General features: G+C 41.3%; 94 protein-coding genes and 5 riboswitches (2 of these 99 cut by a window edge). Of the genes, 72 read left to right on the forward strand and 22 right to left on the reverse strand.

The window, feature by feature from the left end; translation table 11 throughout:
* A protein-coding gene (locus CR194_RS15280; RefSeq protein ID WP_110610607.1) for a hypothetical protein crosses the window boundary here: on the forward strand, positions 1 to 626 show its 3' portion. Its footprint begins 88 nt before the window's first position; 626 of the gene's 714 nt are visible here — the last part of the coding sequence; its start codon lies beyond the left edge, outside the window; it ends in the stop codon at positions 624 to 626.
* A 235-nt stretch (positions 627 to 861) separates the two neighbouring features.
* On the forward strand, positions 862 to 2,256 hold the full coding sequence (nhaC, locus tag CR194_RS15285; protein ID WP_110610609.1) for a Na+/H+ antiporter NhaC: 1,395 nt from the start codon (positions 862 to 864) through the stop codon (positions 2,254 to 2,256).
* A 51-nt stretch (positions 2,257 to 2,307) separates the two neighbouring features.
* On the opposite strand, the gene CR194_RS15290 is transcribed toward nhaC, so the two are convergent.
* A complete protein-coding gene (locus CR194_RS15290; protein WP_233254388.1) occupies positions 2,308 to 3,123 on the reverse strand; it encodes an SDR family oxidoreductase in 816 nt (271 codons plus the stop codon).
* A 198-nt stretch (positions 3,124 to 3,321) separates the two neighbouring features.
* Between CR194_RS15290 and CR194_RS15295 the strand changes: the two genes are divergently transcribed.
* The 6 genes from CR194_RS15295 (at position 3,322) to cydC (ending at position 12,996) form a co-directional block, all read left to right on the forward strand.
* Positions 3,322 to 3,939, forward strand: a complete 618-nt coding sequence (locus CR194_RS15295) for a YpjP family protein (RefSeq protein WP_110610613.1) — start codon at positions 3,322 to 3,324, stop codon at positions 3,937 to 3,939.
* A 331-nt stretch (positions 3,940 to 4,270) separates the two neighbouring features.
* Complete coding sequence (locus tag CR194_RS15300) at positions 4,271 to 7,600, forward strand: ATP-binding protein (protein WP_158282290.1); 3,330 nt, start codon at positions 4,271 to 4,273, stop codon at positions 7,598 to 7,600.
* A gap of 31 nt (positions 7,601 to 7,631) precedes the next feature.
* Positions 7,632 to 8,333: a response regulator transcription factor gene (locus CR194_RS15305; protein ID WP_110610617.1), complete on the forward strand. Its 702-nt coding sequence runs from the start codon at positions 7,632 to 7,634 to the stop codon at positions 8,331 to 8,333.
* Positions 8,334 to 8,546: 213 nt separating this feature from the next.
* A riboswitch (cyclic di-GMP riboswitch) is annotated at positions 8,547 to 8,637 on the forward strand.
* 30 nt (positions 8,638 to 8,667) lie between these two features.
* Positions 8,668 to 8,832: an anti-repressor SinI family protein gene (locus CR194_RS15310; protein WP_110610619.1), complete on the forward strand. Its 165-nt coding sequence runs from the start codon at positions 8,668 to 8,670 to the stop codon at positions 8,830 to 8,832.
* 709 nt (positions 8,833 to 9,541) lie between these two features.
* On the forward strand, positions 9,542 to 11,275 hold the full coding sequence (cydD, locus tag CR194_RS15315; protein WP_110610621.1) for a thiol reductant ABC exporter subunit CydD: 1,734 nt from the start codon (positions 9,542 to 9,544) through the stop codon (positions 11,273 to 11,275).
* Entirely contained in the window at positions 11,272 to 12,996 is a 1,725-nt protein-coding gene (gene cydC / locus CR194_RS15320; protein ID WP_110610623.1) for a thiol reductant ABC exporter subunit CydC, read from the forward strand. The genes cydD and cydC overlap by 4 nt, the downstream gene beginning before the upstream one ends.
* A gap of 267 nt (positions 12,997 to 13,263) precedes the next feature.
* Here cydC and CR194_RS15325 read toward each other — a convergent pair whose 3' ends face one another.
* The 4 genes from CR194_RS15325 to CR194_RS15340 form a co-directional block, all read right to left on the reverse strand.
* On the reverse strand, positions 13,264 to 14,181 hold the full coding sequence (locus CR194_RS15325) for a cation diffusion facilitator family transporter (protein ID WP_110610625.1): 918 nt from the start codon (positions 14,179 to 14,181) through the stop codon (positions 13,264 to 13,266).
* 13 nt (positions 14,182 to 14,194) lie between these two features.
* Positions 14,195 to 14,776 carry a TetR family transcriptional regulator gene (locus tag CR194_RS15330; RefSeq protein WP_158282291.1) on the reverse strand — a complete coding sequence of 194 codons (582 nt, stop codon included), beginning with the start codon at positions 14,774 to 14,776 and terminating at the stop codon, positions 14,195 to 14,197.
* A 358-nt stretch (positions 14,777 to 15,134) separates the two neighbouring features.
* Complete coding sequence (locus tag CR194_RS15335; RefSeq protein WP_110610629.1) at positions 15,135 to 17,087, reverse strand: CoA-disulfide reductase; 1,953 nt, start codon at positions 17,085 to 17,087, stop codon at positions 15,135 to 15,137.
* Positions 17,088 to 17,242: 155 nt separating this feature from the next.
* The gene (locus CR194_RS15340; protein ID WP_110610631.1) at positions 17,243 to 17,551 is read right to left on the reverse strand and encodes a hypothetical protein; all 309 of its coding nucleotides are present in this window, start codon (positions 17,549 to 17,551) and stop codon (positions 17,243 to 17,245) included.
* Positions 17,552 to 17,735: 184 nt separating this feature from the next.
* Here CR194_RS15340 and CR194_RS15345 point away from each other — a divergent pair, with 184 nt between their 5' ends.
* The gene (locus CR194_RS15345; protein WP_110610633.1) at positions 17,736 to 18,416 is read left to right on the forward strand and encodes a hypothetical protein; all 681 of its coding nucleotides are present in this window, start codon (positions 17,736 to 17,738) and stop codon (positions 18,414 to 18,416) included.
* Between the two features lie 45 nt (positions 18,417 to 18,461).
* Here the strand turns inward: CR194_RS15345 and CR194_RS15350 are convergent, their stop codons facing one another.
* Positions 18,462 to 18,653, reverse strand: coding sequence for a CsbD family protein (locus CR194_RS15350; protein WP_110610635.1), 192 nt, complete (start codon positions 18,651 to 18,653; stop codon positions 18,462 to 18,464).
* A gap of 133 nt (positions 18,654 to 18,786) precedes the next feature.
* On the opposite strand from CR194_RS15350, the gene CR194_RS15355 reads away from it, so the two are divergent.
* From CR194_RS15355 to CR194_RS15390, 8 genes are all read left to right on the forward strand, one after another.
* Positions 18,787 to 20,277 (forward strand): amidase, encoded by a 1,491-nt coding sequence (locus CR194_RS15355; protein WP_110610637.1) that lies wholly within the window; start codon positions 18,787 to 18,789, stop codon positions 20,275 to 20,277.
* A 471-nt stretch (positions 20,278 to 20,748) separates the two neighbouring features.
* Positions 20,749 to 21,309, forward strand: coding sequence for an RNA polymerase sigma factor (locus tag CR194_RS15360; protein ID WP_110610639.1), 561 nt, complete (start codon positions 20,749 to 20,751; stop codon positions 21,307 to 21,309).
* A complete protein-coding gene (locus CR194_RS15365; RefSeq protein ID WP_110611104.1) occupies positions 21,306 to 22,157 on the forward strand; it encodes an anti-sigma factor in 852 nt (283 codons plus the stop codon). Before CR194_RS15360 ends, CR194_RS15365 begins: the two co-directional genes overlap by 4 nt.
* A gap of 366 nt (positions 22,158 to 22,523) precedes the next feature.
* On the forward strand, positions 22,524 to 23,900 hold the full coding sequence (locus tag CR194_RS15370; RefSeq protein WP_110610641.1) for a copper amine oxidase: 1,377 nt from the start codon (positions 22,524 to 22,526) through the stop codon (positions 23,898 to 23,900).
* Positions 23,901 to 23,968: 68 nt separating this feature from the next.
* Positions 23,969 to 24,652 (forward strand): class F sortase, encoded by a 684-nt coding sequence (locus CR194_RS15375; protein ID WP_233254389.1) that lies wholly within the window; start codon positions 23,969 to 23,971, stop codon positions 24,650 to 24,652.
* A gap of 146 nt (positions 24,653 to 24,798) precedes the next feature.
* Positions 24,799 to 25,584 carry an ABC transporter ATP-binding protein gene (locus CR194_RS15380; protein WP_110610645.1) on the forward strand — a complete coding sequence of 262 codons (786 nt, stop codon included), beginning with the start codon at positions 24,799 to 24,801 and terminating at the stop codon, positions 25,582 to 25,584.
* A 2-nt stretch (positions 25,585 to 25,586) separates the two neighbouring features.
* Positions 25,587 to 27,197, forward strand: a complete 1,611-nt coding sequence (locus CR194_RS15385) for a hypothetical protein (protein ID WP_110610648.1) — start codon at positions 25,587 to 25,589, stop codon at positions 27,195 to 27,197.
* 194 nt (positions 27,198 to 27,391) lie between these two features.
* The gene (locus CR194_RS15390) at positions 27,392 to 27,631 is read left to right on the forward strand and encodes a hypothetical protein (protein WP_110610650.1); all 240 of its coding nucleotides are present in this window, start codon (positions 27,392 to 27,394) and stop codon (positions 27,629 to 27,631) included.
* Between the two features lie 74 nt (positions 27,632 to 27,705).
* Here the strand turns inward: CR194_RS15390 and CR194_RS15395 are convergent, their stop codons facing one another.
* Together CR194_RS15395 and CR194_RS15400 are read right to left on the reverse strand one after the other, a co-directional pair.
* Positions 27,706 to 28,887 carry a PstS family phosphate ABC transporter substrate-binding protein gene (locus tag CR194_RS15395; protein ID WP_332888677.1) on the reverse strand — a complete coding sequence of 394 codons (1,182 nt, stop codon included), beginning with the start codon at positions 28,885 to 28,887 and terminating at the stop codon, positions 27,706 to 27,708.
* Positions 28,888 to 28,915: 28 nt separating this feature from the next.
* The gene (locus CR194_RS15400; RefSeq protein WP_158282293.1) at positions 28,916 to 29,911 is read right to left on the reverse strand and encodes a DUF4003 family protein; all 996 of its coding nucleotides are present in this window, start codon (positions 29,909 to 29,911) and stop codon (positions 28,916 to 28,918) included.
* Between the two features lie 594 nt (positions 29,912 to 30,505).
* Here CR194_RS15400 and CR194_RS15405 point away from each other — a divergent pair.
* From CR194_RS15405 to purD, 24 genes are all read left to right on the forward strand, one after another.
* Positions 30,506 to 31,147 (forward strand): nitroreductase family protein, encoded by a 642-nt coding sequence (locus tag CR194_RS15405; protein WP_110610654.1) that lies wholly within the window; start codon positions 30,506 to 30,508, stop codon positions 31,145 to 31,147.
* 260 nt (positions 31,148 to 31,407) lie between these two features.
* Positions 31,408 to 31,698, forward strand: a complete 291-nt coding sequence (locus CR194_RS15410; protein WP_110610656.1) for a hypothetical protein — start codon at positions 31,408 to 31,410, stop codon at positions 31,696 to 31,698.
* Between the two features lie 228 nt (positions 31,699 to 31,926).
* Positions 31,927 to 32,901, forward strand: coding sequence for an AAA family ATPase (locus tag CR194_RS15415; protein WP_110610658.1), 975 nt, complete (start codon positions 31,927 to 31,929; stop codon positions 32,899 to 32,901).
* Positions 32,898 to 34,160, forward strand: a complete 1,263-nt coding sequence (locus CR194_RS15420) for a DUF58 domain-containing protein (protein WP_110610660.1) — start codon at positions 32,898 to 32,900, stop codon at positions 34,158 to 34,160. The genes CR194_RS15415 and CR194_RS15420 overlap by 4 nt, the downstream gene beginning before the upstream one ends.
* The gene (locus CR194_RS15425) at positions 34,161 to 36,437 is read left to right on the forward strand and encodes a DUF4129 domain-containing transglutaminase family protein (protein WP_110610662.1); all 2,277 of its coding nucleotides are present in this window, start codon (positions 34,161 to 34,163) and stop codon (positions 36,435 to 36,437) included. It abuts the gene before it with no gap.
* A gap of 138 nt (positions 36,438 to 36,575) precedes the next feature.
* Positions 36,576 to 36,677: riboswitch (purine riboswitch) on the forward strand.
* Positions 36,678 to 36,880: 203 nt separating this feature from the next.
* Positions 36,881 to 38,419, forward strand: coding sequence for a glutamine-hydrolyzing GMP synthase (gene guaA, locus CR194_RS15430; RefSeq protein WP_110610664.1), 1,539 nt, complete (start codon positions 36,881 to 36,883; stop codon positions 38,417 to 38,419).
* Between the two features lie 106 nt (positions 38,420 to 38,525).
* Positions 38,526 to 38,627, forward strand: a riboswitch (purine riboswitch).
* Between the two features lie 175 nt (positions 38,628 to 38,802).
* A complete protein-coding gene (locus CR194_RS15435) occupies positions 38,803 to 40,119 on the forward strand; it encodes an NCS2 family permease (protein ID WP_110611108.1) in 1,317 nt (438 codons plus the stop codon).
* Between the two features lie 221 nt (positions 40,120 to 40,340).
* Positions 40,341 to 41,420: a type III polyketide synthase gene (locus CR194_RS15440; protein ID WP_110610666.1), complete on the forward strand. Its 1,080-nt coding sequence runs from the start codon at positions 40,341 to 40,343 to the stop codon at positions 41,418 to 41,420.
* A 2-nt stretch (positions 41,421 to 41,422) separates the two neighbouring features.
* On the forward strand, positions 41,423 to 41,953 hold the full coding sequence (locus tag CR194_RS15445) for an isoprenylcysteine carboxyl methyltransferase family protein (protein WP_110610668.1): 531 nt from the start codon (positions 41,423 to 41,425) through the stop codon (positions 41,951 to 41,953).
* Positions 41,954 to 42,103: 150 nt separating this feature from the next.
* Positions 42,104 to 44,140: an ATP-dependent Clp protease ATP-binding subunit gene (locus CR194_RS15450; RefSeq protein ID WP_110610670.1), complete on the forward strand. Its 2,037-nt coding sequence runs from the start codon at positions 42,104 to 42,106 to the stop codon at positions 44,138 to 44,140.
* 356 nt (positions 44,141 to 44,496) lie between these two features.
* Positions 44,497 to 45,039 carry a DUF2179 domain-containing protein gene (locus CR194_RS15455; RefSeq protein WP_233254390.1) on the forward strand — a complete coding sequence of 181 codons (543 nt, stop codon included), beginning with the start codon at positions 44,497 to 44,499 and terminating at the stop codon, positions 45,037 to 45,039.
* Between the two features lie 4 nt (positions 45,040 to 45,043).
* Entirely contained in the window at positions 45,044 to 45,250 is a 207-nt protein-coding gene (locus tag CR194_RS15460) for an NETI motif-containing protein (RefSeq protein WP_110610672.1), read from the forward strand.
* Between the two features lie 337 nt (positions 45,251 to 45,587).
* Positions 45,588 to 45,689, forward strand: a riboswitch (purine riboswitch).
* 211 nt (positions 45,690 to 45,900) lie between these two features.
* Positions 45,901 to 46,386, forward strand: coding sequence for a 5-(carboxyamino)imidazole ribonucleotide mutase (gene purE / locus CR194_RS15465; protein ID WP_110610674.1), 486 nt, complete (start codon positions 45,901 to 45,903; stop codon positions 46,384 to 46,386).
* Positions 46,383 to 47,519 (forward strand): 5-(carboxyamino)imidazole ribonucleotide synthase, encoded by a 1,137-nt coding sequence (gene purK / locus CR194_RS15470; protein WP_110610676.1) that lies wholly within the window; start codon positions 46,383 to 46,385, stop codon positions 47,517 to 47,519. The genes purE and purK overlap by 4 nt, the downstream gene beginning before the upstream one ends.
* Before the next feature lie 14 nt (positions 47,520 to 47,533).
* Complete coding sequence (gene purB, locus CR194_RS15475; protein WP_110610678.1) at positions 47,534 to 48,832, forward strand: adenylosuccinate lyase; 1,299 nt, start codon at positions 47,534 to 47,536, stop codon at positions 48,830 to 48,832.
* Between the two features lie 81 nt (positions 48,833 to 48,913).
* A complete protein-coding gene (gene purC / locus CR194_RS15480; RefSeq protein ID WP_110610680.1) occupies positions 48,914 to 49,627 on the forward strand; it encodes a phosphoribosylaminoimidazolesuccinocarboxamide synthase in 714 nt (237 codons plus the stop codon).
* Complete coding sequence (gene purS / locus CR194_RS15485) at positions 49,627 to 49,884, forward strand: phosphoribosylformylglycinamidine synthase subunit PurS (RefSeq protein ID WP_110610682.1); 258 nt, start codon at positions 49,627 to 49,629, stop codon at positions 49,882 to 49,884. Before purC ends, purS begins: the two co-directional genes overlap by 1 nt.
* Complete coding sequence (purQ, locus tag CR194_RS15490) at positions 49,881 to 50,564, forward strand: phosphoribosylformylglycinamidine synthase subunit PurQ (protein WP_110610684.1); 684 nt, start codon at positions 49,881 to 49,883, stop codon at positions 50,562 to 50,564. Before purS ends, purQ begins: the two co-directional genes overlap by 4 nt.
* A complete protein-coding gene (gene purL / locus CR194_RS15495; protein WP_110610686.1) occupies positions 50,548 to 52,779 on the forward strand; it encodes a phosphoribosylformylglycinamidine synthase subunit PurL in 2,232 nt (743 codons plus the stop codon). The genes purQ and purL overlap by 17 nt, the downstream gene beginning before the upstream one ends.
* The gene (purF, locus tag CR194_RS15500; protein ID WP_110610688.1) at positions 52,755 to 54,179 is read left to right on the forward strand and encodes an amidophosphoribosyltransferase; all 1,425 of its coding nucleotides are present in this window, start codon (positions 52,755 to 52,757) and stop codon (positions 54,177 to 54,179) included. The genes purL and purF overlap by 25 nt, the downstream gene beginning before the upstream one ends.
* Position 54,180: 1 nt before the next feature.
* On the forward strand, positions 54,181 to 55,224 hold the full coding sequence (gene purM, locus CR194_RS15505; RefSeq protein ID WP_110610690.1) for a phosphoribosylformylglycinamidine cyclo-ligase: 1,044 nt from the start codon (positions 54,181 to 54,183) through the stop codon (positions 55,222 to 55,224).
* On the forward strand, positions 55,218 to 55,802 hold the full coding sequence (gene purN, locus CR194_RS15510) for a phosphoribosylglycinamide formyltransferase (RefSeq protein WP_110610692.1): 585 nt from the start codon (positions 55,218 to 55,220) through the stop codon (positions 55,800 to 55,802). The genes purM and purN overlap by 7 nt, the downstream gene beginning before the upstream one ends.
* The gene (purH, locus tag CR194_RS15515) at positions 55,803 to 57,341 is read left to right on the forward strand and encodes a bifunctional phosphoribosylaminoimidazolecarboxamide formyltransferase/IMP cyclohydrolase (RefSeq protein WP_110610694.1); all 1,539 of its coding nucleotides are present in this window, start codon (positions 55,803 to 55,805) and stop codon (positions 57,339 to 57,341) included. It begins immediately after the preceding gene.
* A gap of 22 nt (positions 57,342 to 57,363) precedes the next feature.
* Positions 57,364 to 58,638 (forward strand): phosphoribosylamine--glycine ligase, encoded by a 1,275-nt coding sequence (gene purD, locus CR194_RS15520; RefSeq protein ID WP_110610696.1) that lies wholly within the window; start codon positions 57,364 to 57,366, stop codon positions 58,636 to 58,638.
* A 232-nt stretch (positions 58,639 to 58,870) separates the two neighbouring features.
* Here purD and CR194_RS15525 read toward each other — a convergent pair whose 3' ends face one another.
* Positions 58,871 to 59,911, reverse strand: coding sequence for a glycerophosphodiester phosphodiesterase family protein (locus tag CR194_RS15525; protein ID WP_110610698.1), 1,041 nt, complete (start codon positions 59,909 to 59,911; stop codon positions 58,871 to 58,873).
* A 550-nt stretch (positions 59,912 to 60,461) separates the two neighbouring features.
* On the opposite strand from CR194_RS15525, the gene CR194_RS15530 reads away from it, so the two are divergent.
* Genes CR194_RS15530 through CR194_RS15540 form a run of 3 tightly spaced genes read left to right on the forward strand, consistent with a single transcriptional unit; the run spans position 60,462 to position 65,136 of the window.
* Positions 60,462 to 62,075 carry a gamma-glutamyltransferase family protein gene (locus CR194_RS15530; RefSeq protein WP_110610700.1) on the forward strand — a complete coding sequence of 538 codons (1,614 nt, stop codon included), beginning with the start codon at positions 60,462 to 60,464 and terminating at the stop codon, positions 62,073 to 62,075.
* A 53-nt stretch (positions 62,076 to 62,128) separates the two neighbouring features.
* Positions 62,129 to 64,273, forward strand: coding sequence for a M20/M25/M40 family metallo-hydrolase (locus CR194_RS15535; RefSeq protein ID WP_110610702.1), 2,145 nt, complete (start codon positions 62,129 to 62,131; stop codon positions 64,271 to 64,273).
* Positions 64,274 to 64,284: 11 nt separating this feature from the next.
* Entirely contained in the window at positions 64,285 to 65,136 is an 852-nt protein-coding gene (locus CR194_RS15540; protein ID WP_233254391.1) for an N-formylglutamate amidohydrolase, read from the forward strand.
* Positions 65,137 to 65,343: 207 nt separating this feature from the next.
* Here the strand turns inward: CR194_RS15540 and CR194_RS15545 are convergent, their stop codons facing one another.
* Complete coding sequence (locus CR194_RS15545) at positions 65,344 to 65,601, reverse strand: CGCGG family putative rSAM-modified RiPP protein (protein WP_110610706.1); 258 nt, start codon at positions 65,599 to 65,601, stop codon at positions 65,344 to 65,346.
* 158 nt (positions 65,602 to 65,759) lie between these two features.
* Positions 65,760 to 65,864, forward strand: a riboswitch (TPP riboswitch).
* A 175-nt stretch (positions 65,865 to 66,039) separates the two neighbouring features.
* Between CR194_RS15545 and CR194_RS15550 the strand changes: the two genes are divergently transcribed.
* Genes CR194_RS15550 through CR194_RS15565 form a run of 4 tightly spaced genes read left to right on the forward strand, consistent with a single transcriptional unit; the run spans position 66,040 to position 69,626 of the window.
* Positions 66,040 to 66,642, forward strand: coding sequence for a YkoF family thiamine/hydroxymethylpyrimidine-binding protein (locus CR194_RS15550; protein WP_110610708.1), 603 nt, complete (start codon positions 66,040 to 66,042; stop codon positions 66,640 to 66,642).
* A 15-nt stretch (positions 66,643 to 66,657) separates the two neighbouring features.
* The gene (locus CR194_RS15555; RefSeq protein WP_110610710.1) at positions 66,658 to 67,263 is read left to right on the forward strand and encodes an ECF transporter S component; all 606 of its coding nucleotides are present in this window, start codon (positions 66,658 to 66,660) and stop codon (positions 67,261 to 67,263) included.
* Positions 67,244 to 68,863: an ABC transporter ATP-binding protein gene (locus CR194_RS15560; protein WP_233254392.1), complete on the forward strand. Its 1,620-nt coding sequence runs from the start codon at positions 67,244 to 67,246 to the stop codon at positions 68,861 to 68,863. Before CR194_RS15555 ends, CR194_RS15560 begins: the two co-directional genes overlap by 20 nt.
* Entirely contained in the window at positions 68,847 to 69,626 is a 780-nt protein-coding gene (locus CR194_RS15565) for an energy-coupling factor transporter transmembrane component T family protein (RefSeq protein ID WP_110610712.1), read from the forward strand. The genes CR194_RS15560 and CR194_RS15565 overlap by 17 nt, the downstream gene beginning before the upstream one ends.
* Positions 69,627 to 70,003: 377 nt before the next feature.
* On the opposite strand, the gene CR194_RS15570 is transcribed toward CR194_RS15565, so the two are convergent.
* Positions 70,004 to 71,524, reverse strand: coding sequence for an AbgT family transporter (locus tag CR194_RS15570; RefSeq protein WP_110610714.1), 1,521 nt, complete (start codon positions 71,522 to 71,524; stop codon positions 70,004 to 70,006).
* Between the two features lie 475 nt (positions 71,525 to 71,999).
* A complete protein-coding gene (locus CR194_RS15575; protein ID WP_110610716.1) occupies positions 72,000 to 72,251 on the reverse strand; it encodes a YgaP family membrane protein in 252 nt (83 codons plus the stop codon).
* 194 nt (positions 72,252 to 72,445) lie between these two features.
* Here CR194_RS15575 and CR194_RS15580 point away from each other — a divergent pair, with 194 nt between their 5' ends.
* From CR194_RS15580 to CR194_RS15635, 12 genes are all read left to right on the forward strand, one after another.
* Positions 72,446 to 74,194: an adenine deaminase C-terminal domain-containing protein gene (locus CR194_RS15580; protein WP_110610718.1), complete on the forward strand. Its 1,749-nt coding sequence runs from the start codon at positions 72,446 to 72,448 to the stop codon at positions 74,192 to 74,194.
* 39 nt (positions 74,195 to 74,233) lie between these two features.
* Positions 74,234 to 75,298: a DUF3048 domain-containing protein gene (locus CR194_RS15585; protein ID WP_110610720.1), complete on the forward strand. Its 1,065-nt coding sequence runs from the start codon at positions 74,234 to 74,236 to the stop codon at positions 75,296 to 75,298.
* A gap of 18 nt (positions 75,299 to 75,316) precedes the next feature.
* On the forward strand, positions 75,317 to 75,610 hold the full coding sequence (locus tag CR194_RS15590; protein ID WP_110610722.1) for a YerC/YecD family TrpR-related protein: 294 nt from the start codon (positions 75,317 to 75,319) through the stop codon (positions 75,608 to 75,610).
* Positions 75,611 to 75,946: 336 nt separating this feature from the next.
* Positions 75,947 to 76,633, forward strand: coding sequence for a heptaprenylglyceryl phosphate synthase (pcrB, locus tag CR194_RS15595; RefSeq protein ID WP_233254393.1), 687 nt, complete (start codon positions 75,947 to 75,949; stop codon positions 76,631 to 76,633).
* Positions 76,634 to 76,699: 66 nt separating this feature from the next.
* Positions 76,700 to 78,946 carry a DNA helicase PcrA gene (gene pcrA / locus CR194_RS15600; RefSeq protein ID WP_110610726.1) on the forward strand — a complete coding sequence of 749 codons (2,247 nt, stop codon included), beginning with the start codon at positions 76,700 to 76,702 and terminating at the stop codon, positions 78,944 to 78,946.
* 12 nt (positions 78,947 to 78,958) lie between these two features.
* Entirely contained in the window at positions 78,959 to 80,962 is a 2,004-nt protein-coding gene (gene ligA, locus CR194_RS15605) for an NAD-dependent DNA ligase LigA (protein ID WP_110610728.1), read from the forward strand.
* 146 nt (positions 80,963 to 81,108) lie between these two features.
* The gene (locus CR194_RS15610) at positions 81,109 to 82,287 is read left to right on the forward strand and encodes a CamS family sex pheromone protein (protein ID WP_110610730.1); all 1,179 of its coding nucleotides are present in this window, start codon (positions 81,109 to 81,111) and stop codon (positions 82,285 to 82,287) included.
* Between the two features lie 632 nt (positions 82,288 to 82,919).
* The gene (gene putP, locus CR194_RS15615) at positions 82,920 to 84,371 is read left to right on the forward strand and encodes a sodium/proline symporter PutP (protein ID WP_110610732.1); all 1,452 of its coding nucleotides are present in this window, start codon (positions 82,920 to 82,922) and stop codon (positions 84,369 to 84,371) included.
* Positions 84,372 to 84,583: 212 nt separating this feature from the next.
* Entirely contained in the window at positions 84,584 to 84,874 is a 291-nt protein-coding gene (gene gatC / locus CR194_RS15620) for an Asp-tRNA(Asn)/Glu-tRNA(Gln) amidotransferase subunit GatC (protein ID WP_110610735.1), read from the forward strand.
* A 12-nt stretch (positions 84,875 to 84,886) separates the two neighbouring features.
* Positions 84,887 to 86,347 carry an Asp-tRNA(Asn)/Glu-tRNA(Gln) amidotransferase subunit GatA gene (gatA, locus tag CR194_RS15625; RefSeq protein WP_110610737.1) on the forward strand — a complete coding sequence of 487 codons (1,461 nt, stop codon included), beginning with the start codon at positions 84,887 to 84,889 and terminating at the stop codon, positions 86,345 to 86,347.
* 15 nt (positions 86,348 to 86,362) lie between these two features.
* Positions 86,363 to 87,796, forward strand: a complete 1,434-nt coding sequence (gene gatB / locus CR194_RS15630) for an Asp-tRNA(Asn)/Glu-tRNA(Gln) amidotransferase subunit GatB (RefSeq protein ID WP_110610739.1) — start codon at positions 86,363 to 86,365, stop codon at positions 87,794 to 87,796.
* A 303-nt stretch (positions 87,797 to 88,099) separates the two neighbouring features.
* Positions 88,100 to 88,540: a hypothetical protein gene (locus CR194_RS15635; protein WP_146035966.1), complete on the forward strand. Its 441-nt coding sequence runs from the start codon at positions 88,100 to 88,102 to the stop codon at positions 88,538 to 88,540.
* 111 nt (positions 88,541 to 88,651) lie between these two features.
* On the opposite strand, the gene CR194_RS15640 is transcribed toward CR194_RS15635, so the two are convergent.
* The 3 genes from CR194_RS15640 to CR194_RS15650 form a co-directional block, all read right to left on the reverse strand.
* Positions 88,652 to 89,140: a GNAT family N-acetyltransferase gene (locus CR194_RS15640; protein ID WP_158282294.1), complete on the reverse strand. Its 489-nt coding sequence runs from the start codon at positions 89,138 to 89,140 to the stop codon at positions 88,652 to 88,654.
* Positions 89,141 to 89,175: 35 nt separating this feature from the next.
* Complete coding sequence (locus tag CR194_RS15645; protein WP_110610745.1) at positions 89,176 to 89,385, reverse strand: hypothetical protein; 210 nt, start codon at positions 89,383 to 89,385, stop codon at positions 89,176 to 89,178.
* Positions 89,386 to 89,919: 534 nt separating this feature from the next.
* Positions 89,920 to 90,390, reverse strand: a complete 471-nt coding sequence (locus CR194_RS15650) for a hypothetical protein (protein ID WP_110610747.1) — start codon at positions 90,388 to 90,390, stop codon at positions 89,920 to 89,922.
* A gap of 213 nt (positions 90,391 to 90,603) precedes the next feature.
* Here CR194_RS15650 and CR194_RS15655 point away from each other — a divergent pair, with 213 nt between their 5' ends.
* Positions 90,604 to 91,518: a diacylglycerol kinase gene (locus tag CR194_RS15655; protein ID WP_110610748.1), complete on the forward strand. Its 915-nt coding sequence runs from the start codon at positions 90,604 to 90,606 to the stop codon at positions 91,516 to 91,518.
* A 124-nt stretch (positions 91,519 to 91,642) separates the two neighbouring features.
* Here CR194_RS15655 and CR194_RS15660 read toward each other — a convergent pair whose 3' ends face one another.
* Complete coding sequence (locus tag CR194_RS15660; RefSeq protein WP_110610750.1) at positions 91,643 to 92,575, reverse strand: hypothetical protein; 933 nt, start codon at positions 92,573 to 92,575, stop codon at positions 91,643 to 91,645.
* A gap of 175 nt (positions 92,576 to 92,750) precedes the next feature.
* On the opposite strand from CR194_RS15660, the gene CR194_RS15665 reads away from it, so the two are divergent.
* Together CR194_RS15665 and CR194_RS15670 are read left to right on the forward strand one after the other, a co-directional pair.
* Positions 92,751 to 93,707 (forward strand): ABC transporter ATP-binding protein, encoded by a 957-nt coding sequence (locus tag CR194_RS15665; protein WP_110610752.1) that lies wholly within the window; start codon positions 92,751 to 92,753, stop codon positions 93,705 to 93,707.
* 3 nt (positions 93,708 to 93,710) lie between these two features.
* On the forward strand, positions 93,711 to 94,670 hold the full coding sequence (locus CR194_RS15670; RefSeq protein WP_110610754.1) for an ABC transporter permease: 960 nt from the start codon (positions 93,711 to 93,713) through the stop codon (positions 94,668 to 94,670).
* 49 nt (positions 94,671 to 94,719) lie between these two features.
* On the opposite strand, the gene CR194_RS15675 is transcribed toward CR194_RS15670, so the two are convergent.
* Both CR194_RS15675 and CR194_RS15680 read right to left on the reverse strand, forming a co-directional pair.
* Positions 94,720 to 95,160, reverse strand: coding sequence for a DUF948 domain-containing protein (locus CR194_RS15675; RefSeq protein WP_110610756.1), 441 nt, complete (start codon positions 95,158 to 95,160; stop codon positions 94,720 to 94,722).
* A 36-nt stretch (positions 95,161 to 95,196) separates the two neighbouring features.
* Complete coding sequence (locus tag CR194_RS15680) at positions 95,197 to 95,610, reverse strand: DUF5665 domain-containing protein (RefSeq protein ID WP_233254394.1); 414 nt, start codon at positions 95,608 to 95,610, stop codon at positions 95,197 to 95,199.
* A 118-nt stretch (positions 95,611 to 95,728) separates the two neighbouring features.
* Between CR194_RS15680 and CR194_RS15685 the strand changes: the two genes are divergently transcribed.
* The 3 genes from CR194_RS15685 to deoC all read left to right on the forward strand — a co-directional run bounded on the left by CR194_RS15685 (position 95,729) and on the right by deoC (position 98,961).
* Positions 95,729 to 96,691 (forward strand): sugar-binding transcriptional regulator, encoded by a 963-nt coding sequence (locus tag CR194_RS15685; protein WP_408640765.1) that lies wholly within the window; start codon positions 95,729 to 95,731, stop codon positions 96,689 to 96,691.
* A gap of 188 nt (positions 96,692 to 96,879) precedes the next feature.
* Complete coding sequence (locus tag CR194_RS15690) at positions 96,880 to 98,151, forward strand: NupC/NupG family nucleoside CNT transporter (protein ID WP_110610760.1); 1,272 nt, start codon at positions 96,880 to 96,882, stop codon at positions 98,149 to 98,151.
* Positions 98,152 to 98,289: 138 nt separating this feature from the next.
* Positions 98,290 to 98,961 carry a deoxyribose-phosphate aldolase gene (gene deoC / locus CR194_RS15695; protein ID WP_110610762.1) on the forward strand — a complete coding sequence of 224 codons (672 nt, stop codon included), beginning with the start codon at positions 98,290 to 98,292 and terminating at the stop codon, positions 98,959 to 98,961.
* 58 nt (positions 98,962 to 99,019) lie between these two features.
* Here deoC and CR194_RS15700 read toward each other — a convergent pair whose 3' ends face one another.
* Both CR194_RS15700 and CR194_RS15705 read right to left on the reverse strand, forming a co-directional pair.
* The gene (locus CR194_RS15700; RefSeq protein WP_110610764.1) at positions 99,020 to 99,760 is read right to left on the reverse strand and encodes a class I SAM-dependent methyltransferase; all 741 of its coding nucleotides are present in this window, start codon (positions 99,758 to 99,760) and stop codon (positions 99,020 to 99,022) included.
* Positions 99,761 to 99,879: 119 nt separating this feature from the next.
* Positions 99,880 to 100,893: an SEC-C metal-binding domain-containing protein gene (locus tag CR194_RS15705; RefSeq protein ID WP_110610767.1), complete on the reverse strand. Its 1,014-nt coding sequence runs from the start codon at positions 100,891 to 100,893 to the stop codon at positions 99,880 to 99,882.
* Positions 100,894 to 101,017: 124 nt separating this feature from the next.
* On the opposite strand from CR194_RS15705, the gene rlmD reads away from it, so the two are divergent.
* Positions 101,018 to 102,391, forward strand: coding sequence for a 23S rRNA (uracil(1939)-C(5))-methyltransferase RlmD (gene rlmD, locus CR194_RS15710; protein ID WP_110610769.1), 1,374 nt, complete (start codon positions 101,018 to 101,020; stop codon positions 102,389 to 102,391).
* 208 nt (positions 102,392 to 102,599) lie between these two features.
* On the opposite strand, the gene CR194_RS15715 is transcribed toward rlmD, so the two are convergent.
* Positions 102,600 to 102,989 (reverse strand): DUF948 domain-containing protein, encoded by a 390-nt coding sequence (locus tag CR194_RS15715; protein ID WP_110610770.1) that lies wholly within the window; start codon positions 102,987 to 102,989, stop codon positions 102,600 to 102,602.
* A 429-nt stretch (positions 102,990 to 103,418) separates the two neighbouring features.
* Between CR194_RS15715 and CR194_RS15720 the strand changes: the two genes are divergently transcribed.
* The 5 genes from CR194_RS15720 to CR194_RS15740 all read left to right on the forward strand — a co-directional run bounded on the left by CR194_RS15720 (position 103,419) and on the right by CR194_RS15740 (position 115,008).
* Entirely contained in the window at positions 103,419 to 110,339 is a 6,921-nt protein-coding gene (locus tag CR194_RS15720) for a pullulanase (RefSeq protein WP_233254395.1), read from the forward strand.
* A gap of 263 nt (positions 110,340 to 110,602) precedes the next feature.
* The gene (locus CR194_RS15725) at positions 110,603 to 111,904 is read left to right on the forward strand and encodes an MFS transporter (protein WP_110610774.1); all 1,302 of its coding nucleotides are present in this window, start codon (positions 110,603 to 110,605) and stop codon (positions 111,902 to 111,904) included.
* A 213-nt stretch (positions 111,905 to 112,117) separates the two neighbouring features.
* Positions 112,118 to 113,053 carry an aldo/keto reductase gene (locus tag CR194_RS15730; protein ID WP_110610776.1) on the forward strand — a complete coding sequence of 312 codons (936 nt, stop codon included), beginning with the start codon at positions 112,118 to 112,120 and terminating at the stop codon, positions 113,051 to 113,053.
* A gap of 69 nt (positions 113,054 to 113,122) precedes the next feature.
* Positions 113,123 to 114,340 (forward strand): MFS transporter, encoded by a 1,218-nt coding sequence (locus CR194_RS15735; RefSeq protein WP_110610778.1) that lies wholly within the window; start codon positions 113,123 to 113,125, stop codon positions 114,338 to 114,340.
* A gap of 47 nt (positions 114,341 to 114,387) precedes the next feature.
* On the forward strand, positions 114,388 to 115,008 hold the full coding sequence (locus CR194_RS15740) for a hypothetical protein (protein ID WP_110610779.1): 621 nt from the start codon (positions 114,388 to 114,390) through the stop codon (positions 115,006 to 115,008).
* A 130-nt stretch (positions 115,009 to 115,138) separates the two neighbouring features.
* Here CR194_RS15740 and CR194_RS15745 read toward each other — a convergent pair whose 3' ends face one another.
* A protein-coding gene (locus CR194_RS15745; protein ID WP_110610781.1) for an iron-containing alcohol dehydrogenase crosses the window boundary here: on the reverse strand, positions 115,139 to 115,343 show its 3' portion. The gene runs 968 nt beyond the window's last position; only the last 205 of its 1,173 coding nucleotides appear in the window; its start codon lies beyond the right edge, outside the window; its stop codon occupies positions 115,139 to 115,141.

A 115,343-nucleotide genomic window follows, 5' to 3' on the forward strand; every position in this document is an offset into this window, starting at 1 on the left:
CTGCTCAAGATCATTCTTATCAGACGTTAGTAAACCTTTTAGATGAAGCATCTTCTTCAAATTATGAGGTAGAAGCAGAATATCAGTTTAATAATGAGATAGCTCTTACTGGAAAAGGCTATTGGTCTGAGGAGCTTACAAAATATAGTATTTCTAGTCCAGTATCTGATGACACCAGTTTTATCTTTGATATTTATTTAGAAGGTGAGAACTTTTATGTAGAGAGTGACGGTAATTGGAGTCAGGCTACCCAACCTCATTCAGTCATAGAGCAGATGAAGCCTTTAGACGACCCATTTAGTTGGGCAAAGGAAATATTAATTGAAGCAGACCAGATCACTCGTAATAAAGGTGAAGAAGTATATACTGTTTATTTTGAATTTCTTAATGATGTTGACTTCATGGGATACAGGCTTCAAGAACAAGAAAGTACCGAGCTCTCTATATCCTTTTCAGATGATAAAATAAAGGAAATGTACTTCAAGGTTGTGCCAGTTAGACCGGATGATATCGGTATTTTTGAACGGTACCCTGAGTTGATGACATATGATCTTCGTTTTTCTTTAGTAGAATCGGCTCCTCCTGAAATTCCTCCAGAAGCACGTGAGGCAGCTCCTTTAGATTAAGGCTCATTCGTTATTGATGATAGGACGAAATTCTATAAAAAAAACAGGCGTCATACTCAAACAAATGTTGAGTGTGTCGCCTGTTTTCGTTTAAATAAAAGAATTGACTTCTCAATTATAAGAGTCTAAAATAGCACCGTTGCACTTTAACGCTTAAAAGTAGTTAAGTGAAAGTTTTGACTATTTAGTGTGTGGTTTAAATTGTAGAAGTTTTTATTGGAAAGAAGGGTTGAATATGAACAGTAAGTCTAATGAACATATACAGTCAGGAGCGAAACGCTTAGGCGGATGGGAAGCTCTGTTAGTTATAGCATCAATCGTCTCAATCATTGGCTTTTCACTCATTGCATTGGAGGCGGAACCCCATGTCCCATTATTTCTTTCAATCGTTTTTCTTGTTTTATATAATTCGATTAAAAGGCAATCATGGATCGTTTTGGAAAAGGGTCTTGTTAAAGGTGTGCAATCTGGCATTGTCCCATTAATCATTTTCTTATTAATTGGTGTGTTGATTGCGGTTTGGATGAAATCAGGAACGATTCCAACGCTTATAAGCTATAGCTTTCATTTAGTTTCTGTGGACTATTTCTTGCCGAGTGTATTTATTGTCACAGCAATCATAGGAATCTCAATTGGCAGTTCCTTCACAACGGCTTCGACGATCGGGATTGCGTTTATGAGTTTAGGAAGCGCCTTAGGATTTGATTTGGCAATGGTTGCGGGAGCGGTAGTATCCGGTGCTTTGTTAGGAGATAAAATGAGCCCGTTATCAGATACAACCAATTTGGCCTCTTCGGTTTGTAAGGTCGATCTATTTGAACACATTCGGTTCATGATGTGGACAGCAGTACCAGCTTTTGTTATTAGTTTGATTTTGTTTTTTCTCATTGGACACAATCATGCGGAAGTTACTTCTAGTGAACTCAATGCATGGATGAACACACTGCAAGAAACAGCGAATGTTCATTTCCTGGCAATGATTCCAGCTATCATTATGGTCATTTTAGCTATGAGAAAAGTTCCTGCCATTCCGACGATGTTAACAGGAATAGGTGTTGGTTTTGTCGTGGCGATCTTGTTGGAAGGGCAGCTTATTCCTCAAGAGTGGATGGTACTTATACAACATGGATTCGAGATTGAAACAGGCAATGAGAATGTAGACAGTCTGTTAAATCGAGGCGGAATACAAAGTATGATGTGGGCTGTGTCACTGTTATTACTAGCTTTGAGTATGGGTGGGATGTTATCACAATTAGGTATCATCCATGCTTTGATTTCATCAATTCAGAGTTTTGTATCTACTAGAGGAAGATCTGTGTTAACAGCAGTTTTAACAGCCATGGGGTTAAATGTGAGTTTAGGAGAACAGTATATGTCTGTTGTACTCACTGGTGAAGCATATATTGATCGGTTTAAAGAAATAGGCTTAGAAGGGAAACATTTATCCCGTGCTCTTGAGTCCGGAGGTACGGTTGTGAATGCGTTAATTCCATATGGGGTAAGTGGTGTATTTATGGCAAGTGTCCTGGAAGTATCGGTGTTATCTTATTGGCCGTTTGCGTTCTTCTGTCTATTATGCCCGGTCATTACTGTGTTCTACGGATTTACTGGAATAAGCATGAAAAAATAGCATGGGGCTGATGGCACTGACGAATCTATGATTCATCAGTGCCATGCCTATTTAAAGTAAAGACTCAGCTCCATCAATGAATAATTCAGTACCGGTTATATGACTTGAAGCATCAGAGGCGAGGAAAGAAACGAGATCAGCTACTTGTTCAGGGGTTCCTGGTTGATGTTCTAAAGGTTGATTTCCTTCCGGGTACTTCACAGGAATCTCTATTTTTTGTAATTGCTCTTTTTTGGGGTGGGTGTTCTCCCCGATATTGGTTTCGATGGCACCTGGACAAATAACGTTCACTCGAATGCGATAATTAGCCAACTCTAAGGCAGCCATTTTACTAAATGCGACTTGCGCGGCTTTGGAACTGCTGTATGCGGACATCCCAAAGTTCGAGAAAACTCGACTACCATTAATGGAGCTTGTTAATACAATACTGCCTCCGTCGTGTTTTAAATGAGGTATGGCGTATTTTACTGTAAGAAAAGTGCTCTTTAAATTTGTCGAGAGGGTTTCATCCCACTCCTCAGGCTTTAGATCTTCAATTGGGGCCATGGTTCCGTTGATGCCTGCATTTGCAAAAACGATATCTAACTTGCTGAAACGCTCGATCACTTTCTCAAATGCATGCTCTAATTCTTGTGGATTAGATACATCAGCTTCGATAATGATCGCTTCTCCACCATTGGATTCAATTTCTTCTTTCGTTTCTTTTCCATGATCTTTTTTTAAATCAACGAGACAGACTTTTACGCCTTGTTTTGCTAGTTGGATAGCCGAAGCTTTTCCCATACCTGACCCGGCTCCAGTCACAAGGGCGACTTTATCTTTTAGTGAAGAGTAATGATCCATGATCCATTCCTCATTTCGTTTCATTTTACTCTTTTCATCAAATTGGTTGAAGAGTGTACTCTATTTATTTCCTACTTTGGATATGGTTGAAACATAGAGTTCAGGAATGAAGATTTAAGTCTCATATTAGAAAACTCTGAACAGAAACGATAGACTCATAGACTTTTTCCTGGGTCGTGGTAAAATAAAGTAAATAGGTCGTATAGGTGAAGGGGAATTCAGATGAAACTTTGGTTTAAGAAGATTTCGGTTGCTTTAATCACGTTGATGACATTGGGAATGTATATTCCACCTACATATTTGGATGCTGATGCAAAAGAAGGTAATAAGGATATTTTTTCATCAAATGAAGATGTGCAAGATAAAGATTTTGTTTTTTCTGATATCGGTGAGGACAACCTCTCTGATGACGAAGACTTTTCCAGTCTGGATTCCAGTGAAGACTACATCCAATTGTTTACCGATCAAGCAAGAGAGCAAACATTTACTAAATTAGGCCCCCGTATTGCAGATAAAGTAGAAGATGATTTCATGATGGAGGTCTTTCCTGGAATGGAAGAGGTTATCTCCAGTATTTTAGAAGATATAGATGAAGAAGAATTCCCATTTATAGAAATAAACGAACAAAAATCCTCTGTGAACGGCGAGAAAATTTTCAATATTTATGATAAGCAATCGAAAGAAGATGTGGCGAGGTTCCACGTTCGACGAGATTTGCGACCTAAAGAGGGATACTGGTTTAATTTCCATTATCATCTCCGAGACGATAATTACGAAGAACACCACGACCTTGGCGAGATTTATTGGGATAAAAACACACCACCGAAGTGGATGTCATAACAACAACCAAGAGTGCACATTGGTGCATTCTTTTTTTGTTGTGGGAGGAGGAGTTGCGTCGTATAGAATTAAAGCTACATCGTATAGGCTGGAAATTCGTTCGTATAGAATCTAAGTTCCTTCGTATAAACTTGAAGTTACACTGTATAGCCTGAGTGTTCGTTCGTATAACAATATCCGACAAATTTAGCGTCCACTCTTCAAGCCCTCCGAAATACTATATGAAAGTATCATTGCTAGAACAATCATTTATTATAGTGAAAAAGATTTGAAAAAAAGACTGAAAATTAGCATAATATAGAAAAAGAGAATGATAGGGGAGGGCGGGGCTGTGTTCTTAAGTAAAATGTTTTACAGTTTTGTATTCATTTCCTTTGTCCTTATTGCATCAGGAACAGGAACCATGGTTATCAACGCTTCGCCCGCTGAATTGGTTGATTCTCTTGAATCGATAGAATTAAATAACTATATAGAAATTCTCGAAGATCCGAACAAGGAGTGGGATATTCATGAGGTGACAACGGGAGAGGCCGCAACTCAATTTGAAAAAAATGACGGCGGCGTACCTAGTTATGGATATACCGACGCTGCATATTGGGTTCGGTTTCAAGTTATGAACAGCTCTGACAGGGTTGATTGGTTTTTGGAGCTAGAAAATCCTACGATGGATGTTGTAACCCTTTATGAGTTGTCCTCGAATGAAGAGGTTGTAGCCATTCGAGAAACCGGAGATCATTTTCCTTTTGCTGAACGGGAAGTGGATCATCGATATTTTATTTTCAGCTTAGAAAATAATCTTGATGAAGTGCAAACCTATTATCTTCGTTTTGAAACAGAAGGAGCTATGCAGCTTCCGCTGACTCTAAGAACTCAGGAATCGTTGATGATGACCACGCAAATCGATTATGGCATCTTGGGTTTATTGTGTGGATTAGCTTTAGTCATGGCTATTTATAATTTATTCGTATACCTTTCTCTGCGTCATCGAAGTTATTTATATTATGTAGGCTTTATATTTGTGAACTTATTGACCTATCTCTCTTTCACAGGTTTGGCTTATCAATTTTTCTGGCCTGAAGCGGTTTGGTGGAATAATCGTTCCATTGTGTTTTTCATGGGAGTATCAAACATCTTGGCACTCCTCTTTACAAGCAGCTTTTTAGGAATAAAACAACAGTTTCCCCGCGTGGCCAAATGGTTATTTTCACTTATAGGAATCAATATATTTGTTATTATTTTGTTGTTTTTCTCATATTCGGCTGCGCTAGATTTTATAGTGGTCGCTACAGGAGTTTCTGTACTATTTATTATTTCTACCGCTTTTATAAGCTTACGAAGGGGGTTTCGACCAGCACGTTTTTTCTTTCTGGCATGGCATATTTTTATCGTCGGAGTGTTGGTATCTATATTAACGGACATGGGGATGATCCCTCTTACTTTTGGTACGAAATATGCTTGGCAAATTACGACATCGATTGAATTAATTCTTCTGTCGTTTGCTTTAGCAGATAAAATCAATACGATGCGTCAAGAAAAAGAGAAAGCGGAACGTGACGCGATAGAGAGTCAGCAAGAGATGTTAGAAAGCTTGAAAAGAACCGATCAATTAAAAGATGAATTCCTCGCCATGACTTCTCATGAATTACGAACGCCATTAAATGGCATGATTGGGATTGCTGAATCCCTTCACGATGGGGCAGCGGGGACATTGAATCATTCAATGAAAACCAATTTATTCATGATTATTACGAGTGGAAGAAGACTGAACCATTTAATTAATGATATTCTCGATTTCTCGAAATTAAAAAATAATGATATGAATCTAAATCTGAAAAAAGTTCATTTAAAAGAAGTGGTCGATGTGGTGGCAACCATTTGCCAGACCTTCTTGAAAGACAAGCCAATACAACTCATCCATCACATAGATGATCGTCTTCCTCCTGTTCTAGCAGATGAAAACAGACTACAGCAAATCCTCTACAATTTAATTGGCAACGGGATTAAGTATACCAATGAAGGAAAGGTGGAGATCCAGGCTATACAGCGAAATGATCATATTAAAGTCACCGTTCAAGACACTGGGATAGGTATTCCTACGGAAAATATCGAATCAATTTTTTTGCCATTTCAGCGGGGAACGAACTCAGATCCTCAACAAGAGCAGGGGTTAGGGATTGGTTTGAATGTGACAAAGCGTCTCGTAGAACTTCAAAGGGGGCGCCTCACTGTAACATCCGAAGAAAAAAAGGGATCAACATTTACGTTCACCATCCCTACTTTTGATGAAAGTTTAACGATAGATGAGGAAATAGCAGCATCCTCCTCCGTAAAGCCAATGATAACAGATTTGCCAGACACAATGCGATTTAACGAACAATCAAACCGATCGCGCGATGAGAATGCTAAAACCATATTGGTAGTAGATGATGATCCAGTCAATCGACAAGTGCTGATAAACTATTTGTCCTTGGAAGGATATCAAGTAGAAACGGCTAATGATGGACATGGTGCACTGGAAATGATCGAGACTGATCAGAGGATTAATCTAGTGATGCTGGACATTATGATGCCAAGACTTTCAGGCTATCAAGTGTGTCAAACGATTCGAAAGAAACACTCGTTAACCGAATTACCAGTACTCATGTTAACAGCTAAAAATCAAATAGAAGATCGAATTACAGCTTTTGAGGTAGGGGCGAATGATTATTTAACTAAACCTACAGATAAACGAGAACTCCTTTCCAGAACGAAGACATTGCTTCAGTTAAATCAATTAGGTAGTGAAATAAAAAGCGTGAATGAAAAGCTTGCCTTGATGAATGAGCAGCTTGAGAAAAAAGTTGAAACCCGTACGAAAGAATTAGATGAAAAAAATAAAAAGTTAGTATTGAATAATGAAGAGTTAATGAGGTTAGAGAAGGAAAGAGTCCATCTTTTATCGAATATTTCACATGAGTTAGGTACACCGATTACATTTTTGCAAGGGTATGTCCAGACCGTAAAGGAAGGTTTCATTGAAGCGAATGACCCTAAATATTTAGAGATTGTGCAAAATAAGGTTAGGCTTCTAGACCGTCTTATTCAAGATTTATTCGATCTTGTGAAATTCGAGACAGGAAATATAGGGTTAAAAATCGTAAATGTTGAACTGGAAGATTGGTTAAACGAGGTCTATGAGAAATTTGAATATGAATTAAAACAAAATCACTTGTCGTTCAATACAAAGCCGGTGAAAAACAAAGATAAGTTTAAAGAAACGATCTTATTTATTGATTTGGAAAGAATGGATCAAGTCTTCTATAATCTTATGTACAATGCGATTAAACACACACCTTCTGGGGGTGACATTACTGTTTCATCACAAGTATGTGAGCGAGATCCGCTAAGTTCTCCAGATGAATTCGATGGAAAAGTGGTTATTGAAGTGAGAGATAATGGAGAGGGGATTGAAGAAAACGCACTCCCTCATATTTTTGAACGGTTTTATAAAGGAGCTCGATCTTCTACCTTTAAAGGTAGCGGCACAGGTCTAGGATTAGCGATTACAAAAGAAATTATCGAATACCATAAAGGTAACATTTGGGTGGAGAGCAAACGGGGAAAGGGGACCTCTTTTTTCTTCTCGTTACCTGTTGTGTTCAGGGATTCTATAAGAGAGTAATCATTGATAGTTTATATTAGGAGGTGACAAAGTGGAGCCTGAGAAAATTCTTATTGTTGAGGATGACGATGACATACGAGAACTGACTTCCTTGTACTTGAAAAAGAAAGGGTATGATGTTTTATCGGCCGATGATGGCTTGTCTGCATTGAATCTCGTTCAAGAACAGGATCCACAATTAATTTTATTAGATATTCTTCTCCCAGGTATGGGAGGGTTTGAGATTTGTGAGAAAATCAGAGTTGAAACGGATACTCCCATTATTTTTATGAGTTGCAAAAGATCATCGAGTGACAAAGTGAAAGGATTGAATGCAGGGGGAGACGATTATATCACCAAGCCCTTTGATCTTGCTGAGTTAGAAGCTAGAATTAAAGCCAATTTAAGAAGAAATGGCTTATCATCTAAAAACAAGAAAAGTAGACTTTTGAGATCAGGTCGATTATCAATTGATTTAAACAGTTTTGAAGTCTATGTGAATAACGAGAAAATTTCTCTTTACGCCAAAGAGCTTCAACTGTTAATGCTGTTTATGAAACATCCTAATCAAGTGTTTAATTCTGAACAGATTTACAACCAGATTTGGGGTTTAGACCATTTTGGTGATTTAAAGACGGTCTCAGTTCATATAAGGAATTTAAGAAAGAAAATAGAAGAAGATCCGGCCCGACCATCTTACATTCAAACTGTTCGAGGATTTGGATATAAATTTAATGATAAAGGTAAAATTTAAAAGTTTTTAGAAAAATCAACTAATTTTAACTTGGTTTTAACCTTAAGGATTTATAGTGAAATTCAGACAGGTTGACAGGACGAAAAAGACAGATTTGGGTAATCTTATTTTCATAATTAAGGAGTGAGAGAAAGAGGTTTGCAAAGCGATGCAGTAGGTGAAGGTGGTTGGTCTTGGATGAAGGAGAATAACGAATGAAATCAAATTCTTCCTACTAGATAAAGGCAAACTTGCTTAAAAGCAAGGACGCAAAGTTACGGGTCTAAGGGAACGTGGCATTTCCTAGGATCGCCGGACTGCCTATTAGGCATAATGGGGGAAGGGGGTCTAAGGGATGGAGAACATATTCAGCTCAAACTTAGACAACGAATGGGAGCGATTAATGGAAGAAGCGAGACAGCTGGGATTGACACCTGAAGACGTCCGGAGTTTTTTGACTGACAAAAAGCAAGCAAGAAAAGACATGTTCCTCGAAGCGAATAAAGGGATTATTTTGTAAAGGAGCATCCTCCTACTTAGATTAGTTGGTATTTTAGTATTAATAATTATTTAAAGAACTGAATAGACTCGAATTTAAAGAAGGTGTCTCTAAAGGTTGTTAAATTAGCAACCTAGTTGGAGACACCTTTTATTCTGCATATATAAATGTTAATAAAACACTGAAAATCGCTACTTTGCTTATGGGAAGTGCTTTTTAGCTATACTAAATAGCACCACCCAACGGATCAGGACGAAAATGAGAGGAATCAAGAGGAAATGAAATCAGCTAAGTAGAGGCTCACCAGAAGCACGATTTTTCGGGATCCTCTTTTCAAGAGGGAAAAAGAATCAGGGTCTAAATCTCGCATGAATAAGTATTTTTCTTTAAGCATGTTATGAACGATGAGGTATCAGGGTTAAATTGAATGTATAATGCTTGAGAGGGATGTGAAGACAACAGAGTACGTTCACCTGTTCACAAAAATGTCATAATATAAACGAGCGTCTAAGGTGTGATCTCATCCGACATGCTTTAAAATAGAATAATATGCACTACGTAGATAGTGAAAAGTGTTCTCAAATTTTTTGAATGAAATCTGTCTTGGGGATATGAAATTATTCTGCAAATAGGCTAAGGGTACCATTCTTATAACAAGATGAAGTAATAAATTTATTCATGTTTTATTTTCAGGGTAGACAATATTTTTATTAGGAGATAGTGAGCCGTTATGAAGCAATTAAAGCAAATGGCACAATCACATAAGAAAAAACGATCGATCCTTATGACTTCGTCGTTTCTCATTGGAGCTTCCATCATTGCGCAAGCTTACTTCATTGTGGCGATCGTTGATCATATTTTTCTGAATAACGGGGCGTTCAGCGACATTTATCCTTGGATGGGCGGTCTTATGGTTGCTTTGCTTTTAAGAGCCTTGCTTAGCTATGTGAATGGTCGAACAGGTGTGAAGATGGCATCAGAGGTGAAGGGAGATATTCGACGTAACCTGTTGGAGAAATTTTCTCGGAATCCCCTGCAAGCTTCATTAAAAGGGAAGTCTGGAGAAAAAGTGAGCATTATGCTTGATTCCGTAGATGAAGTTGAAAGCTATTTTAGGCATTATTATCCGCAAATGATTCAGTCGACAGTTGTTCCACTGATGCTTTTAGTGGCAGTCTTTTCATTTAACTGGGTGTCAGGGTTGATCCTCATTGTCACAGCTCCTTTTATCCCGATTATGATGATTATCATTGGCAAAAACACACAGAAAAAGTCAGAAGAACAAATGGATAAGTTAACGATCTTTTCAGGACGTTTTCTCGATATTTTACAAGGATTATCGACGCTAAAGTTCTTTGGGCGGGCGAAGGATAAAACGGAAGAGATTCGCCAAAGTAGTCTCGACTATCGAGATGCCACGATGGATGTGCTAAAGATTGCCTTTCTTTCTTCGTTAATGCTGGAGTTTATTTCAATGCTTAGTATCGCTCTCGTAGCGTTAGAGGTGGGACTTCGTCTCGTTATTTACGATCAGTTGACGTTTTTCACAGCTTTCTTTGTGCTCATCCTTGTGCCTGAGTTTTTTGCTTCTTTAAAGGAATTGGGAAGTGCCTTCCATACAGGAAGAGGCAGTTCAGGAGCGGCTACTCGTATTGCTGCAGAATTAGAAGAAGAGGAACAGCCAGTAAAGTGGGGGAACGAAGTGTTGGAGCATCGTACTGAACCTCCTTCTATCGAGTTAAGAGATGTTCATTTTTCATACGGTTCAGATCGTTTCGCTATTCATCAGGTGAATGCCCATCTTCTTTCCAATACTCATGTAGCCATTGTTGGCAGAAGTGGAGCGGGTAAAACGACACTGTTGAACCTGTTATCAGGCTTAATTGCCCCAACCGATGGCGATATTCACGTGAATAACCGGCCCTTGTTTGACTACGAAGAAAAGAGCTGGTTTGACCAGTTAAGCTACATCTCACAAAACCCCTATTTGTTTTCAGGAACGATCGAAGAAAACATTGTTCTTGGTATGTCAGATTACGTTTCAAGAGATGAGGTAGTGGAAGCGGCAGATAAAGCGGGGATTGCTGAATTGATTTACGGTTTAGACGAAGGGTTGGATACGAGAATAGGGGAAGGTGGAAGAGGTCTGTCTGGCGGTGAAAAGCAGCGAGTCGCTTTAGCGAGGGCCTTTCTGAAGAAACCTACTGTTATTTTGTTTGATGAACCAACGGTAGGGCTAGATCTGAAAACAGAACAAATTTTACAAAAATCAATGGAAGAATTAGCGCGATCGTCCACAGTGATCACAGTGGCTCATCGTCTCCATACGATTATGAACGCCGACCAGATTTTATTTCTCGAAGACGGTCAATTAGTGGCTAACGGAACACACCAAGAATTATTGGAGCTCTCGCGTGACTATAGAGAAATGGTTCATGTCCAGCAAGGAGGAGATGCAGGATGAAAGAAATGAGCATGATTGTGACATTGATGCTGAAAGAAAAAAAGGACATTTTCCTTTCTATTCTGTTTGGATTCCTTGCGGGGATGGGAGCAGTCAGTTTGTTCGCAAACAGCGGCTATCTTATTTCAAAAGCTGCGATTATGCCGCCTCTATATGTACTAACGGTAAGCATTGCCATGTTGAAACTATTCAGTTTTACTAGAGCTTTAAGTCGGTATGCGGAACGGTATTACTCCCATCGAGCGACATTTACGATTTTAAGTAATATGCGGGTTCATTTTTTCGACAAATTGATTCCGTTAGCTCCGGGGATTTTCCAGAAATATCGTAGCGGAGATTTGCTCTCACGGATTGTAGGAGACGTGGAAAGTTTACAAAACTTCTTTTTGCGGGTGTTTTATCCTCCGATTGTGATGGTTGTCGTCTTTTTAGCGACAATAGCCTTCTCAATGTTTTTCTCTGTACATGTGGCAGTGATTTTAATTGCCGGGCTCATTATAACAGGGTTTATCGTGCCTGTTATGTTTGCGAGAAAACAAAGGTCTATTGATCGAAAGGTGAGAGAGAAACGAGGAGAACTTTCCACTGAGGTGGCGGAATTCCTTTACGGTTTCCGTGATTTAAAAATCCACCAAACGTTAGATCAGCAAGAAAAAGAACTTGTACAGGCATCCCAATCTTACATTTCTGAGCAAGAAAAAGAAGGGAACCGTGCGTTATTTAGTCAATCGATGAACCAAGGGATTACGATGATGATTTCATGGTTCGTTCTTGGAGCAGGGGCGTATCTCGTGACGGTAGGCGAACTCGAAGGCGTCTTTCTCGCCATGTTGGTGATGATCTCGCTGACGGTGTTTGAAAATTCCGTCCCAATGGCAGCTTTTCCAAACCATTATGAAGATAGTCGTCGAGCGGCCGGTCGCTTGTCGTCTGTGGTAGAGGGGACGGGTGAGGCTGACAATGACAGTGAGACCAAAGAAGTACTGGACCCTAATGAGGCTTGGTCTGTTTCTATGAGTGATGTAACGTTCAGCTTTCCAGAAGAGCAACGGGACACTTTGAAAAACATCAATTTAACCATACCGCCAGGAACAAAAACGGCCATAGTGGGTCCGAGTGGTTCTGGAAAGTCTACGTTGTTTCAATTGATTTTAAATGTCCTACATCCTAATCAAGGAGAAGTGAAAGTGGGAGGGAGGTCCATTCGCCAATTACAAGAAGAAAGTATTTGGTCGGGGACAAACGCCCTGTTGCAAGATCACCATTTCTTTTATGGAACGATTCGATCAAACTTACAATTAGCCCATGACGATTTAACAGATGAAGACATGAAAACAGCATTAGGGCACGTGAACCTTCACGAGTTTTCTTTAGATGATAAGGTGTTAGAAAAAGGAGAAAACCTTTCTGGTGGGGAGAAGCAACGTTTAGCTATTGCGAGAGCTCTTCTCAAAGGAGGGCGGTTGTGGTTGTTAGATGAACCGACCTCTTCGATTGATGTATTAACTGAAAAAAGCATATTCAAGTATGTGTTTAGACAAGCTGAGAAAGACACATTGCTGCTAATTAGTCACCGGCTGACTGGACTTGAAACGATGGACCAAATCGTCGTCATGAACGAAAGAACCATTGTGGAAACAGGTACGTATGACCAGTTGATGAATTTGAAAGGTTATTTCTATGAGATGAAGCAAATTGAGAAAAATGTTTTCTCAGCTTAAAAGACAAAGTGTTAAAAAGCCACTCGGTAACCAAAGGGACGGTTCTTGCGGTTGAGATGCGCAGCACGACCCAACGGATCAGACGAAAATGAGAGGAAACAAGAGGGGGAAATTACTCATAAGCAAACAATTAAAAGAGCTTGTCCCCAAAGTAAGACTTTGGAGACAAGCTCTCGTTTTCGTATTCTATTTGGATGGATGCTATCAGATCAATTGAATTGAACCGAAGTGAATAGGTTTCGCACCAAGTAGAATTTCAATTTACATTCAGACCGCCCATTTTCGGTCGTTCGTAAAAGACACAGTTAGCCATTTCGTGTAATCGATGTGGTGAATCTTTGTTGAGATCTCCTCACGAATGTGGTCTTGGTCAGATATAGATTGAACTTTCGACGTCTTTTTCACGATGAAGTCGACTTCAATGGATAAGGTTCTGCCTACTTTAGATATGCGTAAAATCGTTTCTTGCATATCATACTTTGATTCAACATCATAAATAACGGTTTCAATTTTTCTTGTCAATTCCTCTTCAGGGGTCATTTCCAAGACTTCTCTCATGGAATGACGTATCTCTATCAGAGGAACTTTAATAAAATAAATAGAGACGATGACGACCATCAATGGATCTATATATGGAACAAGAGCTTGCATGGAAGGGATATATTGGAGGATGGCGGCCAATACAAAGCCGACCAGAACTCCTGCACTTACGAGCGTATCCATTAGCCATTGGTTCGATTCGGCTGAAATGAATCCTGTTTTACTTTGTGAAGCGTGTTTATTTAAATAACGGTAGATGACCAAACATGCAAACGTACTTGTTGCAGCATAAATTAGTGCGGCACCTACTGCTACATCTCTACCACCTTGAAAAATAGAAACGATGGCCATGATCAGTGACCCGATGACTAAGATTAAAATGATTGCATACTTAAAAGTAATCACGAGCGGTTCAATCATGTCTTTTCCAAATGGAAAGCGACGCCAATCATTTTTTGACATAAACGTGGCTGCAGTCAGTGAGAGTAGCGATAAAGCAACACTGATTAAAGAATACAGTCCGTCGAACAAGATCATTTGTGATTGAAATAATGTTCCTAAGACAATGCCCGCAACTGAAAAAGCGATTGCGGCATAAACAGAGGCCATTAATACCTTTTTATCTTTATTTAATTTTTGTACCATGATTTATTACTCCTCAGTTTGATAATGCTTTCGTTAAAAATTCCACCAATTCTTTTTTTGACCGGTTAGGATCGCCGGCACTGGCGTGTGACAAATAAAATGACTCTGCTCCGTGTTCCACAAGACCTACAGTGAAATTTGCTAAATAAGGAATACTGCCTTTGTCTGTAAGGAGGGATTTCGAACGAAGTTCCTTAAACTGAACTTCGAGCCATTCATAGTATGGTTTGTAAATGTTATCCCATGTCTCAAACGAATGATAAAAAGCCATTCCTGAATATATAAATGTGATCAATTTTTTGTATTCCTTTGTCAAATCATAAGAAACATCAACCAGAGACTGGAGCAGTTCTTCTAATATCAAAGGTTTAGTGGAGTATGTTTCTTTCATTCTTGTTAGCTGTTCTTTTAATATCGTTTCAGCTATCGCTGGAACAAGCTCATTTTTTGATTGGAAGTACAGATAGAACGTCCCTTGTGCAACGCCAGCATGTTTAACAATTTGAGAGACAGACGTTTTTTCAAACCCTTTGTCTCGGATAACCTCTACAGCGGCCTGAACAATCTTCTCATGTTTGGTTGATTCGTTTTTCATCGTAACCTCCAAATAAATAATATAAAAAGTGAGTGACTGACTGTCAGTCATTTTAGTCTATTGTATCTGACAAACCTATTTTCGTCAAACAATCTGTCTGATAAGAAGTTGGCGACGAACAGAGAGCATATCGAAGCTGAACGTAGCGAACATGGGAGATTGACGACGAACAGATAGCACGTCCAAGTTGAACGTAGCGAACATGAGAGATTAGCGACGTTCAGCTAGACCGTCAGAGCTGAACGTCGCCAACATGGAAGATTGGCGACGATTAACTTTTAGCATATGACCTCATGTTTAGAGGGTTTCCCAATCGTAAGACTTTTGGGAAACCCTCTTGCTGACTAATGCAATTCAGTTATTTTACAGAGGTTAATGTCCCTTTTGCGATAATGGCCGAAATGTTGTCTTTCTCTATATTTCGTTTAACGAGCGTATTTCCAGTGCTTTCACACCATGCTTCCACGTCTCGGATGAATCCTTGATCGGTTACAGAGATCTTGACGGTTTGACCGTCTTCTAGTTTCTTTATCGCTTTGTGTAAATTCATAATCGGTCCTGGACATGAGAGTCCGGTAGCATCAAGCGTCACATCGGCCTCTTCACTGGAAGTTGTGTGAGGTGTCATGTTATTACGCTTTAAATCATCTTGATAAGAAGTAGAACAGTTGTGATTCACACATGAATACGTTTTGTATCCACCACTTAAGTTGATCGGTGTGAATCCGTTTTGCTCAAGTATTCGTGTCGCCAAGTATCCTCTTAAACCAACTTGACAAGTGATATAAATGGGCTGACCTTCTGGTAATTCGTTCATACGATCCCGCAGTGTATCGAGGGGAATATTAACTGAACCAGGAATAGAACCCATTTCTACTTCGCGAGGATCGCGTACGTCGACGAGAAATCCTCCATTTGCTACGATCTCATCAATCTCATGATAATGCACAATATCCAATTCACCATCAGCTACATGAGAAGCGACGTAACCAAGCATATTCACAGGATCTTTAGCAGATGAGTAAGGTGGTGCGTAGGCTAATTCTAACTCTGGAAGGTCAAACACGGTGAGACCTCCTTTGATGGCCGTTGCGAGCACATCGATTCGCTTGTCTACGCCGTTCATACCTACACCTTGAGCGCCATAAATGGTTCCGTCTTCTGGATTAAAGGTCATTTTCAATGAGACAGGGAAACCTCCAGGATAATAACCGGCGTGAGAAGCAGGATGAACATGAATCGCTTTATAATTGACACCGAGCTTTTTCAACGTTTTTTCATTGTTCCCTGTGGCAGCTACGGTGAGATCAAATACTTTTGCGATGGAAGTACCCAATGTTCCTTTGTATTTCAATTTCTTACCGTAAATATTATCAGCGACCATTCGTCCTTGGCGATTCGCTGGCCAAGCGAGGGGAACCATTGTTGCTATTTGTTGAACATAATCTTTCACTTCAATAGCGTCTCCGATGGCATAAACGTGAGGGTCTTCCGTGCGTAGATACTCATCAACAAGAATACCACCTCGGTCCCCCACTGGAAGGCCGGCTTTAACAGCTAATTCGTTCTCAGGACGAACGCCAATGGATAGAATCGTTACGTCACTTTCAAGTTCTTGGCCACTTTGTAAAACAATTTTCTTGCCTCTATCACTAAAAGATTTCACACCATCATTTAGGATCAAGGTAGCTTTACTGCGGATGTGCTCATGAACAATTGAAGCCATTTCGTAATCAATCGGGGCCATGACTTGATCGGCCATTTCTACGACAGTCACTTCGATGCCGCGAGCATGAAGGTTTTCAGCCATTTCAAGCCCGATGAAACCTCCGCCAATAACAACAGCCTTTTGTGGATTTTTTTCATCAACCCACGATTTGATTCGATCAGTATCTGGAATATTCCTAAGGGTGAATACTTGCTCCGATTCGTTAAGACCTTCGATTGGTGGCACAATAGGTCTCGCCCCTGGTGATAAGATCAGTTCATCGTACGTTTCTGTATACTCTTCTCCTGTAGCTACTTTCTTTACAGTGACGGTTTTATCAGCTCGGTTGATCTCAGTCACTTCAGATAAGTTGCGGATGTCCAAGTTAAATTTCTTCGACATGCCTTCCACTGTTTGGACAAGAAGCTTTTGTCTGTCTTGGATCGTACCGCCTATATAGTAAGGCAATCCGCAGTTGGCAAAGGAAATGTGTTCACCTTTTTCAAAAACAACAATATGAGATGTTTCATCGATTCTTCTAAGTCTTGCTGCAGCAGTCGCTCCACCAGCAACCCCGCCAACAATAATTATTTTCTTTGTCATATGAATAACCTCCATTAGTAGTATCAGTCATAAATAAATACCTATAAGGGTATATTAATTTAAATTCAGCGTGATGTAAACGGCTTTAACTAAACAGATGTGACCGTTCTGTGAAAGGTTAAAAAAGCTATCTCAGGAACACTGAGATAGCTTATCTATGATTCTTCTTTATGTTTCAATTTTTTATATTTTGAGACAAGACTGGAATCGTAATTAGGATAATTGGAAGTTAAGTAGTCTTCGTAATGGGCACCGTAAGTAAGGATGGCTTTTTTTGTGCCGACTGGTTTCCAGAATAGTTTGCCCAAATAATACTCCCATTCCTCCAGGTCACCACTTTGGCTGTCTCCTTTTTGATGGCGATGGGCTAATTCTTCAAGTTGAACTCGAATAAGACCAATATTCATGAAATAAATGGCGAAAAGAACAAGAATCACACTAACGATAATAATGAAGGTCCACATGATTATACCCCCTTCTTGCTAAAAAAATGGTTGAACATATTAAAATCATAACACGTGGATGAGTTTTTTGTCGCAGATAATGAAAGAATGAAAGGGTAAGAGAAACAGATTATCATATGGAATAATATTGAAATTAGATTGGTCTCCAGTTAAACTGGGAGGGAGTCTACAAGGAGGGAATTAAATGGGAAATGTGAAAGAGTTGGCAGCTTTCGTATTTATTGCTTGTCTTCTCGTTGGGATAGGATTGTCAATGGCTATCAGCAAGAGTGAAGCAACCTATCAAACTGTTGAAGGAGACATAGGGTATTTAATGAACACTGAAGAGATAGAATCTGGGGTGTTTGATCGAGCCTTCGATGCTGATTTCAGAGCAAAGGTTCGCGTAACAGAGATCGAAAAAGTGGAAAGCGTAAGTGCACTGGCATCCATATATGAGAACGGGGAACGAGTTGCTCAGTATTCCCTTGGACAATTGAGCTTTGATGAGCAGTTTCCTTTTAATAGTGAATACATCACTTTTGCAGCTGGCGGATTAAACGGACTAGCTGAAGATGGAGAAGGCTATTATTGGACACATGTCATAAGAATAGATGAGAGTAGTTTGAAAAGTGAATTGGACTTAACAAATGAAGGGGAATTCACTTCATGGTTAGAATATGAGGCAAGTGCGGTTAATGACGGCGAACCGGTTATATTTGGCATAGGTGTCATAGAAGGAAATGATGAATATCAATCTTATTTTAATGATCGCGATGAGTTTTATAGCTGGGCGAACGAGCAAGAAAAAATCGTCACATTTGAATTGCTTGTCTCCTCAAGCGGAGTAGAGGTGGAATCTTGGGATCACCGCGATGATGAATAACAAAGACCCGTTATGCTGATCATAACGGGTCTTTTCAGCGGACGATTATGCGTCCCAGCTATTTACTTCTTTTTCTGCTTCTTCTTTAGACTTGCCATAGCGCTCTTGGATCTTACCAACAAGCTTCTCTTTATTTCCGTCTACTTCTTTCACGTCGTTATCGGTCAACTTCGACCATTTCTTTTTCGTTTCTCCTGTGAGTTGTTTCCATTTTCCTTTTAATTGATCTTGGTTCATGATAAAACCGCTCCTCTCAATTATTAATTGACTATAGTGGAGATATTCCACCTCTCCTTCCATCCAAAACATAAACAGTTAAATTTGGTACAATAGTTGGTAATTGACCAAATAATCCCACTGAGGTGACAGGATGAACTTGCAAACTTATAGATCTTTAGATGCAACAGATTTAGCTGAACTTATAAGGAAAAAGGAGATGACGCCGAAAGAACTAGTGCTTCTTAGTTTTCAACAGTTAGAAAGAGTGAATCCGGAGCTAAATGCCGTGACTTCTCATCGGAAAGAACGAGTGCTGGCTGAAGTGGAAAGGTTTCAAGCGATGGACCAACCTTTGGGCGGAGTACCCATGCTGCTGAAAAATATATCGCAGACCGTTCAAGGAGAGAAGATGACAGCTGGATCGAAGTTGCTGCAATCGAACGTCTCTGAGCAAGACTCCAATCTAGTGAAAAGGCTTCGGGAATCGGGCATATTAATGCTGGGGCATACGAATGCGCCTGAATTCGGCTTGAAAAACATTAGCGAACCGGAGCTTCATGGACCTACGCGAAATCCATGGAACAAGCGGTATTCCCCCGGAGGTTCCAGTGGTGGTTCAGCGGCAGCAGTCGCTTCAGGCATTGTGCCTATAGCAGGAGCTAGTGATGGAGGAGGATCCATTCGCATTCCAGCTTCTTTCACAGGGCTATTCGGTTTGAAACCGACGAGAGGAAGAACACCAGTCGGGCCAGGGACGGGCAGGCAGTGGCAAGGAGCGGCAATTGACTTTGCTGTGAGCCGGTCTGTGCGAGACAGCGCTACGATGCTCGATTTACTTCAAACCATTCAACCGGAGGCGGCCTTTCAAACGCCATTATTTCAAGGGTATTATCGTGATGAGAGAAGGAAAGGTTGGGACAAGCCCCTGCGTGTAGCTGTATCGATGGAGTCCCCTGTTGGCACTCCTGTCTCAGAAGATGCACGACTAGCCGTGAGGAAAACAACGAAATGGCTTGAAGACAATGGCCATGAAGTGGAAGAAGTAACACCGGAAATTGATGGAAAAGATTTAATGAGGAATTATTATTTAATGAACTGTGGTGAAATGTCAGCAGTTATTCTCACGTTGGAAAAAGCGTTGGGAAGGCCGCTTAGTGAAAAAGATATGGAAATTGAAACTTGGTTGCTCAATCAAGCAGGAAAATCTGTCACAGCCGCTGAGTTTACGATGAGTTTGGCAGCGTGGGACACGGCAGCAGCAAAGATGGCCGATTTTCACAAAGCGTATGATTTTTACATCACTCCAGCTACCGCGTTTATTGCGCCAGATGTGGGCGAATTGACTCATTCAAAAGAAAGCAAAGAAAAACTTTTGGATGAATTTGAAAGAGGCAACAAACAAGAGCTTATTTATGAGATGTTTTTACCCAGCTTGACCTATACGCCGTTCACACAATTAGCGAATCTAACTGGACAACCAGCTATGTCCGTTCCCGTCTATGTATCTGATCAAGGAATGCCTCTTGGAATACAGGTGATGGCCTCGAAAGGAAGAGAAGATCTCCTTTTACGACTTGCTTTTCAGATGGAACAATCAGAGTTGTGGGAAGGAATGAACGAGAACCCTTATTTCGAAGGGTGATCCGTGGACTTTGCTGAAAAAAGGAGTTCTATGCACAAAAACTGAGGTTCTATGCTGAAATGCAGAGGTTCGGATAGGATCGAGCTCAAGACGCTCAAGCCACCTATAAAAGAGTGGTTTGATCGTTTGTTTTGTAGCACTTAAATGTGAAGCTGGAGAAGTTACGCTGTATAGATCTCGAATTGCTTCATATAAAAACTCCATTCGTTTATATACAAGCGGAGTTAAGTCGTATAGAGTTGAAGTTACGTCGTATAGCTGAACCATTCGTTCGTATAACAGCATTCGACAAGTTTTGCGAAGGTCTTAAAGAAGATTTGATATAAACGATTAGTAATTCGGTGTTAGGAAGTCTCGTGACTTTTGAACTGAATCATATGAGGGTAATTATAAATAGTTAAAATAAATGATCTAATTTAATTTTTTTTACGTTGTATAAGTAAGCAGACTATTCATAGTGAGGAGATTGTGATGATTAGACCCGACGATATAAAACTTTATGAACGTCTGCGTTTAGGTGACAAAGAAGCTTTAGAAACATTGTACGACAAGTATGAGAGGCTTCTTTATTCTTTTTCCTATAAGATGGTAAATAATCCTGAAGCAGCTGAAGAAATTGTTCAGGAAGTTATGATTAAGCTATGGAAAGGGAAAGGAACTTATTCCCCGGACTATGGAAAGTTCTCTTCTTGGTTGTTAACAGTGACGAGACACACGGCCATTGATTATTTACGAAAGCAACAAAAAGTAACGACAGAAGAAATCCATACCGAAACGGAACTCCACGACGATCAGACTCCAGTTGAGGAAATGGTCGAGTGGAAAGAGAAAGGTGAGCGATTACGCCAAGCGATGAGAACACTGAAAAAAGACCAGCGAGTGATCATCGACTTATTTTATTTCAAAGGGTATTCACAGAGGAAGATTGCTGAGCAAACAGACATACCACTTGGAACAGTAAAAGGTCGAATCCGATTAGCATTAAAGCACTTGAAAGCTGAATTGTATGCAGAAAGGGGGGATTTACAATGACGGAACGCCAATGCGAAAAAATAATAGATTATTTTAATGAGCAATTACCTGAAAAAGAGACAAAGGAATTTGAAGAGCATTTGGCTAGTTGTGAATCCTGTCAGGAGGAGTTAAAAGAATTGCGCCTATTAACAGAGGATCTCCCCTTTATGTCTGAATCATTGGAACCACCGACAGGTATGAAAGAACGCATATTCACTAATATGTTCTCTGAAGAAGAGAACAAGACGACAACGCAAGACGAAGATCGTAACAAGGAAGTGCCTCTACTCAGTCAAAACAAAACTGAAGAAGAGCCAGTGCAATTAAACCGGAAGTCCAAGTCCTCTCCAATCATTTATGGTTCTCTTGCAGCAGCACTTCTGCTTTCTTTAGTGGGAAATGGATACCTATGGAATGAACGTCAGGACTTAGCTGATGAGAATCAGCAGATAGCGATGGAACGGGATATTATCGAATCTGATTTTCTCGCCCTTCTTGAAGAAGGCGAAGAAGGCGGAGGAACATCTGATGTCCTTTTAACGTCTAATCTATCTTACGCAGGGGAAGAAGAAAGCGATGGCGAAGGGACAGCGACGATAATTGCCAAAGACGGCAACGTAGATCTTGTTATTCAAGTATCGGATTTGCCTCCTGTCACAGGAAGTGAAGTTTTCCAAGCGTGGATTATTGATGGTGAGACCCCTCACCCTGCAGGGAATTTTAATATTGATGAAGATGGAAATGGTGCAGTCACCTATCGAATCAGCGACATGGAAGATTTTCAAATTGACCAGATTGCCATTACGTTGGAACCTCAACCAGGCAACGAACAGCCTGAAGGGCAAATCATCTTGGCATCTAAATAAAAAAATAAAGTAACCAGTCTGCCAGATAAAGCTTCTATGCTTTACCTGGCAGACTTTTTTTGATGAAAACAAGATAGAGCACAACAAATCCAGTATTGAACGCCACAAATCGGCTGGCGAGCGCAACAAAAATGAGAAGGAACGTCACAAAGCGAATGCACAGCGCAACAAATCAGAGTACGAGCGCAACAAAATCTCAACAGACTGCAAATAAAAAATATATTCAGAAACCACGTCACGCTAGGCTAAATCGCCAAAATCGAAAAAGCCTAAATAATTTTTTAATAAAAAAGTGATCCATTTCGAATTTCTCTCCGTTATCTTGGGTGAATACAAATTAAAACAAAAAAAGGAGAGTGTTTGAACATGAATTGGAAAAGAACATTAGTAGCAGTTCCTTTAAGTGCAGCATTATTAGTACCAGCAACCTCGGTTTTTGGACATGACCACGACAGCTCAGATAATGGGGATTACGATGATCATGAATATGAAGTAAGCGTTTCGACTCCAGCCTCTGACCTCAGAGCCACACTGGATCTTTACTTATCAGAACACGCCTTTTTAGCTGTTGTAGCTATGCAAAAAGGGATTGACGGAGCTGATGATTTTGAAGAAGCTGCCGGGGCATTAAACAGAAATACCGATGATCTCACAGCGGCTATTACAAGTGTATATGGCGAAGATGCAGGTGACATGTTCCGTGATATGTGGGAAGATCACATTGGATTTTTCGTAGATTATGTCATGGCGACAGCAGAAGAGGATGAAGAAGGAAGAGAAGCAGCTTTAGCTGAATTAGATGACTATCGTGCGGATTTCTCTCAATTCCTTGAGTCAGCTACTGACGAAAGGCTTGAAGCTGGAGCTCTAGCTGAAGGATTACAAATGCACGTAGACCAACTGATTTGGGCTTTTGACCAATATAATGACGGCGAGTTCGACTCAGCCTATGATAATGTTCGCGAAGGGATCCACCATATGTTTGGCGTAGGGAAAGGTTTATCAACAGCTATCGTTGATCAATTTTCCGAAGATTTCGATGGATCTCATCCTGACACGCCGGCAGCAGACCTTCGTGCAGACTTAAACCACCTGTTTTCTGAGCATGCTGCTCTAGCAATCGTAGCTATGCAAAAAGGAATAGACGGAGCAGAAGATTTCGAAGCGACAGCGGGAGCATTAAACGAGAACACGGAAGACTTAACAGCGGCAGTTGCTTCTGTATATGGTGAAGAGGCAGGAGATGCCTTCCGTGACCAGTGGAATGATCATATCGACTTCTTTGTTGACTACGTTATGGCGACAGCTGAAGAAAATGAAGCAGGACAACAAGAAGCATTGGATAACCTTGATGGATACCGAGTAACATTTGCTGAATTTCTTGAAGGTGCGACAGAAGAACGTCTTGACGCTGGCCAATTAGCTGATGGATTGCAAATGCATGTGGATCAGTTGATCGGAGCTTTTGACAGCTATGTAGACGAAGATTATGCAACAACTTACGAAAACGTTCGTGAAGCTTATGCGCACATGTTCGGTGTAGGCGAGAACTTGTCTGGGGCTATTGTAGACCAACATCCTGAAGATTTTGAATCAGGTATGCCAAGTGAAATGCCTAAAACAGGTATGGGTGGCATGAGTGATGCAAACCAAGGTGCTCCTTGGTACTTGTATACAATGGTTACATTTTTACTAGCGGCTTCTATTGTCATGGTTGCTAGAAAAAAAACAGTCAATCAATAATCTAACGACACTCTTAGCTTGAAAAAAAGGTGATGATGATGAAAAAATGGATGCTGGTTTTGGTTCTGATGTTAACTGCGTGTTCTTCAAATGAGTCAGAGGAAACTTCAGAAAATGTAAACTCGAATTCCTCCGAGGTACCTGAAAATGAGCAAGAGGAAACCGAAGAGGTTTTGGAGATCGAGGAAGAAGAAGGCACACAGTTGTCTTCCTCCTCTTCTTCTCTTTCTCTTGAACGGCCGACCGAGCGGAGAGAGCGAGATCAATCTTCTATTCTGAGTTATCAACGTGAAGGAATTGATCCTAACCGTATTGAAATCCCGGCTTTAGATATAGATACTTCCATTGAGAATGTGGGATTACTTCCAAACGGACAAATGGATGAACCGTCTACTATGGAAGATGTGGCGTGGTATGAGGGGGGCTACATGCCGGGTGAACAAGGAAGCTCTGTTTTAGCCGGTCACGTAGACAGCAGGACAGGACCAGCCATCTTTTTCGACCTTCACAAGCTTGAGCAAGGCGACGAAATAATTTTGACAGATGAAGACGGCGAAGAGAAAGTATTCGTCGTGCAGAAATCAGAGAGTTATGATCGAAATAATGCGCCGCTTCAACAAATATTCGGTTATTCTTACCGTAGTCAGCTCAATCTGATTACGTGTACGGGAGAATTTAATTCCGAAGCAGGCACCCATGATGAACGGCTTGTTGTCTACACTGTATTGAAAGATGACTTGCAGAGTTGGTAGTTTCTTAACTCGATGGATCATTTGATGATCTGTCGAGTTTTTTTGTGGTGAGAGCGTAATTTCATATGAATGAAAAAAGCAAAAACGGCCAGACAGTCTTGTGATAAAATATGGTTATTCATTAACTTACTACAATCATATGGCGGGTGAGAAGAATCGAACCTATATTAGAGCTAAAAAAACTATCCAAAAGTTTTGGCGAAGAGAATGTATTAGATGAGATTGACTTGACTGTGTACGAAGGAGAAATTATCGGATATATCGGACCGAATGGAGCGGGAAAAAGTACGACAGTGAAAATCTTGCTCGGCTTAATCGAAGAGTATGAGGGGAATGTGCGCATTTTCGGTGAAGATATTTCAAAAGGAAATCATACATACAAAAGACGAATCGGCTATGTTCCTGAAACGGCTGACCTTTACGAGAACTTAACAGCCTATGAATACTTAACCTTTATCGGCGAATTGTATGGATTGGAAGGGGAAGAGGTCGATCGAAAGGCGAAAGAATTAGTAAAGCTATTTGGGATTGAAGAGGTCTATCACTCACGGATCTCTTCTTTTTCAAAAGGGATGAAGCAAAAAGTGTTGATCATTTCAAGTATGATTCATAATCCGGACTTGTTGTTTTTAGATGAGCCGTTGAGTGGGCTAGACGCAAATAGCGTCATGATTGTGAAGGAAATTCTAGCTAAATTAGCTGCCGAAGGAAAAACGATCTTCTATTCTTCTCACATCATGGAGGTTGTGGAGAAGATCAGTCACCGCATTGTCCTCTTAGCTAATGGGAAACTGCTTGCTGATGGCAGTTTCGAAGAGTTAAAAGGGCAAAACATGGACGGAACACTAGAAGAGATATTTAATCAATTGACTGGCTTTGATGAACATCAAAATATTGCCGAAAAATTTGTTCAGATTGTACAAGAAGGTTAAAAATGAAAAATTATCCTTCACTAAAGTTTGTCGATTTATTTAAACGGTTATTTCTCTTTCTAGGCGTCGATTATCCAGTCATGCGTAAAATCCTCCAAATCAAACTAACGATGGATCGTCGAAGAGTCCCGACAGTATTTAATGAGCAAAATAAAAAGATCAATAATGACTCCAATCAATTTTTGAAATCGTTATGGGTGTATGCCTTTCTAGGGTTGATCTTGGTGCCGTTTATCCTCATTAGAGATAGCTATATCTTCCCTATGAGTCTAGTTTACGGGGTGTTGATGTTTCTGCTCATGACGTCGATGATTTCCGATTTTTCACAAGTACTCCTCGACATCCGTGATAAAAACATTCTAAACACAAAACCAGTTGAAAAAAGAACGATTAACGCCGCCAAAATTGTCCATGTAGGGATTTATATGTTCATATTAACGGCGACGATTACGATGATTCCGTTAACGGTGAGTTTGTTAGCGAGAGGCGTGCCATTTTTCCTCCTGTTTTTAAGTCAAATTATATTGATTGACTTGCTCGTTGTTGTGGTGACGGCTCTGTTATATATGGTTATCCTGAAATTTTTTGATGGGGAGAAGTTAAAAGACATTATTAATTACGTGCAGATTGCCTTATCTCTTTCAATCGTCGTTGGATACCAACTGGTTATTCGCTCTTTTGAATTTTTTAATTTAGATTTTGGATTTCACGCTCAGTGGTGGCAAATATTTCTGCCTCCCGTTTGGTATGGTGCCATGTTTGAAGTTCTCTTAGGACAAAACAGAGACGTTTATATTATCGTGTTCTCTATTCTGGCCCTCATTGTCCCGTTTGTGTCTATTTTCATATATATCAAGGCGATCCCTTCATTTGAACGGAACTTGGAGAAATTGTCCAGTCAGAGTACTGTTAAAAAGAAGAGAAAGCCCCTGTTGGGTTCTTGGTTCGTTAAGCTGATTTGTTCCAGTAAAGAAGAACGAACATTTTTCTTTTTCGCACAGAAGATGATGAAAAATGAGCGTCAATTTAAACTTAAGGTGTACCCTTCGTTTGGATTATCGTTTATCATTCCATTTATACTGATCTTCAATGAATTGCGAACGAGTTCCTTTACCGAAATTGCCGACAGCAGGTATTACTTGTCGATCTATTTTGCAGCGATGATGATTCCGACGATCGTTCTTATGCTAAGGTATTCACAATCTCATAAAGGTTCATGGATATTCAGAGCCTTGCCACTGGAAAATTTGAGTCCGCTATATAGAGGCACACTTAAAGCATTTATGGTCAAACTCTATTTTCCTGTCTTCACTTTGCTTAGTATCTTGTTCATGGTCATTTTCTCTGTAAATATATTTTTAGATTTAGTTGTCGTATGGCTCGCATCAAGTATTTTTGTGGTGTTGTGCTTTAAGTCTGTTAATGGAAAGGTTCCTCCCTTCTCAGAATCATTTGAAATGACGCAACAAGAGACTGGGAAAATGTTTCTCATGTTCCTCCCCATTCCTCTACTTTTCGGAATCCACTTCTGGATGACGACGATGGAATACGGAGTCATAGGGTATGCGGTGGTTTTATTTGTTGTCAATTGGATCCTTTGGCGAAAACTATAGATTTATAAAAGCGCTGGACATTGTTCCAGCGCTTTTTATGATGCTTAGGAAAGATCATACGTTGAATGGTTTATTCTTTAAAAAATACAGCCTGATCCACATTTATTCATGTGATTTGTTCTTTATAAAGTTTATGTGGCATGACTAATTAGTATATAAGCTAAATATATCAAGAAATTTTTAGCCGGACGGTCATGCTGTCAGAATTTGATTTGCCATCATTAGCTGTTCGCAAGCAGATCGCAGAGGCGGTGGACATCATTATCCAGCAAACCTTGCTGAAAGATGGGTCGAGAAAAATTACGCGAATTACAAAGGTAGTGGGAATAGATAGTGACGAGATTCTGTTGCAAGATCTGTTTTTGTTTAAAGAAAAAAGTACAACCGATGGGAGGGGAAATCTTAGGGGAGTTTCTTGGTTCAGAAGCATGTAACATTAAATGGGATGCTTAAAGAAATAACCCGTGAGCGCTTGAAAGGATGTATTCTTTCAAGCGCTACACAGTCCTTAGTTTATGGGGACATATCCCGATTTCTCGATTAATTCTTGTCCTTCACTGGTCAACACCCAGTCGATCAAGTCGTCCACATGGGGATTATCGCTCCCAGCTGTCACCGCATAAAATTCAGCGGCAATCGGATACGTCTCATTTCGAATGCTATCCTTATCAGGGTACACTCCTTCAATTTCGATGTGCTTGATATCGCCGTTTTGGACCATTTCCGTAGAGAAATATCGAAATGAATAACCGATGGCGTTGCTGTAATTATGGTAGTCAGCCGTATCTGAAATGATGCCTCCCATGCCACTGGCCACGTCTTCAGTAGGGGGATCCATGAGAGGTGTGCTTCCCATCAAGTTTTCCAAAGCCGTTTGACTTCCGCTATCTGCTGAACGTTGAAAGGCACGAATAGATTCATCCTCCCCACCAACTTCACTCCAATTCGTAATCTCGCCAGAATAAATCCCCTGAATCTCTTCAACAGTTAAACTGTCCACCGGATTCTCTGAATTCACGAAGAATACAAAAGCTTCTCGGCCGATTGGAGTCAAGTTTAATTCTCTATTCACGCGCTCAGAATGCATGACTTGGCTTTCAGATGGTCCTGCCACAAAAATTACATCAGTGTCCCCATTAATTAATCGCTCATAAGCTACATCCGTTTGAGTAGATGCTACTTCACTCTGATATTCGTAAGGATCGTACTCTTTCTCAGGATACAAGGCTTGAGCAAATGCAGCGTAGACCGGGTAAAGGGCGGTGGCACCGTCCATCATTGGTAGCTCATCCTCGATATGAAAGCTCGATTCATTTTCTAATGTAGCCACTTTAGTCCCTTCTTCAAAGGGTTGATAATCGTACAAATCAACTCCACGGTTCGTGACCATTTTCAAGCTATCAATGTAGGCGTTGTATCCCCAATTTCCAACGAGCGCAATTGCTGCAAGGCAGGAAAACACAGCGGCACTAATGGTCATTGTCCTCTTTTTAATAGCAGTGAAAAAAGCGAGAAACATGAAAGCAATAACAGATGCCCCTGTGACTACAATAAAAGGTATATAAAATGTAGGCTCACCGGCTAAAGTAGCAACAACTATTCCAAAGAAGCCTCCAGAGACAATCAATCCAGTAAAAAATATAAAATAAACAATCTTTACTCCCATGTTCATGTTTAAATTCATAGCCATTCAACCTTCCTTAGCTCCGTTCGTTTAACTAGTTATTTGACCCGTTTGTTGCTGCAGCTGATCCCCCTGCTACCGCGGCAATCATCGCTGTTTGCTGAGCTTGGATAATCGTTTCCATTGTAGTGAATATCCCTGTTTCAATTAGTTCGTTTTGATCGACTTTTTCTCTCACGACAAAGTTTGTTGCCATGATTGTATTCATGTCTCGATGCCATTTAAACCATTTCATTCGGTTGAGCTCGTATACTAAATGCTCCACTTGGTTCAGGTCGTCCGATGATGCATGAGCCAACGCGAGCAAACCGATTTCTGGATAGTGCATCGGCTTGATTTTCACTTTTCTCCGCTTAAATTCTTCCCAAATAGATACACACGAGTTGGTCAAGTCATCGGGAGTCCTCTCTGTTTCTATGGATAGAATGTGACTTAAAAACTGCAAATCGTTCCCTTTGCGAAAACCATTCTGATTAAGCTCACGATAAAAGTGCTCAATATGGTTCATGAGCGGTTCAATGTCTTGATCTAGTTGAGCAAGAAGGACCGATAGTGGATAATCATTTTTTGACGTGATGAAGGGGTGATGTTGCTTCATTCCTTTATAAACGGAGAGAGAACGTTCAATGGATGTTTTGTGAGAACTATTATCGGAATCCCCTGCGAGCATGACTAAGGCAGCGATATAAGTAAACGTACCTCGCTTAAAACCACCTTTAACTAACTGTTCATAAAGATCGGTTAATTCCAAATATTTTTCTTTCGGATGATCAAAACGTTGATCAAGCATGGCAGCGGTCGTAAATCGCTGATAGGAACGCATTGTCGTAAACAAAGGTGATTTTTTCTTGATGTAGTCTGTTAAGTCGCTGTAGTCTTGTAAATGAAATGCGCTGTCATTTACGACATAAAATGAAGCTGCGATCATAAGAGTCCGTTGGTCATTTACTTGCCACCGGTGTTTAGAGCGCATTCTTTTATAAATATCCATATATTCTTTGAGAATATCAATCCTATTAAAGTTGCTCACCATGATCAACCTCCTTAAATTTGAAAAACATGATGAATTGTTTTGTAATTTTTATTACGATATAAGGAGATGAAAAGTTTCTTATGAATTCAATGGACATTCCATAGTTCATGACGACGAGAAATAGTCAAAGTCCCGGTCATGGCATAAAAAGATAAAATTTGTTCAAATCAGAAGTTTATTCTGAAAGGAGAATTCAGATGGTTCTACAAGTGAACTTACCAGTCCTTATCACTCTTTTTATATTAATAGCTATATTGATTGCGGGTGTGTCATTTCTCATATGGCGAAGTCAAAGATAATTGCAGGAGATGAACACTTGATTTTACAACTAGGCAGATGACGGACCCAAATCTTGCCTAGCAAAAACCACTCGGGAAGTATATATACATAAAATGGTATCATTGTTTTTCTCATAGTTGAACTAACTTTCTGTTTTTCATCAAAGGTTCATGGGTTTTCAGAAGAAAGGGAACGCAAAAATGCCACTTTAAAAGCAAATATTAACGTTGAAGTCGAAGCACATTCTTTGTGATGGCTGACGTTGATTGATATAATCCTAAGAGTGAAAATAGAACTAGGAGTGATTAGCAAATGAGTACAACAACACATCCTCAAGATTTAGGATTATTTCAAACGATTCAAGAACGCCATACCGTGCGGAAATATGAACAAGGTGTAGAAATTCCTGAACAGGAGTTAAATGAAATTATAGAAGCGGCGACTCAAGCCCCCTCTTCGTGGAACTTGCAACATTGGAAGTTTCTAGTTATTGATGATCAGCAGAAAAAGGAGCAATTGTTACCAATTGCTTATAATCAACAGCAAATTGTTGATAGCTCAGCTGTGATCGCTATTTTAGGAGATTTGGAAGCGAATAAAAATGCTGATGAAGTTTATCAAGGTGCGGTTGAGCAAGGGTTTATGACGGAAGACATCAAAAATACACTCGTGGGCCAAATTAATGGTGCATATGCGGGGGACACGCCTTTTCCTCGTGACGAAGCCGTTTTGAATGCTTCTTTAGCCTCTATGCAATTAATGCTTGCTGCAAAGGCAAAAGGCTACGACACGTGTCCGATGGGTGGATTCCAACGTGATCGTTTCGTTAAAGAATTCAATGTACCAGAACGATACGTGCCTGTAATGTTAATAACTGTAGGTAAAGCAGCCAAACCTGCTCATCAGTCTAGCCGTTTTCCATTAGAAGAAGTCGTAGTAAAGAACACATTTTAATTTAGGAGATGAAAATCTCGGGAGTGAGTAAACTCTCGGGATTTTTTTGATTTTGTAGTTAGATTGAGGAGGCTTGTAGTCGGTTTGGGAAGTCCTGTAGCCAGTTTGAGGTACCGTGTATCCCGTAGGAACTTTTGCAACCGGTTATCCTCAAATCACCGTTCCAGTTAAAAGAAAATTGGGCTTGTTCATTGGTTTATATTTTCCAAATGTCGGGTACTGTAGTGTCATAGTCATATCCTCGCAAGGAGGTGGAACAAATGGATAAGCAAGTTGTAGCGATTATGCACTCGTTAGATCAAAAAGAAGGTGTATTAAGAGAGCTTGAAATAAAAGGTGTCGATGAAGAAAACGTTCAGATTATTCACCGAGACGATGAAGATGCTAAACTATATTCGAAGCACTTTGAGCAAGGTGATTATGTCGTTATCGTTGAAGTGGAGAAAGACATTGGGCATATCCCTGTAGATAAAGAAGAAACAGTGAACCAACAACGGACACCCAAAGACCACCACCATCAGCCCCACCATCAAATGAAGCAAGGATTATAAATGCATGACTAAAGATCCCGGACCCTCCGGGATCTTTTTCTGTTCTGAGGTTACAAAGCAAACCAATCATTTCTATTAACAAAGGAAACTGTAACCAATATGGTAATTTTGAAGTGCAATTCAACGAAATTGTGCGTTTTTCGTGGTATCATTGATTCATAATGTAGTAAATTTCTATCTAATTAAAATAGATTGAATCTTCCAACATAATATAAGGGGGGCATCCCATTGCGTAATAGACCAGAACCATCTGTGGTGAAACATCCACATGTTCATAGATTAATTGAAAATGTTGAAAAAGTTGTTGTCGGGAAAAGTCGGGAAATAGAATTAAGTCTGATCGCTTTATTAAGTGGTGGCCATGTTCTATTAGAAGACGTTCCAGGAGTAGGGAAAACGATGATGGTCCGTGCCATGGCAAAATCTATTGGAGCGGAATTTAAACGGATTCAATTTACACCAGACTTGTTGCCATCTGATGTGACTGGTGTTTCTGTATTCAGTCAAAAAACAATGGAATTTCAATTTCGGCCAGGGCCTGTCATGACGAACATCGTTTTAGCAGACGAAATCAATCGTACGTCTCCAAAAACTCAAGCAGCTCTTTTAGAAGCGTTAGAGGAGGGGAGTGTGACCACTGATGGGGAAACAAGAGTATTGCCAGACCCATTTCTTGTCATGGCTACCCAAAACCCGATTGAATATGGAGGAACGTATCCATTGCCAGAGGCTCAACTTGACCGTTTCTTGTTTAAATTTAAAATCGGTTATCCATCAAAATCAGAAGAGCTAGAAGTATTAAACCGGGTGGAAAGCAGGCACCCGATTGAAGAATTACAGTCAGTTCTGAGCTTAGAAGACATCTTGGAAATGAAAAAAGAAGTAAAAGAAACATTCGTCAACGAGAATGTGAAACAGTATATTATCAATATTGTTAACGCTACACGTCAGCATCATGCTGTATTTCTAGGAGCCAGCCCCCGTGCGTCTATTGCCTTGATGAAAGCAGGACAAGCGTATGCTTACATGCAGGGACGGGACTATGTACTTCCGGATGATATTAAATATTTAGCGCCGTTTGCTCTGCAACACAGAATGATTTTAAACTCAGATGCGAAATTATCTAATGCAACGAATGAACGAGTCGTTTATGATGTCGTAGAACAAGTTCATATTCCAACCGGGAAAGAAACGGCTCGATGAGGTTTAGAAGAAGACAGACTCGTCTTCACCTTATATGGACGAGTATAAAATTTGTTTTGAAAGCATTGTTCGTTATTGGGTTATTCGTTGCTGTGTTTAGTTATGCCATGTTCCAAGGCGAGTTTGTAAGCTGGTTTTTATTTTACAGCATGGCTACTCTTGTTATTTTAATGTTGCTCTATTCAATCATTCCTCTTGGGAGTTTTGAAGTGACGAGAAATACAGGAGAGGGTGTGAAACCTTCGGGATCGGAAATGAAGGCGGAGGTGACCATTCGAAGAAAATGGCCCTTTCCATTTCTATACTTAACCGTGGAAGATGAGATGGAGGAAGGGTTAAGAAAACAGATGCCCCCTCATGCCTCAAAAATGATATTCTATCCAACGATCAAAAAAGAGCTCCAGTTCACGTACGTGATTCCTGAACTGAAGCGTGGAAAATACAAGTTATTCGGTGTGCACTTATCAACGAGCGATATGTTTGGCCTTTTTAAGAAGCGGAAATTCGTTCCTATCGAATCAGACCTGCTTGTTTATCCGCAGTATCACGAGATAGAGCGTTGGACCGCCTATGAAAAACACGAGTCAGAAACGATGATGGCCTCGCAAGATTTCGTGGAAGATATGACTTCGATTGCCGGAGCGAGGGAGTATGTACCTGGTGATAAACTGACTAGTATCGATTGGAAAGTGACAGCAAGAGCCAATAAGCTGATGACGAAAGAATTTGAAGAATATATCGGCCAAAACTTCTTGGTCGTGTTAAACAATCATGTTCCGGATGACCTGTTTTCCTCAATGGACGCCTACGAAAAGGGTGTGGAATTGGTCACTTCGATTATCATGTATGCTAATAAAAAGCACCTTCAAGTGGGCTTATGGACAATGGGAAAAGAGCGAAAACTCTTTCACCTTGATAAGGGGGAAGATCATCAAAAGAACATGGTCACTCACCTCTCGCAAATTCAACCAGACCTAGAAGGGAAATTTGCCACAAAGTTGTATGAAACAGAAGAGCAGATTCCATCTGGAGCTACGTTGATTATCGTTTCAGTGGAACTGACAGATGAAATGTTGCACCGTGTCAAAATTTTAGTTTCAAGACGTATTCAAGTCTATTTTGCGCTCATGAATAAAGGGAATGAGACTGATTTATGGGAACGGAAACGTTTCGAGGAACTTCGCAGAATTGGCGCGGAAGCCTATCTCTTATCAGGGGGGAACCTGGATGAGAACGTTACATCATATGAAGGTGGTTAAATGGCAAAGTTCAGAACAAAACCGATAAATTCAATCACGCATCTATTTATTTATGCGCTGACATTTTTACTTTTGTGGGAGTGGTTGCGACCGATCCCCGTTGTAACGAATACAGCAGAGATCCATCTGTTTGTATGGTTTGCTTTCTTTAGTACGGTATTGATTTATATAAGGGTTCCTTTTTGGCTGACGATCCCTACATTAATGATGGCCAGTATTTATGGGTTGCACATTATTTTTTATGAAGGCAGTTTCTTTAGTAGAGAAGGTGGATGGGAAACGGTTAAACTGTTTTCCAGTGAAGCATGGTATAATTTCGGGCTTATTTTTTCACGGGACTTTGCCTATTTAACGGATCCGTTTCGAACGTTTTTGTTTTTTCTATTGCTAGCGCTCATTTGTTATTTACTTTATTACTGGATTTTTCAGACAAGAAGAATTTTCTTTTTCTTGTTATCAACAATTATTTACATCACGGTGTTGGACACCTTCACACCTGTAGATGCATCTACAGCGATTATTAGAATAGTAATCATCGGATTTTTCATGTTAACGCTTCTTCATATGTTGAAAATCCAAGAAGAAGAACGGGCCCTTGGAAAACGTGGATCTTCGTTTATTTCGCCCGCTTGGATGTACACACTAATCTTGATGATCCTAGCTGCTACCTTCGTAGGTGTCATAGCCCCCAAACCTGATCCCCAATGGAGTGACCCTGTTCCGGCGATGCGAACATTGGTTTTAGGAGAAGGATCAGGAACTGGTTCTGGAGTAAGAAGAGTAGGTTATGGCGAAAATGATGAACGTCTCGGCGGAGGATTCGTTCAGGATAACAATGTTGTTTTCAGTGCAGAAGTAGAAGAAGCATCTTACTGGCGCGGTGAGTCAAAGCACGAATATACAGGTAAAGGATGGATTTCAGATCCATCCTATGTGGAGTCAGAGAGCGTATTTGAAGATGAAGTAGATTATTATATGTTTGAAGAACTAGCCGTATTGGAAGAACGGACCGTTTCTATTGTGATGGAGGAGGGTGTCGGGTTCTCTCATTTATTTTATCCTGGTCAGTTGAAACAACTCGATCGCGATTCATTGACGTACCTTTCAGGCAGCGAGGAAGGCAATAATGAATCTATACAATTTAATACGGACACAGTAAATGGGAGAGTCCAAGCGGAGGGAGAAGAGGACATCACCTTAACCAGTTATGATTTGGTCTATGACGATCCCACCTTTCCCATTGAAACGTTAAGAGAGGGTAGTGAAGAGGATCCAACCGAGATCCAAGAACTTTATCTTCAGCTACCTGATGATTTACCGGATCGTGTCGTTGAATTAGCTGAAGAAATTGTTGAAGATGAAGACAATCGCTACGATAAAGCCGTCGCAGTAGAGCAATATTTTTCTCGAAACGGCTTCGAGTATCAGACTACGGACGTACCTGTTCCTGATGAAGACGAGGACTATGTCGATCAGTTCTTGTTTGAAACACAAGTAGGCTATTGTGATAACTACTCCACGTCAATGGCTGTCTTACTTCGTGCATTGGATATCCCAACACGATGGGTAAAAGGGTTTACTGCAGGGGAAGAGATTGAAGAAACAGAAAATGACCGGACGATATACGAAGTGGCAAACGGAAACGCTCACTCGTGGGTGGAAGTCTACTTTCCAGAAGTAGGTTGGGTCCCGTTTGAACCTACGCAAGGGTTTGATAACTACGCTGATTTCGAGGAAGAAGAAATAGACATTGACGTTGACTCAGAACAGAATAATTTAGAGGATCCTGAAAGACCAGACACGGGGATGGATGAAGACTTGTTAGGTGATTTGGATGAAGGGATGGAGAGTGAAACGGACACTGAAGTTAGCGGAGGATCCGACGAAAATTGGATCGATTTCTCTCAGTTCCTCACGCTTAAGTCTTTGTTGATCTCACTTGTAACACTAGTTATGGTCATGGTCATTTACGAGAAGCAGAATCGCTTACAAAATCATTATTTCATATGGCATTATCGTTTCATGGGAAATGATCAGCGCTATTTAACGGCTTACCAGCGATTGTTGTGGATTCTTGAAAACGAAGGACTTCCCCGTGGTGAAGGTGAAACGTTAAGAGAATATGCAAAGCGGATGGACTTAGCGTTAAACTCTCAAGCCATGAGTAAACTAACGAAAACTTATGAGAAAGTATACTATGGGGGTTATAAACCCGATGGAGACTGGGAAGAGCGTCAAAAAGATTGGGAAGAAATTGTCAAGTCACTGAACTCTTGACCAACCTAAAAGCAATTGATAAAATGAATCAGTGATTATAAGAAAAGTGCAAAGAGCCTTTAGCAAGACAACGTAAAGGAAAAATTTCCGTTACGTGCTAATAAGTGTAACTTGTCCGTTTATTGGTGACTTTGCGATAGTAAAACCATATGCATACCTCATATATCCTTGAGAATACGGCTCAAGAGTCTCTACCGGGTTGCCTTAAACAACCTGACTATGAAGGTGGATATTTCTTGATCTTTAGCTGGAAATTCTGCCTTCGTATTTTTTTTGATACGAGGTAGGTTTTTCAGCTTTTTTTATTCGTTACTTAAATAGGAGCGTATAAAAGGTGATCTCCCTGCTCTCACTTGAGAAAGAATGTTCCAAACCTTTCCCTGTAAGTACTCGAAGAAAGGGAGAAGGTCACTTACCTGATTAAAATGAAGAGGTGGAAAAACATGAAGGAAATTAACGAGAAAGTTATCGTGTTAGATTTTGGTGGTCAGTACAATCAATTGATTACTCGACGTATTCGTGATTTAGGCGTGTTCAGTGAGCTTGTGTCTCATAAAATCACAGCTGCAGAAGTAAAAGAAATGAATCCTAAAGGCATCATCTTCTCAGGAGGGCCAGGAAGTGTTTATGCAGACGGTGCCCCTCGATGTGATGAAGAGATATTCGATTTAGGCATTCCAGTTTTAGGAATTTGTTACGGCATGCAGTTAATGACTCATCACTTCGAAGGATCCGTGGAGGCAGCAAACCATCGTGAATACGGGAAAGCGATGATTACGATTGAACATGACTCTAAATTATTTGGGGATCTGCCAAAACAGCAATCTGTATGGATGAGTCATGGGGACTTGGTTAAGGCTCCACCGGCCGGGTTTACTGTAGATGCGACGAACGTCTCTTGTCCTGTGGCATCAATGAGTGATGAAAGCCGCGGGTTATATGGCGTTCAGTTCCACCCTGAAGTACGAAATTCTGAATACGGCAATGAAATGCTAAAGAACTTTATTTATGACGTTTGTCACTGTGATGGCAAATGGTCAATGGAAAACTTTATCGACATCGAAGTGGAAAAAATTCGCGAAAGTGTTGGGGAAAGAAAGGTTCTTTGTGCACTAAGTGGAGGGGTCGACTCTTCTGTCGTAGCAGCATTGATTCATAAAGCCATTGGAGACCAGTTGATCTGTATGTTTATTGATCATGGTCTGTTACGAAAAGATGAAGCGGAAAGTGTCATGGAAACGTTTGGTGATCGTTTTGACATGAACCTCGTAAAAATTGACGCTCAAGACCGTTTTCTTTCGAAGTTAACTGGAGTAAAAGATCCAGAACAAAAGCGTAAAATTATTGGAAATGAATTCATCTATGTTTTTGAAGAAGAAGCAGGAAAACTTACTGAGGTGGACTTCCTTGCTCAAGGAACGCTTTATACAGACATTATTGAAAGTGGCACGGACACAGCCCAAACAATTAAGTCTCACCACAATGTCGGCGGCCTTCCTGAAAATATGAAATTAGATTTAATTGAACCTTTAAATACATTATTTAAAGACGAAGTACGCGAAGTAGGAGCTGAATTGGGCTTACCTGATGAGATAGTATGGCGCCAACCATTCCCAGGACCTGGTTTAGGTATTCGTGTTCTTGGGGAAATTACAGACGATAAATTAGAAATCGTTCGGGAGTCTGACGCGATTCTTCGGGAAGAAATCAAAAAAGCCGGACTAGATCGGGAAATTTGGCAATATTTCACCGCTCTTCCTGATATGCGAAGTGTCGGTGTCATGGGTGACGAACGAACGTATGATTACACCGTAGGTATTCGAGCGGTCACGTCGATTGATGGAATGACTTCTGACTGGGCTAGAATCCCTTATGATGTATTGGAAGTGATTTCTACCCGGATTGTTAACGAAGTGAAAGATGTCAACCGTGTCGTGTACGATATCACTTCAAAGCCACCAAGTACGATTGAGTGGGAATAAACGGACTAGATCATTGTCATAAAAACGAACAAAACCTCTATGAAACGGATTAATATTCGTGTTTTAGGTTGACAAGAACAATTTAGCTTGCTACACTAACAAATGTGAAAAGTATCTGTCGAATATTCGTATAATTTCGGGAATAGGGCCCGAACGTTTCTACCGGGCTACCGTAAACAGCCCGACTACGAATGATGATGCATAGATAGGTGTAGCGAGTTGTATTATTTTTGATCTCGTTCTTATGCCGTCCTGCTTTGTTATTTGTAGAATATAGAAACTTAGAGCCCTGATTCCTCGTGAGGAATCAGGGCTCTTTTTGTTTGCATTGCAAGTTTTAATAGGGATCACAGATTACAATGGTGAAAGGGAGTATGGGAGAGATGGATCGTTATTTTCGTTTTGATGAATTAGGGACTAATTATAAGAGAGAAATTCTCGGTGGGATCACCACTTTTCTTGCCATGGCTTACATCTTATTTGTAAATCCAAATGTTTTAGAGCCAACAGGTATGGACACAGGGGCGATATATGTTGCCACAGCACTAGCTGCAGCAATCGGTACAATTATTATGGGGCTCATTGCCAAGTATCCAATAGCATTGGCACCAGGAATGGGTTTAAATGCGTTTTTCACTTATTCTGTCGTGTTGGGCATGGGAATACCTTGGGAAACAGCTCTTCTAGGTGTTTTTGTATCTGGTATTATTTTTATCATTATTACTTTAGTTGGGATTCGAGAATTTATCATCAACGCCATTCCTGCAGAATTAAAGTTTGCAGCAGGGGCCGGAATTGGGCTTTTCATAGCATTTATCGGATTGCAAAATGCAGGCATCGTCGTAGGATCAGAGGCGACTCTTGTTGAAATTGGAAATCTTGCCAATCCAACCACGTTATTAGCTGTATTCGGTGTTATTATTACAGTGGTGTTTATGAGTTTAGGGCTTCGTGGTGGGATTTTTTACGGTATGATCGTCACAGCCATTGTGGGGATGATTTTCTCTGTCATTCCGTTGCCGGCAGGGAGCCCCATTGGATCGATTCCAAGTTTAGCGCCAACATTTGGGGCCGCGTTCAGCCCGTTTGGTGAAATGGCTTTAGGAGAAATTTTCACATTACAATTAATGATCGTCATTTTGACTTTCTTGTTTGTTGACTTTTTCGATACGGCCGGAACATTATACGCCGTAGCGAATCAAGCTGGATTTGTGAAGGATAACAAGCTTCCACGGGCGCAGCGTGCCTTGCTTGCCGATTCATCAGCAACGTCTATCGGTGCGATCTTAGGAACATCGACTACAACAGCTTACATTGAGTCTACATCAGGGATTGCTGCTGGTGCGAGAACTGGATTTGCTTCACTAGTAACAGGGGTGTTATTTTTAATCGCATTATTGTTCTCGCCTCTTCTTGTAGTGGTGACAGCTGAAGTAACAGCTCCAGCTCTGATCGTCGTAGGTGTATTGATGGCAGGTGCTTTATCCAACATCGATTGGAAAAAATTCGAGGTGGCTGTACCTGCATTTTTCACAGTGATTGCGATGCCTTTAACCTATAGTATTGCTACGGGGATAGCGCTCGGTTTTATCATGTATCCAATCACGATGGTGTGTAAAGGACGTTATAAAGAAGTTCATCCGATTATGTATGTATTGCTCGTTGTGTTTGTATTGTATTTTGTTTATTTAGGTGAATAGCATAGATATAAGGCGCTCTTCTTCAACGAAGGAGGGCGCTTTTTTTGTATGGGAAATCCATCGTTAAGGACGTTGCGTATATCCTGAGGCTGTAAAAGTAACGGCGTTTTCGATTAGTTGACTTAAATTATACTGGTGAGAAGAAAGAATTAAGCATGAAAAAGAAGAAATTGAGACATTCTAAAGGAAAGTTATGCCACCAATGAAGAGGAGGTCTTCCCTTGCCAGCGATTGTTTCAGTCAGTACAGAAATGCCTCCGTATGAGATGAACCAACAAGAAACGAGAGAGCTTGTTTACGATCTGTTTTCAGCTTCCGTATCCCAGATTGATCGTTTAATTAAAATATTCGACCACAGCGGGATCGATAGCCGTCAATTCATGGCTCCGAAATCATGGTATCTCGAATCTCATACATTTGCAGAAAAAAATGCACTATATGTAGATTCAGCGGTAGATTTAGGGGTGAAAGCAATTCGTTCCTGCCTAAAAGGGACGAACGAACGGATATCATGCCATCTTGAAGAGATTGATGCTTTCATTTATATTTCCAGTTCAGGTATATCCACACCAACAATTGATGCCAAAATCATGAATAAGTTATCCTTCTCCCCCCATGTGAAAAGAATTCCGATTTGGGGGTTAGGATGTGCAGGAGGAGCTGCTGGCCTAAGCAGAGCTTATGACTTCTGCAAGGCATATCCGAAAGCGAAAGTTCTGGTTCTTTGCACTGAATTTTGCAGTTTAACCTTTGCAAAAGATGACCGATCTAAAAGTAACTTAGTAGGGACCTCTCTTTTTGGCGATGGCGTAGCTTGTGCATTAGTAGCTGGGGATCAAGTTGATTTAAAAGAAAACAGACTTCCGTATATTGAGGGAACTCAATCGACATTCATGCCTGATTCAGAAGACATCATGGGATGGGATCTTCAAGAAGATGGGCTTCATGTGATTTTTTCAAGAGACATTCCTAACGTTATTGAAAAGTGGCTCAAACCGAATGTGGAAATGTTTTTATCATCCATGGCGGTAGAGTTTAATGATATAAATGCTTTTGTTGCTCATCCAGGTGGGAAGAAAGTGTTAACGGCGTATGAATTTGCTCTAGGTTATACAGAGGAGATGACGGAATTACCGAGAAAGGTTTTAAGAAGTCACGGAAATATGTCTTCGCCTACGGTTCTGTATGTATTGAAAGAATTTATGGAGCAGTCATATGAAGAAGGCGAAAAGGGTTTGCTTACAGCTTTAGGACCTGGGTTTAGCTCAGAGCTTCTACTTTTGAATTGGAGGACGTTGTAGTCATGGTGTTTTCCGTGCTGTGGACAATCGTGGTTGTACAGAGAGTGATGGAATTGGCTTATGCGAAAAGAAATGAGAGATGGATGCGAGAAAGAGGAGCGATTGAGTACGGCCAAAGTCATTACAAGTGGATCGTTTTCATTCATGTTGGCTTTTTCGTGGTGTTGTTGATGGAATGGTTCGTTGGTGTCGGAGCGTTGCACCCATTTTGGCCTGCATTAACCGGTATCTTCCTTATCTTACAAGGCATGCGCATAGGGGTCCTTGTCTCATTAGGGCGATTTTGGAATACGAAAATATTAGTGATCCCAGGTGAAAAACTAGTTTCAAAAGGCTTGTATCGTGGGAGGCTTAGGCACCCAAACTATCTCATTGTATCCATGGAGTTATTTCTCTTCCCGTTAATCTTTCAGGCTTACTTCACAGCGATATTATTCACAGTGATCAATACACTCTTTCTATTGTTCGTGCGAATTCCAGTTGAAGAAGAAGCATTAGGAGTCACCGGAAGCCCATCAGTATTGAAAGAATAAGGCTAAAACATGGAGAATATTAAAGAAAAACAAAAAGGTCAAAAAAGATCAAACTTCTGTCTTGATCTTTTTTGACCTTTGTTTTATACTGAAGTCATTAAAAGGTCAAAGATAGTCAAAGTCAAACTATCAGATAAAGGAGGAAATAAAATGACATGTCAACAGTGCAATCAGAAGGAAGCGACAATTTTTTGGAAGGTATCGGTGAATGGTCAGGAACAATCTGCACAGTTATGTTCTCAGTGTTATCAAACGTTAAGTCAGAACACGATTCATTCAGCAGGACCATCCAATTTGTCAGGGCGAGCAAACAAATCGGAAAGTCATTCAAACCCAGTGCAACAACCAGACCAAGAACAGAAGTCAGGAATCTTAGAAAAGTACGGGAGAGAGCTGACCGAACTTGCGAAAAAAGGATTAATCGACCCTGTCATTGGCAGAGAAAATGAAATCACTCAAGTTGCAGAAGTGCTTAATCGGAGAAATAAAAATAATCCGGTGTTGGTTGGTGAGCCAGGAGTAGGGAAAACGGCGATAGCTGAAGGACTTGCTCTAAAGATCAATGAGGGGAGCGTACCTGCGAAATTGCAAGGAAAAAAGCTAATATCATTGGATGTAGCCTCACTCATGTCAGGCACAAGCTACCGCGGTCAGTTTGAAGAAAAGGTCAAACAACTCATTGAGGAATTAGAACAAGATACAGATATTATTCTATTTATCGATGAAATTCATCAGCTTGTAGGTGCAGGAAAAACAGAAGGTTCCACAGACGCTGGTAATATATTGAAGCCTGCGCTTGCAGGAGGACAAATTCAAGTAATTGGCGCAACGACATATAATGAGTATCGCATCATCGAAAAAGATGCAGCTCTAGAGCGTCGTTTTGAACCGGTTCATGTGAAAGAGCCTAATGTAGAAGATATGATTGAGATCTTAAAAGGATTGGCGCCAAAATATGAAGCGTATCATGGCGTAACGTATCCTGAGGAAGTCCTTGAAGCGTGTGCCAAATTATCTCATCGCTATATTCAAGATCGACGATTACCAGACAAAGCGATTGATCTCATGGATGTGTCAGGGGCAAAGCTAAATTTACATGAAGGATCAGGAAACAAAGATGAAATAGAAGCTCGTTTAGCTAAAATTGAGAAAGAGAAGCAAGAAGCAGCTGAGAAAGAAAATTATGAACAAGCTGCGAAACTTCGCCAAGAAGAACTGAAATTACAGGAGCGAATGAAAAACATTTCAGAACGTGAATTAGTTGTTCAAGTAGCTCATATTCAAAAAATTATTGAACAAAAAACGGGTATTCCAGTACAGAAGCTTGAACAAGCTGAACAGGAAAAGCTCCAGCATTTACAAGGAAATTTAGAAGCAAAAGTCATTGGTCAAAAAGAAGCTGTCACTGCAGTCACAAAAGCAGTCCGTCGTGGACGAGCTGGTTTCAGAAGAGAAGGACGTCCTATGGCATCGTTTATGTTTCACGGTCAAACAGGGGTGGGCAAAACGGAGTTAACTAGAGCTTTGGCAGAAGAGATGTTTGGTGACCGAGAGGCTATGTTAAGGCTGGATATGAGTGAATTCATGGAAAAGCATAGTGTATCTAAGCTGATAGGTTCTCCGCCAGGCTATGTGGGACACGAAGATGCAGGTCAGTTAACAGAATTAGTCCGACGCAGACCCTATGCGATTATTCTCTTGGATGAAATGGAAAAAGCCCATCCCGATGTTCAGCATATGTTCTTGCAAGTGCTAGAAGATGGTCGATTAACTGATAGTCATGGTCGGACAGTAAGTTTTAAAGACACGATCCTTGTAATGACTACGAATGCCAATCCTTTGGATGCCTACTTCAAGCGGGAGTTTATGAACCGCCTAGATCGAATTGTTCAATTCAAAGCGTTGAAAAAAGAGGAGCTAAAAGCGATTACGAAGCTCATGTTAAATGAAGTCATTGAACAGAGTCAGAAGCAAGGTATTACTCTATCTATTACTGATCGTGCTATCGAAACTCTGGCGGAGTTAGGTTACGATCCTAAATATGGAGCTAGGCCTCTTCGCAGAACCATTCAAGAGCAAGTAGAAGATCGGATTGTCGACCTCATTATGGAGAAGGAAAAAGTAACCATGTGTACAGTGGATGCAATTGAAGGAGAGATTAACATTATTACAGAAAACAAAAAGTAGATCATAGGCGAGCCTGAATGAAGCTGTAAAAGCTTTGTTTAGGCTTTTTTAGTTAAAAAATGTGTTTAGTCAGGGTCCGTTATAAAAGGGTGAGCTAATAAATACATAAGGCCGTAAGCATGGGATTATTTAAGCATATAAAAGTGGTTGAATGTAATCTGACGAAAAAGTGTAAACAATGTCGATAATTGTGGAATATTTTGGATATGTTTCTATATCTTTTTTTGGAAATTGGGTTTAAAATTACAAGGAAATAGATGATATAGAAAGATAAAGGTTGATTATCATTATATAAATCGAATATATGATGATTTAAGATATATTACACTCTAATATCAAGATTTATGGAGGGTTTAATGGTGCTTGCGACGATCATGGATCAAGTGGTGGGAATGATTGTGATTATTTTCGTGATCAATATTGTATACGTTACCTTGTTTACAATGCGGATGATATTAACATTGAAAGGACAGCGCTATTTTGCCGCAGCAACGAGCATGATTGAGATTATTATTTATATTATAGGATTAGGAATTGTCTTGGATAATTTAGATCGAATTGAAAATGTGGTTGCCTACGCTGTCGGCTATGCAATCGGTGTTCTTGTAGGAATGAGGATTGAAGAAAAACTGGCATTAGGGTATATTACAGTTAATGTGATTACGAGAGAATACGAGCACGATATCCCGAACCGCCTCCGCGATCAAGGATATGGGGTTACCAATTGGGTGGCCTACGGTCGTGAAGGAGAACGGTTGATGATGGAAATCCTTACCTCCCGTAAATCTGAAGGGAAACTGTATCAGATGGTAAAGACGTTGGACCCACAAGCGTTTATTATCTCTCATGAAACGAAAGCATTTTTCGGAGGTTTTTGGCTTAAAGGAGTGAAACGATAGGTATATGGCAAAAAAGAAGAAACAGCGTTTTTACGTAGAAGAAAATGAAACAATCGACCAATGTCTGGCCCGAATGAAGAAAGAAAACTACATCCCAGTGCGCCGAATGGAGGAACCTGTTTTAAAGGAAGTCAAAGGCGGAAAGAAGAACGATGTAGAAGTAGCGTATCAACGAATTGTCTTTGAGGGAAAACTGATAGATGATAACTAATGATGTAGATCAACCCCCCAGCTATGACGAACGCTGGGGGGTTTTAGAGTGAAATCTTCTTCTATGCTGAAAAAAAGGTAACCTATGCACAAAAACAAGGCATCAATGCTGAAAAAACGTAGTTCTATGCACAAAAACAGTACATCAATGCTGAAATACATTGTTCTATGCGCAAAGCATCCAATCCTGCCCTAAAAATAACCCGTAAACCAATGTTTTTGACAAATGTCCACGTGAAAAGAACACGATCGGAGGCTAATTCCGAACAATTATCTGGAAATACTTTTAAATGTTCGAAAACCGTTGACTCTCCCAGCGCCTATTGTTATGATGAATACAACAAACAAATACGTGACCTCATATAATATAGGGGATAGGGCCCAAAAGTTTCTACCTGCTTACCGTAAATAAGCAGACTATGAGGGAGATGGACACAAATGTACGCGATGAGAGGACAGATTAGCTTCACTGGACTCAATTTTGTTTCGCTCAATTTCGATTGTGCGACAATCTAACATTGTATATCTACTAAACGTGTCTTATTGTCCCTCGTAGTGATCGGATGATAAGAGACGTTTTTTTATTTTATCGAAAAACTTGGTATCATTGTAGTGGTGAAACTTTTGGAACAACTAACAGGAGGTTATTTAATGACAGTTAAAGTTGGCGTGATTATGGGGTCTACTTCAGATTGGGAAACAATGAAATTCACAGCAGAAACGCTTAAGGAAATAGGCGTTCCCTTTGAAACGAAAGTCGTATCGGCTCACCGGACACCTGATTTAATGTTCGAATACGCAGAAACTGCTAGAGGACGAGGCCTTGAAGTCATTATCGCAGGGGCGGGCGGTGCCGCTCATCTTCCAGGAATGGTGGCAGCAAAGACAACGATTCCTGTCATCGGAGTCCCTGTGCAGTCCAAAGCACTTGACGGCATGGATTCTCTTCTCTCCATTGTTCAAATGCCAGCGGGGGTTCCCGTCGCGACAGTAGCTATTGGAAAAGCGGGAGCAACAAATGCAGCCCTTTTAGCGGCACAGCAACTATCCGTGTACGATGAGGAGATTCATCGGCGACTTGAGTTGCGTCGTGAGAAAAAGCGTCAAGAAGTGATGCAAGAAGGAGAGTTGACATGAAAAATATGAGAATTGAACCAGGGCAGACAATTGGAATTCTCGGTGGCGGTCAGCTTGGACGAATGATGGCTTTATCGGCAAAAGAAATGGGTTATCGTGTTGCTGTACTTGAGCCGACACTTGATTCACCGTGTGGCCAAGTGGCAGATTATCAAGTGGAAGGCGCTTATGACGACTTAGAAGCTGCTGGAAAGCTGGCTGAAATATGCGACGTTCTCACCTATGAGTTTGAAAATATCGACTCGAAAACAGCTACTTGGTTAGAACAAAACATGTATCTTCCCCAGGGAAGTGACTTACTTGAAATCTCACAGGACCGTATTCATGAGAAGCAAGCTATCAAATCATTTCAAGTTCCGGTCGTTCGGTATCGCTCAGTGGAAACAGCGAATGAACTGCAAAAAGCGAGAGAAGCACTTGGTCTTCCCGCTGTTTTGAAAACAGGGCGAGGTGGTTATGACGGAAAAGGTCAAGCCGTCATCCACACTAATAACGATATTCCTGAAGCTTGGAATGCACTGCAAGGAAAAGGGCCCTTCGTATTAGAATCATGGGTTGATTTTGAAAGAGAACTTTCTGTCATTGTTACAAGGAGCACGACAGGAGAAATGATGACATTTCCGGTGGCAGAAAATGTCCATAAGAATGGGATTCTGCATCAGACTATCGTACCTGCACGAATCCCTTATGAAATCGAACAACAAGCGATTAAAGTGGCTACCCATTTAGCAGAGTCCTTTCATTTAATAGGAACGTTGGCAGTGGAAATGTTCGTAACCGATGATCAGATGGTCTACGTCAATGAATTAGCACCGAGACCACACAATTCTGGTCATTTCTCGATCAATGCTTGTGAGACTTCTCAGTTTGAGCAGCACATTCGCGCAATTTGTGGTTTGCCATTAGGAAGTACGAAGTTATTGAAGCCGGCAGTTATGGTCAACATATTAGGCGAGCACACCGACTCCATTGTTGACGAATTGTCTAACCTTCCCGATGGACACCTGCACTTATATGGAAAGAAAGAATCTCGCCCTGGCCGAAAAATGGGCCACATCACATTTTTAACTAATGATATGGAACAAACATTGGAAGAAATTAATCAATCACCTGTTTGGAAAGAAGATAAATAATAGGAGGCACATCAATGATTGAACGTTATACACGTCCTGAAATGGGAGCCATTTGGACTGAGGAGAACCGATTTCAAGCTTGGCTTGAAGTGGAAATATTAGCTTGTGAAGCATGGGCTGAGTTAGGGGATATTCCAAAGGCAGATGTAGAGAAAATTCGTGAAAACGCGTCCTTTAATGTTGAGAGGATTCTTGAAATTGAAGCAGAAACTCGTCACGATGTGGTCGCGTTCACTCGTGCGGTTTCTGAGTCGCTCGGTGAAGAGCGCAAATGGGTGCATTACGGACTCACATCGACAGACGTCGTCGATACGGCTTTATCCTATTTGTTAAAGCAAGCCAATGAAATTATTGAGAAAGACTTGCTGAATTTTATAGAAATCCTTAAAAACAAAGCGATTGAACATAAAACAACGGTCATGATGGGGCGGACACACGGCGTGCATGCCGAACCGACGACGTTCGGATTGAAGCTTGCTCTGTGGTATGAAGAAATGAAACGTAACTTGGACCGTTTCCGGCAAGCTGCAGAGACCGTCAGATATGGAAAATTATCCGGTGCTGTCGGTACATATGCCAACATCAACCCAGCAGTTGAGAAGCATGTGTGTGAAGGTTTAGGACTTGAAGCATCACCAATCTCAACGCAAACATTGCAACGGGATCGCCATGCCCATTACGTTGGAACCCTTTCACTCATAGCCTCATCCATTGAGAAAATGGCTGTTGAAATTCGCGGATTGCAAAAAAGTGAAACGAGAGAAGTTGAAGAATTCTTTGCTAAGGGACAAAAAGGGTCTTCAGCCATGCCGCACAAACGAAATCCGATTGGTTCAGAGAACATGACTGGTCTTGCGAGAGTTCTACGGGGTCATATGGTAACGGCCTATGAAAATGTGGCTCTATGGCACGAACGAGACATTTCCCACTCTTCAGCGGAACGAATCATATTGCCAGACGCTACCATTGCGTTAAATTACATGTTGAATCGTTTTGGAAACATCGTTAAAAATTTAACCGTTTTTCCTGAAAACATGAAACGGAACATGACTCGGACATACGGATTAATCTATTCGCAACGTGTACTCTTATCGCTCATTGATAAAGGGATGGCAAGAGAAGAAGCGTATGATCTCGTACAGCCAAAAGCGATGGAAGCATGGGAGAAAGCCGTGCAATTCCGAACGCTTGTGGACGAAGATGCCCGCATCACCGATCATCTGTCTTCTGAAGAGTTAGATGACTGTTTCGATTATCACCATCATTTAAAACATGTGGATACGATATTTGACAAATTAGGCTTGAATGGATAGGAAAAAGAGAGCACCTGCACGTGCAGGTGCTAGATAGAAAATTGCCAATATTCGGATTTTAACTTACAGGAGGCGGCTCTGTTGGAGAAAAAAGGTTGTTTGTATGAAGGAAAAGCAAAACGAATTTATGAAACAGAAAAACCTGAAGTATTGTGGGTCGAGTACAAAGATGACGCTACGGCATTTAACGGTGAGAAAAAAGAAACTCTCCTTGGAAAGGGACGCTTAAATAACGAAATCAGTTCGCTGATTTTTTCTACGCTTGCGAAACAAGGCGTTAAGAGTCACTTCATTGAACGTCTATCTGAAACAGAACAGCTGATTCGGCGAGTGACGATTATCCCGATTGAGGTGGTTGTTCGTAACGTGGCCGCAGGAAGTTTAGTTAAGCGTTTAGGGTTTACTCGCGGCGAGACATTCCATAAACCAATTGTAGAATTATATTATAAAGACGATGAGCTGGGCGATCCATTGATGAACGAGGAGCACATCCAGGCGCTGCAACTAGCAACACCTGATGAAATCCAGACGATGAAAGAAAAGGCGTTAGCCGTAAATGAACAGCTGATTGAGCTATTTAAACGAATCGACGTCCAGCTGATTGACTTTAAACTGGAATTTGGCCGCGATACCTCGGGAAATGTCCTATTAGCAGATGAAATTTCACCAGATACATGCAGGCTTTGGGATATAAAAACAGGAGAATCGTTTGATAAAGATTTGTTCCGTTTTCAGCAAGGGAACTTGCAAGAGGGGTATGAAACTATTTTTAACAGACTGGGAGGACAAGCATAATGACTTACGAAGTAAAAGTATATGTGACGTTAAAAGAAGGGGTATTGGACCCACAAGGATCAGCTGTAAAAAATTCGCTCCATCATCTCGGGTTCGGAGGAGTAGAAGATGTACGAATCGGAAAAGTTATGTCCCTTCGTATGGAAGCGACTGAAGATACGATCGATAACCAGGTGAAAGAAATGTGCGATAAACTGTTGGCTAATCCCGTAATTGAAGATTATAGCTACGAAACTGAGGAGGTTGTCTCTTCATGAAATTCGCTGTCATCGTCTTTCCAGGTTCCAACTGTGATTTAGATATGTATCACGCCATTCAGGATGAACTGGAGGAAGAGGTCTCATATGTTTGGCATGACGAAACGAGTTTAGAAGGATTTGACGCCATTCTTCTTCCTGGTGGGTTCTCCTATGGAGACTACCTTCGATCTGGAGCGATTGCAAAATTTTCGCCGATCATGAAAGCTGTGAAAGAAGCAGCCAATGTAGGCAAACCCATCCTTGGCGTGTGCAATGGTTTTCAAGTTTTGCTTGAAGCAGGGTTACTTCCAGGAGCGATGCGCCGGAATGAGAAGCTGACGTTTATTTGTAAGCAAGTAGGTCTTAAGGTGAAGAATCAAAAGACGATGTTTACAAATAGTTATGGGGAAGGTGAAACAATCACGATCCCTGTGGCTCACGGAGACGGAAACTATTACTGCGACGAACAGACACTGGATCGATTAAAGAAAAATAATCAAGTGGTTTTCACTTACAGCGAAAATATCAATGGATCAATAGAAGATATCGCAGGAATTACGAACGAACAAGGAAATGTTCTTGGTATGATGCCTCACCCCGAGCGGGCAGTCGATATTTTGTTAGGATCAGCAGACGGTTTGAAATTATTTCAATCAATTGTGAAGCATTGGAGGAAACAGCATGCAATTACTACATGAACCATCACCATCCATGATTAAACAAGAGAAAGTGTACAAAGAAATGGGTGTTAGTGATCAAGAGTTTCAAATGATTGAAGACATTTTAGGCAGGTTGCCGAACTACACAGAATTAGGCCTCTTCTCCGTCATGTGGTCAGAGCACTGTAGTTATAAAAACTCTAAAGTCCTGTTGAAAAAATTTCCGACCACTGGTGAAAAGGTGTTACAAGGACCTGGTGAAGGGGCAGGAATTATCGATATTGGAGACGACCAAGCAGTCGTTTTCAAAATTGAAAGTCATAATCATCCGTCTGCGATTGAGCCTTATGAAGGAGCAGCAACAGGCGTCGGCGGCATTATTCGTGACGTCTTTTCCATGGGCGCCCGTCCTGTTGCGTTATTGAATTCCCTTCGTTTCGGTGAACTGAAAAATCCGCGAGTGAAATATATTTTTGAAGGTGTTGTAGCAGGTATTGCTGGCTACGGAAATTGCATTGGTATTCCAACGGTCGGGGGCGAAGTACAATTCGACTCTTGTTACGAAGGAAACCCTCTTGTTAACGCCATGTGCGTTGGGTTGATTGATCATAAAGATATTCAAAAAGGTCAAGCTAAAGGAGTAGGGAACCCGGTTTTATATGTAGGGGCAAGCACAGGTCGTGATGGAATTCACGGAGCTACTTTTGCCTCGGAAGAGCTAAGTGATGAGTCAGAAGCGAAACGGCCAGCTGTCCAAGTAGGTGATCCATTTATGGAAAAGCTGCTAGTTGAAGCATGTCTTGAAGCAACGAAACATCCGAAATTAGTCGGTATTCAAGATATGGGGGCTGCCGGTTTAACCTCGTCCTCCGCTGAGATGGCTAGTAAGGCAGGGTCTGGGATCGAAATGAATTTAGATGAGGTTCCTCAGCGCGAAAAAGCGATGACACCGTATGAAATGATGTTGTCTGAATCTCAAGAGCGAATGCTTCTTGTTGTTGAACGGGGCAGTGAACAAGAATTTATTGACTTATTTGAAAAGTGGGGACTGAAGGCGAAAGAAGTGGGCCGCGTAACAGAAGGACATCGTTTGAAGCTGGTTCATCAAGGTGAAACGGTAGCAGACGTTCCAGTCGATGCATTGGCAGAAGAGGCTCCCGTCTATCACCAACCTTCGAAAGAACCAGCTTACTTTCAACAATTTCAACAACAGGCGGGCTATCGTCCTGAAGTATCAGATTACGGAAAAACATTCAAAGATTTACTTCAACAACTGACGATCGCCAGTAAAGAATGGGTTTATGAACAATACGATTATATGGTACGAACGAGTACCGTGGTTGCTCCTGGATCTGACGCGGCAGTGATAAGAATTCGTGACACTGAAAAAGCGTTAGCGATGACAACGGATTGTAACTCTCGTTATATCTATTTAGACCCCTATGAAGGTGGAAAGCTTGCCGTTGCGGAAGCTGCGAGAAACCTTGTCTGCTCCGGTGCAGAACCACTTGGGGTGACTGATTGTTTAAATTATGGGAATCCAGAAAAGCCTGAAATTTTTTGGCAATTGGAACGATCTACCGACGGATTAAGTGAAGCCTGTGACGTGTTAGCTACACCGGTTATCGGGGGAAATGTATCTTTATATAATGAAACAGCGAAAGGTGCCATCTACCCGACACCCGTCATTGGGATGGTAGGTCTGATTCATAAACTAGAGCATATTACGAAACAGTCAATGAAAGAAGCGGGCGATGTGATTTACCTTCTCGGAGAAGCAAAGCCAGAGTTTTCGGGGAGTGAATTGCAAAAGTTGACCGAAGGAACAATCTTCGGACCTTCTCCTGCGATCGATTTAGAAGTAGAAAAATTACGGCAATCACAAGTGCTTCAAGCGATTCAGGCGGGCACGATTCAGTCTGCACATGATTTATCAGAAGGTGGATTTCTCATTGCTTTGGCGGAAAAAGCCTTTGGAACTTCATTAGGAGCAGAGGTGACGATAGATGATTCCGATGTCTTGGCAGCCTTTTTCAGTGAATCACCGTCACGTTACATTCTTACTGTGAAGAAAAATCAGCAAGAGCAGTTTGAAAACTTGATTCCAGAAGCGAAAGCAATTGGAACCGTCACAGATACAGCAACGATTAAAGTGACAGACAAACAGGGTCATACCCTGATCAACGAACGCGTTCAGCCATTAGAGGATGCGTGGAGAGGTGCCATTTCATGTTACCTGAAATCAAAGGATTAAATGAAGAGTGTGGAGTTTTCGGAGTATGGGGGCACGTAGACGCCTCCCATATTACGTATTACGGATTACACAGCTTACAACACCGTGGACAAGAGGGAGCAGGAATTGTCGTTAGTGATCGAGAGAAATTAAAAATCCATAAAGGGATGGGTCTCGTCAATGAAGTGTTCAACCCGGATATTTTAGATAGTTTGAGTGGAACGGGAGCGATCGGCCACGTTCGGTATACAACAGCTGGAAACAGTGACTTTATTAATTGTCAGCCACTCCAGTTCAACTCCCAGACAGGCAGCCTTGCCTTGGCTCATAACGGAAACCTTGTGAATGCGACGGCGTTGAAGCGTCAATTGGAGCATCAAGGAAGCATTTTTCAAACGACGTCTGATACAGAAGTAATTGCTCATTTAATTAAACGGAGCGGCTATCCGGATATCAAAGATTCAGTGAAAAATGCTCTAACAATGGTCAAGGGAGCTTATGCTTTGGCGGTTCTTGTAGAAGATTTCATGATGGTAGCGCTCGATCCGAACGGGCTTCGTCCATTGTCGATTGGGAAGTTGGGAGATGCTTATGTTGTATCTTCTGAAACGTGTGCCTTTGATATTGTTGGCGCAGAATTTGTACGGGAAGTTCATCCAGGCGAGTTGATAACGATCGATGATGAAGGACTCCATATTGAAGAGTTCTCTCCATCCACAAAGCGAACCATTTGTTCGATGGAATATGTGTATTTTGCACGTCCAGATAGCAATGTGGAAGAAATCAACGTTCACGCAGCTAGAAAAAATCTTGGTAAACAGTTAGCGATCGAGTCTCCTATTGAGGCAGATGTCGTCACCGGTGTTCCGGATTCCAGTATTTCAGCCGCGATCGGTTATGCAGAAGAAGCAGGCATTCCTTATGAGTTAGGCTTGATCAAAAATCGTTATGTAGGCAGGACTTTCATTCAGCCCTCTCAAGCTTTAAGAGAGCAAGGGGTGAAAATGAAGTTGTCAGCCGTCCGAGGCGTGGTGGAAGGGAAACGAGTGGTTATGATCGATGATTCCATCGTGAGAGGCACGACGGCACGTCGAATCGTCAAATTACTTCGAGAAGCAGGGGCGAAAGAAGTTCATGTGCGTATAAGCTCTCCACCAATTATTAATCCATGTTACTACGGCATTGATACGTCTACGAAAGGTGAATTAATTGCCTCCACGAAAAGTCAGCAAGAGATTTGTGATGAAATGGGCGCCGATTCGTTGTCATATTTAAGTGTCAATGGGTTGATGAGTGGGATTGGCAGACCAGACACCATGGAGAACTGTGGACAGTGTCTAGCCTGTTTTACCGGACAATACCCGACAGACATTTATCCAGAAACAGATCACCCTTACGATAAAGTACTAGGAGGGAAATAACGTGTCAAAAGCATATGAATCGGCAGGTGTGAATATCGAAGCAGGTTATGAAGGTGTTCGGCGTATGGAAAAACATGTGAAATCCACGTTTCGTAAGGAAGTGATCGGTGGTCTCGGCGGATTCGGTGGCTTGTTTGATTTGTCTCAGCTGAATTTGAAAGAGCCCGTGTTAGTATCTGGCACGGATGGTGTTGGAACGAAGTTGATGATTGCTCAAGAGATTAACAAGCATGACACGATCGGCATTGACGCTGTCGCCATGTGTGTGAACGATATCGTCGTTCAAGGGGCTTCACCGTTGTTTTTCTTAGATTATTTAGCCCTTGGAAAAAACGATCCTGAGCAAGTAGAACAGATTGTGGCCGGTGTCGCGGAAGGTTGTCGGCAATCAGGATGCGCTCTAATAGGTGGAGAAACCGCAGAGATGCCTGGATTATATGATGAAAAAGAATACGACGTCGCCGGATTTGTCGTTGGTGCGGCGGAAAAGAGTCAACTTTGGGGAGCCGATCGAGTAAATGATGGAGATGTTCTCATTGGTCTTCCGTCAAGCGGCGTCCACAGTAATGGCTTTTCTTTAGTACGAAAAATCGTGAAGGAAACGGGTTTGGCTTGGGAAGATGTTGTAGGTTCGGCACAAGAGCTAACGCTCGGTGAGATGCTTATGACTCCCACAAAGATTTATGTGAAAGCATTACAGCCTTTTCTTGGTGGCGGACAGATTCAAGCGGCTGCCCACATTACCGGCGGCGGTCTTGTGGAGAATGTGCCACGAATGTTACCGGACGGATTAGCGGCGGAAATCCAGCTTGATCGGTGGGACATCCCCTATGTGTTTCAATGGTTGAAGGAAAACGGGACTTTAACCGAGGAAGATTTACTTGAAACGTTTAATATGGGGATCGGTCTCGTATTAGCGGTAAGGAACGAGGAAGTTGATTCAGTTTTAACAAAGCTGACAGAAGTGGGTGAAAGACCTGTGGAAATTGGACGAGTCATCGAAGGTACTGGAGTCCAATTCGAAGGAGCGTTGAAACGATGGTGAAGATAGCCGTATTTGCTTCAGGAAGTGGAAGCAACTTTCAATCGATAGTTGAATCGGCGGAACAGAAGAAGATTGATGCGTCGGTAGATTTGCTTGTTTGTGACAAAAAAGACGCCTATGTGTTAACTCGCGCTGACAAACACTGCATTCCTGTTTTTTCATTCTCAGCAAAGGATTACTCTTCTAAGGAGATGTTTGAAAAAGAGATCGTAGCTGAGCTTCAACGCCGAGATATTGAACTAATAGTATTAGCCGGCTATATGAGACTCGTTGGACCGACCCTTTTACGGGAATATGAAGGACGAATCATCAACATTCATCCTTCCTTGCTTCCTGCTTTCCCAGGCCTTGATGCGATCGGACAAGCGTTTACAGCCCAAGTGAAAATTTCAGGAGTGACGATTCATTTTGTTGATGAAGGAATGGATACGGGTCCAATCATTGCCCAAGAACCTGTTAGAATAGAAGAGACGGATACGAAAGAAGATGTACAGAAGAAAATTCAATCAGTCGAACATCAGTTGTATCCAACGACAATTCAACATGTGATCTCACAATTACAGAGGAGCGTGAATTAGGTGAAGAAACGAGCATTAGTCAGTGTGTCCGATAAACAAGGAATAGTTCCCTTCGTACAAGAGCTAGAAAAGATGGGTGTTGAAGTGATCTCGACCGGGGGAACAAAGCGTGAATTAGAACAAGCTGGAGTGAACGTCATCGGGATCGAGGACGTGACAGGCTTTCCAGAAATGATGGACGGCCGAGTGAAAACGTTGCACCCAAATATCCACGGTGGTCTTCTTGGTGTTCGTGATAACGACGAACATATGGATGCTCTCAAGCAACAAGGAATTGGCTTAATCGATTTTGTTGTGGTTAATTTATATCCGTTCCAAGCAACGATTGAAAAACCAGAATCGACGTTCACTGATGCGATTGAAAACATTGATATCGGTGGTCCTTCGATGATTCGATCAGCTGCGAAAAATCACAATGATGTGGCAATAATTGTTGATACAGCCGATTACGATGTAGTGTTGCAAGAATTAAAAGATTTCGATGGGGAGTTGTCCGGTGAGCGGAAAAGAAAGCTTGCTGCCAAAGCTTTTCGTCATACAGCGGCATATGACGCGTTAATTGGCGAATATTTAACGAAGCAGACGGGAGAAGATGCACCTGAGAAATTGACGATTACATATAACTTGAAACAAATGCTTCGCTATGGGGAGAACCCACATCAGCTGGCTGCCTTTTACGAGCGCCCGCTAGGAAACCCCGTGTCCATTTCCAGGGCGGAACAGCTTCACGGAAAAGAACTTTCCTATAATAATATTAACGATGCTGATGCTGCATTAGCTGTGATTCGTGACTTCAATGGTCCGGCAGTCGCGGCCATTAAACACATGAACCCTTGTGGTGTTGGGATTGGCGAAACCATTTTTGATGCGTATACAAAAGCTTATGAAGCAGACCCTATGTCAATCTTCGGGGGAATTGTGGCTTGTAACCGGGAAGTGGATGAAGAGACAGCCTTGAAAATGAAAGAGATCTTCTTGGAAATTGTCATTGCTCCAAGTTTTTCGAAAGAGGCACTGGCTGTCTTGACTGAAAAGAAAAATTTGCGCTTGTTAACAGTAAATTTATCTAAAAATGAACCTTCAGAACAAAGAATCACCACGGTTTCTGGCGGGGCGCTTATGCAGGAAACGGACACACTTAGCTACGAAGATGTGGAAGTGACGATCCCAACGGACCGTAAACCTTCTGATAACGAGTTGGAACAAATTAAAATGGCTTGGAAAGTGGTCAAACACGTAAAGTCGAATGCGATCGTATTGGCTAAAGCTGATCAAACGATCGGCGTAGGTGCAGGCCAGATGAATCGTGTTGGAGCGGCGAAGATTGCCATTGAGCAAGCAGGCGATAAAGCGAACGGTGCGGTGATGGCATCTGATGCGTTCTTCCCAATGAGCGACACAGTAGAAACAGCAGGTAAAGCAGGTATTCGCTGCATTATTCAACCAGGTGGATCGAAGCGTGATCAAGAATCAATTGATATGGCAAATGAGTATGGTATTGCCATGGTGTTTACTGGTGTCAGACACTTTAAACATTAATCAGTAAGGGGTGGAGAACGGCATGAAAGTTTTGATAATAGGCAGCGGTGGGCGCGAACATGCTTTAGCATGGGCATTTGCTCGGTCTGAGCAAGTAACGGAAGTGTTAGTTGCACCGGGAAGCGACGCCATCGATGATGAACCAGGTTGCAGATCGGTAAATGTTCAGGAAAATGATCATGCCGGCTTAATTTCTTTAGCTAAAAATGAAGCGGTAGATCTTACCATGGTCGGTCCTGAAGCTCCGCTCGTTGCGGGTCTTACAGATGATTTTCTAGGAGAAGGACTTTCGGTATTTGGTCCGACAAAGGCAGCCGCTCAGATTGAGGGCAGTAAGCAATTTGCGAAGGATATCATGAAGAAGTATGAGATCCCAACAGCTGAGTTTGAGTCGTTTACAGACCTTGATGAAGCGAAGGCTTATGTCAGTCGTGTAGGTGCACCGATTGTCGTGAAAGCAGACGGATTAGCTGCTGGCAAGGGAGTTGTCGTGGCTGAAACGGTTGATGAAGCATTGGACGCTCTTGATGATATGATGGCAGAAAAGAAATTTGGAGATGCAGGGGCTTCCGTAGTAATCGAGGAATGTTTGCGAGGCGAAGAATTGTCTTACATGGCCTTTGTTCACGGACGAACTGTGGTGCCGATGGTCACAGCCCAAGACCATAAGCGAGCATTTGAAGGGGACACTGGACCAAACACAGGTGGTATGGGTGCCTATTCCCCAGTCCCTCACTTAGATGGTGCTTGGTTGAAAGAAGCAGAAGAAAAGGTGCTTAGGCCAATGGCTGAAGCGATGGTTGAAGAAGGCGTTCCCTTTACTGGCATTTTGTACGGGGGATTAATGATCACTGAAAATGGTCCAAAAGTGATCGAGTTCAATGCTCGTTTCGGTGACCCGGAAACACAAGTCATTTTACCGCGATTACAATCAGATCTATTGGATGTAATCACTAGAGTGATGAACGACGAAGAAGTTTCACTAGACTGGTCAGAGGACGCATGTGTCGGTGTTGTGTTAGCTTCACAGGGCTATCCTGGAAGTTACAATAAAGGGACTAAGTTTGACCTTCCAGCTGTGACAGATGGTTCTAGACAGCGTTGGTATCATGCCGGTAGTAAGCGGCAGGGAGACGACTGGAAAACAAACGGTGGCCGTGTGTGCCTATTGTCTACTATGGCGCCTACACTAGGTAAAGCACTGGATGAGACATATGAGGTGCTCAATCGCAGTTCATGGGACGGATTATTTTATCGTAAAGATATTGCCCATAACTTAACGGGAAAAAATGTTTGATCTTGTAGTGTTGAGAGTTGTGTCGCTTAAAATAAATTAAAAAAGGACTGTCCTATAAGTCTATCCAATAGACGTGGGGGCAGCCCTTTTTTTCGTGGAAGAACGTTCCTGTTTCCGTTTGGAAAAAGCGGCACCGGAAATATCCGGCGCCGCTTTTTTGTTCCACAAGAGGGCTTTACCTTTTAGACAGTCCCTGCAGTCTAACACCGGTGGATTTACCAGCCGGTTCTTTTTAATCTTCTTTTTCTTCAAGCACGTTCTGCATGCGGTCAGGGTAGTCGGTGAAAAGGCCGGTGACACCCCAGTCGAGCAGGCGCTGCATATCTTCTTCTTCGTTAATGGTATAAACGTGAACCTCAAAGCCCTCGTCTAGCGCAGTTTGTACGAATGATTCATCAATGACTTCTGTACCGTCGTAGTACTCGAGGTGGAGCCCCAGGCCGACAGCGTACTCAGCAATATCAGCAAAGTCTTCTTCGGTCATGTCTTCCGGAGCAGGAGTGATGTCCAGCCACTCTTCCATTTCACCGGTTTCTTCATCAACTTCCCACCAGAGAAGTTGCACGAGTGGGATGGAGTCATTCAATTCGTTTATTTTTTCGAGGCTGTCCTGATGGAATGACTGAATAAGGACGTTGCCTGCTTCATCAAAGCCGTATTCTTCGACCAGTTCCACCAAAGGCTCTTCCATATCCTCATTCAAATAGGTGGATTTTGTTTCGATATAATAGTTCTCGGCTTCCCCGAATTCATCAAAAATTTCTTCGAGTGTGAGAATTTCCACTCCTTCAAAGCTTTCATCAGCCTGGTCCGGATATTCTTCGTTAAACCAGGAACCAGCGTCGAGCTCTTTCAGCTCCTCGAGCGTATGGTCGCCGATTTCGCCTTCCCCGTCTGTCGTACGGTCGATTTCATCATCGTGAAAAGCAACGAGTTCTCCATCAGCGGTCATCTGAATGTCCAGTTCAAGCCAGTCAGCATCCATTTCAATAGCTTTTTCAAGTGCTGGCATTGTCTGTTCAGGAGCGTGCCCACTTGCTCCGCGGTGGGCAATGACAGCTGCTTGACCGTCCTCTTTCTCTGAAGACTCGTCATTCATTCCGGTCTCTTCCGAATTGTCTGCTTCCTGTTCATTGTTAGCTTCGTTGTTTTCCGGTTCTTCTTCTGCAACGCCGTTGTTCTGGTTGTTGTTTACATCTGTCTGTTCGTCAGACTCTGTACCGCAACCAGTAAGAAAAATCGCTGCTGCGGCGGTTAAATAATACTTTTTCATCAAATCTCTCCTCTTTTTCTGTTGTTGTAAGTATTTCTGCTGGGGGGAAGGCCCGCAGAGTAGTATATCAGACTCAGAGAATCATTCAAATGGATGAGAATACCATATTATGAAGTTTCACTATATAGTAGTGATGTTGTTGGATCGCATAGAACTGCAATTAGTTGGTATAGAAATCAAGTTACAGCGGATAGAGTTGCAATTACACTGTATAGAAGATGGATTCGTTCGTATAACAATATTCGACGAGTTGCGCCACCGCCCCGGAAACGACAATATTCTCTAGATTCTTCCTTTATTATTCCTTGTACAATACTTGAACGTAGCATATAATTACAAGTGAAAGTCCTTTCAAAAAATATGCCTGAAGCATTGTTATGCAAGTAATTGAACAGTTTTTCTTATGCATGGAAAAACTTTTTTAAAATAAAACCACTTTCTTACGATAATGCGAGAAAGTGAAAAACAGTAAATAGGTATAAACGAAATTTTAACGATATCTATGCTAAATATTCTGATTTTTCAAACATGAAAGAGAGGAGAGGGAATCATGGATCAACTAGAGAGAGAGATTTCTTCTTCAAAAGGAAGCTATGGGATGGTTTCTACCGCTTCTAAACAAGCGACAGAGGCAGGAGTAGAAATGCTGGAGAAAGGTGGGAACGCCATCGATGCAGCGGTGGCAGCCGCCTTTTGTTTAGGTGTTTCTGAGCCCCAAGCGTCAGGAATTGGGGGGCAGTCTATGGCGCTCGTAAGATTAGCGGACGAGAAGCGGATTTTTGCTCTCGACGGATCGTCCCGGGCACCCTTTTCATTACAACCAGCTAAAAATCCGAAAAAACCTATTAAATTAGGCCTTCGTTCGTCGACAGTCCCATCAACACCAGCTGCTCTAGGTTACTTGAATGAAACCTACGGAAATCTCCCTTTAGAAGAAGTTCTTGCTCCAGCCATTCGAGTGGCTGAAGAAGGATGTCCAGTGACGGAATTGATTCACCGGTTGCTAAAAAAAGAAGCTGAGCAGCTTCGTAAAGATAAGAAGATAAAACAAATATTTTTTAAAAACAATCGCCCAAAGAATGTTGGTGAAATAATTGTTCAACCTGAACTGGCTGAAACGATGCGGACGATGGCACGAGAAGGGTGGCGCGATTTCTATACTGGGAGAATTGCAGAAAAAATCGTTCAAGACATGGAAAAACGAAACGGCCTGATTTCTGCAGTGGATTTACACCAGATTCCCCTTCCCGTTGAAAGAGAAGTACTTGAAAGTTCGTATCGAGACTATGAGATCTTTACGTACCCTCCTCCGGGTGCTGGGAGAGTACTCGTTCAGATTTTAAATACATTAGAAGGGTTCCCTTCAGAAAATCTTGATCCTGATCAACCGATAGGGGCTGTCATTTCGGCGTTAGCTTTTCGGTTTGCGCTGAATTACCGGCAACGGATGCCGATGCATCCCGATCATTATTTGCAATCTGTGAACCAAATGATGGTGGACAAAGGGTATGCGCAAGAGATCATCAAGCGAATTAATGATATTTATAAATTTGCGTTAAAGGACACCTTTTTACCGCCACCAGTTGGAGGAGAAACGACGCATTTATCGGTCGTGGACCGAGATGGAAATGCTGTCGGGGTTACTCAGTCGATCGAATTGGTGTTTGGAAGTAAAACGATGGCCGATGGGCTCGGTTTCTTTTATAACAACTACATGAGTGCATTTGAGTACAAAAACATGGCTCACCCTTATTACTTACTTCCAGGAGGACGTCCATGGAGCAGCGTAGCCCCAGTCATTCTATTTAAAAAAGGGAAGCCTCAATATCTTCTCGGAAGTCCGGGGAGCAGCAGAATTTCCACGGCATTAGCTCAAGTGATTGTTCGTCTTGTGGACAAAGGGGAGTCATTGGAAGAAGCCATCTCGGCTCCTCGCTTTCACGCTTCGGATACGGGGGAATTACTCATAGAGAAGGAACGTTTTCATAAAGATGTTTATACAGCATTGGAATTATCGGCGTTCGATTTAAAGAAAAGGGACCCATACAGTTTTTACTTAGGGTGTGTGCAAGGAGTGCAATTACCAATCAAATGGCGTGAGTCGTTCAAGGGTGTAGCTGATCCAAGGCGAGACGGATCAGCTGAAGGACCGGCTGAAGAATAAGAAGCGTTAGATTTTAGTAAGGTGAACGAGCAGATTAAAGGGGTGGAGCATGCATGAAAATTGCAGTGGTGTATAACCGGGAAAGTCAAGCGGTCATAAATTTATTTGGAACACAAAATCGGGAGAAGTATGGTCTTGAAACGATCAAGATGATTCGCGAAGGGTTAATTTCTGGAGGTCATCAGGTAAAGACGTTTGAAGGAGATAAAAATCTGATTAAAAAGCTTGAAGAATTTATGCCGACCGTTATTTCTGGAGAACGACCTGGCCTTGTATTCAACTTGAGCTATGGGATTCAAGGAAGGGGCCGGTATATGCATGTTCCAGGTATGCTTGAAATGCTTGGTGTCCCTTATGTTGGTTCAGGACCAGAGACCCACGCCTTGGCGTTAGACAAAGTGGTAACAAAGATGATTTTGCTGCAACGAGGGTTGCCAACGCCTAAATTTACCGTTTTAGATACGCCCGACTCCCCGGTGACGGAAGATTTAAAGTATCCGCTTATCGTGAAACCAAAAGACGAAGCGGTGTCATTTGGGCTGAAAATCGTTTATGACGAAGAAGAGCTTCGTGAAGGTGTGAAAGTTATTTATGAAACGTATCATGCACCAACCCTTGTTGAAGAATATATTGAAGGAAGGGAAGTAAACGTCGGTTTACTCGGGAACAATCCTGTTCAAGCCCTTCCTCCGGTAGAATTAGAATTTGGTGATGGCCCGCAGATTTTTACTTACGAAGATAAAAAGAACAAAAGCGGTCGCACAGTTGAAAAAGTCTGTCCTGCTCCGCTGACAGAAGAAGAAACAGAAAAGATTCAGCAACTGGCTATCGATACGTTCAAAGCCTTGAACTGCTATGATACGGCCCGAGTCGATTTTCGAATTGATCGAGAAGGGAATCCTTATATTCTAGAAGTGAATTCCATGGCCAGTTTAGGTGCAGACGGATCCTTTGTTTACGCTGCCGACAAGATCGGCCTTGATTATAAGGATTTAATGAACCGAATTATTAATGTTACGTGTGAACGCTATTTCGGAGCTGGTTTTCTTGCCCCTACAGACGAAGAGTTGCAAAGTACGGAGGTCCGCCTTTTTAATCGTCTGACGAAAAAACGTAGCTTGATTGAAACCGATTTAAAGACATGGACTAATATCTCGAGCAGAACAGAAGACCCCGTCGGACTTAGCAGAATTCGTAAAAAACTGGAAGACCGGCTGACTAAATTAAGTTTGATCCCTGTGATGGAGTATACGAATGGACGATCAGCTTGGACATTTGAAACGAAGGCCGGGTTGAAGAACGGAACTCTTCTCGTTGTTCCAATAGATGTACCAGGTGACAGAACAGGATTTCCCATCCCATTCAGAACGGAGCAGGAGTGGCTTTACGGTGAAGGGATCGCCTCCAGTCGTGGTGGGATTGTCACGATGCTCAGTGCCCTCAATGCGTTAAAAGAGCAAAAGCTTTTGAATAAAAAGAACATTGGCGTGTTGTTTTATTCAGACGAAGGCAGAGGAATGCGCTACAGCTCGTCCACAATTCAAAAAGCTGCCAAAGAAGCAGCGGAAGTCATCATTCTCCAACCTGGTTTTACTGATGGAAAAGTGGTGGATCAGAGACGAGGAACGAAGCAATTCAGCTTGATTATCGAAGGAGACCCGATTCGAATTGGGAAAGAAACGGAATCGATTGATGTTCTCAGCTCATTCATTCAAAACGCTGAAAAGATTCAATCATTCAGTAACCGAAGAAAAAAACTTGCTGTAGCAGTTCAAGATGTACGCTCTGAACGGTATTCGGTATTAAAGCCTCACCGAGTTTACGCGACACTTTCCATTACGTATATTGATGAAAAGCTAGCATACGAAACAGAAATGGCGATTAGAGATTTATTTAAAGCCAACGCTAAAGGAGTGCGCACGAACATTGAAAAGTTAGTTGAGCGACCTCCACTTATTCGTCAAAAGAATGATCCAATGTTAGAAAGGTTAAAGGAATTAAGTGATAGATGGCAACTACCATTTGGAACAGAATCCAGCTTGTTGTCATCGGCAGCAGGAGAAGTGGGGAGAAGCACCCCTGCCGTTTGTGGATTTGCTCCAGCCAGTAAAGGACTCTATACACCAAACGAAAGTCTTCATCGAAGTGAACTGGTTCAACGCTCGCTGCTTCTAGCTTTATATCTTAACGGTGAATGAGGATGAACAACATGATGAAAGAAAAACTCCCTTTACTAATATCAGTCCCTCACGGTGGAACGGTGATCCCGCCTGAAATTCAAACTGCTTGTTTGTTGAATGAGAAGGATATTGTGCTAGATGGTGATACGTGGACGAAAACATTGTATGATTTCAAAGATCTTGTTGAAGAGTATCATGAAATGGATATAGCGAGGATTGCCGTTGATCTCAATCGTCACCAACACGATCTTCCGCCAGAAAATGCCGATGGCGTGGTGAAAACATCGACGGTAGATGGAGAGAAAGTGTGGGAGACGCCAGGTGGCCTCAGTGAATTGGAACGGGAGAAGTTGATTCAAACGTATTATCTCCCCTACCATCACGCCCTTGAAAAAGCGGCAGATAATCCTCAGGTGAAACTGGCAATGGACTGTCATACAATGCTGGATTACGGACCAAGTCCTACTGCAACCGGATGGGAGTATCGTCCGCTATTTTGCATTGGGAATCGTGGGACGGTTACAGGTGGTCAAGGCGAAGAAACGTTAACGGCTAGCCCTGAAGTGATGACGAGACTGAGAGAATTGTTGGAAAAAGAATTTGAAAGTTTTCGAGAAGACGCAGGGATTAGGGAACTAGTGACGATGAACACCCCTTTTAAAGGTGGGTATATTACTCGTCATCACGGCAATCTCGGTAAATTGCCATGGATACAGCTAGAAATTAATCGCAAGTTATACCTGCCGGAGCCGTCGCTGATTACGGTTCAGCCGAGTGACTTGGATAGGTTAAAGTTACAAGAGTTCAGAGATCGTTTGTATCATGTTTTTTCAGAGCTCGTTAAAGATATTTCTCCATTCCGAGGAAAAGAAGCTCTATAAATGACCCAACCTGCAAAAGCTAACTGCTTTTGCAGGCATTTTTCGTGTGGTTTAGTAAGTTAGCGACGAACAGAAGTAGAGGCGAAGCTGAACGTCGCTAACATAGTGTGAAATGACCACCTCTGCTAATAACGAACTCCCTTAACCAAAAGAAACCAATCAAAAAATCTTGTCCTCCTTTCCTACCTGCACCCTCACTTACATGACCTATCTATAGACTCTCAATACGTATCCGCCACACCCACATTGATCAATATACTTGATCTCGACTGTGTCACTGAATTTTTCATGGATATGATCACTTAAATAGTTTTCAGGATGACCGAAGACATCTGGAGTTACGAGATTGACGTAACATCCCTTTGCCGTTTCCTCGATTGCTTCAATACTATGTTTCAAAACCAAGTCACGATCTTCCGAATATTCCCCGTGTTCCAAACTTGCTGACCAACTTTTTGTTTCCATATATAATCGCCTCCCAAAAAATGATATATGTTAATAATAAAAGGCTCAACCGTTGCTGTCAGTGATCTAGATCCATATTGTATACGTTTTTCCTACAGCGAAAGTGTTTACAGAATCGCCCTCTTGCCGTTACAATGGAGACAACAATATGATAACCGTGTTCGCACTAGGGGTGCTATAAGCTGAGAGACAGGTGAAATTCCTGTTAACCCTTTGAACCCGAACTAGATAATACTAGCGTGGGGAAGTGCAGGTAAGCAACATGTAGCCTGAGTTTATTTAGTATACCTACATGAAACTTCACTGCATCTTCCTAATGGGAGGTGCAGTTTTTTATTTTCAAATCATTAGGGGAGCATCCCCCTGAGTTTTAAAACCCTTTTAGGCGATTCACTGGTGAACATATTGATTTCTAACAATGAAAGAGGAGGATTCAACATGCAAGGTTTAAGCTGTGGAACAAGTCGAATAGTCGGGTGCCGATTCTCGGTCTACCCAATGACGGACAATTTTGTGGAAGTAATTAAAGGAGCTTTGGAAGAGGTGGACTCATCGAAAGTGTGGCAACAGACAGATGATGTGAGTACGCTTATTCGTGGTCGAAGTGAGCATGTGTTTGACGTAGCGAAAGCGATTTTCGTTCACGCTGCGAAAACAGGCGTCCATGTCGTATTTAACGGCACCTTTTCCATTGGTTGCCCTGGAGATTCAGATGCCGATACGTATATGTCAGAAGACGATGTCCGGTTGAATGAACAAAGCTCGCAAAAGGAGCAAGTAGAGGTCGCTTCTCAATTTGCCCTTTATCCACTGAATAATCCAGACTACATGCAAATCATTGCTGATCAAAAGGAAGTAGCCGAAAAACATGGTACGTTCACAAAAGGCGTTCACTATGCTTCTCGATTAGATGGAGATGCCAACGACGTGTTTAAAACGCTAGAAGAAGCGTTCGTCAATACATCGAAAACAAAGGATCAAAGTCATGTGACGATGACGGCGGCGATTTCTGCTAACAGCCCGTCGAAAAAAGATAAGTAGGGAGCGAACGCAATCATGATGAAGCAATGGAAATTGAAAGAAATCGTGTTAATGTCCATCTTTGGTGTCGTTTTCGCTGTGATCTACTTGCTGTTCTATTTTTTCGGACAGGGGTTAAGAAATTTCCTTACACCATTCGGGTTAGCTCCCTTTGGCTATGAAATCATCTTCGGCATATGGTTTATCGTTTCGATCATTGCTGCATACGTGATTCGAAAAGCAGGGGCCGCTTTTTGGTCTGAACTCATCGCAGGAACCGTTCAAGTACTGATCGGAAGTCCAGCCGGTCCTCAGTTGATTATCTCGGCAGCGATTCAAGGGCTAGGAGCAGAAGCAGTATTCCTAGCGACGAGATATCGGAATTTCTCGTTGTATGTTCTCGTCTTGGCAGGCATGTCAGCGGCAGTCTTCAGTTATGCGTGGGGCTGGTTTCAATCAGGGCTTGCTGCATTAACTCCAGGGTTAATTATCGCCACGTTCTCTGTCCGAGTGATTAGTGGAGCTCTGTTAGCTGGTTTGCTCGGTAAATATATCAGTGATCAATTAGCTCAAACAGGAGTTTTACGCGGATACGCCTTAGGAAAGGAGTGGCAGGAAAAACGTGAAAAATCAGCATCTTAACCAAGGTGATATGAAACGTTCGAATCTGACGCCACTCATTCGTGTAGAGAATCTTTCGTTTGACTACGATAAAAAAGGACCTTCGCTAATTCACAATATAAGCTTCTCTCTAAACGAAGGGGAAGTAACTTTGTTAATGGGAGCGAGCGGTTCAGGGAAAAGTACTGTGTCGCTTTGTCTCAACGGCCTTTACCCTGAAGCGGTGGAAGGCTACTCAGAAGGAAACATCTACTTTCGCGGTCAAGAAATTAGCCAGTTTGAAAAAGGCGAATTGAATCAACAAATCGGTATTGTTTTTCAAGACCCTGAAAGTCAGTTTTGTATGGTGACTGTAGAGAACGAACTGGCTTTTACGATGGAGAATATCCAAACACCGAGAGAAGAGATGGCTTCTAAAATGGATGATGTCCTTGAAGCAGTTGGTTTAACGGACTTAAAGGAACGGCCCATTCACGAGCTTTCAGGTGGCCAAAAGCAGAAGGTGGCTCTAGCGTCAGTTCTGTTGCTGGAGCCTGAGCTTCTTATCCTAGATGAGCCAACAGCCAATCTCGATCCTGTGTCCAGCCTGGAGTTTGTTGAACTAGTTAATCAGCTGCAAAAAGACAGAGGCATGGCGGTGTTCATTATTGAGCATCAGTTAGATGACTGGATTTCTTTTACTGATCGTGTATTAGCTCTTAGTCGAGAGGGGGAGCTGTTTGCTGATGGCTCTCCCGACCACGTATTTCAAAAATACGAAAAGAGACTTGTGTCTGAAGGAGTTCATTTACCAAAAGATATTCAGTCATCATCTCTTCACCCAGCGACAAGAACCACAGATGACCTCGGTGGAGAAACGGTTTCTATTCAGAATCTCGATTTTAAACGAAAGAAAAAGACCATCTTATCAGAAGTGAATTTCTCCCTCTATCAAAAGGAATTTGTGGCGATCGTCGGTGAAAATGGGGCGGGGAAATCCACCCTACTTCAGGTGATGGCAGGAATCCTTACGCCGAATAAGGGAAATATTACATTTCTCAATCAACCGTTGAAGCAGTGGGGAGAGCAAAGCCTCCGCCAAAAAATGGGGTTCGTATTTCAAAATCCAGAACATCAATTTATCACGGATACGGTTTATGACGAGTTGGCTTTCGGTATGAAACTGAACGGGACTCCCGAACAAGAGATGAAGGAAAAGATCGATGAATTGTTAAGACATTTTCAACTGCAAAATCATTTATGGAGCAACCCCTTTTCATTAAGCGGCGGGCAAAAGAGACGTTTAAGTGTAGCGACCATGCTTGATGAAACACCTGAACTGTTGTTATTTGATGAGCCGACGTTCGGTCAAGATGCGAAAACGACAGAAGAGCTGATGAGCATGGTGCTTGAGTTGAAGAACAAGGGAACAACGATTGTGTTTGTCACCCATGACATGGATCTCGTTGATCAGTATTGTGAAAGAACATTTGTGCTAAACAAAGGAAAGGTTGCTTTTCAAGGAAGCCCGGACGAGTTATGGAAAAAGGAAGAAGTACTTGTCGAAGCTCGATTAAGGCTGCCATATCGAATTCGTAAGCAGCGTACTGAAGCAGGTGAAGTCTATGATCTCGTCCGTTAATCCAGCATTGAAAATGGTCGCTATTCTGATTCCTGGAGTGCTATTGAGCTTTAGTTTCGATATTTTCACTCCGCTAGCGTATCTTATCTTTGTTGTTGCTTTTACATTCATGTTTAGTAATATCCCAGTGAAAAAATGGCTGCTTGTTTTTACTCCGTTTGTGTTTTTAGCACTAGGTTTTGCTTGGATGACGATGCTCTACACCAGTGAGGGTTTCTCGGGAGGGAGCGTTCTGTTTGAATTTTGGTGGTTTGAAGTGACTACAGGGGGATTGATGGTTGGGATCAGTCTAGCCCTTCGTTCTCTCTGTTTTGTTGCCTTGTCGCTCATGTTTATATTAACGACGGATTCGACGAAATTTATGCTCAGTCTCATGCAGCAATTCAAGCTGCCACCTAAACTTACTTTCGGTATTCTTGCTGGTTACCGTTTCTTACCAACGTTCAAGCATGAATTTGAAGTCCTTCGGCAAGCACACCGAATTCGAGGGATAGGTCGTGCGAAAGGGGTGAAGGGACGTATAGAACAATTCCGCCGCTACGCGATACCCTTGATGGCAAATGCGATACGGAAAGCAGAGCGTGTGGCGATTGCAATGGAATCGAAAGGCTTTACTGGAGAAACCGATCGCACTCATTACCATCACATGACGATTGGAAAAAAAGATTGGGCGTTTTTTGCGAGTATAGTCGGCACATTTTTCATTGTGATCATTACTTCTTATCAATTAGGTTATTTAAATATTTTTGGTCGGCAATTTTAAATTTTAAGGCGCATGGGATGAGAGTATTCCATGCGTTTTTTTGTGCGAAAAAATTCGTTGAAGCGAAGCTCATGTACTAGGAGATGGTGAAAGCGGCGACAATGGTTAGTCGGGAGCGGTACCAACAAAGTTACTAGCAGAAATTTATCGGTAGAAAAACGAGTGAGGAGCGAGAAAAAGTGCTGATAAAAGGGTTTATCGGTAGAAAAACGAGAAAAAAGAGAGAAAATCAGCCGAAATAGAGTTTATCGATAAAAGATCAGGATTAAGAGGTCATCAAACATTAATAATTTTTGAAATCACCCCTAAAAACAATCAAATCATAAATATAAAAAAGGTATTGGCCGCGTTAGGTAGCCAATACCTTTTGATTAGAATTAATATGTGATCGGTGAACCAGGTCCAAGGTCGATACCTAGTACCATCCAGATGATCAGCATGATCGTCCATGCGATTGTAAATACAATCGTGTAAGGGAACATAACAGAAATTAGCGTACCAATTCCCATCTTTTTATCATACTTTTGTGCAAAGGCAATAATGATCGCAAAATACGTCATCAACGGTGTGATAATGTTCGTAGTTGAATCAGCAATACGATAAGCCATTTGCGTCATTTCAGGTGAATACCCTAATTGCATCATAATCGGTACGAATACTGGAGCCATCATCGCCCACTTCGCAGACGCACTTCCGATAAATAAGTTGATGAAACCAGCTACGACGATAAATCCGAGAATCAATGGAATACCTGTTAGATTGGCAGCTTCTAATGCTTCTGCACCATAAACACCTAGCACAAGTCCCATGTTCGTTTCAGCGAAATAAGCGACGAACTGACCCGCAGTAAAGGCAAGGACGATGAACATCCCCATGGCAGCCATTGTATCAGATAGTTGATTGGCCACATCCTTGTCATTCTTAATATTCTTCGTTGCGATTCCGTAGAACAGACCTGGAATAAAGAAGAGAATCGCAATGATAGGAACAAGTGAGTCCATGAATGGTGATTGAATAATACCGCCGTCTTCCGCTCGTAATGGACCATTTGCAGGAAGAACCGTTAATGCGAATAAAGTCAATCCGACGAACAAGGAAACGCCAGCCCAGATAAGGCCTTTCTTCTCAATAGGATCAAGACCTTTTAGATCTTCTCGGTATTCTCCTTTATATTCTCCAAGGCGTGGTTCAACAATTTTCTCTGTGACCCATGCACCAACAAACGTTAATAAAAATACGGAAACAATAATAAAGTAATAGTTCATCGCAATGTTCATACCATCAGCGTAAGCAGGATCAATAATGGCAGCAGCGGCGATAGTTAATTCACCGAGCAAAGGATCCGTAGCTGATAAGAATAAGTTGGCACTGAACCCAGCGGATACTCCTGCGAAGGCAGCAGCAAGACCGGCTAATGGATGGCGCCCGATTGCAGCAAATATAACCGCACCCAATGGAGGTAATACAACATACCCAGCATCAGACGCAACACTTGACATGATCCCGGCAAAAACAAGTCCACCAGTGATCAAACGTTGAGGAACAGATAGAACAAATCCTCGAAGGCAAGCACTAATCAGACCTGTTCGTTCAGCAAGTCCAATCCCTAGCATTGTTGCAAGGACAACTCCTAATGGAGCAAATCCAATGAAGTTATCTACCATACTGGAGAAAACATACTGAATCCCTTCAGCATTTAACAGATTTGTAACTTCAACCATTTCCCCTTCTTCACCAGGGTGCTCCACACTGATTCCTAAGTTAGCTACTACAGCGGATAACCCGATAACAAGAAGCGCTAATATAGCGAAAAGTGTAACAGGATGAGGAAGTTTGTTTCCGACATATTCTACCATGTCGAGGAATCGTTGAAACAAACCTTTACGTTTTGCACTCAATTAAAAAACCCCTTTTCTAGATGCAACAAAAAAACAAAAATTCAGATTTTTCCAATCAGAGTTTTTAATTACATCATAATAAAATACTTGTCCTCAGTATAAATGGATGTGAATAAAATTTGAACACGTTTTCAAAAAGTGGGAATAATGTAATAGTTCAGGCAATTTGCTATAGTGAAATAATTAAATGTTTTTTAGTGCAGTGAGAGGAAGAAGAAAGCCTGTCTGTGAGAGTCTTCTTTCCTCTTCCAAAACAAAAAAAGAAACCCTCTCATGTGAAAAGGTTTCCCTAAATTTAACTATTTCTTTTTCAAATGGTCATCATGATTAGTTATATGAACTTCAGCTAATTTTCGCTTCTTGTTTAATTTGAACCAAAAATATGTTCCGAAAATGAGACTGCCGAAAAAAAAGAAAAACAAAAATAACGAGTCTGTGGCTACTTCCCAAAGCATAAGCGCTCATTCCTTTCCAGTTATGAAGGGTTCATCGGCGAGAAGTCTTCTTCATCCTCGTAGTGATCTTCTTGACGTTCTTCATAAAGGAATACCACTGGACAAAATCGGGTGATTCCTTCAGCTACTTTCATCGAGCCGATGATGACTGAAAGCATAGGGATGCTTTTTAGTGAACGTCTCACAAGTGTCGCTGTTCCCCAGCTTAATAATGTAAATCCCAGTGTAATTCTAATCAAAGCATTCAATGTCCCAATATTTGGTCTAAGCATTTGTTGCCTCCTTGAATTTTTTTTGGAAAATATGACGATATCTTTAGCCCTGTGAAGGGTAAATATGTTAAGATTATGAAAACGGTTTCTTCGTTGGTGTTAGTGACATTTCTGAAGACCCGTTTTATTAAATAGTATTCTATGTGAAGAACTCAACATAAAAAATAAACGTAAGTTTTGAATAGGTGATTAAAATGGTAAAAGGATTTTCTCATTATTGGACAAAAAAACAAATACGAGAGCAGCAAGCGGTTATTCAAGGCAAAATAGCCCCTACAATGGTCGTGAAAAATGCCACGTATTTGAATAGCTTCCGCAAATGCTGGACGGAGGGGAATATTTGGATTCACCACGATCGTATCGTTTATGTGGGACAAGAGATGCCCTCTCAGCAAACTCAAACGGAAATTGTTGACGCTGAAAGTCAATATGTCGTGCCAGGCTACATTGAACACCATGCGCATCCGTTTCAGTTATATCATCCCCTGACGCTTGCAAAGTATGCATCCGAACGAGGAACAACGACACTGATTAACGATAACATGCCCTTCTTTTTACATTTAGATAAAAAGAAAGCGCTTACTTTATTAAATGATCTTCAACAGACACCAGCTACGATGCTATGGTGGGCTAGATTTGACGGTCAAACAGAATTGAAAAATGGAAATGATGTATTTGCAGACTCAACCATGAAAGCTTGGCTCGATCATCCATATGTCGTTCAAGGCGGTGAGTTGACAGACTGGCCCCGTGTTCTTCAAGGAGATGATCATATGCTCCATTGGATGCTTGAGACGAAAGATGTTCGCAAGCCCATTGAAGGTCACCTCCCTGGTGCAGGGGAGAAAACGTTGGCTCAGATGATGCTGATGGGTGTGGATGGGGATCATGAGTCCATGAGTGGCGAAGATGTATTGAAACGTCTCGATGCTGGAATGACTACGTCGTTGCGATATTCATCTATACGGCCGGATTTGCCGAAAATTTTAAGAGAATTACATGAAGAAGAGTTCGGGAACTATGACCGTCTATTAATGACCACAGATGGTTCGCCGCCCCATTTTATGAAAAAAGGGTTTATGGAACACTTAATTCAGTTGGCTATGGATGAAGGAGTGCCACTGATCGATGCGATTCATATGTGTACGGTCAATGTGGCAACGCATTATCACATGGATGATGTGATTGGAATGATTGCTCCAGGAAGATTGGCGAATCTCAATTTTTTAAGAAGTAAAGAAGATCCATTCCCGACAGATGTGCTCGCTAAAGGAACTTGGGTTCGCCGCGAGAATCGGCCGTGCTTTCCAGAGACGTCCTTTGACTGGGAAAACTATGGCTTTACTCCTTTGGAATTAAACTGGGAGCTAACACGCAATGACTTCCAATTTTCTATGCCGTTAGGTCTCGAAATGGTAAACGAAGTCATATTAAAACCGTATCAAATCAATCGTGATTTAACTTGTGAAGAACTTTCAGAAGACATAGATGAATCGTTTATGATGCTTATCGATCGAAATGGAAAATGGCAAGTGTCTACGCTTCTTAAAGGTTTTGCGAAAGGTATTTACGGTTTTGCCAGCTCCTATTCCAGTACAGGCGACATCATCTTAATTGGAAAAAGTAAACAAGGACTACTAGACGCCTTCAAGCAATTGAAAAAACAAAAGGGAGGAATTGTTCTGTTGGATCGCGAAGAAGTGGTTGCATCGGTTCAATTACCAATCGCTGGATTGTTTTCTTCGCTAACGATCGATAATGGGTTAATTGACGAGGAAGAAAGACTAAGAGAGGCGTTAGAAGATCGAGGATACCGTTTTGGTGACCCTATTTACAGCTTGCTCTTTTTCTCTTCCACTCATTTACCATTCGTTCGAATTACGCAAAAAGGCATCTTTGATGTGAAAAAGAAAAGGGTACTCTTTCCTTCGATTATGCGTTAAACTATAAAAGTGAACAGGTATGAAAGGTTGATCATTTAGATGAAGTGGCATAACAAAATAACATTCGTTACTATCTCTTTTCTTATGATTGCGCTTTCGGCGTGTGATGGGAACGAAGAAGCAGCAGACGATGAAACAAATAATGAAGCAAATGAAGCAATAGAGCAGGTGGAAGATTCGCCTGAGTCTGATCCTGAGTCAGAGGTCGCTTACACTTATCCATTAACAGGAATCGAAGCGGATAAAGAAATGGATCATCGTGCCTTTGGAGTCATGATCGAAAATTCTATTTCTGCTCGACCTCAAACAGGGTTATATCAAGCTGATGTGGTCTATGAAGTTTTATCAGAAGGACAAATTACACGGTTATTGGCATTTTATCACAGTGAACAGCCAGAAAGAATTGGACCTGTGCGCAGTGCCAGAGACTATTACATTTTTTTGAACAATGGCTATGACGCTATGTATGCATCAGCAGGTGGCAGCCCTGGAGCTTTCGACCTGATCGAAAGCGGAGAAGTGGATTACATAAGCGGATTGGATTTCGATGGTCGTTTCTTCAGTCGAGCAAGTGATCGCTTGGCGCCCCATAATATGTATACGGCGTACGACGATTTAGTTGAAGCGGCAGACTATCTCAATCTGGAAAGGGACGACCGCAAGCCACCGGAGTTACCTTTTTCTGATGAGGTGGAGTTAACTTCTGCTGAAGCTCAGGTGGTGGATATTAATTACAGCAGTTCGACGAACAACGTCCGCTTTGACTATGATGAGACTATTGGGGGGTACATTCGATCTGTTGGCGGCGATCGAATGTACGATTTCGTAACGGACGATCCTGTAGCCCCGAAAAACTTGTTTATAGTAGAAGCCAACCATCAAGTCATTGATGATCAAGGACGACGGGACATTGACATTGAGTCAGGTGGAAAAGCATACTTGATTCATGAAGGTGTCATGATTGAAGCTGAATGGGAAAACGTCGATGGTGTCCTTTTACCTTTTAAAAACGGTGAACCGTTGGAGTTTGTACCAGGACAGACGTGGATTAATTTAGTTGAATCACTAGAGAGCGATGTCTCTTTCAGTGAGGACCACAATTAGAGAGGATGTATGCACAGTATGCAAATCGATAAATTACGTGGGAAAGAATTAGATCAGCTTTTTAAAGCGATATTAAGTTTAAAAGATGTGGAAGAGTGCTACACATTCTTCGATGACCTGTGCACGATGAACGAAATTCAGTCGTTAGCTCAACGCTTGGAAGTGGCTCGCATGCTCATGGACGGCGACACCTATCAGCGGATCGAGAAGGACACTGGTGCCAGCACCGCAACGATTTCCCGTGTGAAACGCTGCATTAACTACGGAAATGACGGATATAAGTTCACGTTAGACCGTGTTCACGAAAAATAAAGCTGAATTGTTGGAGACCTGGCCGCGGCCAGGTCTTTTTTTGGTTGGTGTTTTGCGAGAAAAGGGGTGCTATAAGCGAAAACTGAGGTTCTATCAGCGGACCGAATGTATGTCGATTTGGTGAAATGATAAGAGCGTCCTAATCGCTATGCACAAATTTCGTTAGTCTATGCTGAAACTCACCCGGTCTATGCAGAAATTCCGCTATTCTATGCTGAAATCTCCCTCATATATGATGAAATAACAATTACAAATGATTGATCATCGAGTCTCCCACCGATTTTTGATATACTATTCCTCAGACAATAAATGCAATAAATGATTGGAGATAGAATGATGAAGGCGTACCATGAATGGAGACATGTGTTTAAGCTTGATCCGAACAAAAACATTTCCGACGAGGCACTAGAACAGGTTTGCGAATCGGGGACAGATGCGATTATCGTTGGAGGAAGCGATGGAGTAACAGAAGACAATACGTTGGACTTACTAATGAGGGTGCGGCGTTACAGCGTTTCGTGCGTATTAGAAGTGAGTAACCTGCATTCCGTCGTGCCAGGATTTGATTACTTTTTAATTCCATCTGTTCTAAATACACGCCATACTACGTGGTTAAATGGGCTTCATCACCGTGCCTTGAAAGAGTTTGGACATATGATGAACTTTGAAGAGGTACTCGCGGAAGGGTATTGTGTACTGAATCCTGAGTCGAAAGTGGCTCAAGTCACTGATGCAGATACAGAACTGGATGAAGATGATATCGTTGCTTATGCCCGCATGACCGATCAACTTTTTCACATGCCGATTTTTTATTTGGAATACAGCGGAATGTATGGTTCACCTGCGATCGTAAAGGAAGTGAGCCGTATTCTAGAGCAATCTCAACTGTTTTATGGCGGAGGGATTGAGACGACTGAACAGGCAGAGGAAATGGCGGAACACGCAGACACGATTGTTGTTGGGAACGTGATTTACGACGATCTGAAAACAGCGCTGAAAACCGTTCACTCCGTAAAAAAATAGTGTACAAGCCTCGAAAAAACGAGTAAAATAATAGGAAAATAGAACGTACGTTTGGATGGTGGTATTATGAGAAATGAATTACTTGAGGGGCTTAACCCCGAACAACAAGAAGCTGTGAAGCATGGAGAAGGGCCACTCCTCATTATGGCCGGAGCAGGAAGTGGGAAGACGAGGGTGCTTACTCATCGTATTGCTTATTTAATCGGTGAAAAAGAAGTTCCGCACTGGTCTATTCTTGCCATTACATTTACAAACAAGGCAGCTAGAGAAATGAAAGATCGTGTTGCGCGAATTATTGGTGGGGACGCGGAATCAATGTGGATTTCCACGTTTCACTCCATGTGTGTAAGAATACTGCGCCGTGACATCGATCGCATTGGATTTAATCGGAACTTCACAATTCTCGATTCCACCGATCAAAAAACGGTGATCAAGCGTCTTGTAAAAGAGATGAATATTGACCCGAAAAAGTTTGATCCGAGAACGATCCTAGGATCGATTAGTTCGGCGAAAAACGAACTGAAAACACCGGCAGACTTTGCGAAAACGACGAATAGTTACTATGAGGAAACCGTCCACAAAGTATACGAAGCGTACCAAAAAGAATTGAAGAAAAACCAAGCGCTAGATTTTGACGATTTGATTATGACGACGATCAAGCTTTTTAAACAAGTACCTGAAGTGCTGGAATATTACCAGCGCAGATTTCGTTATGTCATGGTAGATGAGTATCAAGATACGAACCGGGCACAATATGTACTAGTTAATATGATGGCTGACCGCCACAAAAACATTTGTGTTGTCGGCGACTCCGATCAGTCCATTTACCGGTGGCGCGGGGCGGATATTCAGAACATCATGTCCTTTGAGAAGGACTACAAAAACGCCACCGTCGTGATGCTTGAGCAAAACTACCGATCAACAAAACGAATTCTTGAAGCAGCTAATAAAGTGATCGACAAAAACACTGGACGTAAGCCGAAAAATTTATGGACAGAAAACATTGATGGCGAAAAATTAAGCTACTATGAAGCGGATAATGAGCACGATGAAGCTCAGTTTGTAGTAGGGCAAATTAAAGAACATATGAATAGTGGAAAATATAGTGCAACAGATATTGCTGTTTTGTATCGAACCAATGCTCAATCCCGTGTCATTGAGGAATTGTTTGTAAAGTCCAATTTATCGTATACCATTGTTGGGGGCACCAAGTTCTATGACAGAAAAGAAATAAAAGACTTACTTGCATACTTAAGACTTGTGGCAAACCCAGATGATGACATTAGTTTTCGTCGAATCATTAATGTACCGAAGCGAGGAATCGGTAATACAACGCTAGATAAAATTCAAGCCTACGCGAATCATCATGATTTGTCGTTGTTCCAGACGGTCCAAGAAATTGACCAAATTGGATTAAGTGCCAGATTTACGAAAACGTTAAGAGAATTCGCAGGACAACTTCGTGGATGGGTTGAGATGCAAGAATATTTACCTGTTATGGAACTTGTTGAAGAATTGTTAGAAAAAACAGGCTATCGTGACATGTTGAAAAATGATAAAAGCCTTGAAGCAGAAGGACGATTAGAGAACATTAATGAATTTCTAACAGTAGCTAAAGAGTTCGAAGATGTAAACGAGGACAAAACTCTCGTGGCATTCTTGACGGACTTAGCACTGATTGCTGATATTGATAAAGTTGAAGATGACGAGGAAGCAGAGGAGAAAATCCTCCTTATGACCCTTCACTCAGCTAAGGGTCTTGAATTTCCAGTCGTATTTCTCATTGGCTTAGAAGAAGGAGTCTTTCCTCACAGCCGTTCTTTAATGGAAGAAGTGGAAATGGAAGAGGAGCGACGGCTAGCTTATGTTGGGATTACGAGAGCGGAACAGCGTCTCTACATGAGTCGGGCCAGAATGCGGACGTTATATGGTCGAACAAACATGAACCCTCCTTCTCGCTTCTTAAACGAAGTGCCGCAAGAATTATTGGAAAACGTTCAAGGAGATAAAGCAGAAGCTACCCCTCCATGGATGCAAACTTCAAGATCAGGGGGAGGCCCGTCGCAAACAGCTTCATCAAACCGGAGTATGTCTGCACCGCGTCGAAAGGCAGTGGAACGCCCCCAATCTACAAAAACTGAAGGAGCTAGCTTCGATTGGGCGGTTGGAGATAAAGCTTCTCATAAAAAATGGGGAACAGGAACGGTTGTGAGTTTGAAGGGGAGCGGCGAAAATGTTGAATTGGATATTGCTTTCCCTCAAGTGGGAGTGAAACGATTAGCAGCTAAATTTGCACCGATTACGAAAGGGTAAGGTGGAACGTGTATGTCAAATGAACAAGTGAAATCGAGGATAGATCAATTAACCGACCAATTAAATGATTACGCTCATCATTATTATGTCTTGGATCAGCCAAAGGTTTCTGATGCAGAATACGATCAGCTTCTTCGCGATCTTATAGATTTGGAGAAGAATCATCCGAATTTAAAGCGAGAGGACTCTCCAAGTGAGCGAATTGGTGGAGAGCCGTTAGATCACTTTCGTAAAGTTCAGCATGACGTTCCCATGCTTAGCCTCTCTAACGCTTTTGATTCTGGAGAACTTCGTGATTTTGACCGAAGAGTCCAGCAAGGGCTAGGTCATGAAACTTCTTATAGTTGCGAATTGAAAATCGATGGATTGGCGGTAACGTTAAAATATGAGTCCGGGCGATTTATTCAAGGTGCAACGAGAGGGGATGGAACGACAGGTGAAGATATTACAAAGAACTTGAAAACCATTGCTTCCATACCGTTAAAGCTGAAAGAACCAGTCGATATCGAAGTTCGAGGAGAAGCCTTTATGCCGAAAAGCTCGTTTAATCGGCTGAATAAAGCGAAAGAGGCAAACGAGGAAGCGTTATTTGCAAACCCGAGGAATGCGGCAGCGGGTTCATTGCGCCAACTTGATCCAAAAATTGCGGCGAAACGCCATTTAGATGTTTTTATTTACTCCGTTGGAAAATTGACTGAAAAACAACTAGATTCTCACCAAGAATCTCTCACATACGTCAGTGAACTGGGATTTAAAATTAATGATCAAGCGAAGCACTGTAACAATATAGAAGAGGTCGTTGAGTTTTGCGAAGGCTGGCTTGAAAAACGAGCGGATCTCTCATACGAAATTGACGGGATCGTGATCAAAGTAGACAGCTTAAAAGATCAACAAGCTCTTGGTTTCACAGCGAAAAGCCCTCGGTGGGCAACAGCATTTAAGTTTCCGGCAGAAGAAGTCGTCACTACATTAAGAGATATTGTGTTAAGTGTGGGACGAACAGGTGTCGTGACCCCGACGGCTATCCTTGATCCTATTTCAGTAGCGGGGACAACTGTTCAGCGGGCATCTCTTCACAATGAAGATTTAATTCGTGAACAAGATGTGAAGATCGGCGACAAAGTCACAATAAAAAAAGCTGGAGACATCATCCCAAAAGTAGTAAATGTCCTCTCGGATCAACGCACAGGAGAAGAGAAAGACTTTCACATGCCTACAGAGTGTCCTGAATGTGAAAGCGAATTGGTTCGGATTGAAGGAGAAGTGGCTTTGCGCTGCGTGAACCCAAAATGTCCTGCTCAAATTCGTGAAGGATTGATCCATTTCGTTTCTCGCAACGCGATGAATATAGACGGCTTAGGTGAGCGTGTTATTACGCAGCTTTTTGAACACGAACTAGTAGAAGATGTGGCCGATATTTATCGCCTTAAGCGTGAAGAACTGGTGAAACTGGAGCGCATGGGTGAAAAGTCCGTCGACAACTTGTTAAAGGCTATTGAAGTGACGAAAAACAATTCACTGGAAAAACTCTTATTCGGACTAGGTATTCGTTTTGTCGGTTCTAAAGCTGCCAAGACATTAGCGATGAATTTTGAAACGATGGATGCTCTGCAACGTGCGTCCGTTGAAGAATTGGAAGCTGTAGATGAAATCGGTACAAAAATGGCCGATGCAATTGTAACTTACTTTGAAAAAGAGGAAGTGCAGGAATTGCTAGCTGAACTGAACGAATTAGGTATCAATATGATCTATAAAGGACCGAAGCTTCAAACGGCGCAAGAGTCAGACTCTGTTTTTGCAGGAAAAACAATTGTGCTAACGGGATCGATGGAACAAATGTCTCGTAAGGATGCGAAGGAAGAAATTGAAGCAAAGGGCGGCAAAGTGACAGGGAGTGTGACAACTAATACCGACCTCTTGATTGCTGGAGAAAAAGCAGGGTCCAAACTGAAAAAAGCAAAAGAACTGAACATTGAAGTTTGGGATGAAGCCCGATTTGTCGAGGAACTAGGCTAAATTTCACAGTTAAAATCATGAGTAAGGTTAGACTAGACCATGTCATGAGTTTATGAGAAAATGGCTAGTAGATCTGAAAACGCAACTCGATTGAACGATAGGTCAGGCGAGGACGCCATAAGGTCGATGGCGAGGAGTGTGAATGAATGAAAAAATGGAGTTTACTAAGTCTCGCTTCCGTTATGTTCTTAGCAGGATGTATACCATCTGTAGAACGAACAGAAGAAGATGTGATCGTTGTAGAGGAAACAGAAGAGGAAGAAGAAACGGAATACGTGATTACCCCAACTATTGACACTCCTGATCGATATTATCGAAACGTGTTAAAAGATGGGACGTATAATCGAAGTCAAGCACGGGGAGTCGTGGCTGATGCTATGGAAAACCGTGTAGATATCAATCAATTTGAATTGGGACTAATTGAGATTGCAAGTGGTTTTTACGATCAAGAAGATTACTACTTCCAAGAGGGACAATTTCTAAGCGGAGAGCGAATTAATAGCTGGATACGCAGATATAATTCCGATGAAGAAAATGGAAATGTACACGGATTAAATCCTTCTCTAGGGGAAGGGGATTCTTTAGAAGAACGAATGAGGGACAATCCACTCGTGTTATCTCACGTTATGGAACATAACTATTATTACGGTAGTGAAGAAGAAGGTGTGAACCTTGGGGGCGTTGTGATCGGAATATCTTTACGCTCAGTTTACTATTTCCAAACAGAAAATGAAGACGGGCGCTTGAATTTCCATGAAGAGCCGTTAGATCCCGAATATACAGAAGAAAAAGGAAGAGAATTCGCTCAGGAAATTCTTGAACGCTTGCGGGAAATGGAAGGTTTAGAGGAAGTACCGATTACATTTGCTCTATACCAAGAAGAGTCAAGAGGAGCAGTAGCTCCAGGGTCGTTCATTGGGGTGGCAGAAGCAGGTAGCGGTCAGTCTGAACTACAAAGTTGGGAAGCGATTAGTGAAGATTTTATTGTTTTCCCTTCTGCAGATGCTAGAGATAGACAGCCTAATATTTCCAGTAGTTTCTCTCAGTTTAGAGAAGACATCGAGGAGTTCTTTGACCGAACGGTTGGAGTTGTAGGTAAAGGTCGTTACAAGAATGAATCCCTTGAAGAATTAAAGATTGAGATAAACATTCAATCTCACGGAAAAGCGGAAATCATTGCCCTTACTCAATTCATCAGTGGGAGAATCGATTCTACATTTTCAGTAGAATCCCCAATCTATGTGTACGTTGAATCGATAAATGGACCAGAATCTTTGATCATTAATTACCCTGATCAAGAACCTTATATTCATGTTTACAAATAACGACGGAAAACTCCCGAATAAGTTCGGGAGTTTTTTTATGGGCTGCTAGTTTAAGCCGTTCTCTAGCCAGTATAAGTCTCAGTCTCATTGTAGCCACTAAAAAAAAATTGTCGAAAATTAACACGTCACCCTAGCGAATAATGTCCTAAACGATTTATATAAGACTAAAGGCCGATTGTGAGAAACTAAGGCATTTTTGAGAACAAATCAAATTAATTTTCATTTTTCATGATGAATATATATGTCTGAATATGGACGAGAACGAGTACATACAAATTGTAAATGTATAAATATACACATTAAATCAAAATAAGAAAATAATTAAAATGTTCTGATAAATATAATGTGTTATAGTTCTGCTTATGACTTTCCGGTCGAAAAAAGAGGATATTTTGGATAATTCGGAGAATTGTATAGTGTTGCATATATAAGATAAGATAAGGTATCTTATATAATGACATACTTTTTTAGATTTTTAATTTATCTGAAGGTTATCAGAGAGGTACAGACGAAGGAGGTGATCCCATGGAACACGCTTTAACGACAGCGACCTGGTTCTGGTTATTTGTTCCGATGCCAATATTAGTGATTTTATCAATTATTACATTCTTTACTGAGAGGAGAGAGTAGTTATGGATACTTCTACGTTAATTACGTTTATTATTTATTTAGTAGGTATGCTTGCCATCGGGCTTGTGGCCTATAAAATGACGAGCAATTTGTCGGATTATGTTTTAGGAGGACGTCGATTAGGCGGGGGTGTAGCTGCATTAAGTGCAGGGGCATCTGATATGAGTAGCTGGCTATTATTAGGACTGCCTGGTGCCATGTACGCGTCTGGGATGACAGAAATATGGATCGGGGTAGGTCTTGCAATCGGTGCTTATTTAAACTGGCAGTTCATTGCAACACGTCTTCGAATGTACACAGAAATTGCTGGTGATTCAATTACGCTTCCTGATTTCTTTGAAAACCGATTTAAAGATGATTCGAAAATATTACGCATTGTTTCAGCCCTTGTTATTTTAGTGTTTTTCGCGTTTTATACCTCATCTGGTTTAGTTGGTGGAGCTATTTTATTTGAAAGTTCATTTGGATTTTCATATACACAAGCGTTATGGATAGGAGCTATCGTTATAATTTCCTATACATTCTTAGGTGGTTTCTTGGCCGTTTCTTGGACAGACTTTGCACAGGGAATTTTGATGTTCTTAGCATTGGTGATTGTGCCGATCGTAGCCATTTCTCAAATGGGTGGCTGGGGTGAAACTGTTCAGGCAGTAGGCGAAATTGATCCTGTCTACTTAGATGTATTTACGGGTACATCAGCGCTCGGAATTATTTCATTATTAGCTTGGGGACTTGGTTACTTTGGTCAGCCTCATATTATTGCACGTTTTATGGCGGTAAAATCAAAAGCAGAGATCCCAAAAGCTCGTTTAGTCGGAATGACATGGATGGTATTTGCATTGTTCGGTGCGATTTTCACAGGTTTCGTTGGGATTGCTTACTTTGCAGATGCTCCTTTAGACAATTCTGAAACAGTGTTCATTGAGTTTACTCAAATCTTATTCCATCCTTGGGTATCAGGCTTTTTACTTGCTGCGATTTTAGCAGCAATCATGAGTACGATTGACTCCCAATTACTTGTGTCATCTAGTGCGCTTACAGAGGATTTTTATAAAGCGATTTTCCGTAAGAACGCATCACAGAAGGAATTGGTTCTCGTCGGTCGATTAGGTGTGGTAGGAATTGCGCTCTTTGCGATCTTGTTGGCTTATAACCCTGAATCTACTGTGTTAGACTTAGTCGGTTATGCTTGGGCTGGTTTTGGAGCGGCCTTTGGTCCCGTTGTTATTTTAGCTCTTTTCTGGAAGCGAATGACGAAGTGGGGCGCACTAGCAGGAATGGTCGTTGGTGGTGTAACCGTCATTTTATGGGACATTTTACCAACCCCTGCTCTATATGAAATCGTACCTGGGTTTATCTTGGCTTGGATCGCTGTATACGTCGTTTCCTTGTTGAGTGGTGAACCAGAAAAAGAAATTCAAGATCAATTTGATCAATTCAAAGAAACGTTATAAGATATCTAAGCCCTCAAGCAGTCGCTTGAGGGCTTTTACTTAGCTTAATGAAAAGTTAGAGTGCGTTTACAAGTTCAAATAGATGAGTGATGTCATATATTTTTAGGCCTCATAACGGTATGATTGCTTGTGTAGTGCTTCTTTGGTATGATCATACTATTGTAAAGAGACGTATTGAGCAAATATTCTTTCAACTTATGGAGGTGGATGTAATGGAACGTATTACGAAAAATCAAGTGAAACACGTGGCTCATCTAGCCAGATTGAATTTTAATGAAGAAGAAATTGAAAAGTTTGCTTATGAATTAGATGAAATCATTGGTTTTGCTGAACAGTTAAATGAAATTGAAACATCAAATATTGAACCGACTTCACATGTTTTAGATGTGAGAAACGTCTTAAGAGAAGATGAGAAGAAAGAATCTCTATCCAGTGAAGATGCAATGAAAAATGCACCAGACCAGAAAGACGGACAATTCAAAGTCCCGTCTGTGCTTGATTAAGGAGGGAACCGAATGGAACTGTTTGATTATAAATTACGTGATTTACACGAGCTTTTACATAAAGAAGAAGTTTCCGTCACAAATTTGGTAGAAGCGTCCTATAAAAGGATTGAAGAAGTGGATGAGAAGATTGGGGCATTTCTACGATTGAACAAAGAGGCTGCTCTTGAGCAGGCGAAAGAACTTGACGATCAACTGAAAAAAGGTGAAATGGATCCTGCGGATACACTATTTGGCTTGCCGGTAGGGATTAAAGACAATATTATCACGAAAGGGCTGAAGACCACTTGTGCCAGCCAATTGCTTGATAACTTCGACCCTGTCTATAATGCCACGGTCGTTGAAAAACTTGCCGCAGCGAAAGCAGTGACGATAGGGAAGTTAAATATGGACGAATTTGCTATGGGTTCGTCAAATGAGAATTCCAGCTACAAGCAAGTAAGGAATCCTTGGGACTTGAATCGAGTACCTGGTGGATCTAGTGGTGGATCAGCTGCTACTGTCGCGGCGGGGGAAGTACCGTTTTCTCTAGGTTCAGACACAGGTGGGTCAATCAGACAGCCAGCAGCATTTTGTGGAGTTGTTGGACTTAAGCCCACTTACGGTAGAGTATCACGGTATGGTCTCGTAGCCTTTGCATCATCGCTAGATCAAATAGGACCTCTCACTCGTTCTGTAGAAGATAATGCTTACGTCATGCAGCATATTGCAGGACACGATGAGCGTGACTCTACTAGTGCCAATGTGGATGTGCCAGATTATCTTGCTGCCTTAGACGGAGATGTAAAAGGGATGAAAATCGGTGTACCTGAAGAATATTTGGGTCATGGTATTGATGAGGGTGTTAAACAAAAAGTAAATGAGGCTTTGAAGAAATTAGAGGAACTAGGAGCGATTGTTCAGAAAGTATCCTTACCTCATTCTAAATATGCTCTTGCAACCTATTATATCCTTGCTTCATCTGAAGCATCTGCGAACTTATCCCGTTTTGATGGGATCCGGTATGGTGTTCGTAAAGAACAGGACCATTTACTTGAAACATATAAGCATACAAGAAGTGAAGGATTTGGCAACGAAGTAAAACGAAGAATCATGTTAGGGACATTCGCTCTCAGTTCCGGCTATTACGACGCCTATTACAAAAAAGCACAGAAGGTTCGAACATTAATTAAACAAGACTTTGAAGATTTATTCTTAAACTACGATGTTATTATCGGGCCAACCACTCCAACAACAGCTTTTAAATTTGGAGAAAACTTGGACGATCCATTAACGATGTATGCCAACGATATTTTGACAATCCCTATGAATTTAGCAGGTGTGCCGGCGATCAGTGTCCCTTGTGGATTAGCTGACGGATTACCTGTAGGATTGCAAATTATAGGTAAACACTTCGATGAAGAATCTGTTTATCGTGTGGCTCATGCATTTGAACAAGCGACGGACCACCATAAATTAAAGCCGGAGTTATAGGAGGGAGGAACTTACATGAGTTTTGAAACGGTAATTGGATTAGAAGTACACGTGGAATTAAAAACAAATTCGAAAATCTTCTGTAGTTGTTCCACAGAATTTGGCGCACCACCAAATACTCATACATGTCCTGTATGTCTTGGGCACCCTGGAGTTTTGCCCGTCTTAAACAAACGGGCTGTTGAATTTGCCATGAAAGCATCGATGGCTTTGAATTGTGAAGTAGCAGAAATGACTAAATTCGACCGGAAAAACTATTTCTACCCTGATAACCCTAAAGCTTATCAGATTTCTCAATTTGACCGACCGATCGGTGAAAATGGCTGGATTGAAATTGAAGTAAATGGTGAGAAGAAACGTATTGGCATCACCCGTCTGCATATGGAAGAGGACGCTGGAAAACTGACCCATGATGAAGAAGACGGTCATACTCTGGTAGATTATAATCGTGTAGGGACACCTCTCGTAGAAATCGTATCTGAACCGGATATTCGGACTCCAGAAGAGGCTTACGCTTATTTGGAAAAGCTAAAGGCCATTATGCAATATACCGAAGTCTCGGATTGTAAAATGGAAGAAGGCTCGCTGCGGTGTGATGCGAACATTTCTCTACGTCCTACCGGACAAAAAGAGTTCGGGACGAAAGCAGAATTAAAAAACTTAAATTCCTTTACTAATGTGCAAAAAGGTCTTGCATACGAGGAGAAACGCCAAGCAGAAGAGCTGTCAAACGGAGGAAAGATTCTCCAAGAAACAAGACGATGGGATGATGCAGGTAAGAAGACGATCTTGATGAGAGTGAAAGAAGGATCTGATGATTACCGATACTTCCCTGAACCGGATCTAGTGAACCTTTATATTCAAGAGGATTGGAAGGAACAAGTTCGACAAGAAATCCCTGAACTTCCTGACGCTAGACAAAAACGCTACATTCATGAATTAGGTTTACCGGAATATGATGCTGGCGTTCTCACGCAACAAAAAGCAATGAGCGACTTTTTCGAAGCGGGGTTAAAATTAGATGGACCGGCTAAACCGTTATCTAACTGGTTAATGGGAGAAGTCAGTGCTTATTTAAACGACAAGAACAAAGACATTACAGATGTTCCAATGAAACCTGAAGCACTAGTCAAAATGATTCAACTCATTGAAAAAGGAACCATTTCGTCCAAAATTGCGAAGAAAGTATTCAAGGAACTGATTGAAAAAGGAGGCGATCCAGACAAGATCGTCAAAGATAAAGGCCTTGTACAAATCAGTGACGAAGGTGAAATTCGTAAGATGGTGAATGAAACTTTAGACAATAACCAACAGTCTATAGACGATTTCAAGAACGGTAAAGATAAAGCGATTGGCTTCCTAGTAGGTCAAATCATGAAAGCCTCTAAAGGAAAAGCAAATCCACAAATGGTTAATCAGCTGTTAGTGGAAGAAATAAAACAACGCTAATAAAAGAAGCAAAAGCCTCCTATTTTAATGGGAGGCTTTTGGATTTTTTGATTGTGAAGACGTTCCCCACCTTGATCAACCTACTCGTAAACGAGAGAATAACCATGAATAAAAAAGAGATGATAAGGATATATTGTTTTATCGGTGAATCTGCAGATTTGAGGAATTAGAACACACTTAAGGGAACTTTACTCGATGGTCTTATATGTTAAAATCATTAACATGTGTGAGAAAACATCCTTGTATATACAAGGGGACTAAAAATATTTCTTGATGATGGAAGAAGGGTATGAGACAAGCAAAATGAATGAATTCATAAAATTAGTTATCAGTATACTAAGTGTTGTTGGTTTAATCATTGTTGGAATTGCAGGAATGGTTTTAATTAGCTCAGCTTTGTTTCAAACGGAGATCATCGTCCAATCTTGGACAGCCTTATTTCTTTTTGCTTTTGGGACGTTTTTATGGATTGTTCCTTTGCAAGTCATTGATTGGATGAAACTGATTCCAGTTCAAAGAAGATTAAGGAGAATCATTTATCCTTATTTTATTACGTTTATTCAAATCGTTTTTTTCGCTGTCTATATGATTGGTTTGAATGTAACGATCAGTGACGTTGTATTCACTAATATGGGACTTATCTCATTTATTAGTGTCATAGTCTTTGTGGCCAATCTTGTTTACAGTCAATTCGTCCGGTATATTCGTAAGTACAAAAAAGCACGAGTTCATATATCTGCATAAAAACAGTCGTTAAACTCACTACTTTCAACCAGTTACTGAGTTTAACTAAATAGATGGTTCTTAAACGAAAAAAGTGTCCACTGAAGTGGGCACTTTTTTAAATAGGTTCGTTTAACGACGAGGATCTAATGTTGTCGAGCGTGTCATTTCAATAAACGGTAAGTCTGTAGAACCGACTTTTGTGAAGAAAACTTCCCGGCGAATAAATCCAGCCTTCTCATAAACTCGAATAGCCCGTTCGTTAAACGTTGCAACAACTAGTCGAACGTTGTTGAACTTAGTATGTATTCGAACCCAGTCCAATATGGCGAACATGAAGTCCTTTCCCAGTCCTTTGCTAGTGAATTTTGGATGAATACCGAGACCTAAATCGACAAAGTTCTCAAGATCATCATAAATTTGAGCTTCATACCCACCAGGAACCCGAGCTTCTTCGCCTAGACAAAAGTAGCCGAACACCTCGCAGTCGTTTGTGGAAACAAGGTAATATTGGCTACCGACCAACTCTGTCACAACTTCGATAGACCCATCCATGCTGTACAATTCGTATGGGGGATCGTATTGCCACTGAGCAATTTCGTGTGCGGCTTCCGTGGTCATTGACTTCATATGAAAAGAGACTTTACTGTGCTCACTCATTGGTTTACGCTCATATTTGGTTGATTACAAGTGAAACTCCAATTAATTGCAAAGATATCTTTGTTTACATGGGGGTGACCCCCGACTTCTCTACATAACTGTTGGGCCTGATGAATACTATATTCATTCATGATAACGAGGGAGACGACAAGCACCAACAAACATAAAGAAATAATAATGAATCTTTTTCCAGTTAATTTCATCATGATGAACACCTCCGACGCCTTAATTTTACATGAAGAGCCTAAATCTGTCATTGTTCTTAAAAAAACTTGAAATAAATATAAAAGGGAGAAAAAAAGAGTTATCAAGGGAAAACCAAAGATAGATGCCTATAAACCTCATTAAACTAAATATTCTGAACATTTACAATACATAATTTATTTATTATGATACGAAGTAAGCAATCAACATTGCTAATTTCAATAACGAAAGGAGATAGTAACCAACTAGAACAAAGATGAAATCTTAACAGAGTTTATGTAACCTATTATTCATGATTGAGGATGTGAATCCAATGACGTAAGTGAGCGAAATGTACCAAATCTGAACACTGGTGCATGGGGAACTAATTGACAAACATAAGTGAGAAGGAAGAAGGTAAGTAATTACATGATTGAGGAAAGTATAATGTAAGTGGCCCTTATTATCCAAAATAGGATAGAGGGTCACTTTTATGTTGATCTTTGATTATATAACTGTCTTAAGTCCATTACAAAAAAGACGACCTAGTTGGCCGTCTAAACACTGTGCTGCTCTTCTAATTGTTTTTTCTTTAATTTCTCCCAGTTGATATGGAGAAGTAATTGAATATGATAATAAACAGCTGCTGCAGCAATTCCGATCATGATAGAGGAGACCGATTCAGAAAGTGTAAAATAAAATTGACCATTAGCCATAGATGTGATCGCAAAGTAAATCATAGCTACGATGATTCCTGCCACACCATACATACCAAACGAACGGAAATAGGAGTGAATAGTGTCAAGGAAGGATGTATCTTCTTTTTTCATAATGTAATCAATGAGGTATGTTGCCGGAATACCCCCTAGTATAAATACAGGAGCAGTGTAAAAGGAGTGAATCCCCATGAGTAATCCATAACTTATCTCTTGTCCGTGCACGAACATATACTGATAACCAGCTAATATGGCACTAAAGAGAACAACTGACAACAAACTTATGAACAACCTGTGAAATAATTTTGACATTTTTATGAACCTCCTTTTTTAATATATTATCGAAAATTGATAAAGTCAGCTATGATTTTGCTCACAAATGTTGCATTTTTTCTGCCAACAAGAAAGTTTATTGCTTTAAAGTTTACAATAAAAGAGAATGATCATTAGCTTATTGATTCAATTTAATGGATTGAAGTGGTATACTGTCTTTGTTAATACGTGGAAACTGATGGAGGAAATGCGATGAAAAAGGCAAGATTAATCTATAACCCTTCGTCTGGAAGGGAACATGTGAAAAAACATCTCCCATATATATTAGAAAAGCTTGAACTTGCAGGCTATGAAACGTCAGCCCACGCCACAACAGGGAAAGACTCTGCAAAAAATGCAGCTTCTTTAGCTTGTGAACGCAATTATGATCTAATCGTGGCTGCCGGTGGAGATGGAACGATTCATGAAGTAATCAACGGGATGGCTGAACAAGAGAATCGACCTGCTTTGGGTATCTTACCTGGGGGAACGACGAATGATTTTGTTCGGGCACTACATATACCTAAAAATATAGAAGAAGCTTGCGACGTTCTTACAGACGGACGATTGCAGACCATTGATATCGGTAAAGTTGGCGCAACGTATTTCATGAATATTGCCGGAGCGGGAACGTTAACAGAGCTCACTTATGAAGTCCCGAGCCGCCTAAAAACGATGATGGGACAGGTTGCCTATTATGTAAAAGGATTCGAAAAGTTGCCTCGCATCCGCCCTACTCATGTCACGATTGAATATGATGGAAAGTGGTTCGAAGGTGAAATCATGTTGTTTCTTGTTTCCAATACAAATTCTGTAGGCGGGTTCGAGAAGTTAGCTCCGAAAGCTTTTTTAAACGATGGCTTATTCGATTTAATCATCTTAAAGAAGACGAATTTGGCCGATGTGGTCAGGTTAACAGGAGCAGCGCTACGTGGGGAACACGTGAAAGACGAGAGAGTGATATACGTCCAAGCGAACAGAATCAAGATTCATGCTGAAAACGAGCTTCAGTTAAATTTGGATGGTGAATACGGTGGAACTCTTCCAGGAGAGTTTATCAATTTACACAATCATATTACATTAATGGTACCTGATAAAAAGTTGAGTTGTTTTCAAGATTTATATTAGAAAAGGCACCCTCGATATTATATAAACGATACGATCTTTGATCCATTTAGGAAGAAGTTACACCCCTTTTCGTCGATGAAGTTAATCTATACACACATAAACTGACATAAAAAGCAGAGGGTGCCTACCCTCTGCTTTTCATATAAGCATTTTGTTCAATGCGATCAAATGTCTGAAGAGATCGAAGGGTTTGTACAGTTAGATATCCTTGCCATTCTGTTTTTACCTCGTTTAACCACAAATCTCTATTTTGTCCCCATGCCCAGAATGGTAGCCAGGAGCCATCCTTATCCTGATGAGCGATTTCATAGTCTAAATTAATCTCTACTAATTCTTCCAACAGTGAATACATCGGTGCGTCTGGTGTAGGAGCAAGCCAAAGAGGTTTGGCACAATAGCCCTGCCAGTTCTTAGGCTCCCGAGTGACTACATGTTCAACGGAAGGTCTCAAAAGATTTAATAAAGTTGATTTATGCGGTTCTGACATCTCGCCAGCTAAGCGTAGATAACAGAGAATGTTATGGAATTCCATGTCTCTTTGGTTCTTTTCAATGAAATCGAACACAGTTTCTCTCCACTTATTTAAATAAACAGCTTCGATTGCTTGAGGATAGGCATAGTAGTAACCAATGATTTCAGCTCCAGGATTTACTTGAAAGGTTGATGAATTCTCTTGTGAATGCTCCCACCAATCGGCTCGGGGAAAATCACTCATCTCCGGTAGAGTTAAAGGCCAATGATCCCAGCGCTCATAGATTGATGTGAAATAGTTCATAGAAGACTTAACAAAAGGATGACCCCACAGTGCCCCGACCTTCCTTGCGTACTGCATGGCTATGCTTGTAGCGATAGGACTTGAATGGGGCATACGAATATCTGGTTCCATACCATGACCAACACCACCATCTCTATTCTGAAAACGACTCAACTCATTGAGAACGGAAATACTAGAACCATTTGTAAAATAGTATTCAAATAATTTCTTATCCAATGGGCGTGCATAGGTCATGATGAAATCAACAGCTTTGTAAAACTGGCCAGTAGAAAGTTTCTTCATACTTTTCGCTCCTCATATGGATGAATTGTAGTCGTATATCTCGTAAAGATGAAACATTATTCCAAGTAATGCGTAAGTGTATTGAAACGTTCTTTTCTATATACTACCATATTAGGAAACTAGTAAAGAAGCAGAACTTTACAAGGACAATGAAAAATTGAAAAGGAGACATGCTATGAGTAGCGTTGTATTGGAAATTCAAGGACTGACGAAACAAGTGGGCAAGAACAAGAAAATCGTTCACGATGCATCTTTTCAAATGAAGAAGGGAGAAATTCTAGGGCTATTAGGACCGAACGGAGCAGGGAAAACAACGACGATTCGAATGATCGTTGGACTGATCAAAAAAACGGAAGGCAAAGTTTTCATTAATGGGTCGGATTTAGACCGTGAGGGTCAGTCGTGCATTTCAGATGTGGGAGCAATTGTGGAAAATCCGTCTTTCTATGATCACATGAGCGGGTATAAAAATTTACAGCAATATGCCCGATTATCCAAGGAGAAAGTATCGAAAGAGCGTTTGGACGAAGTAGTTGCCCTTGTTCAATTGAGTCATGCGATCAAGGATAAAGTGAAAAAGTACAGCTTAGGGATGAAGCAACGTTTAGGTGTAGCTCAAGCGATCTTACATAAACCGGCTTTACTTATATTGGATGAGCCTACCAATGGATTGGATCCAAAGGGAATCAGGGAATTACGCGACTATTTACGTGAACTTGCCAATGATGGTATTTCCACATTAGTCTCTTCTCACTTGCTGTCTGAAATGCAGCTTATGTGTGACAGAGTCGTTATAATGGAGCAAGGAAAAATTATTGATGTATCTGACATGTCTTCATTAAATGAAAATGGTAGTTCAGATCAACTTGTAGTCATGATGAATGTAAAAAAAGAGCACATGGAACTTTCGGAGGAAGTGATAGAATCATTAGAAGGCATCACGATCATTAAAAGGGAAAATGATCATCAGCTCGTGCTCGATATGACTCATGACTTAATCCCTCAATTAAACCGACACCTCGTAAAAGCCGATGTAGACGTTTATGGAATTGAATCAAAGAAAACATCACTAGAAGATAAATTCCTCGCGCTTACTTCTGAAGATAGACAGTTAATGAAGGAGGGGAAATGATCGATGATACCTTTGTTGAAAAACGAGTGGATTAAGCTTTGGAACAAAAAACAGACATGGTTCTTTTTAGGTGCAATTGTTGTCTTTATAATTGGTCTCACGTTTATTTATAACAGCTTTTTCGTCGATGAGAGCAACGCGGCTGATAATAATTGGGAAGTGCAGTTAGAAACAGAGATCGCTGAGCAAGAAGAAATTTTAGCGACAGAAACAGACGATGAATGGATCCACGAAAATGCTCAGCGGACGATTGACGAAAACGAAGAAATGCTTGCCGCTGGGATTAACCCAAATCAGATGAATAACATGGTCTTTATGAACGAAACTGTACTTGGTGTAGCGTCGTTCATTACCTTGTTCACTGTCATTGTCGCAAGTTCGATTGTATCTTCTGAAATTGACAAAGGGACGATGAAACACTTGTTAATTCGACCGTTCGAACGGTGGCAGGTTTTAGGTGCTAAATTTTTAGCGGTGATCGGATTTTCCATTGTATTGATGGTATCACTGGTGTTCACTAGTTTTCTTATGGGAACGATCATTTTCGGGACAGGGAGCTTTTCCACGCCTGTCATGGAGATGAACTTCGATGGACCAAATCTATACACAACGGTGGCGGAGGTTCTTCCTGCGAAAATCGGTTTATACATGTTAAATATGCTGATGTTCGTGGTTATTTCTTTTTCAATCTCCATTCTTTTTAAAAGTCAGACGCTGGCTGTTGGGATCGGTGTATTCATTTTGTTCTTTACTCCGATGCTTCAAGGGTTTTCAGTGTTAGTTGGCGAAAGCGTGTGGTACAAATTCATTCTCTTCCCTCACTTGGATCTTCCATCTTATGTAATGAGAGATGAGATTCTCCCCGGGGTTGGCCTTGGATTTTCGTTAGCTGTATTGGCGGTATATGCGATCGTTCTTTTAGGAGCGACCACGGTATATTTCCAAAAGAAAGACCTTATTTAACCAGAACAAAAAAATCCTCAAAAGCTTTTTCAGCTTTTGAGGATTTTAATTAAACTGGTTTATGTTGTTGATCATATTCTTTCTTTGCCTGCCTTAAGTAATAAATAAAGGCTGCCCCTCGCAAAATTCCTTCTAAATTATTACGGTCAATGAAGTCTGTTCCTGCTTGAGCCGTCTTAGCTTTCCCTGATGTGTATCTAACCATTGTAGATGTTAAATGATGAGCGGATTTTCCTGTGTCATGAATGATATCAAATAGTGGGTTAAACTTTGAAATTTTATCATTCACATCAACAAGAGTTTCATTCGCGTTGTAAAGAATCACCGTTGCTTCCCCTGTGACTTCTCCAACACTTTTGTTCAGTGTTTCTACCGTGTCCGCTGTATGACCTAATGTTTCAGCTAACTTTTTCATTACAGGAATAAGAATTAACACAAGTCCTGCAAAACCTAAAGATAAAATAAATACACCAATTCCTAACCAATCCATATGTACCACCTCGTTTTAAAATTTTTACTCTAAACATTAATCACGATACGTTTCAATCATATCTAAAAACTGTGCAATATAATCTCCAACTAAAGGTAGGGAGACCGTATTTACTAATATGAAAAAGAAGATCGCGAGAAATATTGCAGTTCCAAGTGTTAACCCAACACCTCGAGCTACCCCGGCTAGAAGATTCACTTTAATGACTTCTTTTTTGTTCGTGAAATGGTAAGCCATATCTTTTAAGCGACCATTTGTTGTCATTTCTTCTAGTTTATCTAAAAGCTGCTCGAAACGCTCGTTTTCCTCTTGCCTCTTCTCATCGCCACGAGTTTTAGATGGGAGTTTTCTTTTTTCCTGTTCTTTAGATAAAGCCAATAAAAGCACCTCTTTTTCCATGTTAATGATAGGTGCTGATACTATACCCTCTACACCTTTATTGTAAACCATTGACAGGGTTTGTACTATTGTTTCTTTTCTCGTACTGTTTTATGATAAATGATGAAATTAAATCCAATAGCGCATGAAATATATTTCAAAATGAAAGCGGTTATTTATTTTTTTGAGAATGAGGGTGAAGGCATTGGAAAAGGAAAAAAGAGATAAAGTGATTGAAGCTGCGCGAATGTACTATATTTTTGATTATAATCAAAGCGTCATTGCTGAGAAATTGGGCGTTTCAAGGCCTACTGTATCACGCCTTCTTGATACTGCCAAGCAAGAAGGAATTGTCGAGATTAAAGTGGTATCTCCTGAAGAAGATATTGTGGCCATGACCGACAAACTACAAAAGAAATTTGGTCTAAAAAAGGTATTGATCGCTCATACCCCCGAAGATGATGAGACGAAGACGAAACAATATTTAGGAAGATTGGCGGCTCAATACTTGAATGAGATCGTTCAAGATGGGGATATCATAGGCGTCACATGGGGCACGACAATACATGAGGTGGCGAAAGAGCTAAAACCGAAATCGGTTTCCAATGTAAAAGTCGTTCAGTTAAAAGGTGGAGTCAGTCATTCTGAGACGAACACGTATGCAGGAGACATTTTATATTTATTTGGCCAAGCCTACCACACCGTACCTCACCATTTACCTTTGCCAGCCATCGTTGATCATGTTGTCGTGAAACAAGCAATGGAAGCCGACCGTTATATTAGAAACATCTTGGAATTAGGGCGTAAAGCGAATATTGCTCTGTCTACGATTGGTCCAATAAAGTCAGAATCGTTGCTCTTCCAACTAGGCTATTTTTCTGATGAAGATTTAGAGCTCATTCATGAAAAGGCTGTTGGAGATATAAGTTCACGTTTTTTTAATGAAAAAGGGGAAATCTGCCACTCTGATTTGAATTTACGAACGTTAGGAATTGAATTGGAAGATTTAAGATCTAAGGACTATTCGATCCTCGTAGCAGGAGGTGAAAATAAACGTTCAGGCATTAAAGGGGCGTTGAATGGTCAATATGTCAATGTTTTAGTAACCGATATCCATACAGCAAATCACTTACTAGAAGAGGAATCGCTTTAGATGAACGGGTTGAAAAAGATAATTATCTGTTATGAAAAGTGATTTTAAAAAGAGGGAAAAACTTCATGAAAAATAATTCATGAAAAGGTTTACAAATGTTCAATCAAAATGATATAGTCTTACATGTAAACAGGTTGTTAGACGTCTGAACAATAAAAAACAACGAGAAAAGGCTTGAGGTGACAGACATGAATATATTGTGGGGTTTGTTTGGTGTATTTGTCGTTTTATCTATTGCATTTTTATTATCAAGTAATAGACGAGCCATTAAACCAAGGACAATTATAGGTGGGTTAGCGATTCAATTTACATTTGCTTTTATCGTTTTCCAATGGGAAGCAGGAAGACAGGGATTAGAAGGATTAACAGCAATCGTAAATAATGTTGTGGGATATACAGATGAGGGAATTGATTTCCTATTTGGTGGGATCTTTGAAGGGGAAGGCATAGGGATGGTTTTTGCTTTCCAAGTATTAACCGTCGTTATTTTCTTTTCTTCACTTATCTCTGTTCTATACTACTTAGGAATTATGCAAAAAATCATTAAATTTATTGGTGGCGCCTTGGCCAAACTACTTGGTACAAGTAAGCCAGAGTCGCTTTCAGCTGCGGCAAACATTTTTGTAGGACAGACAGAGGCACCGCTAGTCGTAAGACCGTTCTTAGATAAAATGACTCGATCCGAACTGTTTGCAGTCATGACTGGTGGTTTAGCTTCTGTTGCAGGTTCCGTGTTAATCGGGTATTCATTATTAGGGGTTCCATTAGAATACTTATTAGCCGCAAGCTTTATGGCTGCTCCATCAGGATTAATCATGGCTAAAATTATGTTGCCGGAAACAGATCCAGAGGCTACTTCAGACGAGAGAGTAGTTGAAATGGACGATGATCAAGAATCGTATAACGTGATTGATGCGGCAGCGCGGGGGGCAAGTACAGGACTTCAGCTAGCATTAAATATCGGTGCCATGCTATTGGCATTCATCGCTTTGATTGCCTTGATAAATGGACTTCTTGGAGGAGCAGAAAACATTATCAATAATGTTGTTAACTACGTGTTAGGTTTAGTTGGCTCTGATGCTTCAATCAACTTACAAGGAATAACGTTGGAGAATATTTTCGGTGTGTTATTCGCACCATTGGCGTTCGCGATAGGTGTACCATGGGCTGAAGCGTTCCAAGCAGGGTCATTTATTGGACAGAAGCTCGTATTAAATGAATTTGTCGCGTATGTTGCCTTTACAGATGTGATGGATACTTTATCTCCAAAAACGATCTTAGTCATCAGTTTTGCCCTTTGTGGTTTTGCAAACATCTCCTCGTTGGGAATTTTGCTTGGTGGACTTGGGAAGTTGGCACCAAGTCGTCGCGGTGATATCGCTAAATTAGGTTTGAAGGCGGTCGCAGCAGGTATGCTAGCATCACTGTTGAATGCGTCTATTGCCGGGATGTTCTTTTAATAAAGTCTGACAACAACATCTTAGAAAAATACTCAAGGGAAATTCTGCTGGAGAAGATTTGCAAAAATTATCAAGTTTAATGCTGAAATTCTAAGAGTAAGTTAAAATAATCGTAGGATAATCGAAAGGATGAAGAACATGAGTCAATCAATCGGAGCAATGATCGATCACACGCAATTAAAGCCTGAAACAAAAGAAGAACAAATTACGAAACTTTGTGAAGAGGCAAAAGAGTATAAATTCGCCTCAGTATGTGTTAACCCTACGTGGGTTAAAAAATCAGCTGATATGCTAAAAGGCAGTGGCGTTGATGTTTGTACAGTTGTAGGCTTCCCATTAGGGGCTAACACGCCTGAAACGAAAGCATTTGAGACAACAAACGCGATTGCAAATGGCGCAACAGAAATTGATATGGTCTTAAATATCGGTGCTTTGAAAGACGGTAACGATTCCCTCGTAGAAGCAGACATGCGCGCCGTAGTAGCTGCAGCGAAAGGAAAAGCGTTAACGAAAGTAATTCTTGAAACGTGCCTATTAACTGACGAAGAGAAAACTCGGGCATGTGAAATCGCCTTGAAAGCTGGACTTGATTTCGTGAAGACATCAACTGGGTTCTCAACAGGAAACGCAACGGTTGAAGACGTTGCCTTGATGAAAAAAGTTGTTGGCGACAATGCCGGTGTAAAAGCATCAGGTGGAGTACGTAGTCTAGAAGATGCTCAAGCGATGATTGAAGCAGGTGCTACTCGAATCGGAGCAAGTGCCGGTGTGAAGATCGTACAAGGTGAGAAAGTAGATAGTGATTATTAAGTGATTAATCCCGCAGTGAAATCATACATTTCGCTGCGGGATTTTTTTGAGGTTCAGGTTATTTCCTTTTAAGCACGTACATTTTCAGTGGGTACTCTCCATCTTCAAGCACGTAGTTATCATAGAGGTGATTCATATCCTTTTCTTTAACGTCTAAGCCCTCTTTTTTAAAAATATCGAGCCAAGTATGTTCCGAGAACAAGCCAATCGTGTGTTTATCATGCTCTACGTGAAGACCCCTGTTTTCACGGATCAGGTAAACCATCACGGATTCATATGTTTCAGCAGAGGTGATGTGATTGTTTTCAAAAAGCGTCACATGTACTCCATCGCGGGTCCCGCTATAGGCAAAATTGTTCTCCTGAAAGATTTCTTTCGGTTGGCAGACGATAAGCATCGTACCGTCCGATTTCAAGTGCCTGGCTGCAGTTTCCACAGCATTCCCTAAGTCAGAAGGAGTTGTCATGTACATAATCGATTCAGCAAACACGACGATGTCGAAGGTCTCGTTCAGGTCGAACGAGCGCATATCCGCCTCAATGTAAGTTGCTTCAGGATTTACTTCACTTGCAATATCAAGCATGCCTTTACTCAGGTCAACGCCGGTAACCTGGAAGTGTTTTTTGAAATGATAGTCATGACCGCCAGCCCCACAGCCTATATGGAGAAGGGTACGCGATTTCCGGGTCGTATGTTCATTAATTGCTTGAATATGGTGATCGGCTTCTTCACCGTAATCTTCAGGAGAAGCAATAATGTGCTCCGTCCAAGCCAAATCATTGTAAGCTTTCCAGTTCATCAGAACATCCCCTTTCGTCATTTATTGTAGTTTGGAGGTTCTAAGCAGTCAATTATTAAAAGCGAGATTGTGTGAGAAAAAAAGTACTGTCCCACCTGTGAGGGACAGTACTTTGATCATTACCTTATGCTTTTATATTTACTCGAAACCGTTCCTGGGGACACGCTGTATTTTTCAGATACAGTCTTTTGTGACAGACCGCCTGAACCCTCTGTCTGCTTGCCTATCCAGTATTCCAGCGCTGCCGAGAACGCTTCGGGCTTTTGGATTCTAGGCGAGTGCTCTTTTGTGTAAGCAATCCAAGTCACTTTTGCTTTTAAGAACCGATCGAATGTGAACACACTCCAATCTAACTTCTCTTTAAGCAGGTTCAGAACTTGTTTGCTGGAGTCGTTAAGTCTTTCTTCTGCCTGTAGTTCTTTACCTGAAATGGTCAAGAGACTAAGTACATCCAAGGCTTCATGGAAATGAGAAGTAAACCACTCTTGCTCATTGGTCTTGGTTTCAGATAAACTCTTCATTTCATTCAAATGAGTCAAAAAAGATTGCTCCAGTTTCTGAGGAATCCCGATCGCATCATTACCAAGGGAGTGTCCTGTTGGAGTCGGATATAAATAACCGATAAGACGATCGCCTTCAGTTAAATTAGCTGAGGCTGGCGTTTTTTCAAGAGTCAGCGATGTCTCTTGGAAAACGTCATAAATCGCCATGTTCTTGTCATCAGATGAAGTCACATGAAAGAGTTTAGGTTCTAAAGCCAACCACTCTTGTAAAAACTGCTGAAATTTCTCTGAATAAGAAGAACCTTGTTTTTTTACGTAATCAGACAAAATCGTTTCATTCCCGTCAACCATCGGATAGTTGAACAGCATCCAGTGGAAAATCAGTTGAGAGAAAGCTTGCGCATCAGCTTTTGGCAAACGTTCAAGAGATTGAACGTAGCGTTCGTAAACGGGCTGAAGCTGTTGATCGAATTTCTTACTATAATCAAACACCCTCGGTAACAATTCGTTGAAAGCCAATTGATCTTTCTCGTCAAAGCGAGGTTTCGCTTGTAATTTAACTAAACAGCATTTCTTGTATTTCTTACCACTCCCGCATAGACACGGGTCATTTCGTTTCAATGTTGCCATAACCTTTCACCTCGTTCATTTAAATCACCTTCCCTATCATATCAGCCTTGCTGATTTTTTCAACTGTTCAATTATGGTACAATCAAATGCAGACTATTAGGGAACGGAAAGGATACGAAAGCATATGACGAAGCACCAACCACCAGTGAATAAAAACGAAACGATTCATGTCACCTTTGAAGACATCACCCATGACGGGGCAGGCGTGGCGAAAAAGAACGGCTATCCATTGTTCGTCAAAGGAGGCCTCCCTGGAGAAGCAGCTGAAGTTAAAGTCGTCCAAGTGAAGAAAAACTACGGATTTGGTCGTCTCATGAAGATTAATGAGGAAAGTAGCGAGCGCGTGGAGCCCCCTTGTCCAATCTTCAATCGATGCGGCGGCTGTCAACTTCAGCATTTGAGTTATGAAGGGCAATTAGCCTATAAGCACAAACAAGTAGAAGAGACGTTATCTCGAATTGGCGGCATTACGGACGTACCTGTTCATCCGACGCTAGGAATGAACGATCCCTGGCGCTACCGAAACAAGTCCCAAGTTCCAGTTGGGGAGCAGCGAGGCGACCTGGTGGCAGGTTTCTACGCGGAACGAAGCCATCAAATTGTCGATATGGAGAGCTGTGTCATCCAGCATGAGGATAATGACAAAGTCGTTCAATTGGTGAAAAAATTAGCGAAGCAGTATGGTATACGCGGTTACGACGACCGTATTCATAAAGGAACCCTTCGCCACGTGGTCGTGCGCCATGCCAAGCATACAGATGAACTGATGGTCGTCCTTGTGACGAAAGGGAAGGAACTCCCTAATAAGAAAAACCTTATTGAAGCTTTGCAGAACGAACTACCGAACGTGAAATCGATCGTGCAAAACATTAACCCGAAACGAACCAACGTCATTTTTGGCGATCGGACGGAAGTCCTCTGGGGCGAAGAAGTGATCCATGACTTTATCGGCGACATTCAATTTGCCATCTCCGCTCGCTCGTTTTATCAAGTGAACCCTGACCAAACAAAAGTGTTGTACGATAAAGCACTGGAATACGCGCAACTAACGGGGAAAGAAACAGTCATCGATGCCTATTGCGGAATCGGCACGATCAGTTTATTCCTCGCTCAAAAAGCAAAGCAAGTGTACGGCGTAGAAATTGTTCCAGAAGCGGTTTCTGACGCGAAACGAAACGCAAAGCTCAATCATATCGAAAATGCAGACTTCGTCGTCGGTGAAGCGGAAAACATCATGCCATGGTGGCAAGCCCAAGGCCTTCACCCTGATGTCATCGTCGTCGATCCGCCTCGAAAAGGCTGCGACGAAAAACTTTTAGAAACAATGGTCAACATGAAACCAGACCGCATCGTCTACGTCTCCTGCAACCCAGCAACTTTGGCGCGCGACTTGAAGTATTTAGCGGAACACGGATTCAAAACGCAGGAAGTCCAGCCGGTGGATATGTTTCCGCAGACGGGGCATGTGGAGTGTGTGTCATGGTTAGTGAAAAAATAATAAGTAGGAAAGTGTAAGACTTGAGGAGGTAATATTACAAGAGTAGTTGAGATTGAAGAGTAATGTGTAAACTATAATGGAACGATAAAAGGTGTCAGATCCTATAGTTAAGAGGGTTCTGACACTTTTTAGTTTTTAAATGTGGACAAGTGCCAGAACTCATCGCATTAATGCTTTATCAAAGTGGGGGCAGATATACTCTTTATACTTACTTCATTTTAATTCGGATCGGATGGATCTCCTTTTTACCCTGCGTATCATTTGTCTCCTGTGTATGAATGGTTTTTCGGTTTTCTTTTTTTAAAGCAGTTCGTTTCATTGAACTTGTTGCACTGTGCAGCATCTCCCCCATATCACGAACGGATTCCACTAATGGATCAACAGATTCCATTTTTCCTTTTACATCAACTGAAATTTTGTTGGCTTCATGTATTAGATCCTCTGCCTCATCAGTAATGCTGTTTACAGATTTCCTGGCGTCTGACAGCGTCTCCTTTGTTTCAGCCAATGTTGCCATTAGTTTTCGTAATGTCATAATCAAAAAGACGACGAGAAAAACAAATGCAACAGCTGCAATGCCAACACTCCATTCAATCATTGAGACCACCTCCCTTCTTCACTCAGTCTATGAGGGTGGAGGTTCGCACATTCCTTATCACAACAATTGTTAGTATGAAAATGTTCATTTTTTCTACTCAATATCAAATTCATTCGCTCATAAAAGTAAAATAATGTAGAAGAACCATTGATGTAACAGAAAATTTGTAAAAATTTTAAATGTTCGTGTTGATTATTCTGACAATTTAATGTAACATTTACCATAGGAAAACGCTTTCACAAATGACTAGATTCTGGGTAGTAGCCAGGGTTATTCTTTGGTTGTTTGTGCAAACGGTTTCGCAAAAAGGTATGATGCACAACAAACTGAAAGGAGGAAATTGAACCGCTATTTAACATTTTTATGGTAGGGAGAAAGGGGAGAAAAAAATTGCATAAGAGGAAGACGAAAAGACGGTCGGCAATCTTTATGGCAGGTGTAATGAGTTTGAGTATTTTTTCAGCATTCACACCTGCAGTGGTGGCAGAAGAAGCTAATCATGAAGATGAAACGGTGAATACAGCTGAAGAAAATGACGGTGTACCTGATGGGCATTTGCGCGTGCACTATGATTACGGAGATCTAAATCTTGAAGAGCTAGGTGTGTGGTTCTGGGGCGACGTGGTAGATGCGCCCAATGACTGGCCTAATGGAAAGTGGTTTGAAGATTACGGCACTACCGATTTTGGTGCTTATGTTGATATTGAGCTTGAGGAAAACGCAGAAGAAATGGGTTTCCTTATTAATAACCGTGGCGGGAATAATGTGACAGAAGACGACTTTAATGTTGAGATTTTAGCTGAAGACATGGACGAAGTGTGGCTCACTCATGATGAACAGCTCTATTTGTATGAACCTCTGGATTTGCCAGACAACATTCTTCGGGTTCATTTTGAAAAAGATGGAGACTCCTATGAACCTTGGGGACTTTGGACTTGGGGACACGTAGCGAACCCGACATCAGACTGGCCAACAGGAGCACATCCTTTCAGCAATGATCAGACCGGTCCATATGGAGCGTATATTGATTTGGAATTGACTGACGACGCTTCCTCAATCGGTTTCCTTCTCGTAAATAGGGAAAATGGCGAGGAACAAACGACCGATTTCAGTTTTGGTGATTTCGATCAGCACAACCAAATCTTCCTTCATCTTGAAAGGGATGAAGTCTACACAAATCCTTATTATGTTGCAACTGATGTGGAAGAGGAGCCTGAACTAAAGGAAGGCGAATATGATTTTGAAATCAGTGGTACAACAACTGGTACCCTAGATGCTGAGAATCATGCTGTCCTAGATATTGATGTAAACTATCCTGATGAGGACGTGAGCATCAGAAGAATGTCTGCTGATGTGACTGAACTTGGCGGACCTGAGGAGCTCTCCATTTCACCAGAAGTAATGGGAGTTACATTATCTGCCCACTACACCATTGATCCGGGTACATACGAAATCCCGCTTCAACTGGTAGATGAAGAAGGCGGCGTATATGAGGGCACTGCAGAAGTAGAAGTCGTACAACATGCAAAAGAAGACGGCGACTTCTACTGGGATGAGTCAGTGATCTACTTTATGCTCACTGACCGCTTCTACGACGGCGATCCTTCAAATAACGACCCTTATAATCTTGATTATTCATCGTATGACAACCAACGTGGTACACCGCAGGGCGGCGACTTCGTTGGGGTTACAGAAAATCTTGACTACCTTGATGAACTGGGTGTCAATACAATTTGGATTACCCCAATTGTAGAGAACATCGCTTATGATGTAAGCTATGCGAATGAAAACGATGGTTCTTACTTCGGTTATCACGGTTACTGGGCAAAGGATTTCGAAGAGCTGAATCCACATCTAGGTACTTTAGATGAATTCCACGATCTGATTGATGCTGCGGCTGACCGTGACATGGAGATCATGGTTGACGTTGTATTGAACCATCCGGGTTACGGCTTAAAGCCTGAAGATGGAGATGTTCCTGAAGGTGAACGTCCGGACGGATATCCGACGGATAATGATCGAGAGCGTTTTGAAGGGATGATCCGTGAACAATCAGGATCTACCGATGAAACAATGGAACTTGCAGACCTCCCTGACTTCAAAACAGAAGTACCGGAAGTACGAGAGCAGATCGTTGACTGGCAAACGGGTTGGATTCAAAAATCCACAACCGATGCAGGCAATGCCATTTCATCATTCCGTGTGGATACAGTTAAACACGTGGATGTGCCAACTTGGCAGCTGTTTAAAAATGAACTGACACGTGCGGATGCAGGTTTCAAAATGATTGGTGAAGCATGGGAAAACAATATTAACGGAAACCACCGTTACTTGAACTCTGGTCAGATGGATTCCCTCTTGGACTTCCAGTTTAAGAGTGCAGCCGGAAATCTTGTAAACGGAAATATTAATGCAGCCGTTGATTACCTTGATGAAATCCAACACACCCTTGATAATAAAGCAACCGTTGGAAACTTCCTCGGGAGTCACGACGAAAATGGATTCCTTTACACACAAGGCGGCGATGAAGGTAAGTTGAAAGTCGCAGCTTCTTTGCAAGCATTTGCTAAAGGACAGCCTGTAATCTATTACGGGGAAGAGCTAGGTCAAACGGGAGCTGACAACTGGCCTCAATATGACAACCGCTATGACATGGGCTGGGATATTGTAGAAAACAATGACATCCTTGCTCACTATCAAAGTGTGTTCAACCTGCGTGGAGAGCACAGCGAAGTTATGGCCCGTGGTGCATTCGATCACGTTGCTGGATCAAGTGAAGATGACTTTGTTGTATTCAGCAGAACGTATGGTGATAATAGCGTCTTTGCAGCACTTAATGTGATGGAAGAAGCACGTGCAATTATGCTTGATGTTGACTCTGATGACGTTGTTGTAACAGATCATTACGCTGGTGAAGAATACACAGCAGCTGATGGAACGGTAACAATTGACGTTCCAGCTATGGCTGATGGCGGAACAGCTGTACTGACTGTTGAAAATGGCACTATTCTTGGAGCTGAAGAAACAGAAGAAGAAACTGATACAAATGAAATACCTGAAAATCATCTACGCGTTCACTATGATGCTGGTGATACAGCACCATCGAACCTCGGTGTTTGGTACTGGGATGGCGCAGCGAGAGCTTCTGAAGAATTTTCTTCGTGGCCTGGTGAAGAACGATTCTCAGAAGATCGTATGACAGATTTTGGTCCTTACTTTGATATTGAACTTGAAGAAGGGGCGCAGCGTCTTGATATGCTAGTCAATAATGTGGGAGGTGCCAATCTCACAGGTGATGTTGCTATAGACATTCTTTCACCAAATATGAATGAAATCTGGCTGTATGAAGATGGCACATATTTGACTTATGAACCGGTTGATCTTGATGATCAGGTCCGTATTCACTATGACCGTGAAGATGCGGATTATGATGACTGGGCTGTCTGGTTCTGGGAACAGGGTCTTAATCCTCCTGAAAATTGGCCAGATGAAGCGGCTAATTTTGAAGCAGAAGGCCGATATGGCGCTTATGTGGATATTGACCTTGAAGAAGATGCGGAAGAGATTGGTTTCCTCCTTCTGAATGCTGCTACTGACGAGCAGACAGGTGATATGCATTTTGATGAACTGCAACAGCATAAACAAATTTTCGTAACTGAAGGTGACGATACGGCTTATAACAATCCTTATTATGTTTCTCAGGAGGGCCTTCGCACTGCAGAAGTACTTTCTAATGAACGGATTGAACTAATATTCTCATCTACAGACGGGTTTGATGTGGATACTCTTAGAGAGGGTCTTACAATCACTGATCGTCACGGAGAGAATGTTGCATTCGATTCCATTTCCATTGAAGATGATGGCGTAACGGTAAACGTGTACGGATCATTTGATCTTGATGCAGCGCCTTTTGAAGTACAATTCAATGAGCGAACTGCAACAGCAATCGTAGGCTGGAGACTAAAGGATGAAATGTATGCATATGACGGAGATCTTGGTGCAGAACTCCACGAAGACGGGTCTGCCACATTGAAACTCTGGTCCCCAAGTGCGGATAACGTCAATATCATCCTTTATGACCGTGATGATCAGTACGATGTTGTAACTGATGATGTAGCAATGGATCTTGGTGACCGTGGTGTTTGGTCTGTAACATTGGACGAAAACAACGCTGGTGTTGCTGATCTTGATGGTTACTATTATCATTACGAAATCGAGCGCGATGGCGAAACCGTTCTGGCTCTCGATCCTTATGCGAAATCTATGGCAACTTGGAATTCGAATGATGGTGATAACAACTATATCGGCAAAGCAGCAATCGTGGATCCTTCTGCTATTGGACCTGAACTTGACTTTGCTGAAATCGATGGATTTGAAAAGCGTGAGGATGCCATTATTTATGAGCTCCACGTTAGAGACTTTACATCAGATCCATCCATTGAAGACGAACTGGAAAATGAATTTGGAACGTTTGGAGCTTTTGCAGAGCGACTTGATTATCTGGAAGACATGGGTGTAACACACGTTCAGCTACTCCCAGTGATGAGTTACTTCTTTGCAAATGAATACGAAGCTAGCGAGCGTATGCTTGACTATGCTTCTACACAAACGAACTTTAACTGGGGATATGACCCACACAGCTATTTCTCACTAACGGGTATGTATTCACAAGATCCAGATGACGCTGCAAAGCGTATTGAAGAATTCAAGATGTTGATTGACGAAATTCACAGCCGAGATATGGGTGTTATTTTAGATGTGGTTTACAACCATACGGCACGTGTACGTATCTTTGAAGATCTTGAACCTAATTACTATCACTTCATGGATGCCGATGGAACACCGCGTGTAAGTTTTGGTGGCGGTCGTCTCGGTACCACTCATGAGATGGCAAGACGTATTCTTGTAGATTCCATCATGCACTGGGTGGAAGAATACAAGGTTGACGGTTTCCGTTTCGATATGATGGGGGACCATGATGCAGAGAGTATTCAGATTGCATATGACAAAGCAAAAGAAGTAAATCCGAACATTGTAATGATCGGTGAAGGCTGGAGAACGTTCGTCGGGGACGAAATGTATCCTGATGTTCAGCCGGCAGATCAGGACTGGATGGAGTATACGGAGTCTGTAGGATCGTTCTCAGATGATTTCCGTAATGAACTGAAATCCGGATTTGGAAGTGAAGGGGAACCGCGATTTATTACAGGTGGAGAACGAGATATTCAGCAAATTTTCGACAACCTGACGGCTAACCCGCATAATTTCACTGCAACAAATCCAGGAGATGTGGTGCCGTATATAGCAGCTCACGATAACCTGACCTTGCATGACGTTATCGCCCAGTCCATTCAAAAGGACCCTAAAGATCACCAAGAAGAAATTCATCAACGCATCCGTCTCGGTAACCTTATGACGCTTACAGCTCAAGGGACTTCTTTCCTCCATGCTGGTCAGGAATTCGGTCGTACGAAGCAGTTCAAGCATGAAGATTACCGTGAACCGGTTGCGGATAATGCAATCCCGTACAAGTCCACATTCATGACGGACGAAGACGGTAACCCATTTGAATATCCTTACTTTATTCACGATTCCTATGATTCCTCTGACGCAGTTAACTTGTTCGACTGGGAAAAGGCAACGAATGCAGAAGAGTATCCAATCAACGTTTTAACTCGAGATTTCACAAGAGGCATGATTGAGCTACGTCGATCAACAGACGCATTCAGATTAGGAACGATGGAAGAAATTGAAGAAAATGTGTCGTTTATTGATGCTCCTGAAGTCGGTGAGAGAGATCTTCTAATCGGGTACCATGCTGTTTCGACTGATAACACGGGTGAGTATTTCGTTTTTGTTAACGCAGATGACGAAGCACGTACTATGACACTCGACTACGATTTAACTGATGGTACAGTCATTGTAGATGCAGACGAAGCTGGAGCCACTGAAGTGAGCAGCCCGGCAGGTTTTGAATTGTCATCAGACAGCATCTCGATCGAACCATTAACAGCTGTAGTTGTTAAAAAAGGTTCAGAAGAGTCACCTGAAGAACCACTTGAAATCCCTTATAAAGACGGGGACGAAGGTGAAGAAATTCGTGAGATGAAGTTGAAGCTAACAGAGCTAGGATTTGGAAATTTCCCTGCAATTCCTTCTGACAGATTTGGTTCAGTTACAAAAGGTGTTGTAGAACATTTCCAAGAATACTACGGTCTTGAAGTCACTGGCGAAGCAGATCAAGCAACGCTGGACTTAATGGACAGTATTCTCACCTCTGTTTACACAGATGGGAATGAAGCTTCTGAAGTCAGACAGCTAAAGTTGAACTTAACTGCCCTTGGCTTTGGTAACTTCCCAGCTAACCCATCACCGAGATACGGTCCGGTAACCATGAGAGTTGTGTCTGAGTTCCAAGAAGCGCACGGACTTGTGGTAAATGGTATTGCCGACCCTGTGACGTTAGCGAAAATTGATGAATTGACGCTGTCAGTACCATTCAAAGATGGGGATGAAGGCCCTGCCATTAAGCTAATGAAGCAGGATTTAACGAAGCTTGGTTTCGGTAACTTCCCAGCAAATCCGTCTGAAAGATACGGTCCTGTAACTGAAGGTGTCGTGTCGTCATTCCAGACTTATTACGGTCTTGACGTAACAGGGGAAGCTGATCAGGAAACGCTTGACCTTATAAGTGAGCTGCTAACGTCAGTTTATACTGATGGAAACTCAGCTCCTGAAATCAGACAATTAAAAGTGGACTTAAGTGCACTTGGTTTCGGTAATTTCCCTGTGAATCCGTCACAGAATTACGGTCCAGTTACAATGGGTGTAGTCTCTGACTTCCAGGAAGCAAATGACTTGGCAATCAATGGTATTGCAGACCCTGTGACCCTGGCTAAAATTGCTGAACTTTCCATGGTTATACCTTACGAGCATGGTGATACAGGGAAAGCAATTAAAATCATGAAACAGCACTTGACTCTTCTTGGTTTCGGAAGCTTCCCCTCAGATCCTTCTGAACTGTTCGGTCCTGTGACCTCATCAGTAGTTGTAAGTTTCCAGGATTATTATGGTTTAGATCAAACTGGTGTTGCTGACCAAGAAACGCTTGCTTATATCAATGATATTTTCACATCTGTTTTTACAGATGGAAACTCAGCTCCAGAAATAAGAGAGCTGAAGCTGAACTTAACTGAACTTGGCTATGGAAACTTCCCGTCAGATCCATCTGAGAATTACGGTCCAGTTACTTCTGGCGTGGTAAGGGATTTCCAAGAAGCAAACGATTTAGCGGTGAACGGTATTGCAGATGCTGTTACACTTCAAAAAATTGAAGAACTTACACAATAACAATCTAAAGATAGTTTGACAGTTTGTGTGAAAACAAGGCCCCTTCGTATTAATGTGCGAAGGGGCTTTTACATGAGTCTTGGTACAGGCATCTGAAAGCTAGGAATCGAATTCATTGGGCGTTGGATTTATTATTCCTTCATAAATCAGTCCTGCATTAGAGAAATACAATTCCCGCCCAAATCAACAAAACTCCAAGTACCATTTCTACTCTTACAGGAACCCCATATATATAGGGTAAACGCTAACAGGAGTAGATATGATTGGACAAACAAAATAGTAAGTTGAGATGGTTGATATTTGCTTCTGTATTGTTTACTTATTTAATCATGTCAAGCCAACGAACTGCTCCAGGCCTAATTACAGATCAATTGATGACGGATTTTGGTGTCGCAGCTTCAACGATTGGATTAGTGACAAGTATCCAATTTTTTGTCTATACTTTTTTGCAAATTCCAATGGGCATCTTGGCTGATCGGTACGGACCTAATTTTTTCCTTATTATAGGGGCCGCACTAACAGGTATAGGGATAATCATTTACAGTCTTAGCACACATGAATTTATCCTTTTTTTTGCTAGAATCCTTACAGGCATAGGAGATGCAACGATTTGGGTCAATATGGTGTTGATTTTAAGACAATGGTTTACTGAGAAGGAATTTACTCGTTTCATTGGTTTTGCAGGAATGACAGGAAGTCTTGGTTTTCTTCTGGCGACTGTTCCTTTCTCTGTATTGATTGTTTTACTCGGATGGAGGGGAGCATTTCTTTTTGCTGGGGTGTTTTTATGTTTGTGTAGCCTTTTCCTGTATTTAGTACTAGTAAAAAAAGCTAAACAAGAGCTATTTGTAAAAAGTAAAATGAAACGGGAAAAAACCTCGGTTTTGCTACGAAGAATATTTTCGACTCGACAGGCATGGGCATTATTCCTTTGTCACTTTGGGATTGTCGGAGGATATATAGGATTTATCGGTTCGTGGGCAGTGCCTTATATGATGGATGTGTATGGGATGACGCGGTTAGATGCAAGTCAACTCATTATGATTAGTCTTATAGGAGCTCTGATTGGAGCCCCTCTTATTGGTTGGGTTTCAAGTTGTCTAAAATCGCTTAAACGGCCTTATGTTGTTTTTCATATCACGGTTTTATTGTGTTGGTCTACGATTCTTTTATTTAAGGCGTACCCGCCATTTTCCTTGCTAGTTATCTTATTCTTTATCATTGGCTTTGGATTCGGCTCCAATTCCTTAACGTTTGCAGTTGTTCGTCAATCCTTTCCCATGACAGAATCGGGTATTGTTTCTGGGTTTGCGAACACAGGTGGATTCCTCAGTGCGGTGTTGCTGCCAAGCGCTTTCGGGTATATACTGGATCATTTCCAATCAACTTCAGGTAGTATTGGTGACGGATATTACTACGGCTTCATCACCCCTGTCATTTTTTCTATATTTGGTTTAGTGGGAGTGATATTGATTAAAGAAAAGCAGAAGGACGAAGAGCAGGATACCAAACGAAAAAAGGGAAAAAAAGTTGATAGGGATAGAGAAAATGCCTGTCACTATTAATACATTCACTATTTCAATTCAAGGACGAGAGCCAGCACATTGGTTGGCTCTATACGAGTTTTTTTTACCCAAGCATTTACCAATTCGTCACACGAAATAAATGTTATAATGAGTCTGGATAAGCCAAGCATTTGTTTTTTTTACGCAAAAAACGAAAGCGCTTTCGTAAAAGTGAGCAATAACTATTTATTCACAAAAAGGAGGAAGAAAATAATGAAACAACGAGCATATGGAAGTACGGGTAAATTTGTATCTGAAATTGGATTAGGATCGTGGCAGTTAGGTAATGAAAGAGATTGGGGTTCAATGACTGAAGATGAAGGAATTCAGATAGTTCATAAAGCTATCGATTTAGGATGTAATTTCTTTGATACAGCGCCGAATTACGGTTTTGGAAAGAGTGAAGAAATTCTTGGCAAGGCGTTAAAAGGGAAGAGAGATAAGGTCATTATCAGTACTAAATTTGGTCATCATGACAATGGTGAAGTGGACTTCGATCCAACCGAGTTAGAAAGATCCGTTGATCAAAGCTTAAAAAGACTCCAAACGGATTATCTTGATTCTGTTCTTTTGCATAATCCTCCATTTGAATATTTGAATGGCGATAACCAACATTTTCAGATATTAGATAAATTGAAGAAACAGGGGAAGATCGGTGCCTATGGCGCGTCTGTAGATTCAAGCAAGGAAATGTTTGAGATAATCGAGAAAACGAACAGTCAAGTGATCGAAGTCATGTTTAATATTTTTCACCAAGATCCAGCCAGAGCGTTCAAAGCAGCTGAAGAGAATCAGGTCGCTCTAATTATCAAAGTTCCATTAGATTCCGGCTGGCTATCAGGTAAATATGATGCTCACAGCACCTTTACAGACATCAGAAGTCGTTGGAGCCCAGAGATTATCCAAAGAAGAACGAAGATGTTAGAAGAGGTCAAAAGCATTGTCAATCCAAATCAAAGTTTAGCAAAAAACGCCTTACAATATATTCTGGCTCATCCACAAGTGTCAACAATCATTCCTGGTGCGAAAAATATTAGTCAGTTAGAAGAAAATATATCCGCAAGTCAAGGGGCCATGGATTCAAAGGTAGTAGAGCAACTAAAAGCAACGTGGGAAACTCATTTGAAAGACAACAACCTTCCTTGGTGATAAATGATAATCATTTAAAATCCAATACGATCTCTTCCTATGTTAACCTAAAAGCGAGGGAGGGATATAATGGAAAAAGAAATGAGCAGGTGGCGCAACCCAATCATCCTGCTGTCATCTTTAGGTATGGCAAACATAGGTGATTTTATTTATCTGGTTGCCATTAACCTGATCGTATATCAAATGACTGGATCTGCGACAGCCGTAGCTATACTTTGGATTATAGGTCCATTGACCAATATTTTGACGAAGTTTTGGACGGGGAGTTACATAGATTATCGAAGTAAAAGAAAGATCATGATACAAACATATCTTTTCCGTGGGTTCTTTATTATGTTGATTCCACTGGCACCTAACATTGGTTTTATCTACTTCTTATTAATGTTTTTAAGTATTGCGAAAGCATTTTTCGGTCCGGCGTCCATGACTTATACTACGATGACCGTTCCTATAAAGATGAGAAAACGATTCAATGCTGTACGCTCGTTTACCTCTTCGTCGGCATTTATCATAGGTCCGGCAATAGGTGGAGGGTTGATTCTTGTCACTAGTATAAATACAACTTTATGGCTAAACGGACTGTTTTTTATCATGGCGGCACTGTTATTAATCGTGCTACCAAATAATGAAAAGATTGAGAAGGAGTCTATACCCTCTCTCACTATTGCTCAGGTCAAAAAAGACTTCACCACTGTGACAACATTTATGTCTAAAAATAAGTACATAACATTTATTTATCTAGGCTTCATTTTTATAATGGTGGCGACCTTTGCGATGGACGCACAAGAAGTTGTTTTCACTCAGCAAGTGATTGGCTTATCCGAAGTTGAATATAGTTTATTAATTAGTATTACTGGTATTGGCTCAGTGACTGGTGGACTATTACTATCCATATTCTCATCTCATTTTTCATTGAGGTATATGATCGTCATTGGAATTATGATGTCTTCCATTGGTTATCTCATTTACGCCTTTTCATGGTCATTTGGGTCAATCGTTATTGGGTTCATGATATTAGGGTTCTTTTTAGTATTTTTAAATGCTGGAATCACGACATTCTATCAAAATAATATTCCCGTTGATTTGATGGGAAGAGTGACAAGCATTATTCAATTATTTCAAAGTGTAGCGCAAATCGTACTCATCTTGGCGGTTGGTTTTCTTGGGGATATTTTTTCATTAAGAGTTACCATTGTGGGTCTAGCCTCGGTCATGTTTGTTTCATCACTTATTTATACTATTTTAGTTTTTAAACCACCGTTTTCGAATGTTTATAATGAAAAATGACCTATTTCTATTCTTGAAAATAATATCGTAAGAGGGGAGGTGTTTCCATGCGGTACGTTATTGCGTTTGTCCTTAGTTTAATTTGTTTTCTAACACTACATTTGTTCCAAGTTGATAACATTTTTCTCATAGGAGCGGCATTGCTATTATTTGTTTCAGGTGTCATGTTTCCATTACTATATACGGTTTTTTTGGAGAAAAATATTGATAGAATTGAAAAGTTTCTATTAAAAAATAAACATGACCCAAATTTTTATATTATTTATGCCTTGGCAAATGAGATGGATGAAGAGGTAAAGGATACAACAGAAAAGCTATTAAAAAAGCGTCATTCAACATCTCGTAAAGCCATATACAAAGTCGTGGAAGCACTGTATTTTAATAAGCTCGACGTGGCAAAATCCCACTTCAGCGAAATTAAATCGCAACCTTATCGTTTGTATTATCAAGCGATGATCTTACTAGAAGAAGTCGATATTAATGGTGCTAATGAGATCATTGAACAAGTTTCACCAAAATGGATGAAACAAGCTTTGTTAGCAGAAAGGAAAAAAAAGCTTAACAACATACCCCAGGCTAAAAACTATGCTGAAAAGGCGAAGCAACACACAAAAGGATTGCAAAGGTATTTGTTGCATAAAACGTATGAACGAGAATTTGGGATTTAGTAATGTACGATTAGCAAGGCAAGTGAGTAGGCTTTTTGGGGGAGATTTTAAATGATGTCTCTATTAAAGCAAAAACGGAGCATAGGTGGTATTCCTAAGCTCCGCTTTATGGTTTCCTTTATATCTTTATTTACGCTTTTACTAAAGCATCTTTGCCATAGTAAGAAGCTTTATAAAGATCTTTCATCTGTTCGAAAGATGTTTCACGCGGATTGGTACCAGTGCATGGGTCTTCCAATGCGTTTTTAGCCATGGTATCTAGGTGCTCGTTGAAATCTTCCTCAGACACGCCGAACTCTTGTAGAGTGGTGGCAAGACCAAGGTCTTTATTTAAT

It is taken from the genome of Salipaludibacillus keqinensis (assembly GCF_003226325.1).
GTDB classification, from domain to species: Bacteria; Bacillota; Bacilli; order Bacillales; family Salisediminibacteriaceae; genus Salipaludibacillus; species Salipaludibacillus keqinensis.

Bases quoted from the DNA above. Each gene is read 5' to 3' on its own strand.
- CR194_RS15565 (WP_110610712.1), top strand. From the start codon at position 68,847: ATGATCTCGTCCGTTAATCCAGCATTGAAAATGGTCGCTATTCTGATT.
- purL (WP_110610686.1), top strand. From the start codon at position 50,548: ATGCAATTACTACATGAACCATCACCATCCATGATTAAACAAGAGAAA.
- CR194_RS15530 (WP_110610700.1), top strand. From the start codon at position 60,462: ATGGATCAACTAGAGAGAGAGATTTCTTCTTCAAAAGGAAGCTATGGG.
- pcrA (WP_110610726.1), top strand. From the start codon at position 76,700: ATGAGAAATGAATTACTTGAGGGGCTTAACCCCGAACAACAAGAAGCT.
- CR194_RS15730 (WP_110610776.1), top strand. From the start codon at position 112,118: ATGAAACAACGAGCATATGGAAGTACGGGTAAATTTGTATCTGAAATT.
- CR194_RS15675 (WP_110610756.1), bottom strand. From the start codon at position 95,160: ATGGATTGGTTAGGAATTGGTGTATTTATTTTATCTTTAGGTTTTGCA.
- CR194_RS15670 (WP_110610754.1), top strand. From the start codon at position 93,711: ATGATACCTTTGTTGAAAAACGAGTGGATTAAGCTTTGGAACAAAAAA.
- purS (WP_110610682.1), top strand. From the start codon at position 49,627: ATGACTTACGAAGTAAAAGTATATGTGACGTTAAAAGAAGGGGTATTG.
- CR194_RS15680 (WP_233254394.1), bottom strand. From the start codon at position 95,610: ATGGTTTACAATAAAGGTGTAGAGGGTATAGTATCAGCACCTATCATT.
- CR194_RS15575 (WP_110610716.1), bottom strand. From the start codon at position 72,251: ATGCTTAGACCAAATATTGGGACATTGAATGCTTTGATTAGAATTACA.
- CR194_RS15685 (WP_408640765.1), top strand. From the start codon at position 95,729: ATGAGGGTGAAGGCATTGGAAAAGGAAAAAAGAGATAAAGTGATTGAA.
- CR194_RS15580 (WP_110610718.1), top strand. From the start codon at position 72,446: ATGGTAAAAGGATTTTCTCATTATTGGACAAAAAAACAAATACGAGAG.
- gatB (WP_110610739.1), top strand. From the start codon at position 86,363: ATGAGTTTTGAAACGGTAATTGGATTAGAAGTACACGTGGAATTAAAA.
- CR194_RS15365 (WP_110611104.1), top strand. From the start codon at position 21,306: ATGACGGAACGCCAATGCGAAAAAATAATAGATTATTTTAATGAGCAA.
- CR194_RS15650 (WP_110610747.1), bottom strand. From the start codon at position 90,390: ATGTCAAAATTATTTCACAGGTTGTTCATAAGTTTGTTGTCAGTTGTT.
- purF (WP_110610688.1), top strand. From the start codon at position 52,755: ATGTTACCTGAAATCAAAGGATTAAATGAAGAGTGTGGAGTTTTCGGA.
- CR194_RS15435 (WP_110611108.1), top strand. From the start codon at position 38,803: ATGGATCGTTATTTTCGTTTTGATGAATTAGGGACTAATTATAAGAGA.
- CR194_RS15420 (WP_110610660.1), top strand. From the start codon at position 32,898: ATGAGGTTTAGAAGAAGACAGACTCGTCTTCACCTTATATGGACGAGT.
- CR194_RS15550 (WP_110610708.1), top strand. From the start codon at position 66,040: ATGCAAGGTTTAAGCTGTGGAACAAGTCGAATAGTCGGGTGCCGATTC.
- CR194_RS15295 (WP_110610613.1), top strand. From the start codon at position 3,322: ATGAAACTTTGGTTTAAGAAGATTTCGGTTGCTTTAATCACGTTGATG.
- CR194_RS15720 (WP_233254395.1), top strand. From the start codon at position 103,419: ATGGCAGGTGTAATGAGTTTGAGTATTTTTTCAGCATTCACACCTGCA.
- CR194_RS15635 (WP_146035966.1), top strand. From the start codon at position 88,100: ATGAATGAATTCATAAAATTAGTTATCAGTATACTAAGTGTTGTTGGT.
- CR194_RS15290 (WP_233254388.1), bottom strand. From the start codon at position 3,123: ATGAAACGAAATGAGGAATGGATCATGGATCATTACTCTTCACTAAAA.
- CR194_RS15660 (WP_110610750.1), bottom strand. From the start codon at position 92,575: ATGAAGAAACTTTCTACTGGCCAGTTTTACAAAGCTGTTGATTTCATC.
- CR194_RS15540 (WP_233254391.1), top strand. From the start codon at position 64,285: ATGATGAAAGAAAAACTCCCTTTACTAATATCAGTCCCTCACGGTGGA.
- gatC (WP_110610735.1), top strand. From the start codon at position 84,584: ATGGAACGTATTACGAAAAATCAAGTGAAACACGTGGCTCATCTAGCC.
- CR194_RS15735 (WP_110610778.1), top strand. From the start codon at position 113,123: ATGGAAAAAGAAATGAGCAGGTGGCGCAACCCAATCATCCTGCTGTCA.
- purQ (WP_110610684.1), top strand. From the start codon at position 49,881: ATGAAATTCGCTGTCATCGTCTTTCCAGGTTCCAACTGTGATTTAGAT.
- CR194_RS15455 (WP_233254390.1), top strand. From the start codon at position 44,497: ATGGTGCTTGCGACGATCATGGATCAAGTGGTGGGAATGATTGTGATT.
- CR194_RS15450 (WP_110610670.1), top strand. From the start codon at position 42,104: ATGACATGTCAACAGTGCAATCAGAAGGAAGCGACAATTTTTTGGAAG.
- CR194_RS15610 (WP_110610730.1), top strand. From the start codon at position 81,109: ATGAAAAAATGGAGTTTACTAAGTCTCGCTTCCGTTATGTTCTTAGCA.
- CR194_RS15395 (WP_332888677.1), bottom strand. From the start codon at position 28,887: ATGGCTATGAATTTAAACATGAACATGGGAGTAAAGATTGTTTATTTT.
- CR194_RS15665 (WP_110610752.1), top strand. From the start codon at position 92,751: ATGAGTAGCGTTGTATTGGAAATTCAAGGACTGACGAAACAAGTGGGC.
- CR194_RS15410 (WP_110610656.1), top strand. From the start codon at position 31,408: ATGGATAAGCAAGTTGTAGCGATTATGCACTCGTTAGATCAAAAAGAA.
- CR194_RS15345 (WP_110610633.1), top strand. From the start codon at position 17,736: ATGGGAAATGTGAAAGAGTTGGCAGCTTTCGTATTTATTGCTTGTCTT.
- CR194_RS15740 (WP_110610779.1), top strand. From the start codon at position 114,388: ATGCGGTACGTTATTGCGTTTGTCCTTAGTTTAATTTGTTTTCTAACA.
- CR194_RS15360 (WP_110610639.1), top strand. From the start codon at position 20,749: ATGATTAGACCCGACGATATAAAACTTTATGAACGTCTGCGTTTAGGT.
- purB (WP_110610678.1), top strand. From the start codon at position 47,534: ATGATTGAACGTTATACACGTCCTGAAATGGGAGCCATTTGGACTGAG.
- CR194_RS15655 (WP_110610748.1), top strand. From the start codon at position 90,604: ATGAAAAAGGCAAGATTAATCTATAACCCTTCGTCTGGAAGGGAACAT.
- CR194_RS15640 (WP_158282294.1), bottom strand. From the start codon at position 89,140: ATGACCACGGAAGCCGCACACGAAATTGCTCAGTGGCAATACGATCCC.
- CR194_RS15385 (WP_110610648.1), top strand. From the start codon at position 25,587: ATGAAAAATTATCCTTCACTAAAGTTTGTCGATTTATTTAAACGGTTA.
- putP (WP_110610732.1), top strand. From the start codon at position 82,920: ATGGATACTTCTACGTTAATTACGTTTATTATTTATTTAGTAGGTATG.
- CR194_RS15375 (WP_233254389.1), top strand. From the start codon at position 23,969: ATGTTAACTGCGTGTTCTTCAAATGAGTCAGAGGAAACTTCAGAAAAT.
- CR194_RS15325 (WP_110610625.1), bottom strand. From the start codon at position 14,181: ATGGTACAAAAATTAAATAAAGATAAAAAGGTATTAATGGCCTCTGTT.
- CR194_RS15705 (WP_110610767.1), bottom strand. From the start codon at position 100,893: ATGGCAACATTGAAACGAAATGACCCGTGTCTATGCGGGAGTGGTAAG.
- gatA (WP_110610737.1), top strand. From the start codon at position 84,887: ATGGAACTGTTTGATTATAAATTACGTGATTTACACGAGCTTTTACAT.
- purD (WP_110610696.1), top strand. From the start codon at position 57,364: ATGAAAGTTTTGATAATAGGCAGCGGTGGGCGCGAACATGCTTTAGCA.
- CR194_RS15545 (WP_110610706.1), bottom strand. From the start codon at position 65,601: ATGGAAACAAAAAGTTGGTCAGCAAGTTTGGAACACGGGGAATATTCG.
- CR194_RS15370 (WP_110610641.1), top strand. From the start codon at position 22,524: ATGAATTGGAAAAGAACATTAGTAGCAGTTCCTTTAAGTGCAGCATTA.
- CR194_RS15700 (WP_110610764.1), bottom strand. From the start codon at position 99,760: ATGAACTGGAAAGCTTACAATGATTTGGCTTGGACGGAGCACATTATT.
- CR194_RS15460 (WP_110610672.1), top strand. From the start codon at position 45,044: ATGGCAAAAAAGAAGAAACAGCGTTTTTACGTAGAAGAAAATGAAACA.
- CR194_RS15690 (WP_110610760.1), top strand. From the start codon at position 96,880: ATGAATATATTGTGGGGTTTGTTTGGTGTATTTGTCGTTTTATCTATT.
- pcrB (WP_233254393.1), top strand. From the start codon at position 75,947: ATGAAGGCGTACCATGAATGGAGACATGTGTTTAAGCTTGATCCGAAC.
- CR194_RS15590 (WP_110610722.1), top strand. From the start codon at position 75,317: ATGCAAATCGATAAATTACGTGGGAAAGAATTAGATCAGCTTTTTAAA.
- purE (WP_110610674.1), top strand. From the start codon at position 45,901: ATGACAGTTAAAGTTGGCGTGATTATGGGGTCTACTTCAGATTGGGAA.
- CR194_RS15350 (WP_110610635.1), bottom strand. From the start codon at position 18,653: ATGAACCAAGATCAATTAAAAGGAAAATGGAAACAACTCACAGGAGAA.
- CR194_RS15310 (WP_110610619.1), top strand. From the start codon at position 8,668: ATGGAGAACATATTCAGCTCAAACTTAGACAACGAATGGGAGCGATTA.
- CR194_RS15555 (WP_110610710.1), top strand. From the start codon at position 66,658: ATGATGAAGCAATGGAAATTGAAAGAAATCGTGTTAATGTCCATCTTT.
- CR194_RS15355 (WP_110610637.1), top strand. From the start codon at position 18,787: ATGAACTTGCAAACTTATAGATCTTTAGATGCAACAGATTTAGCTGAA.
- CR194_RS15335 (WP_110610629.1), bottom strand. From the start codon at position 17,087: ATGACAAAGAAAATAATTATTGTTGGCGGGGTTGCTGGTGGAGCGACT.
- purK (WP_110610676.1), top strand. From the start codon at position 46,383: ATGAAAAATATGAGAATTGAACCAGGGCAGACAATTGGAATTCTCGGT.
- nhaC (WP_110610609.1), top strand. From the start codon at position 862: ATGAACAGTAAGTCTAATGAACATATACAGTCAGGAGCGAAACGCTTA.
- CR194_RS15425 (WP_110610662.1), top strand. From the start codon at position 34,161: ATGGCAAAGTTCAGAACAAAACCGATAAATTCAATCACGCATCTATTT.
- CR194_RS15585 (WP_110610720.1), top strand. From the start codon at position 74,234: ATGAAGTGGCATAACAAAATAACATTCGTTACTATCTCTTTTCTTATG.
- CR194_RS15390 (WP_110610650.1), top strand. From the start codon at position 27,392: ATGCTGTCAGAATTTGATTTGCCATCATTAGCTGTTCGCAAGCAGATC.
- CR194_RS15340 (WP_110610631.1), bottom strand. From the start codon at position 17,551: ATGTGGACCTTCATTATTATCGTTAGTGTGATTCTTGTTCTTTTCGCC.
- deoC (WP_110610762.1), top strand. From the start codon at position 98,290: ATGAGTCAATCAATCGGAGCAATGATCGATCACACGCAATTAAAGCCT.
- cydD (WP_110610621.1), top strand. From the start codon at position 9,542: ATGAAGCAATTAAAGCAAATGGCACAATCACATAAGAAAAAACGATCG.
- CR194_RS15405 (WP_110610654.1), top strand. From the start codon at position 30,506: ATGAGTACAACAACACATCCTCAAGATTTAGGATTATTTCAAACGATT.
- CR194_RS15445 (WP_110610668.1), top strand. From the start codon at position 41,423: ATGGTGTTTTCCGTGCTGTGGACAATCGTGGTTGTACAGAGAGTGATG.
- CR194_RS15645 (WP_110610745.1), bottom strand. From the start codon at position 89,385: ATGATGAAATTAACTGGAAAAAGATTCATTATTATTTCTTTATGTTTG.
- CR194_RS15330 (WP_158282291.1), bottom strand. From the start codon at position 14,776: ATGAAAAACGAATCAACCAAACATGAGAAGATTGTTCAGGCCGCTGTA.
- CR194_RS15525 (WP_110610698.1), bottom strand. From the start codon at position 59,911: ATGAAAAAGTATTATTTAACCGCCGCAGCAGCGATTTTTCTTACTGGT.
- CR194_RS15535 (WP_110610702.1), top strand. From the start codon at position 62,129: ATGAAAATTGCAGTGGTGTATAACCGGGAAAGTCAAGCGGTCATAAAT.
- purN (WP_110610692.1), top strand. From the start codon at position 55,218: ATGGTGAAGATAGCCGTATTTGCTTCAGGAAGTGGAAGCAACTTTCAA.
- ligA (WP_110610728.1), top strand. From the start codon at position 78,959: ATGTCAAATGAACAAGTGAAATCGAGGATAGATCAATTAACCGACCAA.
- guaA (WP_110610664.1), top strand. From the start codon at position 36,881: ATGAAGGAAATTAACGAGAAAGTTATCGTGTTAGATTTTGGTGGTCAG.
- rlmD (WP_110610769.1), top strand. From the start codon at position 101,018: ATGACGAAGCACCAACCACCAGTGAATAAAAACGAAACGATTCATGTC.
- cydC (WP_110610623.1), top strand. From the start codon at position 11,272: ATGAAAGAAATGAGCATGATTGTGACATTGATGCTGAAAGAAAAAAAG.
- CR194_RS15715 (WP_110610770.1), bottom strand. From the start codon at position 102,989: ATGATTGAATGGAGTGTTGGCATTGCAGCTGTTGCATTTGTTTTTCTC.